This is a genomic window from Luteimonas sp. Soil_N_1, from assembly GCF_057656255.1.
On sequence record NZ_JBDGKS010000001.1, the window covers coordinates 2,040,167 to 2,155,509 of the forward strand.

Genomic DNA, 115,343 nt, shown 5'->3' on the forward strand with positions numbered 1-115,343 from the left:
CTGCAAGCCTTCGTGCGCCTGGCTTGGCGGGGTGAAGTCCGCTCTCCAGGCTCGGTTCCGCCGTCGAGCTGCCTGGAAGAACGAGACCCGTAACCGCTTATGATCCTCACTCCGTTCGCTGTGATTCGCTCCTGCGCCTGCTGCATCGCTGCAGCTGTCGTCGACAGCGTGTCGACAGCCCTGCACTACGATTCCAGCGGATCATTGCGGAGGCACTGATGTGAGTGAGTCGCCAGTTTCGACGCCACAGGGAAGGGCGCAGGCTCCGGGGCACAAGAGCGTGGGGACGCTGGTGAAAGAACTGAAGACGGTGATCCGGCAGCGGACCGGGAGTGGCGTCCGGCACCTCAGCTGGAGTCTTCATGTCACGGATCTGACGGATGCGGATCTGGACGCCGTGCTCCAGTCGATGGCGCGCGTCGGTGTCCACGGAACGGTAGAACGCGATTACGCGACGGTCGCGCATTTCAATCTGCGCTGGTAACCGGGTCGACTATCGGGCGTCGGCTCAGCCTTGCTTGTAGACGGACCGCTGGCCGATCGCGCTGCTCTTCTTCGCGGTGGGCCGGGCGAGGCCGGGAATGAGGAAGTCCGCGGCGCTCTGACCCCGTTTCGTCTTGTCCGCAAGCCAGCGCGGCATGCGGCCGCGACCGGACCACGTGTTCCGTCTGTTTTCGGGGTCGCGATACTTCGCCGGGACCTTGGCCCGCTTCTGTTTCTTCGGCGGCCTGTTCCTGGCGGGCTTGCCGGCATGCGCTGGGTCTCCGGCATCGACGAGTTCTTCGATCGCATAGCCCTGGGCGTGGGCGAACGCGATCAGTTCTGCGCGGACGAGGGCGGCAGGACGACGGGTGGAGAGCACCGTCTTGCGGCGTTCGGCGGCGGCCAGCAGTGCATCGAGCTCGCGGAGGCTGAGCGCGTCGATATCGAATGTCATGTCGATGAGCGTCGGGCCGGCCAGACAGTCTGTCAATCAAAGCTTCGCGCCTGCAGTGTCAGTCACGGCGGACGCGGCTTGATCACAGGCCGATTCCGGGCAGTGGGGAAGGGGATCGGGGCAGGCCGCTCCCGGGTTGCCCGTGTCGCTCCGCCAACCTGAGCGGCCGCCCAACGTGACACGATGCGCGGGTCCGGGGATTTCACTTTCGGACCTCCTGTTCGTCCCAGACACCATGCACGATCAAGACGATCCCGCCGTCCACACCGATCCGCCCGGCAGCCCGCAGCAGCGGGGCGATGCCGAGCATCTGGTGCGCGCGTTCAACCAGTCACTGGTGCGGATGCTGCAGGTACGGCTGCGGTCCTACGACGACGCCCGCGACGTGGCCCAGGAGGCCTACGCCAAGCTGCTGAGCCTGGGGCCCGATGCGGCCATCGGCTTCCACCGTGCCTATCTGTTCCGCATCGCCCAGAATCTGGCGACCGACCTGCTGCGCCGGCGTGCCTATACCGAGCGCAGCATGCCGGACGTACTGGAGTTTCATGCCGATCCCGCGGCCAGTCCCGAGCGGGCGGCCGGCGCGGCGCAGGCGATGGCGCGGCTGCCGGCGCTGCTGGCGGAACTTCCTTTCAATTGCGCCGAGGCGTTCCGCCTGGTCCGGGTGGAGCAGCTCAGCTTCGCCGAAGCCGGCCTGCGCCTCCAACTGACCGAACGCATGATCCGAATTCACGTTGCACGAGCGCTGGCGCATTGCCAGCTTCGCCTGGAAGGCACGACCGAGGGATGGGAGGGATCCGATGACTGACACGACTGCGCCACGGCGCCGCGTTGTGGTGCGCGAGGCCAGCGAGTGGCTGGTGCGACTCCAGGACGATGATCTGCCCGAGAGTGAGCTCATTGCATTCGGCCACTGGATCGCCGCCGCCCCGGAGCATGCTGCGGCGTTCGAAGAGGTGGGTGCCTTGTGGGACGCCGCAGGCGGGCTGGATTCCGGCAGCCTGCAGCGTGCGCGCGACGGGCGTGTCGAGCCTGCGCCGCGTCCCGCGCCCCCCGCCGCACGCCCGCGATCGCGCCGACCGCGTGCCCTGCGCTGGGCTGTGGGTCTGGCGGCATCGCTGGCCATCGTGGCAGGCGCGGTGCACCTGTTGCGGCCGCAGGACGCGCCGGCGCTGCGTTATGCGACGGAGATCGGAGAGCGACGCCATATCGCACTGGACGACGGGTCCACGCTCGATCTGGATGCCGGCACCGAGGTCGTCGTCCGCTACGCGGACGATCGGCGCAACGTGGAGTTGCAACGCGGCACCGCCTTCTTCGATGTCGCCCATGCACCGGAACGGCCGTTCTTCGTCAGCGCCGGGCCGGTGCAGACCCGGGTTCTGGGCACGCGTTTCGCCGTGGGGCACCGAGCCGACGGCGATGTGGCGGTCACCGTGCTGCAGGGACGTGTGCAGGTCGGTGAAGCGTCGCAGGCAGGCGGCGACACCGGCGGTTTCGAAGCGACGGCCGGGCAGCGTGTCGATTACCGGGTTGCGGGGGGGCTGGCGCCGCCACGCCCGGTCAATGCGGAACTGTCCACGGCCTGGCGCGGTGGCACGGTGGTCTACCAGGGCGAACGGCTGGCCAATGTCATCGCCGATCTCAACCGTTACTCCCGTGTGCCCGTGCAACTGCAGGATCCTGCATTCGCCGACATGAAAGTGACGGGCCGGTGGGAGCTGGGCGGCGTGGACCGCTGGCTCGACGGGCTGGCCCGTTCGGTCGGTTTCCGGGTGATACGCGGCGCCGATGTGGTCCTGCTGTCGCGCGACGGTGATGCGGATGATGGAGTCCTCCGCGGTCCGGGTGCGTCGGGTAGCGGTGTGGACTAGAGAACCGCCTTTGCCCGCTACGCAGCATCGCTACACGCCCCGGCGCCTCCGCGCCGTCTGCGCGTACGTGACGCTTCGCAAGCGGGCAGGGCTGGCGCTGCTGGCGGCGTCGCTGGCGTGCGCGCCGTCGTTGCCTGCGTCGGCCGCGGAAGCCGAAGCGCGCCTGCTGTTCCGCGTCCCCGCGCAGCGGCTCGACGACGCGCTGCTGATGCTCGCGCAACAGGCCGATGTGCAACTGGCGGCTTCGGGCGATCTGGACCGGGCGCGGCACAGTGGTGAAGTCAGCGGCGTGATGTCGCTGCGCTCGGCCCTGTCGAGGCTGCTGGCAGACACGGGCTACACGTTCGCTCTGACGCCCGACGGCGTCGTCACCATCCTGCGTACGGATGCGCTGTCCGACCCGACACCACGGTCACCGGTCGTGCCGACCCCGCCGCCCTCGACCACGAATCTCGCGCAGGTGGTGGTCTCGGCGCGTCGCCGCGATGAACTCTGGATCGACGTGCCGATGGCGGTCTCCGTCCTCGATGGGCGTGACCTCGCCGCGCAGGGCATCGACAACGTGGCGGCGTCGCTGGCACTGGTGCCCGGCGTCACGGCGATCGACAACGGCGCGGCCTTCACCCAAGTCCAGATCCGCGGCATCTCGAGTTCGCTCGGGGGCAACGACAACGGCTACTACCTCGACGATCTGCCGTTCACCGGGGTCACGGTGCCCTGGCATCCCGACACGCGCATCTACGATGTCGAGCGGCTGGAGATCCTCAAAGGCCCGCAGGGGACCCTGTTCGGCGAGGGCTCCATGGGCGGCACGGTGCGCATCCTCACCCATGCGCCGGAGATGGATCGCACACGGTTCGCAGTGCAGACGGGGCTGATCAGCACGCAGGGCGGTGGCAATGGAGGCTCGGTCCGCGCCATGGGCAATCTCCCGTTGACGCAGGAGACGCTGGCGGTGCGCGCGGTAGTCACCCGTGAGGTCCTGCCCGGATGGGTGGACACGTCGGACGGGGCGCGCGACATCAACGAGCAGCGCATCCGCACCGGACGGCTCCGGCTGCGCTGGTCACCGGACGATCGCTGGCTGACCGATCTCAACCTCACGCATGTGCAGACGGATGCGCCGGGTGGCGACTATTCGGCCGACGACTCGCTTGCCTCCGACCTGCGGCTGCCGAACAGCAGTGCCTGGCAGGGTGCGAGTCTGTCGACCCAGCACCTTCTGCCGGGATCCCGGGTGACCGTCCTCGCGTCCCGGGGTGTGCTGGACACCCGATATGCGGGTGATCTCACACCGACGACGACGATCGAGAGCGATATCCGTCTCGAATCCAGGAATGTCGAGCTGAGATGGGAGTCGGCTGCGACCCGGGCGTTGGACTGGCAGGTGGGGATTTCGCGGCGCGATGCGATACGCCGGGACCGCTCCAGGGTCAATGCGGTCTCTGGCGACGAGCTCGTGCGGAACCGTGGCAATGCGATCTTCGGTGACGCGACGTTGCGTCCGCCGGAAGCGCGCTGGTCGATCGGCGCAGGGCTGCGTTACTTCCGGGAAGACGCCAGCACGCAGGCGGTCATTTCGTCATCGCCTGAGGACAGGGAGACCCGTGCCAGCACCGACCGCTGGATCCCGCGTTTCAGCGTCGGATGGCACCTTCCCGCGTCGGGCCTGCTCTACTCGAGCGTGAGCCACGGGTTCCGCTCCGGGCTGGCGCAACCCGTCCGGAGCCGCGTCAATGCGGAGGCGGCCGGCATTTCCGTCGCGGATCATCTCCAGCCCGACCGTCTGGTCTCCTACGAAGTCGGCTTCAAGCAACTGCTGGGCGAGGGTCGCTGGCGCGTGCAGGGGGCACTTTTCCACAGTCGCTGGCGCGGACTTCCGGTGCGCGTGCCGATCGACGACATCAACAACGCAATCGCCAATTCCGACGGCGCCCGTGCGCACGGCGCGGAATTCGAGCTGCGCTTCGTACCCGGTCCGCGTCTGGATCTGAGCGCAGGCGCAACGTTCGTGGACGCGCGCTACAGCGCCGATGTGCTCGATACGCCGATCCGGCGCGGGGCACCGGTCTACAACGTGCCACAGCTCAGTCTCTCCGGCTCCGCCCGCTACAGCTGGCCGCTGGGCCGGCATGTCGCGAACATCGCGACTACCGTCAAGCACCACTCGCGCCGTCGCACGGGCCTGTTCGGCTACATGGACGGCGGCGATCCGATCACGGCCGTCGACATGCGCGTGGGCCTGGAATCGGTCCATTGGGGCCTCTCGCTCTACGTCGACAACCTCACCAACGAACGGGGCGCCGTCGACGGCCGCAACGGCGTCCTGCAGGCCACGCGGCTGCGACCGCGGACCTTCGGTCTGGACGTCCAGTACACCTACTGAGTGTCCCTGGCACAAGTTCCGTTTCACTTTCCACCTTCCGGTTCGTCACAGCTTCTGAATCCACCCCTTTGCGACCTGTCGCAGGGGGCGGCCCGTCGCTGTGTCCACCCGGAGTCCGCCGTGTCTGCCTGCCCCAATCCAGAAAGCCCGCGTCACCGTCTCAGCCTCGCCATCGTCGCCGCACTGCTGTGTGTTCCGGCCGCCCATGCACAGGACACCGCCTCGGATCGGACGGCTTCATCGAACAGCGAAGCCACCACGCTCGGCACGGTGATCGTCTCCGCCCGCAAGCGCGACGAGCGCCAGCTCGACGTGCCGATCGCGATCACCGCCGTGACCGGCGAACAGATCGACGCGATGGGTCTGCGCAATGTCGTGGACGTGATCAACGTGACGCCGGGCGCGTCCTCGATCGACAACGGCGGCGGCTTCACCCAGGTGCAGATCCGCGGCGTGTCGAGTTCGCTCGGCGGCAACGACAACGGCTACTACGTCGACGAAACCCCGTTCACCGGCGTTACCGTGCCGTGGTATCCGGATACGCGTTCGTTCGACATCGATCGTGTGGAAATCCTGAAGGGCCCGCAGGGCACGCTGTTCGGCGAAGGTTCGATGGGCGGCACCGTCCGCATCCTGACCCGCAAGCCGGAGTTCGACCGTTTCGCCGCCGGCGTGGAACTGGATGCGTCCACGGTCAAGGACGGCGGCAACGGACGCGGCGCGAAGGCCTACGTCAACGTGCCACTGGTCGATGACCGCCTCGCGCTGCGCATCGTCGCGACCGACGAGCACACGCCGGGCTGGATCGACGACTCGGTCACCGGCGCGCAGGACGTCAATGACAGCGACGTGCGCACCTTCCGCGGCAAGCTGCGCTTCGCGCCCACCGATCGCTGGAACATCGATCTCGCCTACTGGAAGTACGAGAACGACAGCACCGCGGCGAGCAACACCGCCTACGACGACATGACCAACAACTCGTTCCTGGCGAGCGACAACAGCTGGGACTCCAAGAGTCTGACCAGCGTCTACGACTTCGAAGACTCGCAGATCGTCTACGCGTTCTCCGACGGCACTATCAGCTATCCACAGGATGGCGCGATTGGCGGCGGCCTCACGCTGACCGCCGAAATCGAGATGGGGATCCGCACCCACGAGCTGCGCTGGGCGTCCACCGGCGAGCGCGCACTGGACTGGACCGTCGGCTATTACAAACGGGATGCGGAGCGCATCGATGCTTTCGCGATTCCGGGCCTGCTCAGCAGCAATTCGCGGCAGACCAACAAGGCGCAGGCGGTGTTCGGCGAAATCACCGCCGACCTGCCTGATCCGGCCTGGTCGATCACCGCGGGTCTGCGTTACTTCGAGGACAAGATCGACGCGATCGACGTCGCCGACGACGGCAGCGTGTCGACCTTGAACGGGACCTTCGACAGCTGGAATCCGCGCCTGAGCCTGTCGTGGAAGCCGGCTGAGAACGCGACCCTCTATGCCAGCGCCGCCAAGGGTTTCCGCTCCGCGCAGCTGCAGCCGATCAGCTCGATCCAGCTGGCAGAACAGTTCGGCGTGGACCTGCCGTCGGTCATCGACGCAGACACCATCATCACCTACGAACTGGGCGCGAAGACAACGCTGGCCGACGGCAAGGTGCTGCTGGAAGGCGCGCTGTTCCGCAGCAACTGGGACAAGGTTGCCGTGCGCGTGCCGATCACCTCGCAGATCAACGGACTTGCGAATTCCGACGGCACCACGACCAACGGCGTCGAACTGAATCTTGCCTACCAGCCCAACCGGAACCTGTCGTTGCAGGTCGGCGGCAGCTGGATCGACGCGGTCTACTCCGAAGACGTGCCCGGCACACCGCTCAACAAGGGCACGGCGGTCTACAACGTGCCCAGGACCACACTGCACGCGTCGGCGTCGTACGGCTGGGACATCGGCGAGCAGCTGCGCGGCACCGTCAGCGGCTACGTCAACTACAGCTCGGCGCGCGAGACCTCGCTCACCACCGGCACGCCCGGTGATGCGCTGACGCAGCTCAACCTGCGCACCGGTCTGGAATCGCCGGCCGGCTGGGCCGCCTATCTCTATGGCAGCAATCTGACCAACGAAAAGGGCGCCATCAACGCACGCGGTGCGACCGAACTGGATGCCGACGGTGCCTTCGTCCGCTTCGGCCCCGCCGACCGTCTGCAGCCGCGCACCTTCGGCGTGCTGCTGCGCTACGACTACTGATCCACGGAGATCACACCATGCACAACTCACTACGGTCCGGACTGATCGCACTGGCGATCGCATCACAGGGCTTCGTCGCGGCCGCACACGCCAGCGATGACCTCCAGTGGCTGGAAGACCCGCACGGCACGCGCGCGCTCGAATGGGCGCGCGAGGCAACGCAGCAGACCAGGGCACGGTTGTCCGCACTGCCGTCGCATGCGGCACTGCGCAGTGCGCTCGATACGGTACTGGCACAGCCGCCGGTCGAAGCAGACCGCTTCCTGCTCGGCACCCGTGCCGCACGGGTGTTCCGTGATGCCTCGCATCCCTATGGCCTGCTGCAGACCAGTCCACGCGATGCAAGCGGTGCCACCGGCGAATGGACCACCGTGCTCGACGTGGCCGCGCTGCGCGAGAAGGAGGGCATTCCATTCGAGCTGCAGGCCTACGACATGGGCGGCAGCTGCCTGGCGCCGGTCTATGTCCGTTGTCTGCTGCGGTTGTCGCCCGCGGGTGGCGACGAAGTCGAGATCCGCGAATTCGATCTGGCCAAGGCCGATTTCGTCGATGCCGGATTCCGCGTTCCGAAGACGCGCGCGTTCGCGAACTGGATGAGCGCGGACCAGATTCTGGTCGCGCATGCGCTGGGCGATGCGCCGAAGACGATCGCCGGCTGGCCGGTGGCGTACCGGATCTGGAATCGCGGACAGCCACTCGCGAGCGCGAAGACCGTATTCGAGGGCCAGCCTTCGGACGCGATCATCCAGGCGAACGTCGTGCAGACCGGCGACGGTCCGATCGCGGTGATCACGCGTGCGATCGACTATTCGACGTTCGCGTCGACGGTGCTCGACGCGTCGGGTGAGACACACGACGTGCCGCTGCCGCAGAAGCTCAAGCCCTTCGGCGTCCTGGCGACGACCGATCGCCACATCCTCGTGCAGCTTGCGGAGAATGCGCAGATCGAAGGCAAACCCTACAAGGCCGAAGCGTTGCTGGCTTACGACGTGGCTCCCTCGACACCGGCCGATCGCCGTGTCACCCAGGTCTATGCGCCTGCGGCTGGCGAATTCCTCGACAGCGCGCTCAGCGGCGTGGCGTCGGATGGATCGCACGTGTACGTGGTGCTCAACCGCGATCTGCGCCAGCGCGTCATGGCGTTCGAATACACCGCGTCCGGCTGGCAGGGACGCGACGTGTTCGAGGCCGCGCCCGGCGATTCGGTCACGGTGAGCAGCGGTGCGCATGACGGTGGCGGCGTGATGTCCGCGGTCGCCGGCTTCGTGACGCCGCGCACCCAGTCCGTGCAGAAGGCCGACGGCGCACGCCAGTTGCTGGCGCAGGATCCGGCCCTGATCGACGCGAGCCGCTTCGTCAGCGAAGTCGGGACCGCGACGTCCAAGGACGGCACGGTGGTCGATTACTTCCTGCTGCGTCCGCGCACGCCGGCCAAGGGCCCGTACCCGTTGCTGATGACCGGATACGGCGCCTTCGGACTGTCGTTCCGCCCCGGCTATTTCGATGGGGTCGTCGGTGGTCCGGCATTGAAGCTCTGGCTCGAGAAGGGTGGCGCGCTCGCGATTCCGGCCATCCGTGGTGGCGGCGAACGCGGCGCGGCCTGGCACCAGGCGGCGATCCGCGAGCAGCGTCAGAATTCCTACGACGACTTCATCGCCGTCGCCGAGCATCTGATCGACAGCGGCGTGAGCGTGAAGGGGCATGTGGGTGTGTTCGGCATGTCGAACGGTGGCCTGCTGGCGGCGACCCTCGGCACGCAGCGTCCGGACCTGTTCTCGGCGATCGTCAGTGACGTGCCGCTGACCGACCTGATCCGCATGCGCCACATGGGCATGGGCGCTGCATGGATGAACGAGTACGGCGATCCCGATGTGCCGGCGCAGGCGCAGGCCATGCTCAGCTATTCGCCGTACCAGAATGTCCGCAGCGGGACCGACTACTCGCCATTCCTCGTCACCATCTCGACCGAGGACAACCGTGTCGGCCCCGGCCACGCGCGCAAGTTCGCGCATCGTCTGATGGACGTCGGCGCGCCGACCTACTTCTACGAAGACGAGGAGGGTGGGCACGGCGTCAGCGACGCACTGCGCAATCCGGAGCTGATGGCGCTGCGCATGAGCTTCCTCATCGACACGCTGATGCAGACCGGCGACTGACGCAATCGGCGAGGCGCCTGCGGGCGCCTCTTCCGTCCGTGAAAAAAAAGTGCATCAACGTTTCAGTTTCATGTCAGTCGTTCGTCAAGGAGAGGTGGATGTCGCTGGAGGAGCAGTCGACACCATCCGCGCCGCGACTGCCCTGCCGAACAGGCGGGTGACGACGGCGCAGGCCTACCCACCTTGCCTGGAATGACCTGATGACCGTTTGCGACCACGTTCGATCTGCGAAGCGCTTTTCCTGCCCACGCCTGACACCTTCCCGCCTCGCTGCCGGTGTGCTGGCCGGCCTCTTACTCGCCACGTCGGCCCAGGCGCAGCAGACCAGACCCGCGGCGGCTGCCACGAACAGCGATCCGGTGGACCTGTCGTCGGTCATCGTGACCGCGCGCAAGCGTGACGAGCGCCAGATCGACGTGCCGATCGCAGTCAGTGCGGTCACGGGTGAGCAGATCGACGCGATGGGTCTGCTCAACGTGGTCGACGTGATCAACAGCACCGCCGGCGCGTCGTCGATCGACACGGGCGGCGGTTTCACCCAGGTGCAGATCCGCGGCGTCTCGAGCTCGCTCGGCGGCAACGACAACGGCTACTACCTCGACGAGATTCCGTTCACCGGCGTGTCCGTGCCGTGGTATCCCGATGCGCGTTCGTTCGATCTGGACCGCGTCGAGATCCTCAAGGGCCCGCAGGGCACGCTGTTCGGTGAAGGCTCGATGGGCGGCACGGTGCGCATCATCACGCGCAAGCCCGACTTCAACTACTTCAACGCCGGCATCGAAGCCTCGGCGTCCACCACTGCCCACGGCGGTGACAGCTGGGGCGGCAAGGGCTACGTCAATGTGCCGCTGATCGACGACAAGCTCGCCGTTCGCGTCGCGGTGACCGACGAAAGCCTGTCGGGCTGGATCGACGATGCGACGACGGGCGAGAAGGACATCAACGAACAGCGGGTGAAGACCGGCCGGGTCAAGGTCCGCTTCGCGCCCACCGAACGCTGGAACATGGATCTGGCGTACTGGAAGTACGACTCGAAGGCGCCGGGTGGCGGCAATACCTCGTTCGACGATCTCACCACGCGCTCCTATTTCAACAACGTCGACCAGTGGCATGTGGCCAGCTTCGTGACGACCTACGATTTCGAGGGGTCGCAGCTGTTCTATTCGTTCGCCGATTCGAGTCTCGAATATCTCAACGACGGCATGCTGGATCCGAACACGACCTATCTCAGCGATATCGCGATCGACGTGCGGACCCAGGAGCTGCGCTGGTCATCGACCGGCAACCGCAATTTCGACTGGACCGTGGGTTATTACCTGCGTGAAGCCGAACGCAATGACGGCTCCAGCATCGGCGGTCTGCCGCCGAGCCGGTCCAGCCAGACCAACGATGCGTACGCGATCTTCGGTGAGACGACCTACCGGCTGCCCGACACGAACTGGGCAGTGACGACCGGTCTGCGCTACTTCAAGGACGAGGTCGATGCGGTGTCGTTCACCACCGACCGCACGTCGACGCTCAACGCTTCGTTCGACAGCTGGAATCCGCGACTGAGCATCTCGTACAAGCCGGAGCCGGACACCACGCTGTACGTCAGTGCTGCGCGTGGATTCCGCTCGGGCCAGTTGCAGCCGATCAGCTCGATCCTGCTCGCCGAGCAGAACGGCATCGATCTGCCGTCGACAATCGATCCCGACTCGATCACCACCTACGAGTTCGGTGCGAAGACCCTGCTGCTCGACGGCAAGGTCCTGCTCGAAGGTGCGCTGTTCCACAGCGACTGGAAGGGTGTCGCGGTGCGCGTGCCGATCACCGCGCAGATCAACGGTCTTGCGAACTCGGAAGGCACGGTCAATCGTGGTGTGGAAGCCAACATCGTCTACAACCCGACGCGCGACTGGACCCTGCAGCTGGGCGGCAGCCTGACGGATGCGACCTACGCCGCGGACGTGCCGGGCACGCCGTTGAACAAGGGTACGCCGGTCTACAACGTGCCGAAAACGAGCATCAACGGTTCGGCAGGCTACAGCTGGCCGCTGGGGGGACTGAAGGCGATCGCACGCGGCGGCTTCGTCTACAACTCGGCACGCGAGACCGCCCTGACGCGCGGCAGCCCGGGCGACGAGATCCTGATGGTGGATGCGCGCATCGGCCTGGAGTCGCCGGCGGGCTGGTCGACCTTCCTGTACGGCGAGAACCTGACGGACGAGGACGGCGCGATCAACGCCCGTGCGGCGCTCGGCAACGCCAACCATCCGCGCCCACGCACCTTCGGTGTGCTGTTCCGCTACAACTACTGATGCGGCGTGCACCGGCGCGTCCATCGGGCGCGCCGGTGTGGCTGCGGAGACGACGATGAAACGCATGTTCGACAACACCGCGCTGCGCACCGTTCTTCTGGGAAGTCTGCTGGCGTCTGCGGGTGCAGTGGCATCGGCCGAGCCCGATGATCAGTGGCTCGAGACGCCACACGATCCGAAGGCCCTGCAATGGGCGCGGCAGGCAACTGCCGACACGCGCGCCAGACTCGGCGCATCGCCACGGCACGCGGCGCTCGCGGGTGAGCTGGCGGCCGTGCAGGAGACGCCGCCCGCCGAGGCCCCGATCACATTGATGGGCGCGCGCGCGATGCGCTTCCAGCAGGACATCCAGCATCCCCAGGGGCTGCTGCAGATCGCGCCGCGCGACGCGTCCGGCAAGCCCGGCGCCTGGCGCACGGTACTGGATGTCGCGGAGCTGCGCGCACGTGAGAACGTGCCGTTCGAACTGCAGGCGTACAGCCTCGCAGATGCGTGTGCCGCACCGTCCTACACGCGATGCATGCTGCGGCTGTCGCCCGGAGGCGGCGACGAGGTGGAGATCCGGGAGTTCGACCTGGACGCTGCCGCATTCGTCCAAAACGGGTTCCATGTCCCGCGTTCACGGGCGTTCGTGCAATGGATCACGCCCGACCGGGTCCTGGTCGAGCACACCGTTGGCGATGCACCCAGAACCGCTGCGGGTTGGCCGGCATCGGTGCAGCTCTGGTCGCGCGGGCAGCCGCTTGCCGACGCGCGCGAGGTGTTCGCCGCGCAACCCGATGATGCGATCGTCACGCTGTCCTCTGTCGGCACAGGCGAAGACCAGCGCGGCGTGATCACGCGCGCGATCGACTACTCGACGTTCGAGATCCATCTCGTGGATCGGGACGGCAATGTGCAGCACGCCGCACTGCCGCGCTCGCTGCGACCGATGGGCGTGCAGACCAGTGGCGATGCGCATCTGATCGTGCAGTTGACCGAGGCCGCGACCCTGGAGGGTCAAGCGTATCCGGCGGACGCCGTGCTTGCGTATGCGGCCGCGCCCGATGCACAGGGCCGTCGCATCACTGCGGTCTACATCCCGCGCGAGGGCGAGTTCATCGGTGGGCGCGGTGACATCGTCGCCTCCGGACACCGTGTGGCGATCGTGACGAGTGAGCGCCTGCGTCAGCGCGTGCTGGTGGCCACGCATGAGGCGGGGGGATGGGCGGTGGATGAGCTCCTGCGGCCGGAAGACGGCGAAGTCGTGGCTTTGCGCGCGGCATCGGACGGCGACCTGATCCTCGAGTTCACCGGATTCACGACGCCCAAGCGACAGGTGCTCTATCCCGCGCAGGGCCAGGTTGCCGTGCTGGCTGAAGACCCGACGGTATTCGATGGCGCCAACTACGTGACGACGATCGGTCAGGCAACGTCGAGTGACGGGACGGTCATCGATTACTACCTGCTCAAGCCGCGCAGCTCACCCTGGTCGGGCCCGCAGCCCACGCTCATGACCGGCTATGCCGCGTTCGGCAGTTCCGTACGCCCTGGATACTTCGACTTCATGGTCGGGGGCAGAGCCTTCAGCCTGTGGCTCGCGCGCGGTGGTTCGCTGGTGATCCCGGCGGCCCGGGGGGGTGGCGAACGGGGCAGCGCCTGGCATCAGGCGGCAATCCGCGAGAAGCGGCAGAAGTCCTACGATGACTTCATCGCGGTTGCGGCCAGCCTTGTCGACACCGGCTATACCGACGGCGCGCATATCGGTGTGTACGGCACCTCGAACGGCGGCCTGCTGTCCGCGACACTGGGAACGCAGCGACCGGATCTGTTCGGTGCTGTCATCAGCGACGTTCCGCTCGCCGACATGCTGCGCATGAAGTACATGGGCATGGGCGCCGCGTGGCTCAACGAATATGGCGATCCCGCTGATCCAGCGATGCGCGATGTCCTGCTCGGGTATTCGCCGGTGCACAACATCCATGCCGGCACGCGCTATCCGCCCTTCATGGTGACCATCTCCACGGAAGACAATCGCGTCGGCCCCGGGCATGCGCGCAAACTCGCATCACGCCTGCAGGCTGCGGGTGGGACAGTCTATTTCTACGAAGGCGAGGAGGGCGGTCATGGCGTCAGTGATCCGCTTCGCAATCCCGAGCTGATGGCGTTGCGGATGACGTTTCTGATCGACACGTTGATGCCTGCGAACTGAGCGTTGCGGCCAAGGGGATTGCGGGTCGCCGGCGACATGGCTGCCTACCTGGATGCAGCCGAAGGATCGGTTGGATCCGCCGGGCCGCCGTTTTCCGGAGGTCCGGCGTATGCGCATTGATACCTCGAACAAGGTGCGGGACGAGCTGTCCGTTCTGCTGTCACGGCAGGCGCTCTGTCACCGGGAGCGTCGGTCAGTGTTGCCGGGAATGCGGGCGCGCATCTGCGTTCTGAGCGCTCGCGCGTGACACGCCGGTACGCCGCCACAGACCTGCGTCGCGAACCTCGACGCCGGTTGGCGAATGGTGTCAGTCGCGCACGTCCTGGCTGCGGAGCGAGGCGATGTCGCGCTTCGGCGGCGCACCGAACAGGCGACCGTATTCGCGGCTGAACTGCGAGGGGCTCTCGTAGCCGACCTTGAATGCTGCACTTGCGGCGTCGGCATGTTCGTTGAGCATCAGGCGCCTGGCTTCGTTGAGGCGCAGCCATTTCTGGTACTGCAGCGGGCTCATCGCGGTCAGTTGACGGAAATGCTGATGGAAGGTGGGTGCGCTCATCTGGACGCGTGCGGCGAGATCCTCGATGCGTACCGCCTCGGCGTAGTGCAGCTTCAACCAGTCGATCGCACGTGAGACGCGGTGGCTGTGGCTGTCGACGGACGCGATCTGCCGCAGCCGCGCCGCCTGGTCGCTCAGCAGCAGGCGGTAGTGGATCTCGCGCTGGATCAAGGGTGCCAGCGCGGCAATCGCATCGGGTTCTTCCAGCAGTGCGACCAGACGGGCGAACGGGTCCAGCAACGCGGGCGTCGCGGTGCCGATCCCCACGCCGGTGCCGACGGGCCTTGCTGCACCTGCCGGAAAGCCACCTTGGGCGACCAGTTCGGCGAGCATCCGCAGATCGAGCTTCAGGGTCAGCCCCACGCACGGCTGCGCGGCAGTGGCTGCGGTGACTTCCGAGTTGGCCGGCAGATCGAGCGACGTCACGAGGAAGCGCGACACGTCGTACGGATAGCCCGTCCCGCCGACCCACATCTGCTTGGCACCCTGTGCCACCAGCACGATGCTGGGCGGAACCATGCACACGACCGGCGCTGCAATCGCGTTGCGCCGGAACAGGCCCAGACCGGGAATCGCCGCGGCGAAATCGCCGGCGTGCGGCGTATGCGATTCGACGATGCGCGCGATCGACTGCGCCGGTGAGGCAGAGCGGGCAGGGGCGGGGTATGCGGTCATGGGGGCTCCGATGGCAGGCGGAACTCTAGCGCGCCGCCGGGCCGCGGTTGCCGGAAACGCGGACAGGTGCATCGGATCGGGCAAGAAACCCAGCGGAATGCAATACCGCCACCAGGTGCGGGGCGGGGAGGATGGCCACCTCTTCACCGACAGGACGACGCCATGTCGATCAATGCCTACGGCGCGCTTTCGGGCGATCGCCCGCTCGAGCCGCTCCGGATCACCCGCCGCGCACCAGGCGCGCACGATGTCCGGATCGACATCGCCTTCTGCGGCATCTGTCACTCCGATCTGCACCAGGCGCGTGCCGAGTGGGCCGGCACGATGTTCCCGTGCGTACCGGGCCACGAGATCGTGGGCCGCGTCGCGGCGGTCGGTTCGCACGTCAGCGGATTCGCGATCGGCGATCTCGTGGGCGTGGGCTGCATCGTCGACAGCTGTCGCGATTGCGCGGACTGCGACGATGATCTGGAGAACTACTGCGATCACATGGTCGGCACCTACAACGGCCCGACAGCCGACGCGCCGGGACATACGCTGGGCGGCTACGCCGAGCAGATCGTCGTGCACGAACGTTACGTGCTGCGCATCCGCCATCCCGAGGCGCAGTTGGCGGCAGTCGCGCCTCTGCTCTGCGCCGGCATCACGACCTATTCGCCGCTGCGCCACTGGAACGCGGGGCCCGGCAAGAAAATTGGTGTCGTCGGTATCGGCGGGCTCGGCCACATGGGCCTCAAGCTGGCGCATGCGATGGGCGCACACGTGGTTGCGTTCACCACGTCGGAATCGAAGCGGGATGCCGCCAGAGCGCTGGGGGCCGACGAGGTGGTCGTGTCGCGCAATGCGGACGAGATGGCCGCGCATGCCAAGAGCTTCGACTTCATCCTCAACACCGTCGCGGCACCGCATGACCTCGATGCGTTCCTGGTGCTGTTGAAGCGCGACGGCACGATGGCACTGGTGGGCGCGCCCGCATCGCCGCATCCATCGCCCCAGGTGTTCAACCTGATCATGAAGCGACGTTCGATCGCGGGTTCGATGATCGGCGGCATCGCCGAAACGCAGGAAATGCTGGATTTCTGTGCAGCGCACGACATCGTCTCCGACATCGAACTGGTCGACGCCGACCAGATCAACGCGAGCTACGAACGCATGCTCGCCGGCGATGTGAAGTACCGCTTCGTCATCGACACCACCACGCTCGCCGCCTGAGCGCCGACCTCCAATGGAGCACACCATGAGCCGACGCTTCGCGCCGCTGGCGCCCCTCGCACTGGCGGCAGCATTGCTGGCCAGTCCCGCCCACGTCTCCGCCGCCGATCTGTCCCGTGGCGCCGACAACTTCTTCGTCAGCGATGCATTGGACATCCGCAAGGTCACGTTCCAGAACCAGTACGGCATGACCGTCACCGGCAATCTGCATGTGCCGAAGACACTCGATCGAAGCCGCCGTCACGCGGCCCTCGTCGTCGGGCATCCGATGGGCGCGGTCAAGGAACAGAGCGCGAACCTCTACGCGGCGAAGATGGCCGAGCAGGGATTCGTCACGCTCTCGATCGATCTGTCGTTCTGGGGCGAAAGCGCGGGCGAACCGCGCAACGCGGTGTCGCCCGACATCTACGCCGAAGACTTCAGTGCAGCCGTCGATTTCCTGCGCACGCAGACGTTCGTCGATGCCGACCGCATCGGTGCGATCGGCATCTGCGGCAGCGGCAGCTTCGTGATCAGCGCGGCGAAGATCGATCCGCGTATCCGGGCGATCGCGACCGTCAGCATGTACGACATGGGCGCGGCGAACCGGCAGGGACTGCGCAACGGTGTGAGCGTCGAGCAACGCAAGGCCGCGATCGCCGAGGCCATCGCACAACGCGATGTGGAGTTCGCGGGCGGCCCGACGCGCTACACCAGTGGCAGCGTGCACGCGCTGGACGCGCAGTCCACGCCGATCGAGCGCGAGTTCTACGATTTCTACCGCACGGCCCGCGGCGAGTTCACGCCTGTGGGTGCTTCGCCGGAAACGACCACGCATCCCACGCTGACCAGCAATCTGAAGTTCCTCAACTTCTACCCGTTCAACGACATCGAGACGATCTCGCCGCGGCCGATGCTGTTCATCACCGGCGACAGCGCGCACTCGCGGGAGTTCAGCGAGGACGCCTACCGTCTCGCAGGCCAGCCGAAGCAGTTGCTCGTGGTGCCGGACGCCGGTCACGTGGATCTTTACGACCGCGTCGACCTGATTCCTTTCGATGCACTGACGACGTTCTTCCGCGACGGTCTCGACTGAGCCTCGCGGCCACACGCTGACACCTTGCCGCAGGGCGCCGGTCGCGGCGTCGTGCGGCGCAGGCCCGTGACGCCCAAGATCCGCGTCCGTGGCTGTCTGCTTTCAGACGGAATCCTCCGCATGTCTCCTGAAATCCAGAACGCCGGCCGCCGCGAGTGGGCGGCCGTGCTCGCGCTGTCGCTCGGTGCGTTTGCCCTCGTCGCCGCCGAGTTCATGCCGGTCAGCCTGTTGACGCCGATCGCCGTCGACCTGCAGGTGACGGAAGGGCAGGCGGGACGCGCCATCGCGGTGTCGGGCGCGTTCGCACTCGTGACCAGCCTGCTCATCGCACCGCTCGCTGGCCGCCTCGATCGCAAATGGCTGCTGCTCGGGCTCACCCTGGTCATGGTGGCCTCGGGCACGCTGGCCGCACTCGCATCGACCTATCCCGTTTTCATGATCGGCCGCGCGCTCATCGGCGTGGCGATCGGCGGCTTCTGGGCCATGTCCGCGGCGACGGCCATGCGACTCGTGCCCGCGCACCAGGTGCCGCGCGCACTGGCCCTCGTCAACGGCGGCAATGCACTGGCGGTGGTGCTGGCGGCGCCGCTCGGAAGCTACTTCGGCGCGATCGTGGGCTGGCGCGGTGCGTTTCTGTCGCTCGTGCCGCTGGCAATGATCGCCTTCGTCTGGAAAGCGATGACGCTGCCGTCGATGCCGGCCGCGGCCGCACGCCCCGCGTGGAACGTTCTGGCGCTGCTGCGGCGTCCGACGGTGGCGTGGGGCATGGTCGCCGTCAGCCTGTTCTTCATGGGGCAGTTCGCGCTCTACACCTACGTGCGTCCGTATCTCGAGACCGTCGCGCACGTCGAGGTCGGCACGCTGTCGATGCTGTTGTTGCTGCTCGGCGTCGCTGGCGTCGTAGGCACGCTGCTGATAGAGCCCTTCATCCGCCGCGGCATGTACACGACTCTGGCGATCCTGCCGCTGCTGATGGCCGGCATCGCGGTCGCGCTGGCACTGACCGGCAGCCGGCTTCCGGTGACCGCGCTGCTGCTGGGATGCTGGGGGCTGTTCGCAACGGCCGCGCCCGTTGCATGGTGGACGTGGCTGGCGCGCACGCTGCCGCACGACAGCGAATCGGCGGGCGGTCTGATGGTCGCCGTGGTGCAGCTCGCGATCGCGTCCGGCGCGACCGTGGGCGGCACGCTGTTCGACAGCGCAGGCTATCGGATCACCTTCTTCGCAAGCGCGGGACTGCTGGTCGCGTGCATGGTCGCGGCCGCGCTGACGTCGCGTGCGGCACGGCGCGAAGCGGATGGAATGCGGCTGCAGACCGGCGGGGTGACCGGCTGATCGGACGTCCGCAGGTCGAACGCTTTGCGCGTCTCTCGCATCTCTCGACCGGTTGCATCCATCCGGATCCGGCGTATTCCTCGGTGCTTTCAGCCACAAGGAAACGGCCCGCAATGCGGGCCGTTTCAGTCACACCGTATGCGATGGATCAGACCAGGCGCGTCAGCCAGCCATGCCGGTCCGGCGCGCGGCCGTACTGGATGTCGAGCAGATCCTTGCGGATGCCCATCGTGATTTCGCCCGGCTGCGCATCGGCATCGCCGACACTGAAGTCTGCGCCCTTGAGCACGCCGATCGGCGAGATGCTGGCCGCGGTGCCGCAGGCGAAGACCTCACTGATCTCACCCGAGCGCACGCCTTCCATCCACTCGGCGATCTCGACGCGGCGTTCGGTCACGGTGTGGCCGCGATCGCGCAGCAGCTGGATCACGCTGTCGCGTGTGATGCCTTCGAGGATGCTGCCGGTCAGCGAAGGCGTGACCACGCTGCCGTCGCGCATGACCAGGAACACGTTCATGCCACCGAGTTCTTCAACGTACGTGTTGGTTTCCGCGTCGAGGAACAGCACCTGCGCGCAGCCGTTCTCGACCGCCTCGCGCTGCGGCAGCAGCGACGACGCGTAATTGCCGCCGCACTTGGCCGAACCGGTACCACCGCGGCCGGCACGTGCGTAGTCGCGCGAGAGCCAGATCGAGACCGGCTTGATGCCGCCCTTGAAGTAGGCGCCGGCGGGGCTGGCGATCACGTAGTAGGCCACGCGACGCGCCGGGCGCACGCCGAGGAAATCCTCGTTGGCGATCATGAAAGGCCGGATGTACAGGCTCGATTCGCCGCCACCGGGCACCCACGCTTCATCGGTCTTGACCAGCTGCTTGATCGATTCGACGAACAGGTCCACCGGCAGTTCCGGCAGCGCCATGCGGCGGGCCGAATGCTGCAGGCGACGCCCGTTGGACTCCGGACGGAAGGTCCACACCGAACCGTCGGCATGACGGAACGCCTTCATGCCTTCGAAGATTTCCTGGCCGTAATGCAGCACCGCGGCGGCGGGCGAGAACGTCAGCGGACCGTAGGGCCGCACGTGCGCGTCGTGCCAGCCATCCTCGACGGTCCAGTCGATGGCGACCATGTGATCGGTGAAATGCACGCCGAAACCGGGGTCGGCGAGGATCTTCTCGCGATCGGCCTGCTCGCGCGCCTGCTGCGAGGGGACGTGGCGGAAGGTGGGGAACGTGGCGTCAGTCATGCGCGGAACTCAGATGTGCAGGGCGTGGCCGAGTGCGCGGAGTGCGGCTTCCTGCACGGCTTCGCCCAGCGTCGGGTGGGGGTGGATGGTACCGGCGATGTCTTCGAGCGTTGCACCCATCTCGATCGACTGCACGAACGCGATCGACAGTTCGGACACCTGCACGCCGACGGCCTGCCAGCCGAGGATCCGGTGATCGCCTGCGCGCGCGATCACGCGCACGAAGCCATCGGTCGATTCCAGCGACATCGCGCGGCCGTTGGCAGCGAACGGGAACATCGAGGTCTTGATCTCGATGTTCTGCGCCTTGGCTTCGTCCGGCGACAGGCCGACGACGACGACTTCCGGGTCGGTGAAGCACACCGCCGGAATCGCCGCCGGCATGAAGTGACGTTTCTTGCCGCTGACCACTTCGGCCACCAGTTCGCCCTGCGCCATCGCGCGGTGCGCCAGCATCGGTTCGCCGGCGACATCGCCGATCGCCCAGACGTTGCGCATCGAGGTCTTGCACTGGTCGTCGATCCTGATCGACTTGCCGGCGAGATCGAGACCCAGCGATTCGAGGTTGAAGCCGTCGGTCTTCGGACGACGACCCACCGCAACCAGGATCTGCTCGGCGTCGAGCGTGAGTTCGTTGCCGTCCGGATCGCGCACGCGCAACGCGCCGCCGTCGGTCAGGCCGAGCACGCTGTGCTTGGTCAGCACCTTGACGCCCGACTTGTCGAGATGCGTGGCCACCGGCTTGGTCAGCTCACCGTCGTAAGCCGGCAGGATGCGGTCCTGCGCTTCGACCACGGTGACTTCGCAGCCGAGCTTGCGATAGGCAGTGCCGAGTTCGAGGCCGATATAGCCGCCACCGACGACGATCAGATGCTTGGGCAGCGAGGTCGGCGACAGCGCTTCGGTCGAGGAAATCACCTTGCCGCCGAACGGCAGGAACGGCAGTTCCACCGGCTCAGAACCCGTGGCAAGCAGCAGGTGCTCGCACTTGATGCGCAACGTGCCGCCGTCCTCGCCCGCGCCGGCAACATCGACGGTCTTGCCGTCGACGATCGACGCCCAGCCCTTGATCAGCTGCGCGCCGTTCTTCTTCAGCAGCGCGCTGACGCCGCCGGTCAGCTTCTTGACGATGCCGGCCTTCCACGCAACGGTCTTGGCCAGATCCAGCGCCGGCGCCTGCACGCTGATGCCGAGCGGGGACGTGCCGGCCGCGTAGCTGGCGACCTTGGCGAATTCCTCGGCGGCATGGATCAGCGCCTTCGACGGAATGCAGCCGATGTTGAGGCAGGTGCCGCCAGGATTGACGCCTTCGACGACGATGGTCTTGACGCCGAGCTGGCCGGCGCGGATGCCGGCGATGTAACCGCCGGGGCCGCCGCCGATGACCAGCAGCTGGGTTTCGATGGTCTGACTCATGATTACTCCACGAACAGCAGTGCAGGGGTTTCCAGGCGGAGACGGATCGCCTGCACGAACTCGGCCGCGTCCATGCCGTCGACGATGCGATGGTCGAACGAGGACGAGAGGTTCATCAGCTTGCGCGCGACGACCTGGCCTTCGCGGAACATCGGACGTTCGATGATGCGGTTGACGCCGACGATCGCCACTTCCGGGTGATTGATGATCGGCGTCGACACCACACCGCCGACCGGGCCGAGACTGCTGATGGTGATCGTCGAACCGGACAGCTCATCGCGGGTCGCCTTGCCTTCGCGCACGGCGGCGGCGAGACGGCCGATCTCGGCCGCGGTCTGCCACAGGTCCAGCGATTCGGCATGCGCGATCACCGGCACCGACAGGCCTACCGCGCTCTGCGTCGCGATGCCGAGCTGCACGCCCTCGTAGCGCGTGACGACGTTCGCTTCGTCATCGAACCGGGCGTTCATCTGCGGGAAGTCGCGTGCCGCAAGCACCACCGCGCGTGCCAGCAGCGGCAGCAGGGTCAGCTTGCCGCGCGTCTTGCCCCAGCGATCGTTGAGCTTGGCGCGCAGCGCTTCCACTTCGGTGACGTCGATTTCTTCCACATAGGTGATATGCGGAATGTTCGACCACGACTGCTGCATCTTCTGCGCGATCTTGCGGCGCAGGCCCATGATCGGCACCTGCTCTTCGCCGGTGCGACGCGCATAGCTGCTGCCGCCCGCGCCACCACCGACCGGCTGCGCTTTGCCACCAGCTTCGGCGTAGGCGTCGAGGTCGGCGTGCAGGATGCGGCCACCCGGACCGGTCGCCGGCACGTAACGCAGTTCGATGCCCAGATCCCAGGCGCGGCGACGCACGGCGGGCGAGGCCAACGGCTGTTCGCCGGCCGCGAGCACGCTGTTGGTGACCGCGCTGCGCGCGTCCGACTTTGCGGCCGGTGCAGGTGCCGCTGCCTTCGCAGGTGCGGCGGCGGGCTTGGCTTCCGCCGCCGGTGCAGGCTTGGCGTCGGCCGCCGGCTTCGGCGCTTCGGCCTTGGGCTCGGCCGCGGCGTCTGCGGGCTTCGCCGCAGCGGGCGCACCGGCGGACGCGGCATTGCCGGCGCCTTCGACTTCGAGGCGGATCAGCTCGCTGCCGACGGCCATCATCTCGCCGGGCTTGCCGCCCAGAGAGACCACGGTACCCGCGACGGGCGAGGGGATCTCGACCATGGCCTTGTCGGTCATGACCTCGGCCACGACCTGGTCTTCGGCGACCTGGCCGCCGACTTCGACCTTCCAGGCGATCACTTCGACTTCGGCGATGCCTTCGCCGATGTCCGGCATCTTGATGACGTGATGTCCCATGGCTCAGTCCTCCAGCACGCGCTGCAACGCTTCGATGACCCGGGCCGGGCCCGGGAAGTAGTCCCATTCCTGCGCATGCGGATAGGGGGTGTCCCAGCCGGTGACGCGTTCGACCGGTGCCTGCAGGTGATAGAAGCAGTGCTCCTGCACCAGCGCGACCAGCTCGGCGCCGAAGCCGCAGGTGCGCGTGGCCTCGTGCAGCACGATGCAGCGGCCGGTCTTCTTGACCGACTCGGTGATCGCGTCGAGATCCAGCGGCCACAGGCTGCGCAGGTCGATGACCTCAGCGTCGATGCCGGCGTCTTCGGCCGCAGCCTGCGCCACCCAAACGGTGGTGCCGTAGGTCAGGATCGTGACCGCCTTGCCTTCGCGGACGATGGCGGCCTTGTCCAGCGGCACGCTGTAGTAGCCCTCGGGCACGAGGTTGTCGGCGTGCTTGGACCACGCCGTGACCGGACGGTCGTGGTGGCCGTCGAACGGGCCGTTGTAGAGGCGCTTGGGCTCCAGGAAGATCACCGGATCGTCGTTCTCGATCGAGGCGATCAACAGGCCCTTGGCGTCATACGGGTTGGACGGCATCACCGTACGCAGGCCGGCCACGTGGGCGAAGATCGCCTCCGGGCTCTGGCTGTGGGTCTGGCCACCGTAGATGCCGCCGCCGCAGGGCGTGCGGAACACCAGCGGCGAGGTGAACATGCCACCCGAGCGATAGCGCAGGCGCGCGGCCTCGGACACGATCTGGTCGTAGGCCGGATAGATGTAGTCGGCGAACTGGATCTCGGCGACCGGACGCAGGCCATAGGCGGCCATGCCGATCGCCGCGCCGGCGATGCCGCTCTCGGAAATCGGTGCGTCGAACACGCGCTGCTTGCCGTACTTGGCCTGCAGGCCGTCGGTGCAGCGGAACACGCCGCCGAAGTAGCCGACGTCTTCGCCGAACACGACGACGTTGTCGTCGCGCTCGAGCATCACGTCCATCGCCGAACGCAGCGCCTGGATCATCGTCATCGGCGATCCGCCGTTGTTCTGGGTTTCGCTCATGGTCAGACTCCCAACTGCTGGCGCTGGCGACGAAGGTGTTCGGGTAGATCTTTGTAGACGTCGTTGAACATGTCGGCCGCACCTGGACGGTTGTCGCTGCCGAGCAGGCCGTGGGTCTCGGCTTCCTTCAATGCACGCGAGACTTCAGCGTCGAGTTCTGCGCGCACGGTCTCGTGCTGTCCGTCGCTCCACAGGCCGCGCTTGACGAGGTGCTGTTTCAGACGATCGATCGGATCGCCGAGCGGGAAGTGCTGGGCGTCGTCGGCCGGGCGGTACTTGGACGGATCATCCGAGGTCGAGTGCGGACCGGCGCGGTAGGTCACCCACTCGATCATCGTCGAGCCCAAGTTGCTGCGCGCACGCTCGGCAGCCCAGCGCGAAGCGGCATAGACGGCGAGCAGATCGTTGCCGTCCACGCGCAGCGACGGAATGCCGTAAGCGGCACCGCGCGCGGCGAAGGTGGTGTTCTCGCCACCGGCGATCGCCTGGAAGGTCGAGATCGCCCACTGGTTGTTGACCACGTTGAGGATCACCGGCGCGCGATAGACGTGCGCGAACACGAGCGCGGCATGGAAGTCGCCTTCAGCCGTCGCGCCGTCGCCGACCCACGCGGTCGCGATCTTGGTGTCGCCCTTGATCGCCGAGGCCATCGCCCAGCCCACGGCCTGGATGTACTGGGTGGTCAGGTTGCCGGAGATCGAGAAGAAGCCGGCGTCCTTGTACGAATACATGATCGGCAGCTGGCGGCCCTTCAACGGGTCGGCGGCGTTCGACAGGATCTGGCACATCATGTCGACCAGCGAGACTTCCTTGGTGATCAGGATGCCCTGCTGGCGATAGGTCGGGAACTGCATGTCGCCGTCCTGCAGCGCCAGCGTCTGGCCGACCGCGATGGCTTCCTCGCCCAGGCACTGTATGTAGAACGAGGTCTTCTTCTGGCGCTGCGCGATCAGCATGCGGGCGTCGAACGCGCGGGTCTTGAGCATCGCGTGCATCGCACGCAGCAGCACCGCATCGTCGATGTCGGCGGCCCACGGACCAACGGCATCGCCGTTGTCATCGAGCACGCGGATCAGCTGGCTGGTCAGCGGTGCGGTCTGGCTCGCCGGCACATCCAGCGCGGGCTTGTCGACGCTGCCGGCGGGGCTGAGTTGCAGATAGGAGAAGTCGGTGGCCTGGCCCGGGCGGGCACTCGGCTCGGGCACGTGCAACCGCAAGGGTTCGGTTGCGGCCGGATTCGGGGATGTGGTCATGTCAGGGGCCTCGCTGGGCATGGGTCATGGAGCTGCAGGCATGCCGGCGGCGGGGGGCGGCGGCAATGAAGAGGGCGGTACGGTCGCTCGACGCGCGTTCGGGCGTCGGCAGTGCTGGGGACGCGGCGGCACGCGCTGCATGCGCGTGCGGGGGCGGACTGGACGGGGCACAGTGCAAGAACGCTTCTCCCGGTCGGACGGGCGTCGGCCCGCGGCTTTCAAGGCGGCGTGGAGCGTGACGCAGTCCGCCAGACGTGAAGTCTAAAGGCGGCAGCGAATATCGTAAATTTGTTTAATTGACTATGAGGTATCGTTTATTCAGATACCCAAGCCCCGCCGGAGCGCCGCATGCAGATCCCCGCCAACATGTCGCTGCGGCAATTGCGCTATTTCGCCGAGGCTGCCGAGCTGGGCCAGTTCTCGCAGGCCGCGCGCAAGCTGCACGTCTCGCAGTCGGTGATCACGACCGCCGTCGCCCAGCTCGAAACCCTGCTGGGCCTGCGCCTGTTCGACCGCATGCCGCACGGCGTGGCCCTGACCGCCGAAGGGCACCGCTTCCACCAGCATGTGCGCCACATCCTCGACACCCTGCAGGACGCGCTCAGCGAGCCGATGTTCCTGGCCAACACACTGGCGGGGACGGTGCGGGTGGGCGCGTCGTACACCGTGCTCGGCTATTTCCTGCCGAGCCTGCTGGCGCGGTTCAAGCGCTCGTATCCGCTGGTCGAGATCGACCTGATCGACATGGACCGGGTCGAGATCGAACGCGGCGTGGCCGAAGGCGCGCTCGACTTCGGGCTCTGCATCATCTCCAACATGGTCGAGCCCTACACGCTGAAGCGGCAGCTGCTGATCCGTTCGCGCCGGCAACTGTGGCTGGCCGAATCACATCCGCTGGCACAGCAACCGGTGATCGGGCTGGCCGATGTAGCGGCGTATCCCTACATCATGTTGAAGGTGGACGAGGGCGAAGCCTCGGCGCTGCGCTACTGGCAGTCGGTGCAGCGCGAGCCCAACGTCGCCTTCCGCACCTCTTCGCTGGAAGCGCTGCGCGGACTGGTGGCCTACGGATTCGGCGTGAGCATCCTGTCCGACATGGTGTACCGGCCGTGGTCGCTGGAAGGCCGCCGGATCGACGTGCGCACGCTCGACGATGCGGTGCCGCCGATGGAAGTCGGCCTGGTCTGGCGGCCTGATGAAGCGCTGTCGGCACCGGCGAATGCGCTGCACCAGTTCCTGGTGTTCGCGTGCAGCGCCTGATCGCGGGGCACCTGCGCAACTCCTGAGTTGTCCGGGAGCCGCAGGGCGGGGCAGGGCGCCCCGATCCGGTCCCGGAGAAGCAGCCACCACACGCCATGAGCCGGTGCATCCACACCCATAGCGGACGGTTATGCATGACCCACGGATTCTGAATGGATGGCGCTTGCAGAAGACGCCTATCCTCGGAACGGAAAATTCAGAGTCCTTTTTCTCCTATCAGGTCAACGCCCCTCAACCCGGAGGCGAGGGCCGCCCCAGTCACCGCACCGCCATCGCTCCGCGCCCGCGCGTTCCTCCCCCAGCCGGGTTCTGTCTGTCCTTTCAGGGTTCCGACCCATCTGCCGAGACCGAACACCATGAGTAACCGCAACTTCCGTCTGTCCCTGCTGCCGCTGGCCTGCGCCGCCGGACTCGTCGCGCTGGGCGCGAGCACGGGCGCACTCGCCCAGGACGCGCAGCAGGATGCGGATGCGCCGCCGAGAGGCCTGCAGACGCTTGAAGCGGTGCAGGTCACCGCGCAGAAGCGCGTGCAGTCGTCGACCGAAGTGCCGATGTCGATCAGCGTGCTGGGCGAGGCGGAACTCGATCGCCTGCAGATCAACAACGTCAACAATCTGGCCGGCGTGATTCCCGGCCTGCAGGTCACCAGCCTCGGCTCGCCGGGACGTTCTCAGGTGTCGATCCGCGGCATCGTGCCGCTGGGCAATACCGCATCGACCGCGATCTATGTCGACGACATTCCGCTGACCCCGAACGGTTCGCTGTCGGGCGGCACGTCCGGCATGTTCGATCTGCTGCCCTACGACCTGCAGCACGTCGAAGTGCTGCGCGGCCCGCAGGGCACGCTCTACGGCGCGAGCGCGCTGGGCGGACTGGTCAAGTACGTGACCAAGCGGCCGGAACTCGATTACCTCGAAGGCCGCGTCGGCGGCACGGTCAGCGTGATCGATGACGGCGGCCATGTCGGCTACGGCGGCCGCGCATCGATCAACGCGCCGCTGGTGGAAGGCAAGGTCGCCATGCGTGCGAGCTATGCCGAACAGGCGACGCCGGGCTGGATCGACAACACCGTGCTGCAGCGGCGCGACACCAACGACGTACGCCAGAGTGCCGGCCGACTGTCGGTGCTGTGGCAGCCGGTGGAATCGGTCGAAGTGGTGGCAACCGCGCTGACCCAGAAGAACAAGGGCGACAACCTTGGTGTCGTCTCGCTGGATCCGGTGACGCTGGAACCCTCGCTGCCGGGCTACGCGAATTCGTACTTCCTGCTGCAGCCGAGCACGATCGACGCCGACGTCTATGGCCTGACCGTGGACTGGGATCTGGGCTGGGCCGATCTGAGCTCGTCCAGCAGCTGGCTCGATTCCAGGACCTGGCGCATGCAGGACCTGTCCGCCGAATACATTCCCTTGCTCGGCGGTGTACCCGGTCGCGCGCCGTTCGCCTACGCGGTGCTCGACACCGATATCGCGCTGACCAAGTTCACCCAGGAAGTCCGGCTGACGTCCAAGAACACCGGACGGCTGGAGTGGCAGATCGGCGCGTTCTACACCGACGAGGATGCCGACTATCTCGAGTTCGGCGACGCGCTCAGCCCCGCGATGAGTCCGCTCGTCTCGATCTTCAGCGCCACCGTGCTGACCAACTATCGCGAGAAGGCGCTGTTCGGCAACACGACGTGGAAGTTCACCGACCGCTTCGACCTGGCGCTCGGCGTGCGCTACGCGCAGAACGACCAGGTGTTCGACCAGAGCCTCGGTGGTCTGATCGGTGGCGGGCAGTCCTACACCGGCACATCGTCGGAGAACGTGACCACCTGGAGCGTGAGCCCGCGCTTCCAGTTCGGCACCGACAGCATGGCCTACCTGCGCATCGCCACCGGCTATCGCGCCGGCAGTCCGAATCCGCTGGTCGCCAACGCACCCGAAGTGCCGCGGCAGGTCGGCGCGGACACGCTGACCAACTACGAGCTGGGCCTCAAGAGCCATCTGTGGGACCGGCGCGCACTGATCGAAATGGCTGCATTCCGCATCGACTGGGAAGACATCCGTCTGAACCTGGGTACGCCCAGCGGCATCTCCTACGGCGTCAACGGCGGCGGCGCGCGCAGCCAGGGCCTGGAGTTCAGCGGCTCGGTGATGCCGGTCGACGGTCTGCGCCTGAGCAGCAGCCTGACCTACACCGATGCAGAACTCACTGCGCCGATTCCGGGCCAGGCACCGGCTGGCGCCGCGCTGCCGCAGGTGCCCGAATGGAGCGGCAGCCTGCAGGCGCATTACGAGTTCCCCGCGCGCGGCGAATGGGTGTGGGGCGTCAACGGCGCGTTCCGTTACTACGGCGAGCGCCCGCTGTCGGTGGCCCCCGCGCAGTCGATCACGCTGCCCAGCTATGGTCTGCTGGATCTGAGCGTCGAAGTGGGCAATCCGGATGCGTCGTTCCGCTTCTTCGTCAACAACGTCACCAACGAAGACACGTTCACGTCGGCCAGCCGTACGCTGTACGGGTCGGCCGTGCTGACGCGCTGGAACGGCGTGATGCTGCAGCCGCGTACGGTCGGCGTGTCGTTCGACTACAGGTTCTGATCGTGGGACACAGCCGCGGAGCGCACCCTTGCTGAAGTCGACACTGTGGTGGTCGTTGCCGTTGGTGCTGGCGACGGCGCAGGTGCAGGCGATCGGGGCCGGAGAAATCCGGCCGCTGATCGCCGACGGCACGCATGCGAATGCGCCCGGCTGCGCGGTCGCGGCGTTCCGCGCGGGTCAGCCGATCCTGTCGACCTCCGCGGGCCTCGCGGATCTGGAAACCGGTCGCGCGATCGACGGCAGCACGCAGTTCTACGCGGCGTCCGTCTCCAAGCAGTTCACCGCGCTGGCGGTCGCGCAACTCGCGGTCGCCGGTGACATCGATCTCGATGGCGACGTGCGCACCTATATTCCGGAACTTCCGGAATACACGCGCACGGTGACGCCGCGGATGCTGCTGCATCACACCGCCGGCATCGCCGACTGGCTGTCGCTGGCGGCGATGTCGGGTGCGAAGGACTGGGGTGCCCTGGATAGCGCGCAGGCGCTGGCGCTCGTCGTCGCGCGTCCTGACACCGCATTTGAGCCGGGGACGCGCTTCGAGTATTCCAATGGCGGCTACCTGCTGCTCGCGGAACTCGTCGCGCGGACATCCGGCCAGTCGTTCGCCGACTACATGCGCACGCACGTGTTCGAACCGATGGGCATGCGCGATGCGTTCTTCATGGATGGCGCACGTCCGGACGGCGCCCACGTCGCACACGGCTATCTGCCCGATGGCGACGGCTTCGTAGTGCGCGATACCTATCCGCTGATCGGCGGTTCGGGTGGACTGATGCTCAGCGCCGATGACCTGGCGCGCTACGAGAACGACATCGAAATCGGACATGCCGTGTGGACCGATGCGGTGCGCGACATCATGCTGGCGCCTGCACACCTGCGGGATGGCAGCGCGGCGGGCATGCCTTCGGGCCTGGACTATGCGGGCGGTCTGCGCGTCGGCGAGCGCAATGGCCAGCACGTGGTCGAACACGGCGGCGCGGCCGAAGCATTCAAGCTGCAGTACCTGCGTGTGCCGGCGCGCAGGCTGGCCGTCGCGGTGCTGTGCAATCGCGGCGACTGGAATCCGAATCCGCGCGCCGATGCGATCGCCGCACTGCTCGAAGGCGACGCGCTGTGGACCGGCCCCGCGCCGATGCCCGAACGCGCCGGCGATTACGTGGACGCGGGCCTCGATCTGCACTATCGCGTGGGTGCCGTCGAAGGCGACCGCCTGCCGGTGCGCATCGTGTCGCCGCTGACAGGTGAGGCGGGCGCGGTGCAGTGGTTCAAACGCGGCGCGCAGGGTGTCTTCGTGGCCGAAGATCCGCTCAGGCCGGTCCAGATCCAGTTCGAACCCGATGGCGCCGCACTCCAGCTCTCTATCGCCGGCGCCAACACCTTGCGTCTGTTGCGGAGTTCCGACTGATGTCGCACGCCTTGCCGCGACCGCGCCGGCGGCGCTGGCTCCGTATTTCGCTCGTCGTACTCGTGGTGCTTGTGCTGGCCGCCGTGCTCGCGCTGCATCTGCTGATCCGCAAGGGCAGTTGCACGTCGGACATTCCGTTTCCGGCGACGCTGCAGTCGGCCGAGGTCGATGGTCGACAGGTGTCGTGGTCGATCAGCGGAGAAGGCGGCGCAGCGACGCCGACGCTGGTGCTGATCACTGGTCTGGGCAGTGGCCAGGTGACGTTCTCTGCCGTGCTCGAGCGTCTGGCGCAGCACGGCCGGGTGATCACCTTCGACCGGCCCGGCTACTGCGAAAGCGACGCCGTACCCGAGGGCCCGCGCGATGCCAACACGATGGCGTTCGAACTGCGCGCGCTGCTGCGCGAGACCGGCGTGCCCGGCCCGTATGTGCTGGTCGGCCATTCGCTGGGTGGTCTGATCGCCGAGTCCTATGCCGCGCGTTATCCGCAGGACGTCGCGGCTCTCGTGTTCGATGACGCACGCGCCTCGGATTTCATGCTGCGCTGTATCGCCGCGCTGGGCGAATCACGCTGTGCCGACCCGTGGTGGCTGGGCGGTGTGCTCGCGCTGGCCCCCACACAGGCGCGCGAGTTCAGGGCGCTCGAAGCCAGCGAAGCGCAGGTGCGTGCGATCACGCCTGCAGCAGATGTGCCTGCGCTGGTGCTGTCGGCCGGCGTGCTCAAGCGCGGCGATGATTTCCTCACCGTCTGGCTCGACAGCCAGCGTGGGCTGGCGACGCGTTACGGCGCGCGGCAGGTCACGTTCGAGGGCAGCGAACATTTTCTGCACACGCAGGATCCCGATCGCTTCGTCGCCTTGGTCGGTGCATTCGTCGATGGCTTACCGAAGCACACGCGGGCGATCGAGGCCGATACACCGGATTGAGAATGCCGCCGCGCGATCAGACGTCGTCCGGCCCGCCACGTTCGTTCAACGCGACGGCGAAGTGTTTCAGGAACCCTTCGGTCAGGCGCGACGGCGGCCGGTCTTCGAGGAACATGCACTGCACCTTGAAGCCGAGCGCCGGTGACGTCGGCCGGTAGGCAAGACCGGCGCCGCCGGTGGCCTGGGCGGTGAACTCGTCGACGATCGACATGCCCGCGCCGCAGCGGGTCAGACCGGCCGCGATGTAGAAAGTCTGGTTGGACACGACCTCGCGCACGCGCACCTGCAGGCGCTGCAGTTCGCGATTGAACAGATCGCCCAGCGGCCCGCCGGTGGTCAGCCCGACCAGATCCCGGTCCTGCAGCGCCTGCAGCGGAATGCGTTCACCGGCGTCCGGCAGGTCCTGGTCGCGGAACATCAGCACCAGTTCGCCGTCGGCCAGATCGCGGCGTTTGAGCCGCGGGTGCGGCGGCGCGTCGTAGCCGATCGCGATGTCGCAGCTGCGTTCGTACAGCGCCCGGAAGAGGTCGTCGTGATGCAGTGTCTGTACTTCGAACGTGGCCTGCGGATGGCGCGCGCGGAAGCGGGCGATCGCAAGCGGCGCGATGTGCAGGCCCAGCGACGGCACGACGGCGAGGCGGATGTGCCCGTCGGTCAGGAAGCGCAGATTGCTGGCGGTCTTCTGCAGTGACGTCAACCGACGGAACACTTCCGCGGCTTCGGTCGCCAGTGCGTGCGCTTCCTCGGTCGGGACCAGGCGCCCGCGCACGCGCTTGAACAGCGCCATGCCCAGTTGCTGTTCGGTGTGCTGCAACACCTTGCTCAGCGCCGGCTGCGAGACGTGCAGGGCTCGCGCGGCGCCGCTGATCGAGCCGGTGGTGTAGATCGCGTGGAAGACTTCGATCTGGCGGAAGCGCATGGGTCGGGTCCGGAGTGCGTGTGGCCGGCGGCATCCGGGATGGGAGGAAGCCGGTGTGAATCAGGTCGTCGCTGGAATCTGCCCCGGTGCAGCCGCGCGTGCGGCGACGACGTGCTGCATCCCGGCAGGTGTCGATGCCGTATGCAGCCCACCGCCCCAGAGCGCTGGTGCCGTCGGCTGCAACAGGCCGCCGACCAGATGCACGCCACCGGGATGGTCGGCGCGCAGCCACAGTGGACCATCCAGATCGATAAAGCGCGCGTGCCGTGCGACATGCAGAGCAGGCGCAATCGCCAGCGACGAACAGGCCATGCAGCCGACCATGATCTCGAAGCCCTGCGCGCGCGCGGCTTCCAGCAGCGACAGCGCGCCCGTCAGACCGCCGGTCTTGTCGAGCTTGATGTTGACGACCTGGTAGCGGCCGCGCAGGCGCGGAAGATCGGCCGCAACATGACAGGACTCGTCGGCGCACAGCAGCGCGACCGATTCGAATCCGAGCAGCGCGTCGTCGTCGCCGGCGGGCAAGGGCTGCTCAATCATTTCGACGCGCGTCTCCGCCAGCACCGGTTGCACGGCCTGCAGCAGTTCGAACGTCCAGCTTTCGTTGGGATCGACGATCAACCGCGCGTCGGGCGCGGCGTCGCGGACCGCGCGGATCAATGCGCCCGGATCCTCGGCGCCGACCTTGATCTTCAGCAGATCGAGATGCGCGTAACCGCGCGCGGCAGCGGCCATGCGTTCCGCGGTGTCCAGCCCGATCGTTTGCGCACTCGGCAGACAGGGTGGGGCGGTCTGACCGAGCAGGGTCGACACCGGCACGCCGCGACGCTGCGATTCCAAATCCCACAGCGCAGTGTCGACCGCATTGCGCGCGGCGCCGGGTGGCAATGCGGCCTGCAGCTGCGCGCGATCGAGCGCCGAGGGTGTCGCGCGCGACAGCGTTTCGATCTGCGCCATGACCGATTCGACGGTCTCCCCATAACGGGCGTAGGGCGTGGCTTCGCCGCGCCCGACGAGCCCGCCATCACTGACGTGCACCTCGACGACTTCGGCCGTCGTGCGCAGGCCACGCGAAATACGGAAGGGCGTGGCCAGCGGCCAGCTGCGGTGATGGGCGCTCAGCCAGGAAGACATGTCTGGATCCGGTCGACGATGGCGGCAGTGCCGTGGCGCACCGGGTCCTGCGTGGGCAGACCCAGCGTGTGTTCGATTTCGCGGCACAGGCGCAGTGCGTCCGCGGCCGGCAGCCTGGAGGTATTGAGCGCGATGCCGACGGCCTGCACCTGCGGATTGGTCAATCGCGCCGCGGCGAGATTCGCCTCGAGGGTGCTTTTGAGATCCGGTACCGGTGCGTGCGCGAGCCCGCGCATGTGCGCGCGTCCGGGCTCGTGGCACAGCACCAGCGCATCGGGCTGTGCACCGTGCAGCAGGCCCAGCGAGACGCTGGCAAACGAAGCATGGAAAAGAGAGCCTTGGCCTTCGATGACATCCCAGCCGAGATCGTGCCGCGCCGGCGACAGCCATTCGACGCTGCCGGAAATGAAATCGGCGATCACCGCGTCGACCGGCACGCCGCGTCCGGCGATGAAGATCCCGGTCTGCCCGGTCGCGCGGAAATCGGCCTTGACGCCGCGCGCGCGCAGCTCCGCTTCGATCGACAGCGCGGTGTACATCTTGCCGGTCGAGCAGTCGGTGCCCACGGTCAACAGACGCCGGCCGGCGCGCTTGCGGCCATCACCCACCGGCACGTCAGGTGGCACGCGCGCGTCGAACAGGTGGCGACCAGTGCGCGTCGCGGCGTCGACGATATCGGGGTGCGCGCTCAGGCGTTCGTGCAGGCCGGAGGCCACGTTGAGACCGGCATCGAGCGCAGCGATCACGTGCGCGACCGTGTCCGCGCCGAAGCGACCGCCGGCATTGGCGACACCGACGATCATCGTCTGCGCACCGGCCGCGCGGGCCTGCGCGAAGTCCATGTCCGGCAGCTGCACGCTGGTCCTGCAATCGGGGCCACGCAACTGCGCGATGCACGAGTCCGGGCGGAAGCGCACGAGGCCGCTGGCGGTCTTGGCCGCGAGATCGTCGGGTGCATCGCCGAGATAGAGCAGGTACGGGGGCGGCCAGGAATCGGCGTGCGCGAAAGCGGATTGCATGCGGGAATCGGGCCTCGGCCAGCGCGCAGGGAAGGCTTTCATCTTCAGCGGCACCCGCGGGCGCGGCTATTGAATTAACACCGCCGATCCATAGCCCCAGATTATGGGTCGGCGGTGGGAGTGCTGTGGATCAGGCGCGATCCGCCACGTGGATCCCGTCCACCTGCGCCTTCTCACCCGTGCGTTCGAATGCGCGGTCGCGGCGCGTCCATATCTCCCGCAGCGCATACACCAGCAGCGGCACCACGTAGGTTGCGAGAATCGCGTACGCCAGCAGTCGATAGCCCTGTGCGATCAGCGCGACCAGACCCACCGCATCGGCGAGAAACACCGCGCTGAGCAGGATCGCGGCGATGATCGCGACGCGAACGCCCCGGCCCGGTGCGGCACCGGTGCGCTCCTTCCAGTTCGCGCCGATACGTCCGTCGACCGAGGCCATCAGGGCGACACCGGTCTCGACCAGTGCGACCAGGATCATCAGCCGGAACAGCCACTGGAACCACGGAAGCGCGAGTTGCCCGAGCATCAGATCGGACGGCAGCGGTGCATCCGCGATGTCCGGCATGAAGGCGAGCATGCAGACGTAGAAGATCATCGCCGGCAGGATCGCCAGCGGGCCGGCGAGGGCGCCTGCGACCACCGCGTCGCGACGCCGCATCAGATGCCGCACCACCAGCAATGCGGAGATCGCGGCGAACACGTTGTAGCCGGCGTAGGTCAGGCCGTTGAGCGCCCAACCGGGTCCGAGCGTGCGGTTCGTCGAAAACTGCGCGACGGCGCCATCGCCGAAGCGGAACAGGATCAGGCACGCGGCCAGCGCGTAGACCAGATACATGAAGATCGACATGAGCTTGAACAGACGCTCGACCGCATCAGTGCCGGCCTGCACGACGGCGGTGATCACCACCACCAGCAACAGCGTGCCGACGATGCGCGGCCAGTCGAACATGCTGGCCGCGAGTTCACCGGCCGCCGCGCCGAACACCGCGAGCACCACGACGATCAACGCCAGATAGGCGACCTCGAACGTCCACCAGCCGCGGCCGAGCAGATGCCGGAAGAAGGTGCGGTAGTCGTAGCCGCCGATCGCGCGGGCCAGCAGGAACGTGAGAATGCAGACCACGCTCCAGATCACCGTCGCCAGCGTCATCGCAGCGAGGCCGCCCCACGGCCCGGACGGCAGGAAGAACTCGGCGAGTTCGCGGCCCGTGGCATAGCCGCCGCCGATCACCGCCGACTTGAACGCCAGGCCCGGCAACAGATACCGCTGGAAGCGACTGGCCGTCGCGGTCACGGCTGCGCGGCCGGCGGCTCCAGCAGATAGAAGTCGCGCACGGTGCGTGCGATCTCGGCGATGACGCGCTCGCGTTCGCTGCGCGGCGCGCTGCTCGCCTTGACGAACACCGAGATCGCGAACCGGCCGCCGTCGGGCAGGGTGACCACGCCGACATCGTTGACGCTGCCGCCCAGGGTGCCGCTCTTGTCGGCGACCACCGTGCCCGGCGGCATGCGGCCGCGCAGACGATCGCTACAGGTGCGGCAGCGTTCCATGATCTGGATCAACGTCGTCGTGCTGTCGGCGCTCAGGGCATCGCCTTCGAACAGCCGCGTCAGCAGCGTGGACATCGCGCGCGGCGTGGAGGTGTCGCGTGGATCGGTGTCGAAGGCGGTGTTCGGCGTGCCGCGACGTGCGACGAAGGCCGGATCACGCGACAGCTCGGCGGAGCGCGCCTTGGTCAGCGGGCCGGCATCGGTGACGCCGTAGAACTCGAGCAGAAGATCGCGCGTATTGCGATCCAGACGCTGCCCTTCGATGCCCTGTGCACGCAACCAGGCGGTGACGGCCGCCGGGCCGCCGGCCTGCGCCACCAGCACATCGGTCGCGGTGTTGTCGCTCTGGGTCAGCATCACCTCGAGCAGGTTGTGTACCGACAGGCTCAGGCCTTCGTGGATGAAGCGGTCGGCGATGACTTCCGAATCGACCTGCATCGCCATCGGCACCGGCACCATCGTCGACAGCTGCAACTCGCCGGCGTCGATCTTCGCCAGCACCGCGGCTGCCACGGCGACCTTGAAGGTGCTCGCCATCGGGAACGCTTCGTCGGGATTGAGGTGCACCTGCGGCCCACGGCCATCGAGGCGCCAGGCGGACACGCCGACGGTGCCGTCGACCAGCGTGGCCAGTCGCGCCACTTCGGTATCGACGTTGCTGGGCGCGGCCGCGCTGCCCGCAAGCGGGACCAGCGTCAGCAGCGCAGCGAAACACAGGCCACCAGGCCGGAATGAGAGGTTCATGCGAGACATGCGTCCACCAGTCGGTCGAATCGGCCATCTTCCCGCATCGGGTCGGCGGCGGGCAGGCCGAGCCGTGCGCTGACCTCGTCGCAGGCTGCCCCGGCAGCTTCTGCGCTCATGCCATGAGTGTTGAGACTGACGCCGATGCAGCGGATGTCGGGGTTCGTGCGACGTCCCATCTGCACGGTCAGTGCGATCACATCCTCGATCGACGGCAGGTCGTAGTCGGGATAGCCGAGCACGTGCGCACGCCCCGGCTGGTGGCAGACCACGAACACGTCCGGCTGGCTGCCATGCAGCAGACCGAGACTCACGCCGGCATAGGCGGGATGGAACAGCGAGCCCTGGCCTTCGATGACATCCCAGTGCGCGTCATCGGCGTCGGGCGACAGCAGTTCGGCGGCACCTGCAGAGAAGTCGGCGACCACCGCGTCCATCGGAATACCGCTGCCGGCGATCAGGATGCCGGTCTGCCCGCTCGCGCGGAAATCGGCATCGATGCCGCGGGCACGCAGGCCGCGTGCGAGGGCGAGGGCGGTGTACTTCTTGCCGAGTGCGCAGTCGGTGCCGACGGTCAGCACGCGCTTGCCGCAACGCTTGCGCCCGGTGGCGACCGGGATGCCCGGCGGCGGCACGCGCACGTCGAGCAACTGGCGGCCATAGCGCTTGGCTGCTTCAGCGAGTTCGGGAATGTCGCCAAGCCGCTGGTGCAGACCGCTGACGAGATCGAGACCTGCCGCCAGCGCGTCGACCAGCGCCGGCAGCCACTCGGCGACGACCACGCCGCCCCGATTGGCCACGCCGATCACCAGGGCGCGCGCGCCGGCGGCATGGGCCTGTGTCGGAGTCATCGTCGGCAGGCCCGTGCTCACCGTGCAGCCGGGAAGCTGCCATTCGGCGATGCACAGCTCCGGCGCCCAGTCGTGCAGGCCGATCGCGGTCTTCGCGAAGCCGGCTTCGGTGGTGTCGCCGAGGAACAACAGGTAGGGCCGGGGCACGGCCGTGACGGCATGCACTGCGGCGCTCGAGGGGGATGTCATGTGGCACTCCGACATTCGATAGCGGAAAGGAGATCCGGACGACCGGCGCGAGGCGTTCGCATCGCGTGGTCACGGTGATCCGATGCGCAGCAGGCAGACGTGCACCTGCGCGAAAGCGCACCGGATCGGGTTGTGTTGTGGGGCGCGCGTGCAGCGCGTGCCCAGCGGCGATGCACGCCGATGGGCGGGATCAGTCGCGGATCAGAAGCGGTAATCGAGCGAGAGGCCTACAGTGCGCGGCTGCAGCGGCACGCCGAGCACCGCGACGTTGCGGTTGAGCACGTCGCGCACGAGACCGGTCGAGACGTATGCGCGTTCGTCGGTGAGGTTGCGTGCGTAGACACGCGCGGTCCAGCGCATGTTGGTCAGCTCGGCATGCAGATCGAAGGCCTGGTAGCTCTCGATCTCGTAGCCGCCGGTGCCGACGCGATTGCCGGTGAAGCGGAAGCCACCGCCGACGCGGCCCTGCCACTGCTGGCCGACATCGAAGTCGTAATCCACCGTGCTCGACCAGCTCAGTCGCGGCGTCAGCGGCATGCGGCTGCCGGACACCAGGCCGCTCGCCACCGGCACGTCCCCGAGTTCGGAATCGGTGTAGGCGCCGTTCAAGCCAACGGTCACGCGCTCGGCGGCGCGCACCATCAGCGCGAGTTCCACGCCCTGGCTCTTGGCGCTGCCGGCGTTGCCCATGCGCGAGATGCCGCCAACGGTTTCGCGCAGCTGGATGTCGTCCCAGTCGATGCGGAACGCGGCGACATCGAGCATCGCGCGGCGGTCCCAGAAGTGCGACTTGAAGCCCAGCTCGAAGTTGCCCAGCGTGTCGGCCCTGGTCATCGGCACGGTGCCGGTCACCGAGACGTTCGGGCCGCCCGGGCGATAGCCGGTCGCATAGCGGGCGTAGAACATCGAGCGGTCGCTGACATGCCAGCGCGATGCGAGCTTCCAGGTGAACACCTTGTCGTCCACCGAATCGACCAGATCCAGCGTGCCGCCATACAGCGCGCCGTTGGTGTGCTGTTCGAAATCCTGCTCGTTGCGTGCGTAGCGCACGCCGGCCGATACGTCGAAGCGCGGACTGAACTTGTACGTCGCGTCGGCGAACACCGCCTGCTCGTCGTAGGTGCCGGGCAGGGTGCCGGCGCCGGCATTGAACGGCAGCGGATTGCCGCTGATGTCGTAGGCGCTGACCCGCTGGCGGTTGGCGTGCTTCTCGCCGGTCAGGAACGTGCCGACCAGCCATTCGAAACGCTCGTCCGCCTTGGAACTCAGACGGAATTCCTGTGTCCACTTGCGCGTGCCGAGGAAGATGTCGAACTGCGCCTGGCCGGCGGGAATGGCGCCGCCGGTCAGCAGGGGCCAGGCGATGCCATAGACCAGGGTCGAATCCTGGGTCTCGTCCATGTGCGTTTCGGAGAAACTGGTCGCGGACACGAAGTCCATGTGCCCCAGATCCCAGTCGAGGATCGCCGAGTGGTAGTTGGTTTCCATGCGGTAGGGCGTGGGCCGGAACAGGATGCCGTCGAGTTCGCCGCGCGCCGGTTCCAGCGACGGATGCAGCAGGCCGACCTGCGCGCTGTTGTCCGCATCGACGAGCTGGTGCAGCGTCTGCAGGCGCAGATCGATGTTGTCGGCGATGCGCCACGTCAGTGCCACGCGCGATGCGAGCTGCGAGTAGCCATTGCTTTCTTCCGCATCCTTGCCGGTCAGGTCGGGCTGGTCGACATAGCCCGGCGTCACCTGTCGCGAGAAACTCGCGCGCAAGCCGACGCGGCCTTCGATGATCGGCGCGTTCATCGCAGCGCGGATGCCGGTTCCCAGATCACCCGCTTCGCTGGTGCTGTTGACGTCCATGCCGGCGCGGAATTCGATCGTGTCGGGATCGGCCGCCTTGGTGGTGTACTTGAACAGGCCGCCCATCGCGCCTGCGCCATACAGCGTGCCCTGCGGCCCGCGCAGCACTTCCACGCTCTGGATGTCGTAGGGCAGCAGATCCAGCGCGTACGAGGTCGCACGCTGCTTGTTCGTGCTGGGGCCGATCGGCGTGTCGTCGATGTAGGTGCCGATGATCGAACCGCCGCCGAGCGGCGCCACGCCGCGCAGTGCCATCGTGGTCTGACCCGGCGCACCGCCGCTGTCGACCTGGAAACCCGGCACATAGGCGGCGAAATCGTTGAGCCGCGTCGCGCCGAAGGCTTCGAGGCGCTCCTCGCTGATCACGCTGACGCCCGACGCGACTTCCATGATGTTCTCGCTGCGCTTCTGCGCAGTCGCCACCACGCGATCGAGCTCCACCGCGTCGGGCGCCTTGCGGCCGTCGTCGACAGCGGCGTCCTGCGCGAGCGCCTGGGTCGCGAAACCGGCGCAGCACATGGCCACGGTGGTGGCGAGGATCGAACGGTTCAACGTCTTGCGCATGCGGACAGCTCCGGGGCGTGGCTGGTAAGAACGGAAGAATCAGTTGGACAGGACGATCGGCTTCCAGGTCTGGCCGAGCAGGCGCCTGAAATTGCCGCCCAGGATCTGGCGGATGTGGGCGTCGCTGTAGCCGCGACGGATCAGCACTTCGGTGAGATCGAAGGTCTTGCGCGGGTGATCGAAACCGTCGGTGTCGATCTTTTCGCGGAATGCATAGCTGGCCTTGTAGCCGGCGCGCAGCGCAGCGCCCTGGTCGCCGGGCATGTCGTCGTAGCCGTGCAGGTCGGCGTCGGAGCCGATGCCCACGTGATCGACGCCGACCAGCTTCACGACGTGGTCGATGTGGTCGACCATGTGTTCGATCGTCGTCGGCTCGCGGTCGCGTACGAACATGCGCACGCCGGTGATGCCCATCACGCCGTCCTTCGACGCCAGCTTGCGGATCGCCTCGTCGGTCTTGACCCGCGGGTGATCGTTGAGCGCGCGGCAGTTGGAATGGGTGATCGCGATCGGACGCGGCGACAGTTCGATCGCATCCAGCGTCGTGCGGTCACCGCAATGCGACACGTCGATCAGCATGCCGCTCGCGTTCATCGCCTCGATGATCTGCACGCCGAAATCGCTGACGCCGCCGTCGACGCGATCGGTCGCGCCCGAGCCGAGCAGGTTCTGCGCGTTGTAGGTCAGCTGCGCGCAGCGCATGCCCAGGCCGTAGAACAGCGCGACATCGGCGGGGGTGCGGAAGTGCTCGGCGTTCTGCACGCCGATCATCACGGCGATCTTGCCCTCGGCCTTGGCGCGGTCGAGATCCGCTGCTTCGCCCACGAGGCTGAAGACGTGGCTGTTGCGGCCGACGAATCCGTTCCAGGCCGCCATGTAGGTCAGCGTGTCCTGGAACACGTTCGGACCGCCGAGGCCCACCGCGTGATGGAAACCCGTGATGCCGCTGGCGCGCATGTCGGCCGCGTCCTGGTCGCTGATCCGGATGGCGGGGTATTCGGGGCGGAAGTCGAGCTTCAGCACGCCGAGCATGTCGATGACCAGCGATTCGCGGACGAGGTCGATGGCGCGTGTCGAATACTCGGCTGCGACACCCGGCAGCACGGCGTGGCGGCCGCGGGCGATGGCCGGAAATGCGATGGCGCCAGCGGCCAGGGCGACCGCGCCGCCGAGGAGGCGACGACGCGCCGGGGAGTGCTCAGGCCGATCGGTCATCACGAAACCTCCACAAATCCTGTGTAGGGAATATTTATCCCAATCAGAGAATTGTCAAGGCCTATCGGGATGCTTTGGCCTGAAAGGGCGTGGTGCGGTGCGGGCTGCGTCTAAAGCTGCGACGAGGCAGCGAGGCGGTGCCCCACCTGCGCGTTCGCTGCGGGCACACGCCGCGCCGGTCGCACGGAATGCGATCGCGGGATCGACCCGATGGCGCAAGGGGCCGGAAGCAACGCGCCGGACGTGGACGCCGGCGCCGCACCGGCATCAGGCCCCGATCACAGGTCCGCCTTGCGGCACGAGCAACGGACGCGCTCTGCGTTCCAGACGCAGCAGCAAGCCCGCGACGAGCAGGCACACACCCGCCATCAGCGCGAAGAACACATGGCTGGACACGCGCGACCACAGCGTGCCGACGACGCCGGCCAGCAGGTTGCCGCCGAACGAGGCGAGGAACCAGAACGCGATGATCGTCGCGCCGAACCCTACGGGGGCGAGTCGTGCGAACAGACCCAGCCCGACCGGCAGGATGAAGAGTTCGCCGAAGGTGAACAGTGCGAAGAACAGCGCCGCCCAGAGCCAGCCGACCTGCGCCGACGGCGCTCCGCCGAGCATGGCGACGAGCGCGAACGACAGGCCGACCACACCAGCGCCGATCGCCATCTTGGTCAACGGCGCAGCTTCGCGCCCCGCGCGCGCCTGCCGCGTCCAGTGCTGCACCAGCCAGGGCGTGATGACGAACACCAGCAATGGGTTGAGCGAGAAGAACCAGGTCATCGGAATCGTGAAGTCCGCGGTGACCACGCGATCGACGCCGGTGTCGAGCCAGATCGCGATGGTGTTGCCCACCTGTTCGTAGGCAAGGCGGAACAGCACGATCACCCCGGCAATCATCGCCATCAGCTGCAGCAGCGGACGATAGGCCGGCAGCCACAGTGTCGACATTGGCAGGGTCTCGACGCTGTTGCGCGGCGGGTCGGGCGGCAGATGCCGGCGCCCGGCGATGTAGATCACCAGGCCCAGCAGCATGCCGATGCCGGCGGCGGCGAACCCGACATGCCAGCCGTAGACCTCGCCGAGCGTGCCGCAAACCAGCGGCGCGAGGAACGCGCCGAGGTTGATGCCAACGTAGTAGACGTTGAAGGCCGAGCCGCGACGCGGATCCTCGCGCCGATACAGATCGCCGACCTGGCCGGGCAGGGTGGGCAGGAACAACCCGTTGCCGAGCACGATCGCCAGCAGCGCCGGATAGAGCAGCGCGTCGAAGGCCATCAGGAAATGACCCAGCGCCATGATCGCGCCGCCGAGGATCACCGCACGCCGCTTGCCCAGCCAGCGGTCAGCGAGCAGGCCGCCGAACACCGGTGTCAGATACACCAGCGCGGTGTACAGGCCGTAGACCATCGAGGCCTGTTCCTGCGAGAACAGCAGCTGCTTGGTCATGTAATAGACCAGCAGCGCCCGCATGCCGTAGTAGGAGAACTTCTCCCACATCTCGGTCAGGAACAGGATCGTCAGGCCCGGCGGTTGCCCGAACCAGGCCTTGGGGGCCTCCGTCGTCATGGTGAGGCCCCGTTGCCGATTACAGCTGCGTGCCGGTGGTCAGCAGTCCCTGCGTCCACGCGACGAACAGCACGACCAGGCCTGCCAGCGCGACGATCCAGGCACCGATGCGACGCACGCGCGGCCAGCTCGCCGGCTTGCGGATCGCCACCCACACCAGTGCCAAGACTGCGAGCGCGCCCAGCCACGACAACGCCTGCATGGCGATCAGCGGCCCGTTGCTGTAGCCGGAAATCGCGCCGGGTTCGCCCATCGCCTTGGCGTAGAGCACCCAGGCGAGCATGCCGATCAGCAGCACCGCGACCGACAGCGTCTGCAGCACGCGCAGGCTGCGGCCTTCGACCGGTGCAGCGACACCATACGAACGCCGCACGAACACACCGCTGACGCGCATTACCGCCGACAGCAGCAGAACCAGCAGCGACACGATCAGCGCCGGACGCAGCCATGCGGGCGAACGCCAGGCGGGAATCGGCTCATAGCCGAACACCGAGGCGAACGGACCGGCGGAGAAGTACACCGGACGATCGTTCTCGAGCTTCACTTCCATGAGTCCGCGGCCGTTCTCCTGCTGCCACAGCCAGGGCGAGACTTCGCGCCAGCGCAGCAGTTGCCCGTTGAGGCCCTTCTGGCCATCGACGGTGATCGTGCCGTCGTCCTGCGGATGCACGCGCACCGGCGACAGCAGGGTGAGCAGACGCAGATAGGTGCTGTCGGAGCGGCGCGTGCTCTGCCAGCTGGCACCGGCGAGCGCGGCGGCATGCGTGCGTGCGGTGTCGGCATCGACACCGGGGCCGGCGGCTGCGATCGGACGCTTCGGCAGAAATTCCTCGACGAAGCGCTCCCACACCTGCGCGCGCAGTGCAGCGCCTGCGGCGTCTCGGCCGGCGCTGTTGGTCGACACGAACAGGCCGATGTTGCGCTCGGGAATCAGGTACAGCCACGAATAGAAGAACAGCGTCGTGCCGCCGTGCGAACGGGTGTCGTAGCCGGCGGTGTCGGAGGTCATCCAGCCGAGCGCCATGCGCGGCAGATGCGGCAGGATCGACGGCTGCGGAGTGAGCATCTGCGCGGTGGTGTCGGCGCGCAGGATGCGCTGGCCGTCAAGCTCGCCCTCGTTGAGCGTGGCCATCATGAAGCGCGCCATCGCCGAACCCGATGCATACAGGCCGCCGATGCCCGGTGCGGTGTTCTTCTCGGCCGCCCAGGCTTTACCGGAGCCGAGCCGGTAACCGGTCGCCGCGTGCGGCAACAATGCCGCGGGCAACTGCTGGTGGAAGCTGGCGTGCTGCATGCCCAGCGGTCCCAGGATGTGGTCCTGCGCGTAGTCCTCGAACGCCTGCCCGCTGACGCGCTCGACGATGTAGGCCGCAATGCCGGTCGCGTAGTTGGAATACGCCGGCTTGGTGCCGGGCGCGAAGATCTGTCCGGGCACCCAGTCCTTGATGTAGTTCGCGCCGGTGGCCGGGTGGTCCGGGCCGAGCACGATCAGGTAACGCAGGCGCTCTTCCAGACCCGAAGTGTGGGTCATCGCCTGGCGCAGCGTGATCGGCTGCCCTTCGGTCGGCACCTCGAAGTCGAGATAGGTGTTGATGTCGGTGTCGAGATCCAGCTTGCCCTGCTCGACGAGCTGCATCACCGCAGTCCAGACGAACAGCTTGGAGATCGAGCCCGGACGGAACAGTGTGGTCTCGGGGTCGACCGGCGTGCGCTTTTCGACATCCGAGAAGCCGAAGCCGCGCTCGGTGACGACCCGGCCGTTCTCGACCACGGTGACGACCGCGCCAGCGAGATCGCCCTGCGCCATCAGATACGGCACCAGACCGTCGAGGAAAGTGTCGACGCGCGCGGTGTCGAGTGTGCCAGTAGCCGTCGGCGTCGCGTCATCGGTGACCGGCGCTTCTGCGATCGGCGCATCCGGCGGGGTGGGCGAGGGTGCCTGTGCATGCAGCGGCGAGATCAGTCCGGCCGAGGCGAGCAGCAAGCCGGAGACGAACGGCCGCCAGCCGCGGACGCGTGTTGGATACGACTTCATGCCTGCACTCCCGTTCCCCAGATGGTGTCGTCGCAATGGACCAGCCCGTCGTCATAGCGCACGCCCGGCACGCGATCGTCGCGCAGCACGAGCGGGCCATCGAGATCCACGACGTCGCAATGCTGACCGACGATGTAGGCGGGCGCCATCGCCCAGCTGCTGCCCATCATGTTGCCGACCATGACCTGCAGGCCCAGCGTGCGCGCCCGCTCGACCATCGCCAGGCCTTCGGTCAGGCCGCCGGACTTGTCGAGCTTGATGTTGATGACGTCGAACAGGCCGGCCAGCGCGTCGATCTCGGACACGTCCTGCACGCTCTCGTCGGCGGCGAACGGCAGCGGTCGTGCGAAGCCCTTGAGGTCCGCTTCGCGTCCGCGCCGCAGCGGCTGCTCGAGCAGCTTGACGTCGTTGTCCATCAGCACCGGGATCAGCGCATCGAGCACGTCGACGGTATAGCCCTGGTTCGCATCCACGCCGATCCACACATCCGGGCGCACCTTGCGCACGGCGCGGACGCGTTCGATGTCGATATCGAGTTCGCCGCTCAGCTTGAGCTTCAAAGCCTTCGCCGGCGCGTAGCGCTCGACCGCGATCGACTGCATCGTTGCCGGATCATCGGCGCCCAGCGTCCACGTGGTCAGCAGCGGACGCACCTGCGACAGCCCGGCCAGCGCCCATGCGGGCTTGCCGGCACGCGCGGCGTCCAAGTCCCACAGCGCGCAATCGAGTGCATTGCGTGCGCCACCGCGCGGCAGCAGCTGCTGCAGTTCCGCGCGGCTGATGCCGGCTTCGATCGTGTCGCGCAGCGATTCCAGCGTCGCGAGCATCTGCTCGGGCTTGTCGTCCAGGTAGTAGACGCCGCTGGCTTCGCCGCGACCGCGCAGGCCGCCGTCTTCCAGCTCCACGCGCAGCACAGGCGCGTGCTCGAAGACATAACCGCTGATCCGGAACGGGGCCAGCATGTGCAGCTTGTCGATCTGCAGATTCAATTTCACACGGAGTCTCCAGCCCGTCGCGGGGCGCGGGTCAATAGTCGAGAGCAAAGTCGGCCAGGCCCATCAGGACCAGGACGTAGGCGAGCACACAGGCGGACACCAGCAGCAACACCGCCCAGAGCTTCGGCAGCACGCCGTGGCGGGTGCGAAGGGTCTGCACGAGATTCCACGCCATCGCGGCGATGCCGCCGACGATCGCGAGCACCGTGGCGATTCCGAGCAGCACGATCACCGGGTCGAGCCGGTCGTCGAAGCGGGCGAAATCCTTCGCGGCCCAGGCCATCACGCCGAGCGCGGCCACCGGCACCAGCAGCATCCACCAGCAGGCGAACCGGCTCAGGCGATAGGCGCGCAGGGTTCGCGGCGGCCAGTGCAGCGTGCGTGCGTGGCGACGCCGGACGATGGCTGCGATCGGCCACGCCAGCGCGGCGAGGCCGAGCACAGCGACGGCGACCGTCAGCAGCGGCTTGAGCCACAGCGCGGAGCGATAGGCTTCGACACGCAGGAAGACATTGAACGGCGCGGACGTGTCGATCGCGAATCCGACGGGTTGTCCGTCTTCGACGATCGCCGCCAGGCGCACTTCGCTGTGGGTCGCCTGCCACAGCCACGGCGCGATCGGCTTGAACGTCGTGGGCTGCCGGTTGGGCTGCTTCATGCGCTCGAAGCGCAGGCCGCCATCATCGAGGGCCTGCAGCCGCGACTGGGACAGGAACGTGGTGCGGCCGAGCCCGGTCTCGGCGCGTCGCGAATCGCGATACGTCGAAGCGGCCAGCATCCGGGCCTGCTCGCGGGCCAGTTCGAGATCGACGACCGGCGCGGCGGCGGGGCGGGCGGCCGGGAAATAGTGCGCGGCAAATCGCTCCAGCAGTTCGCGACGGATCGGCCCGGTGACGCCATCGACGCCTGCGCTGTTGAGCGAGACGAACAGGCCGACGTCGTGGTCGCGGAACAGGAACAGCTGCGAGTGGAACGAGAATGTGTCGCCGGCGTGGGAGACCACGCGCTGGCCGTTGACGTCGATCTCGTAGAAGCCGAGCGCCATCGTGTGCAGCGGCGGTGCGAAACGGGTCTGCGGGGTGAGCATCTGCGCGCTGGTCGATGCCTTGAGAATCGCGCTGTCGCGGCCGCCTGCGGCGGCGAGATGGGCGATCATGAAACGCGCCATGTCCGACCCGCTCGCGGACAGACCACCGGCCGGCGCGGACGGCGTGACTTCGAAGTCACGCGGCGTGCCCGACCCCAGCGCGTAGCCCTTCGACACCTGTGCGCGCAGCGCGGGCGGCAGCGGCTGCAGGAAGCTCGAGTGCCGCATCTGCAACGGCGCGAAGATGTGCTGCGCGACGTAGTCGGCGAACGGCTGGCCCGACACGCGCTCGACGATGTAACCGGCGAGGCTCGTCCCGTAATTCGAATACGCCGGCACGGTGCCCGGCGCGAAGATCTGTCCCGGCACCCAGCGCTTGAGGTAGGGGCCGAGTTCGATCCCGCCGGCCTCCGCCACCGCCTCGCTGGTCCACATGTGCTTGATGTTGGCTTCGAAGCCGGCGGTATGCGTCATCAGCTGCCGCAGCGTGATCGGCGCGCCGCGTTCGGGCACGCGGAAATCCAGATAGCGGTTGATGTCCGCATCGAGATCCAGCGTGCCGGCCTCGACCAGCTGCATCACGGCGGTCCAGGTCAGGACCTTGGACACCGAGGCCATCCGGAACAGGGTCCGGTCGGGATCGACCGGGGTGCGCGCCGCCACGTCGGCGAAGCCATAGCCGCGACGGACCAGGATCCGGCCGTCCTTGACCACGGTGACCACGGCGCCGGCGACATCGCCCTGTGCGATCGCGAACGGCATCACCCCATCGAGCCACGTCGTCGCGTCCTCGGCCGTCAGGCGCGGGGTGGCGTCGACGGCGGCTGCGCGCGTATCCGGAAGTGCAGCCGGCGACTGGCGGGCGCCGGCCTGGCCGGACAGCGCAAGCGCGCAACACAGAGCGACGAGCCACGAAAACGGACGCATGCGACGACCCCCGGAGCAGGAACACAGGACGCCCATGGGTTTGCACGGAGGCGCCGGAACTATCTTGATCAGGCAACAATATTCCTGATCAGAGAAATGTCAACGCTCTGTGACCCTGTGGGTGACGGTCTTGGTGGAGTGGGCCGGTGCTCCGGGCATGCGGAATGGGCGCAATGCAGCCGCGCGGAAGGAGGCGGCAGACGATCCGGCGCTGCGGAGAAGGCTGTTGAAACGCGTGACCATCCTGATCAGGACGATATTCATCCGCGCGGTGTATCGTGCGGGTCACTTCACTGGGAATACCCAAGGTCTGTCATGAGTCCGAAGAGCCCGACGCTCGGAACCCTGCTGCGCGGTCTGCGCACGCGAAAGGGTTGGACGCTCAAGGAAATGAGCGAACACACCGGTATCCCCCTGTCGACCCTGTCGAAGATCGAACACGACCGGTTGACCCTGACCTACGACAAGCTCCAGCACCTGGCGCAGCGGCTGAACATGCGCGTGTCCGAGCTGTTCGCCGAGCCCGATCCCGCCAGCGGCGCGCCGCAGGCGGTGACAGCCCGACGCAGTGTCGGCACGCTCGACAAGGCGTTGCGGGTCAAGACCGACAACTACGATTACTTCTATCTGTGCACGGAACTGCGCCGCAAACGCATGATCCCGATCGTCACGAAGGTGCGCGCCAAGACGCCGGCCGAGTTCGGCGAACTGGTCCGTCATCCCGGCGAGGAGTACATCCACGTACTCGAAGGCCGGATCCAGGTGCACACGGAGTTCTACGATCCGGTGGTGCTGGACCAGGGCGAGGGCATCTACATCGACAGCCAGATGGGCCACGCCTACATCGTCGACACCGGATGCGAGGAGGCCGTGTTGCTGGGCGTGTGCTCGAGCGCGGAAGAGGATCTGATGGAGTCGCTGATCACGCTGCACGAGCAGGAAGGCAGTCTCTGAGTCCGCCGGGGCGGCGATCCACGTCGCCCTCGCACCACGCCTGATTTCTCCGCGTGGACACTGCGGACACAGGAGCCGCCGATGCCACGCAAGCGCGACAGCGAGTTCGCCGGCAACAAGAGCTTCCTGCCCAGCAAACCCTGCGCGGTCTGCGGCCGCACGATGACCTGGCGTCGCGCGTGGGCGAAGACCTGGGACGAGGTGCGTTACTGCTCGGAGCGTTGCCGTCGCAACAAGCGCGCTGCGGACGCGCCCGATACCTCACGTGATGGCTGATCCGGTCCGTCATCTCATCATCGTGCTGGGTGACCAGCTCGATCCGACCGCGGCCGCCTTCGATGGCTGCGATCCGGCGCACGACGTCGTGTGGATGGCGGAAGTCGCCGAAGAATCCACCCACGTGTGGTCCACTAAGATGCGGACCGCGCTGTTCCTGAGCGCGATGCGGCACTTCGCGCAGGATCGGCGCACTGGCGGCTGGACGGTCGACTACCGGCTGCTCGATGACCCGGACAATCGCGGCACGCTCGGTGCGGAACTGGCATCGGCCATCGAACACCTGCGTCCGCAATCCGTGCGGATGACTGCGCCAGGCGACTGGCGCGTGCTACAGGCGATCCGCGATGCGACATCGGCCGCAGGCGTCGAACTGGTGATCGAACCGGACCGCCACTTCTACTGCGACGTGCGCGCATTCGCCGGGTGGGCGCGTGGCCAGCCGGAACTGCGGCTCGAAACGTTCTACCGGCACATGCGCCGCACGCATCACGTGCTGATGGAACGCGACGTGCCCGCAGGCGAGCGCTGGAACTTCGATACCGAAAACCGCGCACCGTTCGACGCGCAGGGCCCGGGCGTGGTGCCGGCGCCGCCACATGTCGAGCCGGACGCGCTCACGCGCGAGGTGCTCGACCTCGTGCGCACGCGTTTCGCCGATCACCCCGGTGATCTGGACCGGTTCGCGTGGCCGGTCACCCGCGCGCAGGCGCTGCACGCACTCGAATGCTTCATCGAGGAACGTCTGCCGGCCTTCGGCCACTGGCAGGACGCGCTGTGGCCGGACGCGCCTTGGCTCTGGCATTCGCAGATCGCGTCCGCGCTGAATCTCAAACTGCTCGCGCCACGCGAAGTCGTCGACGCGGTCGAAGCCGCATGGCGCGCGGGCAGGGCACCGCTGGCGGCCGCGGAGGGCTACATCCGTCAGATCCTCGGCTGGCGCGAATACGTGCGCGGCGTCTACTGGACGCAGATGCCGCGCTACGCGGACAGCAACGCACTGCAGGCGCGCGGCGATCTGCCCGGCTTCTACTGGACCGGCGACGCACCGATGCCGTGCCTGGCCGATGCCCTGCGGCAGACGCTGACACGGGGGTACGCCCACCACATCCAGCGCCTGATGGTCATCGGTCTGTACGCGCAACTGCTGGGCGTCGAGCCTGCGCAGGTGCATCGCTGGTTTCTCGCCGTGTACGTCGATGCGGTGGAGTGGGTGGAGATGCCCAACGTGCTCGGCATGAGCCAGTTCGCCGATGGCGGTCTGATGTCCAGCAAGCCCTACATCGCCAGCGGCCGCTACATCGAGCGCATGAGCGCCGGCAGTTACTGCCGTCGATGTCCGTTCGATCCCGGGCAGCGCACCGGCCCACAGGCCTGCCCGTACACGCGTCTGTACTGGGATTTCATGTTGCGCCACGAAGCGCTGCTGGCCGCCAACCCGCGCACCGCACAGCAGGTGCGCAGTCTGGAACGGCTCGATGCGGCCGAGCGCGCATTGATTCGCGAAGAGGCCGCGCAATGGCGCCGCGACGCGCGTTGAGCCGCGACCCGCCAACGCGCCTGCGGTAAAGTCGCCGCCGAACTGCGGCGCGGTGCCGACAGCCTCGGGCGGATTGCGACATGGTCAGACTTCTCGGTATTTCAGGCAGCCTGCGCGCCGCCTCCTACAACACCGGTCTGCTGCGCGCCGCACAGGCGTTCGCGTCCGATGCGCTCATGATCGACGCAGCCACGCTGCACGGTATTCCGCTCTACGACGGCGACGTCGAAGCGCGCGACGGCATTCCGGCCGCGGTCGAAGCGCTGAAGGCGCAGATCCTCGCGGCCGATGGCCTGTTGCTGGTGACGCCCGAATACAACAACGGCATCCCCGGCGTGTTCAAGAACGCGATCGACTGGCTGTCGCGGCCCGGCAGCGGAATCCCCGCTCTGTTCGGCGACCGCCATGTCGCGGTCATCGGCGCATCGCTCGGCGGCTTCGGCACGATCCTGTCGCAGACGGCATGGTTACCGGTGCTGCGCACGCTCGGCTGCCGGCAGTGGGCCGGAGGGCGCCTGCTGGTGTCGCGCGCGGGTCAGGCCTTCAACGAGGACGGCACGCTGCAGGACGAGAAGGTACGCGCGCAACTCGGCACGTTCGTGCAGGACTTCGCCGCGCACATCCGCGAGACGCGCTGAGGTTTCGATGGCGCTGCTATCCACACCGAACCCCGGAGACACCGACGCCGCCTGGATGACGCGCGCACTGGCCCTGGCCGAGCGCGCGATGCACGAGGACGACGAGATTCCGGTCGGCGCGCTGGTCGTCGATGCGGACGGCACCGTGATCGGCGAGGGCTGGAACCGCAACATCGCCGAGCATGATCCCAGCGCGCATGCGGAGATCGTCGCGATGCGTCGCGCCGGCGCTGCGCTCGGCAATCACCGGCTCATCGGCTGCACGTTGTACGTAACGCTCGAGCCCTGCGCGATGTGCGCGATGGCGATGATCCACGCACGCGTCGCGCGGGTCGTCTTCGGCGCATTCGATCCGAAGACCGGCGCCGCAGGCAGCGTGTTCGATGTGCTGGGCGACGCGCGCCACAACCATTGCATCGACGTCACCGGCGGCGTATGCGCCGATGTCGCCGGGCCGATGCTGACGAACTACTTCCGCGCCAAGCGCGGACTGACACCGCGCTGAGCGCCGGATCCTTCGCCAGAGGGCGGGGGAGGGCGGCGCACGTACGTCGCGCCGGCAGCCGCCGTGCAACCGTCTCAGATCAGCGGACTGCGCCGGTTGGCCTTGCGATGTGCATCGTCCATTTCCTCGTTGACCGCATGCACGGCCATCGAGGCCTCGCGTGCCAGCAGCAGGCTGGCCGCAAACATCGCCAGCACGCCGAGGCAGGCCAGCAGGGTGGGCGCCTGCTCGAACCGGTGGTCCAGCAGCGAGTCGCCGGCGACCGTCAGGCTGGTGCCGACGAAGCAGCTGATCGCCACATACAGCAGCTGGCTGCCGCGCAGGATGATGCGGCTGCGGCGACGCTGCAGCGCGATCCGCGCTTCGAGGATGCGACGGTCTTCTTCATCGTTGCCTTCGTCGTCGGCAAGGTCGCGCAGCAGCGAACGCGTACGGTCGATGACGCGCGCGAGACGCGCGTTCGCGGACCCGAGCAGCGAGGCGGTGGCGGTCAGGAAGAACGCCGGGGCGAGCATCGCGGTGAGAATGGCGTAGTGCGTCAAGGCGGGATTGGACAACATCTGGGAAGGGAACACTGCGGACCTGGCGGCAGCGACGGCTGCGATATCATGCGCCGTCACTCCGCGTAAGGCGAATGCACGCATGAATGCCGACAAGGCCATCGAGGGCCGGCTGATCTGGATCGATCTGGAAATGACCGGCCTGGATACCGACCACGACCAGATCCTCGAGATCGCCACCATCGTCACCGACGCCGAGCTCAACGTGCTCGCCGAAGGGCCGGAACTGGCGATCGTGCAACCGCTCGACGTGCTGGAAGCGATGGACGACTGGAACCGCAGCCAGCATCGCCGTTCGGGCCTGTGGCAGCGTTCGGTGGAGCAGGGCGTGGGGCTGGCCGAGGCGCAGGCGCGCACGCTCGAATTCCTGCAGCTGTGGGCGGAGCCGGGCAAGTCGCCGATGTGCGGCAACTCGATCTGCCAGGACCGGCGCTTCCTGCACCGGCAGATGCCGGCGCTGGAGAAGTTCTTCCACTACCGCAACCTCGACGTCAGCACGATCAAGGAACTCGCGCGCCGCTGGGCGCCGCAGGTGCTGTCGGGTTTCACCAAGCATTCGGCGCACACCGCGCTCAGCGACGTGCGCGATTCGATCGACGAACTGCGCCACTACCGTCGGCACATGGCCGCACTCGCGAGTCCCTGACGCGCGTTCCCGCGGCCGCAGCACCCGCTGCCGACCGACGCCACACAGCAGAACGCCCGGGCATCAAGCCCGGGCGTTCTGCGTTTGGACGCTGCCGCTGCGAATCAGCCGGCGCGTGCCTTCGACTTCGCGAGCTTGAGCCAGGTATCGACAACGGTGTCGGGGTTGAGCGACACCGACTCGATGCCTTCGTCCATCAGCCACTGGGCGAGATCCGGGTGATCGCTCGGGCCCTGGCCGCAGATGCCGATATATTTGCCCTTGGCGCGCGCGGACTTGATGGCCATCGACAGCAGCTTCTTGACCGCCGGATCACGTTCGTCGAACAGGTGCGCGACGATCGACGAATCGCGGTCCAGGCCCAGTGTGAGCTGGGTCAGATCGTTGGAACCGATCGAGAAGCCGTCGAAGATGTCGAGGAACTCGTCGGCCATCAGCGCGTTCGAGGGCAGCTCGCACATCATGATGATCTTCAGGCCGTTTTCGCCGCGCTTCAGACCGTTCTTCTCCAGCACTTCGATGACACGACGGCCTTCGTCGAGCGTGCGCACGAACGGGATCATGACCCAGAGATTCTCCAGGCCCATGTCGTTGCGGACCTTGAGCACCGCACGGCATTCCAGCGAGAACGCTTCGGTGAACGACGGATCGACATAGCGGCTGGCGCCGCGGAAGCCGATCATCGGGTTCTCTTCTTCCGGCTCGTAGCGCTTGCCGCCGATGAGGTTCGCGTACTCGTTGGACTTGAAGTCCGACAGACGCACGATCACCGGGTTCGGCGCGACCGACGCGGTCAGCGTGGCAATGCCTTCGGCGAGACGGTTGACGTAGAAGTCGACCGGGCTGCCGTAACCGATGGTCTTGGCGTCGATCTTCTTCTTGGTCTCGGCGTCCTGCTTGTCGTACTCGAGCAGGGCGTTGGGATGCACGCCGATGTGCGCGGCGATGATCATCTCCAGACGCGCCAGGCCGATGCCGGCGTTGGGCAGCTGGCCGAAGTCGAACGCGCGCTCGGGGTTGGCGACATTCATCATGATCTTCAGCGGCGCCTCGGGCATCGAGGTCAGATCGGTGGTGATGCGCTCGAACGGCAGGATGCCGCTGTAGATGAAGCCGGTGTCGCCCTCGGCGCAGCTGATCGTGACTTCCTGACCATCTTCGATCGTGTCCAGCGCATTGCCGGTGCCGACGACGGCGGGCACGCCGAGTTCGCGGGCGATGATCGCCGCGTGGCAGGTGCGGCCACCGCGGTTGGTGACGATCGCAGCGGCGCGCTTCATCACCGGCTCCCAGTCGGGGTCGGTCATGTCGGCGACGAGTACGTCACCGGGCTGCACGCGGGCCATGTCGTCGAGCGAACGCACCACACGTGCGACGCCAGCGCCGATCTTCTGGCCGATCGCGCGGCCTTCGCAGACCACCTCGCCACGCTGCTCGAGCGAGAACCGCTCGATCTGGGTGTTCTTGGCGCGCGACTTCACCGTCTCCGGACGCGCCTGCACGATGAACAACTTGCCGCTGGCGCCGTCCTTCGCCCATTCGATGTCCATCGGGCGCTTGTAGTGCTCCTCGATGATCAATGCCTGGCGCGAGAGTTCCTGCACGTCCTCGTCGGAGATCGAGAAGGTGTCGCGCTGTTCGGCCGGCGTGTCCTCGATGCGCACGCGCTCGCCGGGCACATCGGAATAGACCATGCGCAGCTGCTTGCTGCCGATGCCGCGACGCAGGATCGCCGGCTTGCCGGCGCGCAGCGTGGGCTTGTAGACGTAGAACTCATCGGGGTTCACGGCGCCCTGGACGACCATCTCGCCGAGGCCGAAGCTGGACGTCACGAACACCACGTCGCGGAAGCCGGATTCGGTGTCGAGCGTGAACAGCACGCCCGAAGCGCCGATGTCCGAACGCACCATCAGCTGCACGCCCGACGACAGGAACACGTCTTCGTGCTTGAAGCCGTGGTGCACGCGATAGGCGATCGCGCGATCGTTGTAGAGCGAGGCGAAGACTTCCTTGACCTTGACCACCACGTCGTCGGCGCCGGTGACGTTGAGGAACGTCTCCTGCTGGCCGGCGAACGAGGCATCGGGCAGATCTTCGGCGGTCGCCGACGAACGCACGGCCACGGCAATGTCACCACCGCCGTTTTCGGACGCCAGCTTGTCGTAGGCGGCGCGGATGTCCGCATCGAGATCGGGCTGCAGCGGCGCGTCGATGACCCAGCCGCGGATCTCCTTGCCGGCCGCGGTCAGCGCAGCGACGTCTTCGACGTCCAGCGGCGCCAGGCGATCGAAGATGCGCTGGTGCAGATCGTTGTGGGCGATGAACGCCTTGAATGCATCCGCCGTGGTGGCGAAACCGCCGGGCACCGAAACGCCGAGCTTGGCGAGGTTGCCGATCATCTCGCCGAGGGACGAGTTCTTGCCGCCGACCTGGGCGAGGTCGGACAGGCGCAGGTCATGCAGCCACAGGATGTTGGCGCTCAAGGTGAGACTCCGTGTTGCGTTGATCGAGAAGGAGGTCGGGCAGGCCCGGCATCGAACGGCTATTTTAGCCCTCCCGGGCGCCGCGGCGCTCATCCGTGACTTCCGGAGTCCGCATGTCCAGTCCCCGCCCGGTGTTCTACGTGTCCGACGGCACGGGCATCACCGCCGAAACCATCGGCCACAGCTTGCTCACCCAGTTCTCGGGCACGCAGTTCAGCACCAATCGGATCCCGTTCGTCGACAATGAAGCGCGCGCCCGCGAAGTCGCCGCGCTGATCCGCGCGCGCGGCGAGGTGATGGGCGTGCGGCCGATCGTCATCAGTTCCTGCGTCGACACCGGCCTGGCGCTGGTCCTCGGGGAGAGCGGGGCACTCGTGCTCGACGTCTTCGCGCCATTCATCGAACCGCTGGAGCGCGAACTGCTGGAGACGCGCGAGTCACGCGTGGGCCGGGCGCACGGCATGGTCGATTTCGAGACCTACCACCGCCGCATCAACGCGATGAACTTCGCGCTGACCCACGACGACGGCATGGCGACCAATTACGACGAGGCCGACGTGATCCTGGTCGCGGTGTCGCGGGCGGGCAAGACGCCGACCTGCGTGTATCTGGCGCTGCATCACGGCGTGCGCGCGGCGAACTATCCGCTGACCGAAGAAGACCTGGAACACGACCGCCTGCCGCCGCGGCTGCGCGCGCATCGCGCCAAGCTGTTCGGACTGACGATCGATCCGGTCCGTCTGGCGCAGATCCGGCAAGAGCGACGCCCCAACTCGCGCTACGCGAAGCTGGAGACCTGCAAGCACGAAGTAGGCGCGGCCGAGGCGCTGTTCCGCGCCGAGCGCATGCCGTCGCTGAGCACCACGCACACGTCGATCGAAGAGATCTCCAGCAAGGTCCTGTCGACCCTGGGGATCGAGCGCGTCATGTATTGAGGACGTCGTGGCAGAGATGGGGACGGCAGTGCCGGATCCCCATCCCGCACATCCGCGTTCGATCCTGACGGATTCATCGCCGCGGATGTAGCATCGATCCATGGAAAAAGTCCTGACCCGCCGCCGCCCACGCGTACCCTCGATGGGCCGCTTCGGCTGGTTGATGGCGCTGTACGCGGAGAACCATGAGCGCCTGGTGCGCCTGTTCGATCCTGCAAGTCTCGCGCCCGGCCGTTACCGCTCCGACGTCCCCGGCGCGCTGACCGTGCTGCTGGAGATCGTCGAGCAGCATCCGTACACGACGGAACTGCGCCTGAGCTACGCGATGCTCGATCCCGTGACCGGCCAGCCGGACCCGTCCGCGCATCTGCGTCTGTATCGCGATGCAGGGCAGGTCGAGGCTACGCATTGCTATGTCGGCCGCCGCTGGCAGGACGTGATCGGCATGTTTCCGCCGCCGGAAGAAGTGGTCGACCACCGCCTGCGCATGAACACCTTCCTCGGAAAGTGGCTGCAATATCTCGACGATCAGGGACATGGGCTTGCAACTCTGCGTCCAAATCCGGATGATGCGCGGCTCGATCGCAGCAAGGCCGGCGCCACCGGCTGAGACGTTCTCCGGAACGAATCGAAGCGAGCGAAGGAAGTGCGAAATTCTGTTGACGTTGCCGATACGGAACACTACAATTTCGCGCTCCCAAACGTGGGGCCATAGCTCAGCTGGGAGAGCGCCTGCATGGCATGCAGGAGGTCGGCGGTTCGATCCCGCCTGGCTCCACCACAATTTGTCTGTCGATCAAAGGCCGATCGTCAGAATGATGCAGGTTTCTGCGTCCCCATCGTCTAGAGGCCTAGGACACCACCCTTTCACGGTGGACACCGGGGTTCGAATCCCCGTGGGGACGCCACTTTACAAACAGACGGGCAGCTCGCAAGGGCTGCCCGTTCTGCTATGTGGCGAAGGCACCGTTATGCCTTGAGGAACGACCGCCAGGCGATTTGATCAGGACTGTTGCTCGGCTCGGCTGAGCCTTGGCGTCAGAGCATGTTTGCGAGTGACTGCTGCAGCACAACGCAAATCGCGGGGCAGGGAAGGCATCTGCTTGTGAATCACGTCGTGATGGTTCGCAGCACGGCACTGAGGAAATCTCTGCGCACCTGACGCCTGGCTGGCGGTGGAAGATCCTGGCGAGTGTCCTGAGCCGACTGGCTGATCGATGCGCATCGGTAGCGCATCGTCCGAACCGGAAAGCTGATGCTGTGTGTACGCCCCGGCAATCCTGTGCGAAGCAACGCGCATGAAGGGCGCGAGTACTGCGAGCCGGAGTGCTTGGCCTGGAGTCAAAACGACGTTGGCCGATCAAGCCACCTGCAAAGATTCCTGCCAGCAACCTGTAGGCAATCCGAGGCGGTGACGAATGCAGGTCGACATCCAGATCCGGGAAGCACCGCGATGGCCGTCTCGCCCGGCATGCCAGTTCTTACATAATGTACATTATGCGAAGTTCGTACATACGACGCAACGCACGCCAGCTGGGCTCTTCCGTCCCCGTTGACAGAGATCCCCATGCCAACTGCAAGTGATCCTGATGTTCGACACCGGTCCTAAATGGCAGCACCGCGACAAGCGCTGTCAGCAACAACTCACTGGGATGTCGCGATGCAAGGCTGGCTTGTCGTGCGCCAGCCGTTGGGAATACGCACTGCGCTGCGTCCACCCATGCACGCGCTGTTCGAACCAATGGCGTTTGCTTCGATCGGGCCCACATAGCGGGCTACCGCAGGCCTCTGAATTTGCACCGGTTGCTGGTATGCACGACTCAGCGGCTCTGCAGCCTGAGCCTGACGCTCGAGTTCGACGTTCAGCTGCTTGAGTTCGGATTCCATCTGGCGCGTGAAGTCTCTGGTCGCCGCACCGATGACGGCGAGTCGGATCAGGTCATGCGCGCACAGCGCGAGCAGCACGGCGATAAAGATGGTCGAACCAATCCCCAACAGCGTATGACGCTCTTGGACCGCAGTGCTGCGGCGATCGCGAAACTGCACGGCTCCGAAGCCGTCGGCATCCCTGCTTGGCATAAAGCCCCCTGTCCAGATCGCAAGTGTAGTCAAAGGCGCATCGTATCCAGCGAACACCATGTGCCCTGCCCCTGCCCCTGCCCCGCATCGAGAATGCATCAGTCCTGATCGTCCGCCTCCGGATGCGGGCAGCAGAGAACGTTTCGTTGTTCTGGGCGGCAGCGCGGCCTGTTTTTCATGAGGCAAGCTCATTTCCCAGCCAACTCGGGCTTCAACGGCAGGTTGTGCGCGATGTCCAGCCACGGTGGGTTCTCGGCGTACATCTCCTGGATCAGTCGTTTGATGATGTCGATGTAGCGCGAGCCGTCGTTCATCCGGTAGTTGAGGATCACCGGCGAGGTCGCGCGCTCGCCTTCGATCAGCCGGTAATGCACGTCGGAGCGCAGCAGCCGTGCGGCGCTGGGGACGACGCAGACGCCGCTTTCCGCTGCGACCAGACCAAGGGCGGTCTGGAGTTCGCGTGCTTCGATGATCTCCGCCGGGCGCACGTCATGGTCACGCAGCAGACCGAGCACCTGGTCGGCGAAGCCGGGCCGCACATCCTTGGGATAGACGATGAGTCGCTGGCCCTCGAGCGTGGCGACCGGCAGCGGGCCGTTGTCGCTGGCGAGCAGCGCGTCGGCCGGAATCGCCAGCGCCAGACGCTCCTCGCGCAGCACGGTGCCGACCACCGACGGATCGTTGTGGCGCACGCGCCCGAAGCCCACGTCGATGCGCCCTGCCTTGAGCGCTTCGATCTGGTGGACCGAGGTCAGTTCCAGCAACTGGATGTCGAGTTCGGGCGAATGCTGGCGCAGCTTGCGCACCAGTAGCGGCAGTCCCGCATAGAGCGTCGAGGCGACGAAGCCGATGACGATCACGCTGCGTTCGTGCAGTCCGACGCGCCGGGTCGCGACCTGCATCTGCTCGACGCGGCCGAGGATCTGCAGCGCCTGCTCGTGGAACAGACGCCCGGCATCGGTCAGCCGCAACGGACGCGTACTGCGCGAGATCAGCTGTACGCCCAGCTCCTCTTCCAGCAGCTGGATCTGCCGGCTCAGGGGGGGCTGGGCGATATGCAGCACTTCGGCGGCGCGGGTGAAATTGCGCTCTTTGGCCACGGCGCAGAAGTAGCGGAGCTGGCGGAGGTCCATACTTTGGTCGAATTGAATGGGGCGGCGGAATCGATACTCGACAGGTATTGTGCAGCGCAACAATCGTTTCCGATCAACGATTAGCGCTGCATCATACCTTTAAGGTATTCAATCACACGAAATCGGTGTTGGACCGGGTGCAGTCTGCCGTCGCATAACGTGACCCATGAACGCAGTCGTCGCCCCCCTGCCCCATACCTTTGCCACCGTCGTCAAGATCGAGACCGTCATCGTCGACCTGCCGACGATCCGCCCGCACAAGTTGTCGGTCGCGACGATGGACGGCCAGACCCTGATGCTGGTGCGCGTGCACTGCAGCGACGGCGTGGTCGGCATCGGCGAAGGCACCACGATCGGTGGTCTGGCCTACGGGGGCGAAAGCCCTGAAGGCATGAAGCTGGCGATCGACACCTATTTCGCGCCGGTGATGGCCGGCCAGGACGCGACGCGGGTCCAGGCGCTGATGGCCCGCATCGGCAAGATGGTCAAGGACAACCGCTTCGCCAAGTGCGCGGTGGAAACCGCATTGCTCGATGCGCACGGCAAGCGCACCGGCCTGCCGGTATCCGACCTGCTCGGCGGCCGACGTCGCGACCGTCTTCCGGTGGCCTGGACATTGGCGTCCGGCGATACCGCGCGTGATATCGCCGAAGCCGAGCGCATGCTCGACCTGCGCCGCCACAACGTGTTCAAGCTCAAGATCGGCGCGCGTGGTCTTGCCGAGGACATTGCCCATGTCGCCGCGATCAAGCGTGCGCTCGGCGACCGCGGCGCGGTGCGCGTCGACGTCAACATGGCCTGGAACGAGACCGATGCCGCGCGCGGCATGGCCGCGCTCGCCGATGCCGGCTGTGAACTGGTCGAGCAGCCCGTCGCCTCCCCCGCGGCGCTGTCCCGACTGGTGCGTCGCTTTCCGATCGCGCTGATGGCCGACGAGTCGTTGAGCGGCCCCGAGTCCGCGTTCGAACTCGCGCGCCGCCACGCGGCCGACGTGTTCGCGGTGAAGATCGAACAGAGCGGTGGCCTGTTCGCCGCGCAGCGTGTCGCCGCGATCGCGGATGCCGCCGGCATCGGGCTCTACGGCGGCACGATGCTCGAAGGCGCGGTCGGCACGATCGCCAGCGCACAGGTGTTTTCCACGTTCGACCAGCTGCAGTGGGGCACCGAACTGTTCGGGCCGCTGCTGCTGACCGAGGACATCCTCACCACGCCCCTGGACTACAGCGACTTCTCGCTGGAAGTGCCCAACGGTCCTGGCCTGGGCATCGCGCTCGACGAGGATCGCGTTGCGTTCTTCGCCCGCGACGGGCTGCGCCGGACCATCAGCGTGGCGCGCTGACACAGACACGGAGACGAATCGAATGCTGTTTCACGTACGGATGGATGTGCAGTTGCCGGTCGACATGCCGGCAGAGGTCGCGGCCGACATCAAGGCACGCGAAAAGGCGTATTTCCAGGACCTGCAGCGTCAGGGCAAGTGGCGCCACATCTGGCGCGTGGTCGGCGAGTACGCGAACTACAGCATCTTCGACGTTGCCGACAACACTGAACTGCACGACACGCTGTCGAGCCTGCCGCTGTTTCCGTACATGCGCATCGCGGTGACGCCGCTGTGCCGCCACCCGTCCTCGCTCCACGCGGACGACCGCTAGACCACTCGAACCACATGTGCGCTCCCCGGGAGGGAACGCGTCCTGGCAGCCAACCGCCACCAAGAGGAGACACCCATGAGCATCCGCATCCACGACCGCCCCGATGTGCAGCAGTTCCTGCGCACCCTCAGCGGCCTCGAGCAGCCGGGCGGCGACCCGCGCACCAAGCAGATCGTGCACCGCCTGATGTCGGACCTGTTCAAGGCGATCGACGATCTCGACATCACACCGGACGAGTACTGGGCCGGTATCGCCTGGTTCAACGCGATTGGCGCCGCCGGTCAGGCCGGCCTGATTTCGCCGGGTCTCGGCCTCGACCATTTCCTCGATCTGCGCCTCGACGCACAGGACGCCGAACTCGGCATCCACAGCGAAACCCCGCGCACCATCGAAGGCCCGCTCTATGTCGCAGGCGCGCCAGTCGAACAGGGCTTCGCCCGCCTCGATGACGGCCGCGATACCGACGGCCACCCGCTGGTCATGCACGGCACGGTGTACGGCGCCGACGGCAAGCCGGTGCCGGGCGCCTCTGTCGAGGTGTGGCACTGCGACACGCGCGGTTTCTATTCGCACTTCGATCCGACGAACGTGCAGGCGCCTTTCAATATGCGCCGCACGATCATCGCCGACGATCTCGGCCGCTATCGCTTCCGCAGCATCGTGCCCAAGGGCTACGGCGTGCCGCCGGGCAGCCCGACCGAGCAGCTGCTGTTCGCGCTCGGCCGCCACGGCCAGCGTCCGGCGCACATCCACTTCTTCGTCGGCGCCGACGATCACCGCAAGCTGACCACGCAGATCAACATCGCCGGCGACCCGCTGGTCAACGACGACTTCGCCTACGCCACGCGCGATGGCCTGGTGCCCGAGATCATCGAGCACGCCGAAGCGGACGGCATCGCCGGCGCGCATGCCGAGATCCGTTTCGACTTCCATCTCACCGCCCTGGTCGAAGGCGAAGACAACCAGATCGTCGAGCGCGCACGCGCCGCCGCCTGAGTCCGCATCACCCACCGGCGGTGCAACGCGCCGCCGGCACTCCATCGATCGCACGCGCATCCCGCGTGGCGCAGCCGGAATACTTCGGGAGACCCGTCATGTCCGCCATCATCGACAAAGCCAAGGAACTCGACCTGCTGCTCGCCAATGCGGTGCAGGACGACAAGGACGCGGGCGTGTTCCGCTGCCGCCGCGACATCTTCACCAATGCCGATCTGTTCGAGCTCGAGATGAAGCACATCTTCGAGCGCAACTGGGTCTATCTGGCCCACGAAAGCCAGCTGCCCGAGAACAACGACTACTACACGACCTACATCGGGCGTCAGCCGATCGTCGTCACCCGCGACAAGACCGGCGAACTGCACGCGGTGATCAACGCCTGCGCGCACAAGGGCGCGATGCTGTGCCGGCGCAAGCACGGCAACAAGGGCAGCTTCACCTGCCCCTTCCACGGCTGGACCTTCTCCAACGCCGGCAAGCTGCTGAAGGTCAAGGACGAGAAGACCACGCAGTATCCCGAGTCGTTCAACACCGACGGCTCGCACGACCTGCGCCGCGTCCCGCGCTTCCAGAACTACCGCGGCTTCCTGTTCGGCTGCCTCGATCCCGACGTCGTGCCGCTCGAGGATTTCCTCGGCGACACCCGGGTGATCATCGACCAGATCGTCGACCAGGCGCCCAACGGTCTGGAAGTCCTGCGCGGCAACTCGTCCTACATCTACGAGGGCAACTGGAAGCTGCAGATGGAGAACGGCTGCGACGGTTACCACGTCAGCTCGGTGCACTGGAACTATCTGGCCACGATGGGCCGCCGCAAGGAAGAAGGCACCAAGGCGGTCGATGCCAACAGCTGGAGCAAGAGCGTCGCCGGCGTGTACGGCTTCGACAATGGCCACATCCTGCTGTGGACGAACACGAAGAACCCGGAAGTGCGGCCGGTCTACAACCAGCGCGAGGAGATCGCCGCGCGCGTGGGCGAAGACCGCGCCGGCTTCATCGTCAACCAGACACGCAACCTGTGCCTGTATCCGAACGTGTTCCTGATGGACCAGTTCTCCACGCAGATCCGCGTGACCCGCCCGATCAGCGTCGACCAGACCGAGATCAGCATCTTCTGCTTCGCGCCCAAGGGCGAGAGTGCCGCCGACCGTACCCTGCGCCTGCGCCAGTACGAGGATTTCTTCAACGTCTCGGGCATGGGCACGGCCGATGATCTGGAAGAGTTCCGCGCCTGCCAGAACGGCTATGCCGGCACCACCGCGTTGTGGAACGACATGAGCCGCGGCGCGCCGCTTTGGATCGACGGGCCCGACGACAACGCCAGGCGCATGGGCATCCAGCCGCTGCTGTCAGGCGAGCGCAGCGAGGACGAAGGCCTGTTCGTGCGCCAGCACGAGTTCTGGGTGCACACGATGCGCGAGGCGCTGGCGAAGGAACGCGCGGCGGTGGCGGCATGAGCACCGGTACCACGCCCGCGGACTACGCCCGCATCTGCGCCTTCCTCTACCGCGAGGCGCGTCTGCTCGACGATCGCCAGTGGGACGAATGGCTGACGCTGTACGCCGAGGACGTCCGCTACTGGATGCCGTCCTGGGACGACGACGACCAGATCACCGAGGATCCGCTGTCGGAGATCTCGCTGATCTATTACGGCGACCGGTCGGGCCTCGAAGACCGCGTATTCCGGATCAAGACCGAGCGCTCGGGTGCGTCGACGCCCGAGCCACGCACAGCGCACAGCGTGCTCAACGTCGAGGTGCTGGCCGACCGCGGTGACGCGATCGACGTCCGCTACAACTTCGCCACGCACAACCACCGCTACAAGCGCGACGACATCTTCTTCGGAACGATGTTCGTGACCCTGCGCAAGGCCGGCGACGACTTCCTGATCAGCGACAAGAAGATCGTGCTGAAGAACGACTACATCCGCCAGGTCATCGATATCTACCACGTTTGACCGACGTCACGACCGATGCCGAGGGAAGCTTTATGACGTACCGGATCGCATTGAATTTCGAGGACGGGGTGACCCGCTTCATCGACTGCAAAGAGGACGAGAAGGTCCTCGATGCGGCATTCCGCAACCGCATCAACCTGCCGATGGACTGTTCCGATGGCGTCTGTGGCACCTGCAAGTGTCGGGCCGAGAGCGGCAGCTACGCGCTGGGCGACGATTACATCGACGACGCCCTGACCGAAGACGAGAAGGATGACGGTCTGGTGCTGACCTGCCAGATGGTGCCGACCAGCGATTGCGTGGTCGCGGTGCCGGTGGCGTCGTCGATGTGCAAGACCGGTCAATCCGGCTTCACCGCCACGGTCGCGAAGATCGCGCCGCACAACGACGCGGCGATCGTGCTCCACCTCGAAGTCGAAGGCGAGGCGCCGGCGTTCCTGCCAGGCCAGTACGTCAACATCGGCGTGCCGGGCACCAGCGAGCACCGCTCCTACTCTTTCAGCTCGGTGCCGGGCGCATCGACGCTGTCGTTCCTGATCAAGCGCGTGCCCGACGGGCTGATGAGCAGCTGGCTGGATCGCGCGACGCCAGGCACGGCGATCGAACTGACCGGCCCGCTCGGCAGTTTCTATCTGCGCCAGGTACAGCGCCCGCTGCTGATGCTCGCCGGCGGCACCGGCCTCGCGCCGTTCCTGTCGATGCTCGAGACCCTGGCACAGGCCGGCGCCACCCAGCCCATCCACCTGATCTACGGCGTCACCCGCGATCTCGATCTCGTGCTGGTCGAACAGATCGAGGCCTTCGTCGCGCGCCTGCCGAACTTCAGCTACTGCACCGTCGTCGCCGACGCGGCGTCCTGTCATCCGCGCAAGGGCTGGGTCACGCAACACATGTCGCCCGAAGCGCTCAATGCCGGCGACGTCGACGTGTATCTGTGCGGCCCGCCGCCGATGGTCGATGCGGTGCGTCGCCATTTCGACGAGATCGGCGTGCAGCCGGCGCACTTCCACTATGAGAAGTTCACCCCCAGCCAGCCCGCGCAGGACCGCGCCGCATGAGCGCCGCCCGCTTCGCCGGCAAGGTGATGGTGGTGACCGGCGCCGCGCAGGGGATCGGCCGCGGCGTCGCGTTGCGTGCGTCGGCGGAAGGCGCGTCGGTGGTGTTTGTGGATCGTGCGGACTTCGTCGGTGATGTTGCCGCGGAGGCCAGCGGCCCGAGCACCTCGTGCATCGTCGATCTGGAAACCCATGATGGCGCGGTCACTGCGATGGCGCATGCGGTCGAAACCTTCGGCGGCATCGACATCCTGGTCAACAACGTCGGCGGCGCGATCCGCATGCGGCCCTACGATGCCTTCGAGCCGGCGCAGATCGATGCCGAGATCCGCCGTTCGCTGATGCCCACGCTCTACGGCTGCCACGCGGTGCTGCCGCATCTGCTCAGCAGGGGCGGCGGCACCATCGTCAACGTGTCATCGAATGCGACGCGCGGCATCCATCGCGTGCCCTACTCCGCCGCCAAGGGCGGCATCAATGCCGTGACCCAATCGCTGGCGATGGAATACGCGACGCGCAACATCCGCGTCGTTGCCACCGCGCCAGGTGGCACCAGTGCCCCCGCGCGTCGCATACCGCGCAATGCCGAGGGCGATTCGTCGCAGGAACACGCGTGGATGGCGCAGGCCGTCGAACAGGTCACCACGTCGGCCTTCATGAAGCGCTACGGCACGCTCGACGAACAGATCGCGCCGATCCTGTTTCTCGCCTCCGACGAAGCCTCCTACATCACCGGTTCGGTGCTGCCTGTCGCGGGTGGCGATCTGGGGTGAACCCGTCGCATGTCCGCCCTCACGTCGTCCACCGCATTCCTGGAGTCACGCCATGCCACATCGCCGTCCCCATGATCCACGCCGCGTCCGCATCGCCATGGCGGTGACCGCATGAGCGCGCCGGTGCGCGTGGGGATCGTCGGCGGTGGCATCGCCGGCGTCGGCCTCGCGCTGGGCCTGTCGGGTCACGACCATCTGGACGTGAAGCTGTTCGAGTCGGCGCGTGCGTTCGGCGAGATCGGCGCCGGTGTGTCGTTCGGCGCCAATGCGGTGCGTGCCATCACCGGCCTCGGCATGGGCGAGGCCTATGCGGCATTGGCCGACCGCACGCCGGCGCCGTGGGACGACGTCTGGTTCGAATGGCGCCATGGCGACGACGCGCGCCTGCTCGGCACGAGCCGCGCGCCGGGTGTGGGCCAGTCCTCGGTGCATCGCGCCGACTTCCTCGATGCACTTGCGACGCGTCTGCCGCTGGGCATGACGCAGTTCAACAAGCGCGCGACACACGTTGCGCACGGCGTCGACAGCGCCCGTGTGCACTTCGCCGACGGCAGCGGGTACGACGCCGACATCCTGATCGCTTCCGACGGTATCCGCTCCAGCCTGCGCGCGGACGTACTGCACGGTCTCGGCCACGCACCGGTCGCGCCGCGCTTCACCGGCACCTGTGCCTATCGCGGCATGATCGACAGCGACCGCCTGCGTCGCGCGTTCGCGGCCGTCGGTGTTGACACGCATCTGGTCGACGTGCCGCAGATGATCCTTGGCCTCGACGCCCATATCCTCACTTTCCCGGTCAAGCAGGGCCGGTTGATCAACGTGGTCGCCTTCGTGTCCGACCGCAGCGATGCCGATCCGACGTGGCCGGCCGGCCAGTCGTGGGTGCGCGAAGCCAGCCGCCGCGAGATGCTCGAAGCCTTCGCGCACTGGGGCATCGCCGCACGCACGCTGCTCGGTTGCATCGACGCACCGACCCACTGGGCACTGCACGAACTCGCGCAGCTGCCGGGCTACGTGCACGGCCGCCTGGCGCTGATCGGCGACGCCGCGCACGCGATGCTGCCGCATCAGGGCGCCGGCGCGGGCCAGGGCCTGGAGGACGCCTACTTCTTCGCGCAGCTGCTCGCCGATCCCGCGATCGCGCGCGATCGCCTGCCCGGACTGCTCGCCGCCTATGACGCGATCCGTCGTCCGCGCGCCTGCCGGGTGCAGCAGACCTCTTGGGAGGCCGGCGAACTCTACGAACTGCGCGATCCGCGCGTGGGCAGCGACGACGCCCTGCTCGGCCACACGCTGGAAACGCGTTTCGACTGGATCTGGAACCACGACCTGGACGCCGAAGTCGCCGCGGCACGGACGCACATGCAAGGCCAACGCGTGACCTGACGATGGCCGCATCGCGGCAGGAACGCCCCGCACTACGACGCAGCCTGCCACCGGCCGGCCGTCGCGCAAGACAGCGAGTCATCACGTTCCTCGGGAGGGAACCATGCACAGCGTTGATGTGAACGAGTCGATCGAGAAGAGCCGCTTCGGCGGATTCCAGTGGGGCGTGGTCGCGATCTGCGGCCTGCTGCTGGTGGTGGATGGCTACGACGTCTTCATCGCGGGCACGGTGCTGCCCACGCTGATCAACGAGTGGGGCCTGACCAAACCCGAGGCCGGCATCCTGCAGGCCTGGGCGCTGTTCGGCATGCTGTTCGGCGCGCTGATCTTCGGCTCGCTGGCCGACAAGGCCGGCCGCCGCACCGGTGTGCTGATCAGCTTCGTGCTGTTCACCGTGGCGACGTTCTGCACCGGTTACGCGCAGGACCCCACCCAGTTCAAGATCGCGCGCTTCCTCGCCGGCATGGGCTGCGGTGGCCTGATGCCGAACGCGGTCGCGCTGGTCAGCGAATACTCGCCCAAGCGCCTGCGCGGCACGATGGTCGCGCTGATGTTCAGCGGCTACTCGCTCGGCGGCATGGTCTCTGCGGGTCTGGGCATCTTCATGATTCCGGCCGTCGGCTGGCGGCCCATGTTCTGGATCGCCGCGATCCCGCTGCTGTTCCTGCCGTTGATCTGGTGGAAGCTGCCCGAATCGCTGGGCTTTCTGATCAAGCGCGGCGAACAGGACAAGGCCAAGGCCATCCTCGCCAAGCTGACGGACAGCCCGCCGCTCGCGGCGCAGCAGACGCTGATCGTCACCGATTCGAAGGGTGGCAAGGCGTCGCTGCCCGAGCTGTTCCGTCATGGCCGCTCGCTGCAGACGCTGATGCTGTGGACGGCATTCTTCTGCTGTCTGCTGCTGGTGTTCCTGCTCAGCTCCTGGCTGCCGAAGGTCATGCAGGAAGCCGGTTACGCCGAGCGCGCGAGCCTGCTGACACTGTTCTCGCTGAACTTCGGCGGCATGGTCGGTGCGATCGTCGGTGGCCGGCTTGGCGACCGGTTCGGTCTGCCGAAGGTCGTCGTCGCGTTCTTCGTCGCCGCGACGGTGTCGATCGCGCTGATCGGCTACAGCCTGCCGGTGGCCGCACTGTTCACGCTGGTGTTCGTCGCCGGCGCCACGGTCATCGGCACGCAGATCCTGCTGTATGCCAGCGTCGCGCAGCTCTACGACCTGTCGGTGCGTTCGACCGGTCTGGGCTGGGCGTCGGGCGTGGGCCGCATCGGCGCGATCGTCGGTCCGACGCTCGGCGGTGTGCTGCTCGCGAAGGAACTGCCGCTGCAGCAGAACTTCCTGATCTTCGCGATTCCCGCCCTCGTGGCGACGATCGCGACCCTGGTCTACGCGCTGTCGCTGCGTAGTGCAGCCAAGCCGCAGCCGGCCGCCGTCGCCGTGGCGCAGCCCTGAGCCACGACGGATGGGCTTCGTCCGCCAGTTCGCACGCGATGCCTCGATGCCGGCGATCCTCGCCGGCGTCGTCTCCACGCTGATCTCGTTCGCCGGTCCGCTGGTGATCGTGTTCCAGGCGGCGGCGACGCTGGCGCCGGAGCTGGTGGCATCGTGGGTGTGGGCGATCGCGATCGGCAGCGGCGCGCTGTGCGTGGGCCTGAGCCTGCGCTACCGCGTGCCGGTGGTGATCGCCTGGTCGATTCCCGGCTCCGTGCTGCTGGTGACGCTGTTGCCGACGGTCGACTTCGCGGTCGCCGTCGGTGCGTATCTCGTCGCCGCGGCGGTGATCCTCGCGATCGGACTGTCCGGCGCGTTCGACCGCATCGTCTCGAAGCTGCCGCCGGCGATCACCGCGGCGATGCTGGCCGGCATCCTGTTCGGATTTGCGACGCAGCTCTTCGTCGGCATGGCCGCGCAACCGCTGCTGGTGCTGGCGATGTTCATCGCGTTCTTCGTCGGCCGACGCTGGTTCCCGCGCTACGCGGTGGTCGCGGTGCTGGTGACCGGTGTCGTTGTCGCACTGGCGGGCGGGCAGATCGGCGGTGCATTGCCTGCGCTGCAGTTCACCGTGCCGGTCTGGGTGACGCCGCGTTTCGAATGGCAGGCGATCGTCAACATCGCGGTGCCGCTGGTGGTGGTCGCGTTGACCGGCCAGTTCGTACCGGGCGTGGCACTGCTGCGCAGCAGCGGTTACGCGCAGCCTTCGGCCAGTCCGCTGGTCACCTGGTCGGCGATCGGATCGGCGGCGCTGGCCCCGTTCGGTTGCCACGGGCTGAACCCGGCCGCGGTGACCGCGGCGATCTGCACCAGCCCCGAGGCGCACGAGAATCCCGCGCGCCGTTACGTCGCCGGGGTCGCCGGCGGTCTCACCTATCTGGTGCTCGGCTGTTTCGCCGGCACCGTGCTCGCGATGTTCGCGACGCTGCCGGCCGAACTGGTCGCCACGCTCGCGGGCCTCGCGCTGTTTCCGACCATCGTCAACGCACTCACCACCACGCTGTCGCAGCCCGACGATCGTGACGCCGCGCTCGTGACCTTCATCGTCTCCGCCTCCGGCATGTCGCTGCTGGGCCTGGGTGCCGCGTTCTGGGGCCTCGCATTCGGCCTGGCGGTGCACGCGCTGCTGCAGTGGCGCCGCGCGCGCGTCGCCGCGCCGGCCACGCAGGTGTCGCGATGACCGCCTCCCCCCGTCCCCGAAACATGCAGACCCCCATGCCCTGTTCCCGCCATAACGCTGTGCCCGCCTCCCGGAGTCGCCCGTGATCGACAAGACCCTCGCCAGTTGCCGCGACGCGGTCGCCGACATCCACGACGGCGCCACGGTGATGATCGGCGGCTTCGGCACCGCCGGCATGCCCGACGAGCTGATCGATGCGCTGATCGAACACGGCGCTCGCGAGCTCACCATCGTCAACAACAACGCCGGCAACGGCGACACCGGCCTAGCCGCGCTGATCGCGAAGCGGCGCGTGCGCAAGGTCGTGTGTTCGTTCCCGCGCCAGACCGATTCGCATCACTTCGATGCCGCGTTCCACGCCGGCGAGATCGAACTGGAACTCGTGCCGCAGGGCAATCTCGCCGCGCGCATCCAGGCCGCAGGTGCCGGACTCGGCGCGATCTTCACTCCCACCGGCTTCGGCACCGAACTGGCCGCCGGCAAGGAGACGCGCGAGATCGACGGCCGCCAGTACGTGCTCGAGTATCCGATCCGTGCCGACTTCGCGCTGGTCAAGGCTTACCAGGGCGACCGCTGGGGCAACCTTGTCTATCGCAAGACCGCGCGCAACTTCGGCCCGATCATGGCGATGGCCGCCGCGACCACGATCGTGCAGGTCGCACAGGTCGTCGAACTGGGCGCGCTCGATCCCGAGCACGTCGTGACGCCGGGCATCTTCGTGCAGCGCGTCGTCGCGGTCGGGGAGGTGCACTGATGGCCACCCTGCTCACCCGCGACCAGATCGCGCGCCGCGTCGCCCGTGACATTCCGGAAGGCGCCTACGTCAATCTCGGCATCGGTCTGCCGACGACCGTCGCCAACTATCTGCCGGCCGACAAGGAGATCTTCCTGCAGTCGGAGAACGGCCTGCTCGGCATGGGCCCGGCGCCGGCGCCCGGCGACGAGGATCCCGAACTGATCAATGCCGGCAAACAGCCGGTGACGCTGCTGACCGGCGGCTGTTATTTCCACCACGCCGACTCGTTCGCGATGATGCGCGGCGGCCATCTCGACATCTGCGTGCTCGGCGCGTTCCAGGTGTCTGCCGGTGGCGATCTCGCCAACTGGAGCACCGGCGCACCCGGCGCGATTCCCGCCGTCGGCGGCGCGATGGATCTCGCCATCGGTGCCAAGCAGGTCTTCGTGATGATGGAGCTGCTGACCCGCAACGGGCAGAGCAAGCTCGTCGAGACCTGCACCTATCCGCTGACCGGCATCGGCTGCGTCTCCCGCCTCTACACCGACCACGGCGTCATCGACGTCGGCGTGGACGGCGCGCGCGCGATCGAACTCGTCGACGGTCTGTCGATCGAGGATCTCCGCGCCCTCACCGGCCTCGACATCGCCGCCCCCACCGGAGCCTCCGCATGACCCGTGCCTTCATCTGCGATGCGGTGCGCACACCGATCGGCCGCTACGGCGGCAGCCTGGCGAATGTGCGTGCCGACGATCTCGGCGCACTGCCGCTCAAGGCCTTGCTCGCACGCAATCCGAACCTCGATCCCGCACGGATCGACGAGGTCGTGCTCGGCTGCGCCAACCAGGCCGGCGAGGACAACCGCAACGTCGCGCGCATGAGCCTGCTGCTGGCCGGCCTGCCGGTCGACGTGCCCGGCGTCACGCTCAACCGCCTGTGCGCATCCGGACTCGAAGCGGTCGGCTACGCCGCGCGGGCCATCAACGCCGGCGAGCAATCGCTGGTGATCGCCGGCGGTGTCGAATCGATGAGCCGCGCACCGTTCGTGATGGGCAAGTCCGCATCGGCTTTCGGCCGCACGCAGACGCTCGACGACACGACGATGGGCTGGCGCTTCGTCAACCCGGCACTGGAGGCGCTGTACGGCGTCGAGACCATGCCGCGCACCGGCGAGAACGTCGCGCAGGACTACGGCATCTCCCGCGACGATCAGGACGCGTTCGCGCTGCGCAGCCAGCAACGTGCAGCCGCAGCGCAGGCCAATGGCTTCTTCAACGAGGAGATCGTGCCGGTCGCGGTGCCGTCCGGTCGCAAGGGTCAGACCATCGAAGTTTCGATCGACGAGCACCCGCGCGGCGATACCACGCTGGAGACGCTGACGAAACTGCGCCCGCTGTTCGACAACGGCACAGTCACCGCCGGCAATGCATCTGGCATCAACGACGGCGCCGCCGCGTTGATCATCGCCGATGAGGCCGCGATCGCGCGCCACGGTCTGGTGCCGCGCGCGCGCATTCTCGGCATGGCCTCGGCCGGCGTGGAACCGCGGGTGATGGGGATCGGCCCGATCGCGGCGACGCGCAAGCTGCTGCAACGCCTCGATCTGTCGATCGGGGATTTCGATGCCATCGAGCTCAACGAGGCCTTCGCCAGCCAGGGCCTCGCCACGATGCGCGCACTCGGCCTCGCCGACGATGCCGCGCACGTGAATCCGAACGGTGGCGCCATCGCGCTCGGCCATCCGCTGGGCATGAGCGGCGCGCGTCTCGCATTGACGCTGACCCATCAGCTGCAGGCCACCGGTGGTCGTCGCGGCCTGGCGACGCTGTGCATCGGCGTCGGCATGGGTCTCGCACTGGCGGTGGAACGTGTCTGAGGCGACGGCACGCGACGACCGGCGGATGATCGTGCCGCCCGGCATGGAACAGGTGCTGGCCAAGGTGGGTTACGCGCCGGCCGCCCAGGTCGGCAACACGATCTACGTGTCGGGCCAGATCGGCCGCGATGCCGACATGCAACTCGTCGAAGGCCGTGAAGCGCAGATCGTGCAGGCTTTCGAGAACCTCAGGACGGTGCTGGCAGCAGCCGGCGCCACGATGGACGACATCGTCGACCTGACCACCTGGCACACCGACCTGCGCGACATGCCGCTGTACATGCAGGTGCGCGACCGCTACTTCGGCGACTTCCGCCCGACATGGACCGCGATCGGCGCGCACATGCTCTGCGGACAGCCGGGTTACATCATCGAGATCAAGGCGGTCGCCGTGCTGCGCGCGCAGGTGCCGGCATGAGCGGCACGTTCCTCGAACTGCCGACGCATCGCCTGCACTACCGGGTCGAAGGCGCCGTCGGCGCACCATGGCTGGTGTTCTGCAATTCGCTGGGCACCGATCTGTCGATGTGGGACGCACAGGCTGCGGCCTTTGCGAGCGACTTCCGCGTGCTGCGTTACGACCGGCGCGGTCACGGCGCATCGACCGCGCCAACCGGCGCATACACCCTCGCTGATCTCGGCGGCGACGTCGTCGCGCTGTTCGACGCACTGGGCATCGAACGCGCGCACTACTGCGGCCTGTCGATCGGCGGCCTCGTCGCGCAGTGGCTCGCGCTGCACGCGTCGTCGCGGATCGAGCGCGTTGCGGTCTGCGCGACCGCCGCGAAGATCGGCAACGCCGAGGGCTGGCGCACGCGCATCGCCGATGTCGAAGCGAAGGGCCTGGACTGGATGACCGGCGTGACCGCCGAACGCTGGTTCGGTGCGGCCTTTCGCGAGGCGCATGCGGACGAGGTGCAACGCATCCTCGCCGGCTTCGTCGCGACCTCGATCGCGGGCTACGGGGGCTGCTGTGCCGCGCTCGCCGACGCCGACCTGCGCACCGACGTCGCCGGCATCGACATCCCGCTGCTGGCGATCTCCGGTAACGACGATCCGGTAAGCCCGCCCGCAGATCTGCAGGCGATCGCCGATGCCTGCGGCGGACGTCACGTGTCGCTGCCCGGCCGCCATCTCGTCAACGTCGAATCGCCGGACGCTTTCAACGCCGCACTGCGCGACTTCCTGTCCTGACCCGCTCCACGCGTCGCCCGCCGGCGGCCGTCCATCCACGTTCCATCGCATGTTCCTGGGAGGGAAACATGGTCTCACCCGCTGCCGCACTTCGTCGCGTCACGCTCGCGTGCGCAATCACCGCCGCGCTGTACGCGCCCGCTGCCTTCGCGCAATCGCCGAAGGAATCCGAGCAGGACGCACGCATCCAGCAACTCGAATCCGAGCTGCTCGCCCTGAAGGAGATCGTGCAGGCGCAGCAGGCGCAGATCGCCGGCACCCGGATCGAGACCGCGCCCGCCGCCGGTGCACCGGCCGCTGTCGCGGCGACGACACCGGCAACCACGGCCGGCGCCTCCGGCGCTGCCGTCACCGCCTCGGCGCCTGCCGGCAAGGCGCCAATCCAGGCGACCTCGATCGTCAACGGTGACAGCCGTTTCAGCTACGGCGGCTTCATCAAGCTCGACGCCCTGTCGACCTGGACCAGCGATGGTCCGATCGCCGACGGCACGCCGGGGCGCATGTTCTATTTCCCGACCGCGACGCCGGTCAACTCAGGCCCCGGCGAGAGCTACACCGACTTCCACGCGCAGTTCTCGCGCATCTGGTTCGGCGTCGACCGCGTGACCAGCGGCGGCGACACGATCAAGGGCTATGTGGAATTCGACTTCTTCGGTGGCGGCAACAGCAACGTCGGCAACGAGAAATTCTCCAACGGCTATCCGCCGACGCTGCGCCACGCCTACGTGCAGTGGAACAAGTGGCTGGCCGGCCAGACGTGGAGCAATGCGGTCGATCTGGGCTCGCTGCCCGAGAGCGTCGACTTCGTCGGCATCGTCGACGGCACCCTGTTCGCGCGCCAGGCGCAGATCCGCTACACCACCGGCAACTAGTCGTTCTCGCTGGAGAATCCGCAGACCTGGTACCAGAACGGCAGCCCGGCGCACATCCAGTCCGGCCAGAACAACGTGCCCGATGCCACCGCACGCTGGCAGACCAGAGGCGACTGGGGCCACTTCAGCGTCGCCGGCATCGCACGCCAGCTGCGCACCCAGACCGACCGCACAACGGGCGCGGCCCTGAGTGTCGCCGGTTCGTTCAAGCTCGGCGCCAGCGACACGCTGCAGTACACGCTCAGCGGCGGTCCGGGCCTCGGCCGCTACATCGGCTTCGGCATGGCGCCCGATGCCTACGTCGATGTCGACGGCGCGCTGGAAGCCCAGGATCTCGTCGCCGGTTTCGCCGCGTGGCGCCACGACTGGAACGACCGCCTGCGTAGCACGCTGGCCTACTCGGCCGCGCACATCGACACCGACCTCGCCGCCATCGGACCGCTGGCGACGAAGAAGACCCAGTCCTGGCGCTACAACCTGATCTATTCGCCGTTCCCGCGCCTGGACGTCGGCGCCGAGATCAGCTGGGGTGAGCGCACCCTGTCGAACGGCGAGTCCGGCGATCTGCGTCGCCTGCACACGACGGTGAAGTACACGTTCTAGGACGGACGCGATGCCACGCGTTCCAGGAGGCGGCATCCGGGCCGCCTCCGTGCTGTCTGCAGACGCCTCCCCTCTCCTCGCATCGCTATTGGCGACCCGTCGTGCCTCATTCGCGCCTGGTATCGGACGCGCCAATGTCGCGTGCCGGCGTCGACCTCCGGATCAAGGCGCCTTGCCCGGATACTGCGCGTCGCTGACCTGTTCCAGCCACGTGACTGCCGTGCCGTCCTGCGATTCGGCGATCGCGATGTGCGTCATCGCAGTCTCGGGGCCTGCGCCGTGCCAGTGCTTGATACCCGGCGGAATCCAGACGATATCGCCGACGCGGATCGGCTCGGCCTCACCTTCCCAGCGCTGCACGAAACCGGCGCCCGCGGTGACGATCAGCGTCTGCCCCAACGGATGCGTATGCCACGCAGTGCGTGCGCGGGGTTCGAACGTCACCGTGACGCCACCCACGCGCGCGGGTGCTTCGGTCTGGAACGGTGCATCGAGGCGGACCTGGCCGGTGAAATAGTCCGCCGGGCCTGCGGTGGATGGTTGAGTGCCTGCACGGGTGATCTTCATGTCGGAATGCTCCTGCGCGAATGCGGGAAGGACGAGGGCCGCCACTAAAGCAGCGACCAGGCGTGTGGCACGCGGCAGCGCCGTGATGCGATGCGCCGGAACATCATGCGCGCACCCGCGCATCGATCGACGCGCTGCTGCAGGTGCGCCGGTACCGGTCGCCTTGGCGCGATGCCGCACCTGGGGCATTGCTCACTTCACCGCTGTCCGGATGGAGCGTACGTATGACCGATCTCCAGAACGCGACAGACCGTGTCGCTGCCGCGCAAGACGGGCGCTGCGCGAGGCTCTAATCTGCAGCCCCCACATGACCCGCGCATCCGGCGCAGTCGCCCGGCCGCGATGATCAGCGGATTTCTGCTGACGCACGCTGCCGCGCCACACCGGAACGCCATCGCATCCGATGTCCGACCCCGTACACCTCCCTGAAGCCGCGGCTGCGCCCGCAGCCGACCTCTCCACCCCGCCCCAGGGCTTCGCGATCCGCGTCGTCGGTGCGGCGGCGTTCGCGCATCTGCTCAACGATCTGATCCAGGCGATGCTGCCGGCGATCTTCCCGATGCTGAAGGGCGATTTCGACCTGGACTTCGGCCAGATCGGCGTGATCGCGCTGGTCTACCAGATCACCGCGTCGCTGCTGCAGCCGTGGATCGGTCTGTACACCGACAAGCGTCCCCTGCCCTGGCTGTTGCCGGCCGGCATGGCGGTGACATTCGTGGGCATTGCCGTGCTGGCGATGGCGCACAGTTATTCGATGCTGCTCGTCGCAGCGGCGATCGTCGGCGTGGGCTCGGCGACCTTCCACCCGGAAGCCTCGCGCGTGGCACGGATGGGTTCGGGCGGACGCTTCGGCACGGCGCAGTCGACATTCCAGGTCGGCGGCAACACGGGTTCGGCGATCGGCCCATTGCTGGCCGCGGCCATCGTGATTCCACACGGGCAGTCCGCCATTGCGTGGTTCCTGCTGGTCGCCGCGCTCGCAGTCTTCGTGCTGCTGCGGCTGACCAAATGGACGGTGCTGCATGGTCAGGCGCGCCTGACGCGTCTTGCGGTCACGCGCGGCACCGGACTGCCGCGCGGCAAGATCGTGCAGGCGATCGCGGTGGTGTCGGTGCTGATGTTCGCGAAATTCGTCTACATCGCCTCGTTCACCAACTACTTCACGTTCTATCTGATCCAGCGCTTCGGCGTGAGCGTGCAACAGAGCCAGGTCTATCTGTTCCTGTTCCTCGGCGCGATCGCGCTGGGCACGTTCGCCGGTGGTCCGATCGGCGATCGCATCGGCCGCAAGGCGGTGATCTGGATTTCCTTCCTTGGTGTCGCGCCGTTCGCGCTTGCCCTGCCCCACGTCGGTCTGGTGATGACGGCCGTACTCGCGGTGCTCATCGGTCTGGTGATGTCGTCGGCCTTCGCCGCGCTGGTCGTCTACGCACAGGAAGCCGTGCCCGGCCGCGTCGGCATGGTCTCCGGCCTGATGTTCGGGTTGATGTTCGGCATCGGCGGCATCGGCGCCGCCGCACTCGGCCAGCTTGCCGATGCACGCGGCATCGTCTGGGTCTATCAGGTCACCGCGTTCCTGCCCCTGCTCGGCCTGGCGACGGCCCTGTTGCCGCTGACGAAGGGGCGCAATCCCTGAGACGGCGGTCCGCACAACAGCCAGGCGCACACGCTCGCGTCCGGCCCTGCCGTGTCGTTGTGCCGCTCACCGGAAGCCCATCGCAATGGGCTTTGACAGCAAACCGCTGACCGAGTCTTCAGCGCTTGAATACGCCGCAACCGCCTGTCGGAATGCTGCGCTGCAAGGTTGCGCCTCTTTCATAATTATGGAGTAATTAATCCATCATCACGAGAGACCGCCATGGCGCAGCCCAGCTGGGACCACCGCGAACGCAGCCGCCGCACCCGTCTGGAACGGGCGTCCGAATGGACGACCGGACACGAGGTCGCCGCGGCTGATATCGGGCATCTGCTGCACGCGATCCTCGAGCCGGGCGACAAGGTCTGCCTGGAGGGCAACAACCAGAAGCAGGCGGATTTCCTCGCCCGGTCGCTCGCCGATCTCGACCCCGCCCGCATCCACGATCTACACATGGTGCAGTCGGTGCTGTCGCTGCCGTCGCACCTCGACGTGTTCGAACGCGGCATCGCATCGAAGCTCGACTTCTCGTTCTCCGGCCCTCAGGCCGTGCGGCTGGCCAACCTGGTCGCTGAAGGCCGCATCCAGATCGGCGCGATCCACACCTATCTGGAACTGTTCGGCCGCTACTTCATCGATCTCACCCCGGGCGTCGCGCTGGTCGCCGCGCAGGCGGCCGATCGCCACGGCAATCTCTACACCGGCCCGAATACCGAAGACACGCCGGTGATCGTCGAGGCCACCGCGTTCGGCGGCGGCATCGTGATCGCCCAGGTCAACGAGATCGTCGACACCCTCCCCCGCGTCGACATTCCCGGTGACTGGGTCAACTTCGTGGTGCAGGCGCCGAAGCCGAACCACATCGAACCGCTGTTCACCCGCGACCCCGCGCAGATCTCCGAAATCCAGGTACTGATGGCGATGATGGCCATCAAGGGCATCTACGCCGAATACGGCGTCAACCGGCTCAATCACGGCATCGGTTTCGACACTGCTGCGATCGAACTGCTGCTGCCCACCTACGCAGAATCGCTGGGGCTCAAGGGCAGGATCTGCCAGCACTGGGCGCTCAATCCGCATCCGGCGCTGATTCCGGCGATCGAATCGGGCTTCGTCAAATCCGTGCACTCCTTCGGTTCGGAACTCGGCATGGAGCAGTACATCGCCGCGCGCGGGGATGTGTTCTTCACCGGCGCAGACGGTTCGATGCGTTCGAACCGCGCGTACTCGCAGACCGCCGGCCTCTATGCCTGCGACATGTTCATCGGCTCGACGCTGCAGGTCGATCTGCAGGGCAACAGTTCGACCGCGACGCGCGATCGCATCGCCGGCTTCGGCGGCGCACCGAACATGGGCTCGGACGCGCGCGGCCGCCGCCACGCCAGCGAGGCCTGGCTCAAGGCCGGACAACAGGCCGCACGTCCGGGCGAAATGCCGCGCGGCCGCAAGCTGGTCGTGCAGATGGTCGAGACCTTCCGCGAACACATGGCACCGGCCTTCGTCGAACGCCTCGATGCCTGGGAACTCGCCGAACGCGCGTCGATGCCGCTGCCGCCGGTGATGATCTACGGCGACGACGTCAGCCACGTACTGACCGAGGAAGGCATCGCCAACCTGCTGCTGTGCCGCACACCGGAGGAACGCGAACAGGCGATCCGCGGCGTCGCCGGCTACACGGCCGTGGGCCTGGGACGCGACCGCGCGATGGTCGAGAACCTGCGCGACCGCGGCGTGATCCGCCGTCCCGAAGACCTCGGCATCAACGTGCGCGATGCCAGCCGCGACCTGCTGGCCGCGCGCTCGGTCAAGGATCTCGTGCGCTGGTCCGGCGGTCTGTACAACCCGCCCAAACGCTTCCGCAACTGGTAAGGGCCTGCGATGGAAACCCTCGATTATCGATTCGATGGCACGACGTCCGTCCGCTTCGCCGGCGATGCGGTGCTGGTCGGCGTGCTCGCCTCGGGCAATCTCGAAGTGCTGCTGGAACCGGCCACGCAGGACGGCGCGCTGACCGTGCGCATCGTCACCGCGGCGCAGGGCTTCGGCACGATCTGGCAGGCGGTGATCGCCGACTTCGCCCGGCGCCATCCGCTGCGCGACGTGCGCGTGTCGATCAACGATGCCGGCGCCACACCCGCCGTCGTGAGCCTGCGTCTCGACCAGGCCGTCGAAACCCTGCATGCCGGGAGCCGCGCATGAGCCTCGCGCGCCGACACAGCTTCTACGAGGCCGATGCGCGCGAACGCATCGCCGGTCTGCTCGACACGGATTCGTTCGTCGAATTTCTCGGACCGACGCATCGCGCGATGAGTCCGCATCTGGCCCAGCTCGACCAGCCGGCGGCGTTCGACGACGGCATCGTCGTCGGCGCGGGCAGCTTGCGCGGCAGGTCCGTACTGGTCGCCGCGCAGCAGGGCGAATTCATGGGCGGCGGCGTCGGCGAAGTGCACGGCGCCAAGCTCACCGGCCTGCTGCGTCGTGCGGCTGCGCAGAAGCCCGACGGCGTCCTGCTGCTGCTCGACACCGGCGGCGTGCGTCTGCACGAAGCGAATGCGGGCCTGATCGCGATCTCCGAAATCATGCGCGCCACGCTCGCCGTGCGTGCGGCCGGCGTGCCGGTGGTCGCCCTGATCGGCAGTGGCAATGGTGCATTCGGCGGCATGGGCATCGTCGCCCGCTGCTGCACGACGGTGATCATGTCCGAGGAAGGCCGTCTGTCGCTGTCGGGCCCGGAAGTGATCGAGACCGTGCGCGGCGTGGAGGAATTCGACTCGCGCGACCGCGCCCTGGTCTGGCGCGTCACGGGCGGCAAGCATCGCTATCTGATCGATCAGGCGCAGATGCTGGTGCCCGATGCGATCGAGGCCTTCGCGCAGGCGGCGTTCGATGCGCTGCAGCCGGACACGGCCAGCATCGATACCGACGATGCACTCGCGGCATTGCAGGCACGCCACACCGCGCTGGCAGCACGCGCGCAGGCCTGGGGCGACTGCCGCGACGGGCTGGAGATCTGGACGCTGCAGGGCATTGCCGATCCGGACCGCCTGCCGCTGCTCGAGACCGACGCCTTCCTCGCTGCCACCGCGAACCGGAGCCTGCCATGACCGCGCCGCTCGAAACGCTGCTCGACGCGCTGTTTCCGCGCGGCCACGCCATCGCGATCAATGACTCGGTCCTGACCGGGCACGCGACCACCGACGATGGCGACGTCACCGTCATCGGCACCACCGACAAGATCGAAGTCGGCGTCGACCATGCGCTGGCGCTCTCCGACACCGTACTCGCCAGCACCGCCGCGCATCCGCAGCGACCGATCGTGATGCTGGTCGATACCGCCGGACAGCGCCTCGCGCGTCGCGACGAACTGCTGGGTATCAACGGTTACTTCGCGCATCTTGCGCAGACACTGGATCTCGCGCGGCGACGCGGCGCGATGCTGGTGACCCTGGTCTACGGCGAATCGGTCAGCGGCGGCTTCCTGTCGTTCGGGCTGATGGCCGACCACATCCACGCCCTGCCCGATGCGCAGGTGCGCGTGATGGATCTGCGCGCGATGGCGCGCGTGACCAAACAGCCGCTGGAAAAACTGCAGGCCCTGAGTCGTACCTCGCCGGTGTTCGCGCCCGGTGTGGAGAACTACGTGGCGATGGGCGCGGTGCAATCAGTATGGGACGGCGATCTCGCGCAGGCGCTGCTGCAGGCCTTGCGCACGCCGGCTGACGGCGATCGCCGCGCGGTGCTGGGCGCCGAACGTGGCGGGCGCACGCTCTCGGCCCTCGTTGCAGCCGCGGTGGCCAACGGCGATGCCTGAGCGGCTCGCCCGCCACACGCTGGTCTGGCTGTCGGCCGACGCCGACTGGCAGGCCGACCTGGCCGCACACGAATCGCGCCTGACGGCATGGTTCGCGCACGGATTCCCCGCGGTCGTCGCACGACGCACTGCGAGCGATCCCGATCCGCGCGTGCGCCTCGGCGTGCCACTGCCTCCGAACGAAAGCAAGCAACGCCTGTCGTTGCGCGTGCCGATGCAGCATGTGGTCTGTCACCAGTCGCCGCTGGGCCTGCGTGATGCCATCACACGACTGGATGCGCGCCTGCCCGACGACTGGCGTGATGCGATGACCGCACTCGATGCCCTCCAGCCGGCACGCGTGTTCGGCGCCTTCGCCTGGCAGGCGCTGACCGGTCTGGCCTACGTGCATGCACGTTCGGACATCGATCTACTGTGGACGGTGGACGACGCCGCGCAGGCCGATGCACTCGTCGCACGTCTGCTGGCCTGGGAATCGAAAACCGGCAAGCGTGTCGACGGTGAGCTGTGTCTGGCCGACGGCAGCGCCGTGCACTGGCGCGAATACGCCGGCGGGACGCGCCAGGTGCTGGTCAAGCGCATCGACGGCGCGATGCTGGAATATCGCGAGCGTCTGTTTGCCGCGCAGGACGTGGCCGCATGAACGCCGTCGCGCGCAGCGTCTCCACGCCCTGCGTCGACATCGACAGCGCACGTCTGGGCCGGCTCGCGATCGCCAGCCTGCATGCCGAACTCGCCTGCGATCTGAAACCCGGACTGGTGACCCCGTTCGACACCGGCAGCCACGACGACATGGATGCCGGCACTTTCCTGCGCAGTCTGTTCGCGCTGCGGCATTACTTCCGCGCGATTGCATCCGCAGGCGCGCGCGGCGAGGACTTCGAGGTGCTGCGGCAGCACGGCATCGCGGCCGAGACTGCGATGCTGCGCGCGACCGGTGGCGTCAACACGCATCGGGGCGCGATCTTCAGTCTCGGCCTGCTGGTCGCATCCGCTGCGTCGCATCGACAGGCATCCGGCACTACACCGACTGGCGAGCAGGTCTGTGATGGCGTGCGGCATTGGGCGCATGCGCTCGATGCCGCGCCGCTCGATCCGCACAGCCCCGGCCAGCGTGCACGTGCGCGCCATCGTGTCGCCGGCGTCCGCGAACAGGCGGCGGCCGGCTATCCGATCCTGCGCACGCTCGCGCTGCCGACCTTGCGTCATGCACTGGGCGCCGGCCTGTCTCGCGAAGCAGGGCTGTGCCACACGCTGATGCACCTCATCGCGCACGTCGACGATCTCAACCTGCTGCATCGCGGCGGTGCTGAAGGCCTGCAGTGGGCGCGCGAACAGGCGACCGGATTCATCGACGACGGCGGCGCGTTCGCGCCCGGTTGGCGCGCCCGTCTGCAGTCGATCTGCAACGCATTCGCCGCGCGCCGGCTCAGCCCCGGCGGCAGCGCCGACCTGCTGGCCTGCAGCTGGTTCCTGCTGCAGCAGGAGGCCGTATGAGTCTCGCCCTGCTCTGCCCCGGCCAAGGCGCGCAACACGCCGCGATGTTCGATCGCGTGCGTGACGTGGCCGCCGCGCAATCGATTCTCGAGGCGGCTGCGGATGTGCTCGGTCGCACCGTAGACAGCGCCGCTGCAGCCGACGACCGCTTCGACAACGCCAATGCGCAGCCACTTTTGTGCGCGGCCAGCCTCGCCCACTGGAAAGGCCTGCGCGACCGTGTGCCGACGCCCCTGCTGGTCGCCGGCTACAGCATCGGCGAACTGGCGGCGCATGCGATTGCCGGCAGCTTCGATGCGCCGACCTGCCTCACGCTGTCGACGCAGCGCGCCCGGTTGATGGACGACGCCAGCCCATCAGATGCAGGCATGCAGGCCGTACTCGGCCTGGAGCGCGATCCATTGCAGGCCCTGTGCACCGCGCACGACACGCACATCGCCATCGCCAACGGATCCGATCACTTCGTCGTCGGCGGACGTCTCGATGCGCTGCGGGCACTGGCCGATGCCGCGACCGCGCGCGGCGCCGAAGTCCGTCCGTTGCCGGTGCACGTGCCAGCGCACACGCCCTTGCTCGCAGACGCCGCGCGCGGATTCGCGCAGGTGCTCGCCGAAGCCTCGATCCAGATGCCGACGCTGCCGGTACTCGCCGGCATCGATGCGCGTGCGGTACGCGACCGCGCCGCCGTCGAACGCACGCTGTCGCTTCAGCTCGCGCAGACCGTCGAATGGGCGCAAGTCATGCGCCAGGCGTTCGAACGCGGCGCGCGCGTGTTCCTGCAACTGGGTCCCGGCAATGCGCTCGCGCGCATGGTCGCGCCCGCGTATCCGTGCTGCGAAGTGCGCGCGGTCGAAGAGTTCCGGAGTCTGGACGGTGCTGCCGATTGGGTGCACGCCGCGCTGGGCCGGATGCAATGAGGGTGCGGCACCGCAAGTAGGAGCGTTGACCCGGGATGGCGGGCTTCCATCCGTGTCGTAGCCGAGTCAGGTGTCTGGGAGGGCGCATGAGTCCACAAATCGCAACGATCATCGGTCTGGTGATCATGTTCATCGTCGCCACCGCGTTGCCCATCAACATGGGCGCGGTCGCGTTCGCGCTCGCCTTCATCATCGGCGGCCTCTTCGTCGGCATGGAAGGCAAGGAAGTGCTCGCCGGGTTTCCGGGCGATCTGTTCCTCACCCTCGTCGGCATCACGTATCTCTTCGCCATCGCACAGAAGAACGGCACGATCGATCTGCTGGTGCACTGGGCGGTACGCGCGGTGCGCGGACGCATCGTCGCCATTCCGTGGGTGATGTTCGTGGTCACCGCGGTGCTCACCGCGTTCGGTGCGCTGGGTCCGGCAGCGGTCGCGATTATCGGTCCGGTCGCGCTGCGCTTCGCCAAGCAGTACAAGATCAATCCGCTGATGATGGGCCTGCTGGTGATCCATGGCGCGCAGGCTGGCGGTTTCTCGCCGATCAGCGTCTACGGCAGCATCACCAACGGCGTCGTGCAGAAGGCCGGGCTCGAAGTCACCGAGATGGCGGTGTTTCTGACCAGCCTCGGTTTCAACCTGATGATGGGCGTGATCTGCTTCTTCGCCTTCGGTGGCATTTCGCTGCTGCGCCGCGGTTCGGTGACGATGGCGGCGACGACGGGCGGCGGCGAATTCGCGGTCGCCGGCGGCCCGCAGGCCTCGTCGCGGCAGTTCGCGATCGAAGGCCACGGCGCACTGCTGTCGGCCGGCGGCGGCACGCTGTCGAACGATCCCGATGCGCTCGAAGCCGTCGGCATGACCCGCGAGCGGCTGTTCACCCTGATCGGCCTGGCCGGCCTCGGCGTCGGCGCGCTCATCTACGATCTCAACGTCGGTCTCGTGTCGATCACGGTCGCCGTGGTGCTCGCCCTGCTCTCGCCCAACAGCCAGAAAGGCGCGGTCGACGGCATCAGCTGGTCGACGGTGCTGCTGATCTCCGGCGTGGTGACCTATATCGGTGTGCTGCAGAACGCGGGCGCGGTCGATTTCGTCGGCCACGGCGTATCGAGCATCGGCATTCCGCTGCTGGGCGCGCTGCTGGTCTGTTACGTCGGCGGCATCGTGTCGGCGTTCGCCTCGTCTGCCGCGGTGCTGGGCGCGACGATTCCGCTGGCGGTGCCGTTCCTGATGCAGGGCCATCTGAGCGCGGCCGGTGTGATCTGCGCGCTGGCGGTGTCGTCGACAGTCGTCGATGTCAGCCCGTTCTCGACCAACGGCGCGCTGGTGGTGGCGTCAGCTGCGAAGGAAGAACGCGAGGCGCTGTTCCGACGGTTCCTGATCTACAGCGGTCTGGTGGTCGCGTTCGCACCGCTGCTGGCCTGGCTGCTGTTCGTCGTGCCGGGCTGGATGTAAGCCTGCGTGCCACGCGGCGCCCGGCCTGTCGCCCCTCCGCGGCAGGCCGGGCCGACCGCACGTGACTCCCGATACACTGCAACGTCCTGGATTTCCGCTCAGATCATGGCCATCGGCTCCACACCCACACGCAAGCGTGCACCGCTCTACGAAGAAGTCGCCGAGCAGGTGCGCGAGCTGATTTACGACTATCAGCTGCCGCCGGGCGAATGGATCGACGAGCCGGGGCTGTGCGAACACCTCGGCATCAGCCGCACACCACTGCGCGAAGCGCTGAAGCTGCTGGCCTCCGAAGGCCTGGTACAGATCGATGCAGGCCGCGGCAGTCGCGTGACCCGTCTGACGCTGGAAGATCTCAACCAGCTGTTCCCGGTAATGGCGATGCTCGAGGGCCGCTGCGCGCACGAGGCGGTGCGCAATCTCGACGACGCCGGGCTCGCGCTGCTGGAAAGCCTGCACGCGGCGATGGAATCGGCGGTCGAGACCGGCAACATCGCCGAGTACTACCGCAACAACTACGTGATCCACGAGACCGTGCAGCGCTACGCGGGCAACCCGTGGCTGATCCGCATCACCCACGATCTGCATCGCATCCTCAAGATGCACCGCGGCCGGCAGTTGCTGACGCCCGGTCGTACGGCGCAGTCGCTGGCCGAACACCGTGCGCTGATGGACTGCTTCCGCAAGCGCGATGCGGACGCCGCCGGCCGCACGATGGAGCAGCATCTGCTGAGCCAGGGCCAGGCGCTCGCCGCCTATGTCGCCTCGGGCGGACAGCTCAACGTGCCGGCCCCGCTACCCACCTCCGGCTCCATCTGATCCACACGCCGCCGTCAGATCCTGCGTGCTCCGATGCGCGCCTGATGGCCGCCGCGTTGCCCAAACCCCACTGAGGACGTGTCACCGATGATGGAATTGATTACCGACCCGCAGGTCTGGATCCTGCTGATCACGCTCAGTGCGATCGAGATCGTGCTGGGCATCGACAACCTGGTCTTCATCTCGATCGCGGTGGCCAAGCTGCCGGTCGAGCAGCGCGAGTTCGCGCGCAAGTTCGGTATCGCGGTCGCGTGCATCACGCGTATCGGCCTGCTGCTGATGCTGGCCTGGCTGGCCGGCCTGACCGAGCCGCTGTTCGAACTGTTCGGACGCGGTATTTCGGTCCGCGATCTGGTGCTGATCCTCGGCGGTCTGTTCCTGATCGTGAAGGGCGCGATGGAGATCCGCGAGCAGCTCAAGGGCGAGGACGGTGAAGCGCACGGCACGGTCGGCAAGGCGACCGCTTCGTTCGGCGCGGTGATCGCGCAGATCGCGGTCATCGACATCGTGTTCTCGCTGGATTCGGTGATCGCCGCGGTCGGCATGGCCGGCGACTACGTGCCGGTGATGGTCTGCGCGATCCTGCTGGCGGTGGCGGTGATGCTGCTGGCGGCACAGCCGCTGGGCAAGTTCATCGACGCGAACCCGACGGTGAAGATGCTGGCACTGGCATTCATCGTGCTGATCGGTGCCTACCTGTTGCTCGACGGCCTGGGCGTGCATGTGCCCAAGGGCTACATCTACGGTTCGATGGGTTTCTCGGCCGCGGTCGAGATGCTGAACCTGTGGGCCAAGCGCAACGCGATGCGCGTGCGCGGCGAGCGCACGCCGCCGGTGGACGAGCCGACCGATCCGTTGCCGCGCTGACGCGGTGTCGCCCGCGCGACGGACGCCTCGGCCATCGCGTGTCAGCAGCAAGCGTCGGCGCATTCGCGCGCCGGCGCGGCGCCTTCAGAGCGGCTCGGCCGCAATCACATAGTCGCGACCGGTCCGCAGACCGCCTTCCTCGGCGATCCGCAGGTGCGCCTCCATGCGCAGCGCCTGTGCATGCGCGTGCATGGCAGCGGCGAGCTGGCGGTCCGCCACGCGCTCGAGCACGCGTCCGCACATGTCGAGTTGTCCGTCGACAAAGCGTGTGCCGAAGCGGATCGGGACCTGTTCGGCATGCAGGACCCGGAAGCCCGCGCGTTCGATCTGCCGCAGCGTCCAGTCGGCCGGGTACTCGCGATACGGGCGGTCGCCGGCCAGCAGCAGACAGGCATCGCGCAGGCGTCCGATGCGCGTGACCAGGCTGCCGGCCGCATCCAGTGCGTCCGGAATCTGCGGCACGTAGGGCTCCAGACCGACGACGTAGAGCCGGCCGCCCGGCGCAACAAGTGCATGCAGGCGTGCGAACAGCTGGTCCTGCCAGTACGGCGCGAATCCTTCGATCGCACCCAGCAGGTAGTCGGCGAGCACGGTGTCGTAGCGTTCGCCGGCAAGTAGCATCGGGTCGAGCCAGTTGCCGACGACCAGACGATCGACTTCGCGCTTGCGCGTGCCCACTTCTGTCTCCGTCTGGCGTGCCATCGAGGCGGCGCCGGTAACGGCGGTCCAGCGGTCGGTGTCCAGCGACAGCAGCCAGCGCATCGAGTTGCGGCCGGTGCCCGAATCGAGCATGGCGCCCCAGGGGCGATCGCCCTGCAGCTCGGCGATCCTGTGATACAGCGACATCGGGGTCCTGTTGCATGCGGCGTGGGAGACGGCCGCAAAAGTTACAACATAACAATTGGAAGAGCCAATTCCGGAAACGGACCTCAGTGGAAATCCCGGGACGGCAGCTGCATGCCGCCGAGCATGCCGCTGAGGTCCTGCAGGTCGCCGGCGATCAGGTGCGCGACGCCGTCCACGCGCTCCCAGCGACCACGGACCGCGAGCAGGCGTGACTCCAGCAATGCGCGACGGCGCCGCAACGCGAGGTGGGGCCAGACGATCACGTTGATCATTCCGGTCTCGTCTTCCAGCGTGACGAAGATCGTGCCCTTGGCCGTCGCCGGGCGCTGGCGTTGGGTGACCAGGCCCGCGACATGCACACCACTGCCGTGCCGGCGATGCTGCAGATCACGCAGGCCGATGATCCGGCGCTCGACCATCTGTGCGCGCAGCAAGGCCATCGGATGCTGACCCAGCGTCAGACCGGTGCTGCGGTAGTCGGACAGGATTTCCTCGCCCGCACGCGGCATCGGAAGTTCGACCTCGTCTTCGTCGGGACTGCCCGGCAGCAGCGGCCGTTGCCGTTCGATGCCCGAGACGGCCCAACGCGCCGCGTTGCGATGCCCGGCCAGCGACGCCAGCGCACCGGATTCGGCGAGCACGCTGCGCGCCTTCTCATCAAGACCGGCGCGCAGGCACAGATCCTGGACGCTGGAAAATGGACGGCGCGCGCGTGCGGCGACGATCGCGTCGGCCATCGTTTCCGACAACCCGGCCACCAGACGCAAGCCGAGCCGGATGTCGGGCTGCGTGCCGGGATCGGCGTCGCTGCACCACGGACGCCCGCCGACCAGCGTGCAATCGCGATCGCTGACCATCACGTCGACCGGCAGCACCTCCACGGGTTCGCGATGCGGACTGCCGCGACGGGCGTCCTGCACGATCTGGCTCGGCGAGTAGAACCCCATCGGCTGCGCATTGAGCAGGCCGCAGGCGAAGGCCGCTGGTTCGTGCCGCTTGAGCCAGCAACTGGCGTAAACCAGTTTCGCGAACGAAGCGGCGTGGCTCTGTGGAAAGCCGTAAGAGCCGAAGCCTTTGATCTGCTCGAAGATCTGCTCGATGAAACCCGGGTCGTAGCCTTTTCTGGTCATGCGCTCACGCACACGCAGTCGGTGCGGCTCCATGTCGCCGCCGCGTCGCCACGCGGCCATGGAACGCCGCAGGTTGTCGGCTTCGCTGTCGGTGTAGTCGGCGCCCTTGATCAGCAGTTCCATGACCTGCTCCTGGAACAGCGGCACGCCGAGTGTGGGTTCCAGGATCTCTGCCACTTCCTCGGACGGATACACGATCTCTTCGGGATTCTGTCGACGCCGCAGGTAGGGATGCACCATATTTCCCTGGATCGGCCCTGGTCGCACGATGGCGACTTCGATCACCAGGTCGTAGAAACGCGCCGGTTTCAGCCGCGGCAACATGGCCATCTGCGCGCGTGATTCGATCTGGAACACGCCGACGGTATCGGCGATCTGGATCATGTCGTAGGTCTGAGGGTCCTCGCCCGGCAAGTTTGCGATCTCGAACGTCCGCCCACGTTGGCCGCGCACCAGATCGAGCGTCTTGCGGATGCAGGTCAGCATGCCCAGCGCGAGGCAATCGACCTTCAACAGCTTCATGGTTTCCAGATCATCCTTGTCCCACTGGATGATCGTGCGGTTGTCCATCGCCGCGTTCTCGACCGGCACCAGATGCGACAGCGGTTCGTTGGAGATCACGAAACCGCCGACGTGCTGCGACAGGTGACGCGGCTGGTCGCGCAACATCTCGGTGATCACGAGAATTCTGCCGATCAGCGGATTGTCGAGATCGAACCCGGCCTCGCTGATGCGCTGTTCCATCGGCGTATCGCCGTTGCCCCAACCGTAGCAATTGGCGAGCAGTGCGATCTGGTCCGGGGGCAGACCGAAGGCCTTGGCGACATCGCGCACTGCGCTCTTGCCGCGATAGCTGATGACCGTCGCTGCTAGTGCAGCACGCTCGCGGCCGTATTTGTTGTAGACGTACTGGATGACCTGCTCGCGTCGCTCGTGTTCAAAGTCGACATCGATATCGGGCGGCTCGTCGCGATCTCTGGAGATGAAACGGGCCATTAGAAGTCGGGCCTCATCGGGATTCACCGCAGTAATGCCGAGTGCGTAGCACACCGCAGAATTAGCGGAAGAACCGCGCCCCTGACACAGGATCCCTTCCCCCCTCGCGTACGCGACGACATCCGCCACCGTCAGAAAAAACGCTTCGTAACCTTTGTATTCGATCAAGGCGAGCTCTTTCTCGATCGATTCGCGCACCTTGGCCGAAGGACCGTCGGGCCAGCGCACATGGAGACCGCGCTCGGTCAACTCACGCAACCACGTCGTCGGCGTATGTCCATCGGGCACCAGCTCGATCGGATAGTCGTAATGCAGTTCGCGCATGCCGAAACTGCAGCGCGCCGCGAGATCGACGGCGGCCTGCATCAGCGCGGCGCCGTAGATGTTGCCGAGTGCACGCCGCGAACGCAGATGCCGTTCGCCGTTGCGGAACAGGTGCTCGCCGCAATCGGCGATCGGTGTGGTGTGGCGAATCGCGGTCAACGTGTCCTGCAGGATGCGTTCGCGCCGCGTCGCCATGTGCACGTCGCCACTGGCGACGGCAGGGATGCCGAGCGTGCGCGACAGTGCCAGCAACGTGGCCAGGCGCTCGGCATCGTCGCATTCGCGGTGCAGTTCCACGGCCAGATGCGTCCGTTCGGGAAACACGTCGCGCAGCCAGGCGCCCCGCCCCGTGTCGGGCGTCGCACCGGGCAGCCACACGGCGAACACCCCAGATGTTTTCCCTCGGAACTCGGCTTCGACATCCGCGCGCGAGAGCCGGTACTGGCCCTTGGTGCCGGCGCGGCGGCCGCGGGTGATCAGCGCGCACAGCTGCGCGTAACCCGCACGGGTTTCGACCAGCAGCACGAAACGCGTGTCGTCGATGAGCCGGAACTCGCTGCCGACGATCAGCTTGAGTCCGGTTTCCTCCGACGCCTCCAGCCCGCGCACGATGCCGGCGAGCGAGCATTCGTCGGTGATCGCGAGCGCGCTGTAGCCGCAGTGCACGGCGCGCGCGAACAGCTGCTCCGCGCTGGACGCGCCGCGCAGGAACGAGAAATCCGACAGGCAGTGCAGCTCTGCATACGCAGGCTGATCGTCGCGGGTGTCGTGGGCGACGTCGTCGTTCGCGGCCGCGCGCAGGCGCCCGGCAACGCGTAGCGCACGCGGCACATGGCTGCCCGGCGTGTCGCGGTCGACACCGTCGATCGCATCGTCCCAGCTCATGCGAACCAGCCGTGCAGCATCCAGCCGTCGAAGCGGCCCGGCGGCACGAAGGCCCAGCCGCGCTGGCCCTCGCGCGTTTCGACCACGTAGTAATCGCGGCGCGCGTCGGCGTCGTCCCACCAGCCGCTTTCCAGACGCTCGGGCCCGGACACGATACGCAGGCCGGCGTCGTGCAGCGGCACCGGTTGTGGCAGCAGCCAGGCCGGACGCGGCGGACGCGCGGGTGCATCCGGAATCGCGCCGCCGCCATCGCCGATGCGGCGCGACCATGCGCGTTCGGGGCGCGGATCACCGGCCGGCGTCACGCGATAGACCGCATCGTCACCGAGCCGTGCGCGCAGACGTTCGCGCAGATGCGGCCAGTCGAGCGCCTGCTGCGGACGGGTATCGAACAGATCGCGCGCGGCCGGCACGAACGGCGGCAGCTCGCGCGCGAGCAGGCGCATCGCGACGACGGGCCTGGCGATCTCGGTGCGTTCGAGCCGGTTGCGCGCGAGTTCGAACAGCATCGTAGACGTGCGCTCGGGCGCGAGCAGGCCGACCTCGACGTCGGTACTGCCTTCTTCGTGTTCCAGGCCGATCACGAAACGCTGCACACCACCATCGCGCGCGGACAGATACGTGCACAGGTCGTTGATCAGGCGCCGCAGCGGAAACAGCAGCGGCGGATGCGCTTCCACTTCGTAACCCAGCTCGACGCGCATGTCGAAGCGGTCCGGCGGCGTGTAGCAGGCGACCGGATCATCGCTCTCGCCATACAGCCTGTGCACGTGCGCCAGTACATCCGCGCCGAACCGGCGTTGCACACCCGCACCCGGCAATTCACGCAAGGCGCCGAGCGTGCGCACGCCCATGCGGTACAGGCGTTCGCCGGCATCGCCCGGCAATGCGGCACGGCGCACCGGCGTGCGATCCAGCAGCGCCGACAGTTCCGCCGCGCCGGTCACCGCGAAGCCATCGCGCAGACCCACCAGCACGCGCGCGGCGGTCGGCGACGGCGCGAGCGCGATGCGATGTGCGAAACCCAGCGCCGACAGTTCCTCGCGCAGCGTGCGTTCGAACTGCGACCATGGCCCGAACAGACGGAAGCTCGCCTGCACTTCGAGCACGATCGCGCGCGACCACTGTTGGCTCACCAGCGAACTGTGGCGATACGCCCAGGCGGCCAGAAAACGATGCGCCGTCGATTCGGCCAGTGGATCGTGCGGTTGCGTGCGCACATCGGCCAGCAGCGCATGCGCCGCCGACAGGCGCATGCCGGCTTTCAGTCCGTGCGTGCCGGCCGCGTCGTTGACGCTGTGCAGCGTGCGCAGCTGCGCAGGCCCTTCGACCAGCGCGAACGGTGCGTCGGGATCCGGCAGACGACGGAGAACGGCGTCGAGCGCCAGTTGCGGCAGGAGAAGACAGGCCCAGAGCATCGCAGGAGCATTCAGCTCGCCAATCGCAGCGGTTGCGACGGCACCTGCCCGCCGCGGCATTTGCGCACCTGCCAGGCCTGCACCTCGGGCAGATACTCCAGCCGCAATGCCGCCGGCGATGCATTCGCCGCGTGGCGCCGGTCGCGCAGTGCGAAGGCATGGCAATCACCGCTGTCGGCCGCCACCTGCAGGCGCCGCATCAACCGGGCATCGCCGGTATCCGGCCAGCCCAGCACCGCCGCGCAGGCGCCGCTGCGCAGGCATTGCTCGAACGCCCACAGCGCATCGGCAGGCGATGCCTCGACGACATCCAGCGCGTCCAGCCGCACGCCTGCCGCCTGCCAAGCCGGTGCATAGGGAATGCAAGGCGGCGCGACCAGCACCACGCGTCCACCGGCGGCGGTGATGCGTGACAGCGCGGGGAACAGCAACGAGATTTCGCCGACGCCATCGGCCGGCAGCAGCAGTTCGGTCAATGCACGCGGCGGCCAGCCACCGCCCGGCAGCGCGGCATCGAGCGCGGCATGTCCGGTCGGCTGACCGATGTCGGCGCAGCGCGTGCCGCGCCCGGCCGACCACACCGTTCGCGCGGCCAGCAGGGCATCCAGCGATTGGAGCGCCGGCGCCATGTCAGCCCTGCCGCACCAGACCGCAATACAGGCCTTCGATCGCGAAGTCGGCATCGGCGGCGACCACGATCGGCGCATGCGCGGGATTGCGAGGCAGCAGCCGGACGCCGCCTTCGCGGTGTTCGAGCCGCTTGATGGTGATGGCATCGTCCAGCCGCGCGACGACGGTCTGGCCGTCGCGTGCATCGCGGCTGCGGTGCACGCCGACGAGATCGCCTTCGAGAATGCCGTCGTCGATCATCGAATCGCCCTCGACCCGCAGCAGGTAATCCGGGCGCAGCGAAAACAGGCTGCGGTCCAGCCACAGCACGCGATCGCTGCCGGTGTCCGGACCGATCGGTACACCCGCGGCCACGCGCCCGAGCACCGGCAACGCGGCCATGCGGTCGCCCTGCCCCGGCAGCCGCAGCCCGCGCTTCTGGCCGGCCTGCAGTTCCACGAGTCCGGCCGACACCAGCGCCTGCACATGCTTCTGCGCGGCATTGCGCGAGGCGAAACCGAAGGCCGCAGCGATTTCGGCCAGGCTCGGCGGCGCACCGGCGGCGATGCGCTCGCGCAGGAATTCGAGGACGGCGGCACGCTGGGGAGACAGATCGCTCATGGTGTACATTTGTACACCTTCGAAACGCAATGCGCCATCGGTCCCAGGACCCACCCACTGCCGCGGCTTCCCGGGATCCCGATGACAGCCGCACTGCGCCTGACCGGTTCATGCAAGTGCCCATTGCCGCGCGCGCCATGGATCACCGACGGATGCGCGCAAGAACGTTTACAGGGTTGTCCCCAGTGGTCGCGCCCACCGTCGGGCACCTAGCATCGGATCCAGTCTGTCTGGACTCCGGAGCGCATCGTGGACCGGCAACGCAAGGTGTTCCTGTTCCCCGCCCGCTGGCGGCGTTCGACCTGGCAGATCACGGCCACCGTACTGCTGGCGTTGCTGGTCGCGTCCAATGCGGCGTGGCTGCACGCCAGCCGCAGCGATGGCGATGCGACCGCTGCTTTCCCGCAACCCGGCCACCTCCCCTCACCCCAGCGCGTGATCTACGAATACCCGAAGCCGGCCGCCATCGCGGCTACGGCACCGGAACAGGTGGTGGCCTACCGTTCGACACCGCTGGCCGCCGGTGAGCGCTGCGCCGGCGGCCAGGTCATCCGCCGCCTGCCCAACGGCTGGGAAGGCACCAACCGGCCCTGCAATCCCTGATCGCCTGATGGCTCACCCGCGTCCGCGATGGTTGCAGACCGCCGATACCCGGTCGTTGAGGCGTTGCAGGTCGTCGTAGCGGCGCTGCATGCCGAGCCTGCGCAAGGCCTTGTCCTGGTTCGCGCGAGCGGCCAGACAGCGCGTGTGCTGATCGTCACGCCTGGGGGTGGACGCACGGGGTGCCCGGCCCTGCCGGACCGGAGCGGATCCACGTCGCGGCGTCGACGGCGTCGTCGCCGGACGTTGTGTGACCTTCGCCGCGGACGTCTCCTGCACCTCGATCGCCCATGTCCGGACGGCTTCGCCATCGGCGCAGGGCTGCGACTGGTAGCTGTGGCCACCTCCGCCATCGACGCATTTGTGGACGGACTGCGCGGCCGCCGGCCACGCGACGGACAGCAGCAGGCACAGGCAGATCCGCATCGGCATTTCCTTCGGGGAAGAACCGTCTACGACCCTGCGCGTGGGCGTCTGCCTGCACCATCGTGCGAATACCTGCAGCACTTCGGCCGCATGCCGGACCGGCCGTCAGGAAATCCGCAGACGATCAGTCGTCGCCGGCCTCGCGGGCCTTGCGGATCGCTTCCGCACGCGCAGCGCGCAAGGTGTCGAGCTTGTCCTTGAGCTTGATCTCCATGCCGCGCGCGACCGGCTGGTAGTAGATCCGCTCGCCCATCGCGTCCGGAAACGCGGTCTGGTCGAGCGCGATGCCGTCCTCGGTGTCGTGGTCGTACTGGTAGCCGGTGCCGTAGCCGAGTTCCTTCATCAGCTTGGTCGGCGCGTTGCGGAAATGCATCGGCACGTCCTGCGTGCCGTATTCGCGCACGTCGCGTTTGGCCTGGTTGAAGGCCATGTAGCCGGCGTTGGATTTCGCGGTGCTGGCCAGATAGATCACCAGCTGCGCGAGCGCGAGTTCGCCTTCGGGGCTGCCGAGACGATCAAAAGTCTCCCAGGCATCGATGGACATCTGCAGCGCACGCGGATCGGCCAGACCGACGTCCTCCACCGCCATGCGCGTCATGCGCCGGGCGAGATAACCGGGATCGCAGCCGCCATCGAGCATGCGCGTCAGCCAGTACAGCGCGGCATCGGGATTCGAACTGCGCACGCATTTGTGCAGCGCCGAGATCTGGTCGTAGAACTGCTCGCCGCCCTTGTCGAAACGGCGCGTGCGGTCGGCCAGCACCTGTTCGATCGTGCTGCCGGTGACTTCGCCGCCCTCGCCCGCCAGTTCGGCGGCGATTTCCAGCAGCGTCAGTGCGCGTCGCACGTCGCCATCGGCGGCCACCGCGATCAGCCGCAGCAGATCGTCGGCGATCCGCAGCCCGCGATCGCCCAGTCCGCGATCGGCATCGGCCAGCGCACGGTGCAGCGATTCGAGGATGTCGTCGGGCGACACCGACTCCATCACGTGTACGCGGCAACGCGACAGCAGCGCGGAGTTGAGTTCGAACGACGGGTTTTCGGTGGTCGCGCCGACGAACACGATCGTGCCGCGTTCGATATGCGGCAGGAACGCGTCCTGCTGGGTCTTGTTGAACCGGTGCACCTCGTCGACGAAGAGCACCGTGCGGCGCCCGCCGTCGAAGCGGTGCGCGGCTTCGGCCAGCACCTGGCGCACCTCCGGCAGACCCGACAGCACCGCCGAGATCGCCTTGAACTCGGCGTCCGCGTAGTGCGCCAGCAGCAGCGCCAGCGTGGTCTTGCCACAGCCCGGCGGCCCCCACAGCACCATCGAATGGATCTTGCCGGCCTCGACGGCCGTCCGCAGCGCGGTGCCTTCTGCGACCAGACGACGCTGGCCGACCATCTCGTCGAGCCTGGCCGGCCGCATGCGCTCGGCCAGCGGACGCATCGCACTGCGGTCGACCTGCAGCAGGTCACCGGTGTCGGCGCGGGATGGGCGGGAACGGGGCACGCGATTAACCTGTGACCTGGGACTGCAACGGAGTGCCGGGATGACGATATTGCGACACACGGACGTGATCACAACCGCAACGCTGCAACTGAAGTGGCTCGCCGGTCTTCTGTTGCTCGCCGCTTCGACGACGGCTGCCGCGGACTGGCGCCGCGATGCGGTCGACACGCTGTTCCGCGAAAGCGGCGACCATCGGCTCGTGGTCCTCGGTGAAATGCACGGCACCCGCGAGATTCCGCTGCTGGCGGGCGATCTGGTCGAACGCTGGAGCACGTCCGGACCGGTCCTGCTCGCGCTGGAGATTCCCGCGCGTGAGCATCCGGCGATGCGCGAGGTGGTGGCCGGTGGCGGCACGGAGGCCTTGATCGACGGTCTGCGGCAACGGCCGTGGTGGGCGCTGTCGCCCGACCAGAGCGATGGCCGCCGCAGCGAAGACGTGCTGTTGCTGGTGCAGCGCATCGGCGCGCTGCGCAGCGCTGGACGCGATGTCGCGATCGTGCCGTTCGATCCGCGCAGCGCAGAGTGTCATGCGCGCGGGAACTGCGAAGCCGCGATGGCCCATGTCCTCCGGCGCGCGTATGACGCCCTGCCCGCAGGCCGCATCGTCGTGGTCGTCGGCAATCTCCACGCGATGCGACGCCCCCCGGGCGATCCCGCGAGTCCATTCGCAGGCAAGACACCGATGACGGCCCATCTCCGCGATCTGGCCCCGATGTCGATCGACATCACCGCCGAACGCGGACAGTTCTGGGCCTGCCAGGATGTCGACGCGTGCGGCACGGTGGCAGTCGGTCGCCCGCGTCCCGGTGGCCGCCAACCCGAAGATGCGCCCTACGGCTACCGGCTCGTGCTGCCGGCATTCACGCCGATCCGGCAGGTCGGCGAACCGGGTCTCTAGCCGTTCTCCAGCACGCGCCGGGCCCCGGATCCCGCAAACGCGAACGGCCTCCCGAAGGCGGCCGCTCGATGCGAGTCTCGCGCATCCCGCAACGCGGGACGCGACAGATTTATTCCTCGCCCACCACATCCACACCCGCCGGCGGCGTGTAACGGAAGGTATCGGCGGCGAACGTGGGATTGCGCTGCCAGCCGCTGAAACCGATGGTCGTACGCTGGCCCAGTGTGTCGTGGATTTCCATGCGCGACAGGCTGCCGTCGCTGCCGAAGCCCAGACGTGCGCGCTCGAACGCGGCGTTCTCGGCGCGCTTGGGACGCAGCTCGAGCCAGTTCAGACCACCGGCGCTGCCGGCCTCGGCGACAGTGAAGTCGCGGTCGAGCTTCGACGGGTCGATCAGCGCGGCCAGCGGACTGTCCTGCTCCTCGCTGCCCTGCGAGCGGCGCGTGACCTGCTCCAGATCCGGGTCGTAGACCCACACCGTGCGGCCGTCGGCGACGATCAGCTGTGGATACGGCTTCACGTATTCCCAGCGGAACAGACGCGGCGCCGACAGTGCCAGCGTGCCGCTGGACGTTTCCTTGACCCGGCCGTTGCCATCGGCGACCTGCTGGGTGAACTGGGCTTCGAGGCCCTTGAGGCCACGCGTGAACTGCTCGAGCTGCGGGCGCGCGTCGGCGGCCTGGGCGATGCCGGCCACCATCAGCACGGCAGCGGCGGCGAACCAGCGGGAATGACGGATCATCGGGCGCATGCGGGAGAACCTCGGGGTTCGGTGTGACGTTGGATCGGAGTGTGCGAATTCTTTGCTGAATGCGGCGACGACGGCGTGGACCTGCGCCGATGCCGTGCATCGACGATTCATCGCATGTCGCAACAGCGACGGTTCGATCAGCGCGGCGGTGGCGGCGGCGCGAGCACGCTGCGGTCGCCGTTGTGCTCGGGCGGCGTCACCACGCCGGCCGCTTCCATCGCCTCGACCAGACGCGCGGCGCGGTTGTAACCGATCTTCAGCCGGCGCTGCACACCGGAAATCGAGGCGCGGCGGGTTTCGGTGACGATCTTGACCGCTTCGTCGTACAGCGGATCGCTCTCGTCGCCACCACCACCGCCGCTCTCCGGCAGGCCGGTCGCGCCGACCACGGTGCCGTCGCCCATCGTCTGCACCTCGTCGAGCACGCCCGAGATGTAGTCGGCCTGGCCGCTCTGCTTGAGGTGTTCGACGACGCGGTGCACTTCTTCATCGGACACGAACGCGCCGTGCACGCGCTCGGGCATCGCCGTGCCCGGCGGCAGATACAGCATGTCGCCGTTGCCGAGCAGCGTTTCCGCGCCGGACTGGTCGAGGATGGTGCGCGAATCGATCTTGGAGCTGACCTGGAACGCGATGCGGGTCGGGATGTTGGCCTTGATCAGACCGGTGATCACGTCCACCGACGGCCGCTGCGTGGCGAGGATCAGATGGATGCCGGCCGCACGCGCCTTCTGCGCCAGACGCGCGATGAGTTCTTCGACCTTCTTGCCGACGATCATCATCATGTCGGCGAATTCGTCGATGAAGATGACGATGTAGGGCAGCGGCTCGAGCAGTTCGGCGACGTCGCTCGATTCCGGATTCGGCCGGAACAGCGGGTCGGACATCGGCTGCCCGGCGTCCTGCGCGTCCTTGACCTTCTTGTTGAAGCCGGCCAGGTTGCGCACGCCGACGGCGCTCATCAACTTGTAGCGGCGCTCCATCTCCGCCACGCACCAGCGCAGGCCGTTCGCGGCCTCCTTCATGTCGGTGACCACCGGCGCCAGCAGGTGCGGAATGCCTTCGTAGACGCTGAGCTCCAGCATCTTCGGGTCGATCATCAGCATGCGCAGGTCTTTCGGGCTGGCCTTGAACAGCAGGCTCAGCACCATCGAATTGACCGCGACCGACTTGCCCGAGCCGGTGGTGCCGGCGACGAGCAGATGCGGCATGCGCGCCAGATCGGCGACCACGGGATTGCCACTGATGCCCTTGCCCAGCGCCAGCGTCAACGGGCTCGGCGACTTGTCGTATTCCTTCGAATCGAGCAGCTCGGTGAGATAGATCATCTCCCGGCGCACGTTCGGGATTTCCAGGCCGATCACCGACTTGCCCGGAATCACGTCGACCACACGGACCGATTTTACCGACAGGCCGCGGGCGATGTCCTTGTCCAGCGAGCTGATCTGGCTGACCTTGACGCCCGGCGCGGGCTCCATCTCGAAGCGCGTGATCACCGGGCCCGGCTGCGCCTCTTTGACTTCCACGTCGATGCGGAAGTCCTTGAGCTTGAATTCGATCTGCCGCGACAGGGTATCGAGCGTCGCCTGGTCGTAACCGCTGGGCTGGGGCTTGGGCGGATCGAGCAGCGACAGCGGTGGCAGATCCGACCCGTTGGCGTTGACGCCCCGGAACATCGGAATCTGCTGCTCGCGCTTGGCGCGCTCGCTCTTCTCGACCACGGGCGGCGTCGGCGGCACTTCGATCTTCACCGGCTCGCGCCTGGCGCGCAGTTCGGTGTCGACCTTGCGCGCCTCGGTGCGCTCCTCGCGGTGCACGCGGGCTTCCTTCCAGTCGGAGGCCTGCTTGCTGCTGCGGCGGAACAGCACCGGCAGCTTCATGACCCAGCCGCCGATGCGGTCCATCAGGACGAACCACGACAGCCCGGTTGCCAGCGTCACCGACACCAGGAACAGCGCGAGCAGCAGCAGGTTGCCGCCGAACGCACCCAGGCCCGCCTTCAACGTATTACCGATCAATCTGCCGAGAATGCCGCCACCGCCCGCCGGATAGTTCAGCAGAACCTCGAAACGCAGCGCGAGCAGACCGGCACCCGTGATCAGGAAGCCGACGATGCCGGCCAGGCGCAGGGCCGGCCCGAAATCCGCACGGCCATCACCGTCCCGGTCCATGCCGAACAGGGCGATCCAGGCGATCGCGCCGAGGATCAACGGCAAGGGATAGGCCATGAACCCGAACAGCTGCAGCAGCACGTCGGCAATCCAGGCACCGACCGGCCCGCCAACATTGCGGATCTCGCCCGGCAGCACACCGGTCTGCGACGACCAGCTGGGATCGGTATGCGAATGGGTGACCAGACAGGCCAGCAGGTACAGCAGCAGCGGCGCGATCAGGATCAGCGCGATGTCGCGGACCAGACGCTGGCGACGCGGATTCGGCGCCGCCTTGGCGGACGCCGCGGGTGCGGCATCCTTGGCTGCGTTGCGCGAGCGCTTGGGTCGATCTGAAAGCGGGCGTGCCACCGTGCGTCTTTACCTGAGGAAGTCGGTACAGGCCTTTGATCTTACGTCAAAGTTTCATGCCCTGCAGCGCAGGATGCACGAGTTTGCCGCCTTCGACGTTGATGCCGCGAACCAGCGCCTGGTTGTCGCGCCAATGGCCCGATGCCAGCTTGTTGACCCACGGCAGGATCGCCGCGCAGATCGCCTGCGACGAGGTCTGGGGCACGGCGCCGGGCATGTTGGTCACGCAGAAGTGGGTGACGCCCTCTTCCACGTAGACCGGCTCCTTCCAGGTCGTCGGACGCGACGTCTCGAAGCAGCCGCCCTGGTCGATCGAGATGTCGACGAGCACGCTGCCGTCCTCCATCGATTCGATCATTTCGCGCGTGACCACATGCGGCGCGACTGCGCCGGTCACCAGCACCGCGCCGATCACCAGATCCGCCGAGGCGACCTCGCGGGCGACGACGTCATCGTAGGGATACAGCGCGGTCACGTTGTTGCCCAGACGCATCATCTGTTCCATGCGGTCCTGGCGCTTCTCGAACACCACGACGTTGGCACCGCCGGCCGCAGCCAGCGCCGCCGATGCACCACCGGCCACGCCGGCGCCGAACACCACCACCTTGCCGCGCTCGGTCGACGGCAGGCCGCCGAGCAGCTTGCCCTTGCCGCCCAGCGGCTGGTGCAGGTAATGCGTGCCGATCTGCACCGCGATCTTGCCGGCGATCACCGACATCGGCGCCAGCAGCGGCAGCTCGCCGTTGTCGAGCTCGACGGTCTCGAACGCGACGCCGGTCAGGCCGATGTCGAGCAGACGCCTGGTCAGCTCGGGCAGCGGCGCCAGATGCAGGTAGCAGAACAGCAGATGGTCCTTGCGCAGCAGCGCGAGGTCGCCTTCGATCGGCTCCTTGACCTTGACGATCAGTTCGCCCTTCTCGTACAGCGCGGCTGCATCCGGTGCGATGTGCACGCCCAGACGGCTGTAGGCCTCGTCGCTGAAGCCCGACTTCAGGCCCGCGCCCTGCTGCACCCACACTTCGTGGCCGCGGTTGACCAGATCGCCTGCCGCTTCGGGCACCAGGGCCACGCGGCCTTCGAGGGTCTTGGTCTCACTCGGAATACCGATACGCATGTCGACGACTCCTGCACGAAAAAACGCCGCTTTCGGCGGCGTGTCACGGATGGATCGTTCCGGCCGGATCGCACGACCGAACCTTGTTTTGCAGGGGGCGCACCGCCAAGCTATGCGTCACGTCAGGCCGTAGCGCCGCAGTCCGCGAGTATACATGAGCGTCTCCAACAGCCCCCGCCACCTCCGCCTGCTGATCCTCGGATCGGGCCCCGCCGGCTGGACCGCGGCCGTCTACGCCGCACGCGCCAACCTCAAGCCGGTCGTCATCACCGGCATGCAGATGGGCGGCCAGCTGATGACGACCACCGAGGTCGACAACTGGCCGGGGGACGCGCACGGGCTGATGGGTCCGGACCTGATGGCGCGCATGCAGGCGCATGCCGAGCGTTTCGACACCGAAACCATCTTCGACCACATCCACACCGCGGATCTCTCGCAGCGTCCGTTCCGCCTCAAGGGCGACAGCGGCGAGTACACCGCCGACGCGATCATCATCGCGACCGGCGCGACCGCGAAGTACCTCGGCCTGCCGTCGGAAGAGGCGTTCAAGGGCCGCGGCGTGTCCGCCTGCGCCACCTGCGACGGCTTCTTCTACAAGGACCAGGACGTGGCCGTGGTCGGCGGCGGCAACACCGCGGTCGAGGAAGCGCTGTACCTGTCGAACATCGCCAGGACCGTCTATCTGGTCCATCGCCGCGACACGCTGCGCGCCGAGAAGATCATGCAGGACAAGCTCAACGCGAAGATCCAGGCCGGCAAGATCGTGCCGGTGTGGCATCACACGGTCGACGAGGTACTCGGCAACGATGCTGGCGTGACCGGTCTGCGCCTCAAATCCGTGCAGGACGACAGCACCCGCGAGATCGCCGTGCACGGCTTCTTCGTCGCGATCGGCCACACGCCGAACACGACGCTGTTCGAAGGCCAGCTGGCGATGAATAACGGCTACCTCGAGATCCGCTCGGGCATCGACGGCAATGCGACCTCGACCAACGTGCCGGGCGTGTTCGCCGCGGGCGACGTGACCGACCAGCACTACCGTCAGGCGATCACCTCGGCCGGCTTCGGCTGCATGGCCGCGCTCGACGCCGAACGCTTCCTCGACCAGCAGGGCTGAGCCCCGATGCCAGGCGCATGCGTTCCGGCCCCGCGCGCGGGACGCTGCGCATGACCCTGGCGCAACTGCGATTGATTCTGCGCCGGGAATCCCGGCGCATGTGGGTGCGCGCGACGATCTATTGCGGCCTGGCGATCGTCACCGCGCTGGTCGGCGCACTGGTCAAGACCTGGATTCCCGAATCGCTGGCCGGGCGCATCGGCGCCGATTCGGTCGGCAACCTGCTCGGCATCCTCGCCGCGTCGATGCTGGCGGTGACGACGTTCTCGCTGTCGACGATGGTCTCGGCCTACAGCTCGGCCTCGACCAGCGCCACGCCGCGCGCGACGCGGTTGCTGATCGCCGACAGCGGAGCCCAGGGCGCGCTGGCGACCTTCATCGGCGCGTTCCTGTTCGCGGTCGTCGGCCTGATCGCCCTGAGCACCGGCATCTACGGCGACAGCGGCCGGGTCGTGCTGTTCGCGGCCACCGTGCTGGTGATCGTGCTGATCACGCTGACCCTGCTGCGCTGGATCGAACAGCTGTCGAGCTTCGGCCGGCTCGGCGCGACGATCAATCTGGTCGAGGACGTGACCCGGCGCGCGATGCGCCTGTACGCGGCCGATCCCTATTTCGGCGCGGCGCCCTCGCCCGGTGTGCCCGCGGATGCGACGCCGTTCGAGGCCAAAGATATCGGCTACGTCGAACACATCGATGTCGCGCTGCTGGCGGCGATCGCAGCCGAACACGACGGCGAGATCCATGTGGTGTCGTTGCCGGGCGTATTCGCCGCCCCCGGTCGTGCGCTGGTCGCGACGCGCGGTCTACCCGCAACCGATGCCGTTGTCGAACGCGTGCGCAGCGCGTTCACCATCAGCGACGAGCGCAGCTTCGAGCAGGACCCGCGCTACGGCTTCGTCGTGCTGACCGAGATCGGCAGCCGCGCGCTGTCAGCCAGCATCAACGATGCCGGCACCGCGATCGACATCATCGGCACCGTGACCCGGCTGATGTGCGAGTGGGCACGCCTGGGGGTGCCAGCAGGCGAAACCGATATCCGCCATGCGCGCGTGTTCGTGCCCGCGATCGACATCGACGATGTGTTCGGCGATCTGTATCCCTCGCTGGCCCGCGATGGCGCCGGTCTGGTGGAAATCGGTATCCGCATGCAGAAGGGACTCGCGGCAATTGCCGCGTCCGGCGATCCCGTCTTCGCCGCGGCCGCCAGCCGCCACGCGGGACTGGCGATGGCGCGCGCGATGACCGCGCTGACGTTCGAGCCCGACCGCGAGCTGTTGCGGCGCACCGTCATCGAAGCCGGCGACAGCGTCGACGGACGCAGCGGATGACCGCGCTGCGCGTGCTGTCGCAACTGTCGGATGTGCCGGCAGCGGACTGGGATGCGCTGCATGACGGCAACCCCTTCGTCAGCCATGCCTTTCTCGCAGGCTTGGAGCAGCACGGCTGCCTGCGCGCCGAATGGGGCTGGACGCCGCAGCATCTGACGCTGTGGGACGACGACACGCTGATCGCCGCGGCACCCGCGTACCGCAAGACCAACTCGCACGGCGAGTTCGTGTTCGACCATGCCTGGGCGCATGCTTATGCGCAGCACGGCCATGACTATTTCCCGAAGCTGCTGGTCGCCTCGCCCTACTCGCCGGTGACCGGTCCGCGTCTGCTGGCGCGCGATGCCGCTGCGCAGACTGCGCTGCGCGTCGCCTTCGAGCGCGCGACTGGCGATGCGGGCTGGTCGTCGGCCCACGTCAATTTCCACACCGCTGCCGAAGCGGATGCCTTCGACACCGACTGGCTGCCGCGCATCGACGTGCAGTACCACTGGCGCAATCCCGGCGACTGGTCGACGTTCGACGACTACCTCGGCGCGATGGACCACAAGCACCGCAAGAACATCCGCCAGGAGCGCGCCAAGGTCGCGCGCGCCGGGGTGACCTTCCGCGTGCTGCACGGTGACGAGGCCAGCGACGACGATCTCGCGACGATGTACCGCTTCTATCTGCAGACCTTCGCCGAGTACGGCAACTCGCCTGCGCTGACGCTCGATTTCCTGCGCCATCTCGCTACGACGATGCCGCGCCAGCTGGTACTGGTGCTGGCTGACCTCGGCGACACACCGGTCGCCGGTGCGCTGTGCCTGCGCAGTGGCGACACGCTATACGGCCGATACTGGGGCGCGATCGCCACCCTGCCCGGCCTGCATTTCGAAACCTGCTACTACCAGGGCATCGACTACTGCCTGCGGACGGGCCTGCGCCACTTCGAACCCGGCGCGCAGGGCGAACACAAACTCGCACGTGGGTTCCTGCCGACGCTGGTGCACAGCCGCCACTGGATCGCCGATCCCGAATTCCGCCGCGCGCTGCACGAGTGGTGCGCGCAGGAAGCGCAGTCGATCCGCAGTTACGCCGCGACGCTCGCGGCCAGCAGTCCGTTTCGGCAGCCAACCCCGTGAGCCTGCATCTGCCGCGCCTCGGCGTGGAGCCGGATGCACCGTTTCCGCCGGTCGACAGCGCATTGCGCCGTCCCGACGGCCTGCTCGCATTCGGTGGCGATCTGTCAGTGACGCGGCTGCGCAACGCCTATCGCCATGGCGTGTTTCCGTGGTTCTCCGAAGGCCAGCCGATCCTGTGGTGGTCGCCGGATCCGCGCACGGTGTTCGAGACCGCGGACCTGCGCCCCAACCGCCGGCTCGCACGCACCTTGCGCGGCAGCAACTGGACCCTGCGTGCCGATACCGCGTTCGCCGACGTCGTGACCGCCTGCGCGCAGGCGCCGCGCCCCGGACAGGATGGCACCTGGATCACCGACGACATGCGCGAGGCCTACGCCGCGCTGCACGCGGCAGGCGCCGCCCACAGCGTCGAGGTGTTCGACGGCGACGACCTCGTCGGCGGCATCTATGGCGTGTCGATCGGCCGGATGTTCTTCGGCGAAAGCATGTTCAGCGCCCGCACCGGCGCCTCGAAGGCCGCCCTGTTCGGACTCGCCCGGCAGATGCGTCAATGGGGCATGCCGCTGATCGATGCCCAGGTCGGCAATCCGCACCTGGCGTCGCTGGGCGCGGCCAGCTGGCCGCGTGAACGGTTCATCGAATCGGTCGATGCGCTGGCCGAAGCGCCGGCCCCGGTCATCGGCGCATGGACCGGAGCGTTCGGTGAGATCCGGGCCGCTGTGCTGGGCGCGCCAGACTGACGCTCACGGTGGGTCTTTTTGCATCGCCCGCAGCCGCGTGCGACAATACCCCGCTTTGTTGGCGCGAGCTCGAAATCATTCGAGCCGCGCGCCGCATCCCTAACGACGGATATTCCAGACGAATGGCGAAAGACGACGTCATCGAGTTCGAAGGCGCGGTCTCCGAGACCCTCCCGAACACCATGTTCCGGGTGAAGCTCGAGAACGGCCACGAAATCATTGCGCACATCTCCGGACGTATGCGCAAGAACTACATCCGCATCCTGACCGGTGACCGGGTCAAGGTGGAAATGACGCCCTACGATCTGACCAAGGGCCGCATCACCTACCGCATGAAGTAATTGCGGTAGCGCACCACACTTCCGAAGGCGGCCATGGGTCGCCTTCGTCGTTCCGGGCACCCGGTCGGCACACGGACCGGGCGGAACCGTAGGCCGGCAGCACATCGACGGGGTAGGCTCGGTCCACCTGACCGAACGGATGCCGCCGATGCCCCGATTGCCCACCGTGACCGCGCTCACCCTCGCGCTCGCGTTCGCCCTGCCTGCCCTTGCGCAGACCGTGCCGACCGCGGGCGCCGCGCCCGCCGCGATGACCCAGGCGCCGCCTGCGGCCGAGACCGCACGCCTCAATGCCTGGCTCGACCAGCAGTACGAAGCCTCGCTCCGCTTCAGTCCGATCGGGCTGACGATGCTGGGCCGCAAGGATCTGTACGACCAGCTCGACGACGTGTCCGATGCGGCGGCGCAGGAACAGCTCGCCTGGCAACAGTCCAGTGCGGAAACGATGACGCGCACCTTCGACCGGGATGCACTCGATGCGGAGGGCCGTCTGTCCTACGACCTCTGGGCACAGCAGACGCGCGATGCGACGGCGCAGTTCGAGTTCCGCCGCAACGCCTACGCCTTTGACCAGATGATGGGCCCGCAGGCGATGCAGCCCACGGTGCTGATCAACTTCCACAAGGTCGACAGCGAGGCGGACTATCGCGCGTACATCGCACGCCTGCAGGCGCTGCCGACGATGTTCGACACCCTGCTCGGGCACGCCGCCACGAGCGCCGCAGCCGGCATCCGCGCTCCCCGCTTCACCTACACCGGGGTGATCGCGCAGGCGCGCAACGTGATCACAGGCGCCCCGTTCACCGATGGCGAGGACACCGCCCTGTGGGCCGACCTGGTCGCGAAAGCCGATGCGCTGCGCGAAGCCGGCACGATCGATGCCGAAACCGCCGACGCGCTCAAGGCGCAGGCACGCACAGCGCTGGTCGAGTCGGTCGGGCCGGCCTACGGCCGCGTGATCGCATGGTACGAAGGCGACATCGGCAACGCGCTGGAGAATCCTGCCGGTGTCGGCACCACGCAGTCCGACGGCAAGGCGTATTACGCCGCGCAGCTGCGGCGCAACACCAGTACCGACCTGACACCCGCACAGGTCCACGACATCGGCCTGCAGGACGTGGCGCGCATCCACGCGGAACTGGAGGCGATCAAGACCGAGGTCGGCTTCGAGGGCGATCTCCAGGCGTTCTTCCGCTTCATCGCCACCGATCCGCAGTTCAAGTTCCCGGACACCGACGCGGGCCGCCAGGCCTATCTCGACGAATCCACGCGCCTGCTCGACAACATCAAGCAGCAGTTGCCGCAGTTCTACGGGCTGCTGCCGAAGGCGGATCTGGTCGTGCGCCGCGTCGAGTCGTTCCGCGAGCAGCCCGGCGCGGCGCAGCACTACTTCCCGAGCAGCCCCGACGGCACCCGCGCCGGCATCTACTACGCGCACCTGTCCGACATGAACGCGATGCCGAAGCCGGAACTGGAGGTCATCGCCTATCACGAAGGCCTGCCGGGCCATCACATGCAGATCGCGATCGCGCAGGAACTCACCGGACTGCCGCAGTTCCGCACCCAGTACCAGACCACGGCATATTCGGAAGGCTGGGGGCTGTACTCCGAGTGGCAGGCGCAGGAGATTCCGGGCACCTACCAGGATCCCTACGCCCGCTACGGCAGGCTCAGCTCGGAACTCTGGCGGGCGATCCGGCTGGTCGTCGACACCGGCATGCATGACAAGGGCTGGACCGAGCAGCAGGCCGTTGACTACTTCAATGCCAACAGCGGGTTTCCGGAAGCGACCATCCGTTCGGAAGTGCAGCGCTATCTGGTCTGGCCCGGCCAGGCGACGGCCTACAAGATCGGCATGATCCGCATCCAGGAACTGCGCCGTAACGCCGAAGAACGCCTCGGTGACCGCTTCGACGTGCGCGGTTTCCACGATGCCGTGCTCGGCGGCGGTGCGCTGCCGCTGGATCTGCTCGAGCGTCGTGTGGATGCGTGGGTGGAGGCGTCCGCGCGCTGATCGACGCCCATATCGGCAACAAAAAAAAAAGGCGCCCTCGGGCGCCTTCTTCGTGACACGGTCCGCGACGCCGGTCAGTCGACCGTCGCGGTGAGCAGACGCTCCGGCTCCGCCCAGGTTTCGACGGTGAGTTCGCCGTCCTGCACGTCGATCGACACCCGACCGCCGTTGGCCAGCTTGCCGAACAGCAGTTCGTCGGCCAGACGACGCTTGACCTTGTCCTGGATGACGCGCGACATCGGACGCGCACCCATCTGCGGATCGAAGCCGTGCTGGGCCAGCCAGTCGCGCGCTGCCGGTGTGGCCGACAGCGAGACGTTCTTGTCGTGCAGCTGCGACTCCAGCTCGATCATGAACTTGTCGACCACGCGCAGGATGTGCTCGAAACCCAGCGACTGGAACTGCACCACCGCATCGAGACGGTTACGGAATTCCGGCGTGAAGCTCTTGCGGATCACTTCCATCGCATCGCTGCTGTGGTCCTGGCGCATGAAGCCGATCGAACGGCGCGAGGCCTGGGTGGCGCCGGCATTCGTCGTCATCACCAGGATCACGTTGCGGAAGTTCGCCTCGCGACCATTGGTGTCGGTCAGCACGCCGCGATCCATGACCTGCAACAGGATGTTGAAGATGTCCGGATGCGCCTTTTCCACCTCGTCGAGCAGCAGCACGCAGTGCGGCGTCTTGACGATCTTCTCGGTCAGCAGGCCGCCCTGGTCGAAACCCACGTAACCCGGCGGCGCACCGATCAGGCGGCTCACCGAATGCGACTCCATGTACTCGGACATGTCGAAGCGCACCAGCTCGATGCCGAGCTGCAGTGCCAGCTGGCGCGTGACCTCGGTCTTGCCGACACCGGTGGGGCCGGCGAACAGGAAGTTGCCGATCGGCTTGTCCGGGCTGCCGAGGCCCGAGCGCGACAGCTTGATCGCCGAAGTGAGCATCTCGATCGCCGGGTCCTGACCGAAGATCACCATCTTGAGGTTGCGCTCCAGATGCTCCAGCACGTCCTTGTCGGTCGCGCTGACCTGCTTGGCCGGGATGCGCGCCATCTTGGCAACGATGGTCTCGACTTCCTCGACATCGATCAGCGCCTTGCGCACGCCTTCGGGCAGCAGACGCTGACGCGCGCCGGCTTCGTCGATGACGTCGATGGCCTTGTCGGGCAGCAGACGGTCGGCGATGTGCTTGACCGACAGGTCGACTGCAGCCTGCAGCGCCTCGTCGGCATAGGTCACATCGTGATGCGCCTCGTAGCGCGGCTTGAGGCCTTGCAGGATCTGGTAGGTCTCGCTGACGGTCGGCTCGACGATGTCGATCTTCTGGAAGCGGCGCGCCAGTGCGCGATCCTTTTCGAAGATGCCGCGGTATTCCTGGAATGTGGTCGAGCCGATGCAGCGCAGCTCGCCCGACGCCAGCGCCGGCTTGATCAGGTTCGACGCGTCCATCGTGCCGCCCGACGCCGAACCGGCGCCGATGATGGTGTGGATCTCGTCGATGAAGAGGATCGCGCCGGGATGCTTCTTGATCGCGGTCAGCACCGCCTTCAGACGCTTCTCGAAATCGCCGCGATACTTGGTGCCCGCGACCAGCGCGCCGAGATCGAGCGAATAGATCGTCGCGTCGGCCAGCACTTCGGGCACTTCGCCATCGACGATGCGCTTGGCCAGGCCTTCGGCGATCGCGGTCTTGCCCACACCGGCTTCGCCGACGTAGAGCGGATTGTTCTTGCGGCGGCGGCACAGCACCTGGATCGTGCGCTCCACTTCCTCGGCGCGGCCGACCAGCGGGTCGATGCGGCCTTCCTGCGCGGCCACGTTGAGATCGCTCGCGAACTCGGCCAGCGCGTCGCCCTTGCCCTCGCCTTCGGCACCTTCGGTCCGGGCCTGCGCCGGATCCTCATGCACGCCGTCGGGCTCCTCGCCACCGCTCTTGGCGATGCCGTGGGAGAGATAGTTGACGACATCCAGCCGGGTCACGTCCTGCTGGTTGAGGTAGTAGACCGCGTGCGAATCCTTCTCGCCGAAGATCGCGACCAGCACGTTCGCGCCGGTGACTTCCTTCTTGCCCGAGGACTGCACGTGGTAGACGGCACGCTGCAGCACGCGCTGGAACCCGAGCGTGGGCTGAGTGTCACGCGTGTCGTCTTCGGCCAGCTTGGTGACCGATGTGAGGATGGCCTGTTCGAGGTCGCCACGCAGGCGCTCGAAATCCGCGCCGGTGGCCTTGAGCACGGCCTCCGCGGACGGGTTCTCGAGCAGCGACAACAGCAGGTGTTCGACCGTCATGTACTCGTCGCGGGCCTCGCGGGCGCGCTTGTAGCACTGGCCGATCGTGAACTCGAGATCTTTGCTGAACATGGGGCGGTCGCCTCCGGCTTCACTGACACCCTAGATGGGGCCCGATTCCGGCAAACAAACCCTGCCCCCGTGGGCTTATTAGGCCTTTTCCATCGTGCAGAGCAAGGGGTGCAGATTGAGGCGTGCGTATTCGTTCACCTGCGCGACCTTCGACTCCGCGACTTCGCGGCTGTAGATGCCGCACACGCCCCGGCCGCGGGTGTGCACGTGGAGCATCACCTGGGTCGCGCGTTCGAGATCCAGCGCGAAGAACCGCACCAGGATCTCGACCACGAAGTCCATCGGCGTGTAGTCGTCGTTGAGCAGCAGCACCGAGTACAGCGGCGGTGGCGCGACTTCCGGGCGGCCGGGGGCTACCGCGGTGCCGTGATCATGTTCGTGTTCGTGTCTGCGACTCATCCGCCGATTATACCGCCGCGCCGTGGATGGACGCCCCGGACCCCGGTCGTCAGAATGACCGGCATTCCCCCCACCCGGTGCCTCGATGCATCACCGCCGCCTGTTCCGGGCATCGCGCCTGTTGCCGCTCGCCTGCCTGCTCGTCCTGTCGCCGATCGTCGCGGCCGGACAAGGCGCGGCCGAACGGCAACCGCCCGCGGCCGACATCGTTCCCAGCGCCGAAGACACGCTCGCGCAACGGCTCGACGCCCACGGCGTGCGCTACGAGCGCGATGACGACGGCGATTACCGCGTCGTCTTCGCGTGGCAGCAGGAGAACCGCAGCCAGCTCGCGTTCGTCGCCGGCAGTGCCCACGTGCTCGGCGACAGCGCGGTCCGCGAGGTGTTCTCGCCCGCTGCGCCGGTGCCCGCGGGCGGCTTCAGCGCCGAGCAGGCCGACATGCTGCTGCGCGACAGCCAGCGCAACATTCTCGGTGGCTGGGAGATCGCCGGCGACACACTGTTCTATGTGATCAAGCTCCACGACGACGCCGACGGCGCGCGTTTCGAGCAGGCGCTCGAGATCGCTGCCCAGCTGGCCGACGACATGGAGCTGCAGCTCACCGGGGAGGACACGCTCTGATGGCGGTGTCTGCCGATCCGCGCTTCTGGCAGCCGGATGTGACCGTCGCCACCGTGGTCATGGATGGCGGCCGCGTGCTCTGCATCGAGGAGCGCGTCGACGGGCGTCTGGTGATCAACCAGCCGGCCGGCCATCTGGAACCGGACGAGTCACTGCTGCACGCTGCCGTGCGCGAGACGCTCGAGGAATCGGGCTGGACGGTCGAGCTGACCGGTTTCATCGGCAGTTATCTGTGGAAGTCCGCGCCGCGTCCCGGCGAGGCCGATGGCCGGCATTTCCTGCGCTTCGCCTTCGCCGCGCGCCCGCTGTCGCACGATCCGGCACGCGCGCTCGACGACGGCATCGAGAAGGCCACCTGGTTCACCCCGGCGCAGCTGCAGGCCGAAGCGGCGCGACACCGCAGCCCGCTGGTCTGGCAGGTCGTCGCCGATTGCCTCGCCGGCCAGCGCTTCCCGTTGTCGGCCGTGCGCCAGATTCCGTGAGCGCACCGGAGGTCATCGTCGGCATGTCCGGCGGCGTGGATTCCTCGGTCGCCGCACTGCTGCTGCGCGATGCGGGCACGCCGCTGGCCGGACTGTTCATGCAGAACTGGGCCGAAGACGGCAGCGGCGACTGCCGGGCCGAGGACGATCGCCGCGACGCGGTGGCCGTCTCCGGCCGGCTCGGCCTGCCGATCCACTTCCGCGATTTCTCCGGCGAATACTGGGCCGGCGTGTTCGAGCACTTCATCGCCGAGTACGCGGCCGGCCGCACGCCGAATCCCGACGTGCTGTGCAACCGAGAGATCAAGTTCAAGCATTTCCTCGACGCGGCGCGCGATCTGGGCGCGGCCAAGATCGCGACCGGGCACTATGCACGCGTCGATTTCGAGGGCGGCCGCTGGCGCCTGTTGCGCGCGCGCGATCGCAACAAGGACCAGAGCTACTTCCTGCACCAGCTCGGCCAGGCGCAACTCGCCGCCACCCTGTTCCCGCTCGGTGAACTGCCCAAGACCGACGTCCGCGATCTCGCACGCGCCGCCGGCCTGCCCACTGCGGAGAAGAAGGATTCGACCGGCATCTGCTTCATCGGCGAACGCGACTTCCGCACGTTCCTCGGCCAATACCTGCCCGCGCGCCAGGGCGAGATGCGCACGCCCGACGGACATCGCGTCGGCATGCATCCCGGCGTCTTCTATTTCACCCTCGGTCAGCGCGAAGGCCTGCAGATCGGTGGCGTGCGCGGCTTCGACGCGGCGCCCTGGTATGTGGTCGGCAAGGATGTGGGCGACAATGTGCTCTTCGTCGCCCAGGGCGCCGACACGCCGTACCTGCTGTCGTCGCATCTGACGAGCGAACCCGCACACTGGATCGCCGGCGACCCGCCGGCGCAGCGCTTCCGCTGCACCGCCCAGACCCGTTACCGGCAACACGAGGAATCCTGCGAAGTGACCATCGACGCGAACACCGGCCAGCTCGACGTGCGGTTCGACCGCCCCCAGCGTGCGGTCACGCCCGGACAGTCCGTGGTGCTCTACGACGGCGACGTCTGCCTCGGCGGCGCGGTCATCGCGCGCACCGACGCGCCGCTGGAACTGCGCGCACGCGGGGTGGCGGCATGATGGAGCAACGTGTCCTCGCCCTCGCCGGCATGGCGCAGGCGCTCAAGCAGGTCCGCCGCATCGCCGAAACCGGCCAGGCCGACGCCGCGGTTCTGTCGACCGCGCTCGACAGCGTGTTCCGCATCGACGCCACCTCGCCCGCCGATGTCTACGGCGGCCGCGATGCGGTCGTGCCCGGCCTGATGCTGCTGCGCGACTATTTCGGCAACCAGGGCAGCGACCCGCTGCTGCCCAAGCTCGGCCTCGCGGTCGTGCAACTGGAGCGCCGTTTCATCCAGGACAGCGCCGTCAGCGGCGAAGTCCACCACGGCATCCTCGAGATCAAGCCGAAGGCCGAGGAACTCGGACACACCCATCCGGAAGTGCTGGCCGCACTCGGCGCGCTGTATGCCGACACCGTCAGCCATCTGCGCCCGAAGGTGATGGTCCAGGGCAATCCGCATTATCTCGGCCAGGCCAACGTCGTCGCGGAGATCCGCGCGGTGCTGCTGGCTTCGCTGCGTTCGGCGGTGTTGTGGCGGCAGATGGGCGGCAGTCTCTGGGACTTCCTGCTGCGCCGTCAGCAGATGCTCAAGTCGATCTGATCCCCACCCCGCCCGCGCGTCGATTGACCTCGACACCGGGCGGGCTCACGCATCGAGCCAACGCCTGCGCGTACAGATAACACGCGCTGCGTCCTTGATGCGGATTCGTGGTGCCGGACCTGGATCCGCGCACAGCATGCGGACAGTGCGCGCCGACTCACATCACATGGGGTGACGGTGATGCACGCGACTTCGGAGCGTGCTGCGTTCTTGGCATCTGCGCATGCACGCAAGCGACTACCGGCGTACTCCGCGGGGGACGTGCGTATCCCCGCAGCCGTGTGACACAGCGTGATCAGATCGGCAGGCAGCCAGAGCTGAGAGCGATCCAGACGGCGGACGCTGCACGAACTCGCGTCGTCATTTCCGGAATCCCGGCCTGTCAATCGAACCGTGCGCCGTCAGCCGCCAGTCCGCGGCCACCTGTCGCGGCATGTGCCGGCGCAGGTCTGCGCTGCATCGTCTCCGCATGCTTCGCGGGATGAAGCCCTGTCCGGAAATGTCTGATTTTCCGCGCTGTTTGCACTGCGGCGTGCATCCTGATGCGTTCTTGCGGCACTCTGGGGCCTATGGTCCAATCCAAGCGTCATCAAGAGCCGCAATCCAGCAGCCGCATGACAAAAACAGTAGAGGGGGGAGCAATGATTCTCGAGCGTCCATGGTTGTCGAGCTATCCTGCAGATGTACCGCATGAAATCGATCCCGAAGAGTTTCGGTCTGTCGTATCGGTCCTGCAGTCATCGCTGGAAAAGTATCGCGACCGACCTGCGTTCTCCCACATGGGACGTTCGATCACCTACGCGGAAATCGATACCTACAGCAGACAGTTCGCCGCGTATCTGCTGGGCGAGCTGAAGATGAAGCGCGGTGATCGCATCGCGATCATGATGCCCAACTGCCTGCAGTATCCGATTGCGACGTTCGGCGCGCTGCGCGCTGGCCTGACGGTCGTCAACACCAACCCGATGTACACCGCCCGGGAACTCCGGCATCAGCTTGTCGACTCCGGCGCCACCGCCATCCTGGTGCTGGACAACTTCGGCAAGACGGTCCAGGACGTGCTGCCGGACACCCAGGTCAAGCAGGTGATCACCACCGGGCTTGGAGACCTGCTGCCGTTCCCGAAGGGTGCGATCGTCAATTTCGTACTCAAGCACGTCAAGAAGATGGTGCCCGAGTACGCCATCCAGGGCGCCGTCCGGTTCCGCAGCACGCTGGCACTCGGACAGAAGCACACGCTCCCGAGCGTCGAGATCTCGCCGGAAGACATCGCGTTCCTGCAGTACACCGGCGGCACGACCGGCGTGTCGAAGGGCGCGATGCTGACCCACCGCAACAT

The 115,343-nt window shown here is 67.2% G+C and carries 100 protein-coding genes and 2 tRNA genes (1 of these 102 cut by a window edge); 66 read left to right on the top strand and 36 right to left on the bottom strand.

Annotation, left to right across the window (positions count from 1 at the left end; all coding sequences use genetic code 11):
* Positions 1-292 precede the first annotated feature (292 nt).
* Positions 293-484 (top strand): hypothetical protein, encoded by a 192-nt coding sequence (locus tag AC3A4E_RS09450; RefSeq protein ID WP_487631231.1) that lies wholly within the window; start codon positions 293-295, stop codon positions 482-484.
* A gap of 24 nt (positions 485-508) precedes the next feature.
* Here AC3A4E_RS09450 and AC3A4E_RS09455 read toward each other — a convergent pair whose 3' ends face one another.
* Positions 509-937 (bottom strand): H-NS histone family protein, encoded by a 429-nt coding sequence (locus tag AC3A4E_RS09455; protein ID WP_487631232.1) that lies wholly within the window; start codon positions 935-937, stop codon positions 509-511.
* A 142-nt stretch (positions 938-1,079) separates the two neighbouring features.
* On the opposite strand from AC3A4E_RS09455, the gene AC3A4E_RS09460 reads away from it, so the two are divergent.
* The 7 genes from AC3A4E_RS09460 (at position 1,080) to AC3A4E_RS09490 (ending at position 14,079) form a co-directional block, all read left to right on the top strand.
* Complete coding sequence (locus AC3A4E_RS09460) at positions 1,080-1,745, top strand: RNA polymerase sigma factor (protein ID WP_487631233.1); 666 nt, start codon at positions 1,080-1,082, stop codon at positions 1,743-1,745.
* The gene (locus AC3A4E_RS09465; protein WP_487631234.1) at positions 1,738-2,811 is read left to right on the top strand and encodes a FecR family protein; all 1,074 of its coding nucleotides are present in this window, start codon (positions 1,738-1,740) and stop codon (positions 2,809-2,811) included. Before AC3A4E_RS09460 ends, AC3A4E_RS09465 begins: the two co-directional genes overlap by 8 nt.
* Before the next feature lie 67 nt (positions 2,812-2,878).
* Positions 2,879-5,197 (top strand): TonB-dependent receptor, encoded by a 2,319-nt coding sequence (locus AC3A4E_RS09470; RefSeq protein WP_487631235.1) that lies wholly within the window; start codon positions 2,879-2,881, stop codon positions 5,195-5,197.
* Positions 5,198-5,317: 120 nt separating this feature from the next.
* On the top strand, positions 5,318-7,432 hold the full coding sequence (locus tag AC3A4E_RS09475; protein ID WP_487631236.1) for a TonB-dependent receptor: 2,115 nt from the start codon (positions 5,318-5,320) through the stop codon (positions 7,430-7,432).
* A gap of 17 nt (positions 7,433-7,449) precedes the next feature.
* Positions 7,450-9,588 carry a prolyl oligopeptidase family serine peptidase gene (locus tag AC3A4E_RS09480; protein ID WP_487631237.1) on the top strand — a complete coding sequence of 713 codons (2,139 nt, stop codon included), beginning with the start codon at positions 7,450-7,452 and terminating at the stop codon, positions 9,586-9,588.
* 359 nt (positions 9,589-9,947) lie between these two features.
* The gene (locus AC3A4E_RS09485; RefSeq protein ID WP_487631238.1) at positions 9,948-11,888 is read left to right on the top strand and encodes a TonB-dependent receptor; all 1,941 of its coding nucleotides are present in this window, start codon (positions 9,948-9,950) and stop codon (positions 11,886-11,888) included.
* Positions 11,889-11,943: 55 nt separating this feature from the next.
* Positions 11,944-14,079 carry a prolyl oligopeptidase family serine peptidase gene (locus tag AC3A4E_RS09490; protein ID WP_487631239.1) on the top strand — a complete coding sequence of 712 codons (2,136 nt, stop codon included), beginning with the start codon at positions 11,944-11,946 and terminating at the stop codon, positions 14,077-14,079.
* Between the two features lie 307 nt (positions 14,080-14,386).
* Here AC3A4E_RS09490 and AC3A4E_RS09495 read toward each other — a convergent pair whose 3' ends face one another.
* The gene (locus AC3A4E_RS09495) at positions 14,387-15,310 is read right to left on the bottom strand and encodes an AraC family transcriptional regulator (protein WP_487631240.1); all 924 of its coding nucleotides are present in this window, start codon (positions 15,308-15,310) and stop codon (positions 14,387-14,389) included.
* Between the two features lie 162 nt (positions 15,311-15,472).
* Here AC3A4E_RS09495 and AC3A4E_RS09500 point away from each other — a divergent pair, with 162 nt between their 5' ends.
* The 3 genes from AC3A4E_RS09500 to AC3A4E_RS09510 all read left to right on the top strand — a co-directional run bounded on the left by AC3A4E_RS09500 (position 15,473) and on the right by AC3A4E_RS09510 (position 18,932).
* A complete protein-coding gene (locus AC3A4E_RS09500) occupies positions 15,473-16,522 on the top strand; it encodes an NAD(P)-dependent alcohol dehydrogenase (protein WP_487631241.1) in 1,050 nt (349 codons plus the stop codon).
* A 25-nt stretch (positions 16,523-16,547) separates the two neighbouring features.
* A complete protein-coding gene (locus AC3A4E_RS09505; RefSeq protein WP_487631242.1) occupies positions 16,548-17,597 on the top strand; it encodes an alpha/beta hydrolase in 1,050 nt (349 codons plus the stop codon).
* Positions 17,598-17,717: 120 nt separating this feature from the next.
* Entirely contained in the window at positions 17,718-18,932 is a 1,215-nt protein-coding gene (locus AC3A4E_RS09510; protein ID WP_487631243.1) for an MFS transporter, read from the top strand.
* A 148-nt stretch (positions 18,933-19,080) separates the two neighbouring features.
* Here AC3A4E_RS09510 and AC3A4E_RS09515 read toward each other — a convergent pair whose 3' ends face one another.
* The 5 genes from AC3A4E_RS09515 to AC3A4E_RS09535 are packed head-to-tail and all read right to left on the bottom strand — an operon-like array spanning position 19,081 to position 25,237.
* On the bottom strand, positions 19,081-20,178 hold the full coding sequence (locus AC3A4E_RS09515; protein ID WP_232149407.1) for a branched-chain amino acid aminotransferase: 1,098 nt from the start codon (positions 20,176-20,178) through the stop codon (positions 19,081-19,083).
* Between the two features lie 9 nt (positions 20,179-20,187).
* Entirely contained in the window at positions 20,188-21,594 is a 1,407-nt protein-coding gene (gene lpdA, locus AC3A4E_RS09520) for a dihydrolipoyl dehydrogenase (protein WP_487631244.1), read from the bottom strand.
* 2 nt (positions 21,595-21,596) lie between these two features.
* Positions 21,597-22,943: a dihydrolipoamide acetyltransferase family protein gene (locus tag AC3A4E_RS09525; RefSeq protein ID WP_487631245.1), complete on the bottom strand. Its 1,347-nt coding sequence runs from the start codon at positions 22,941-22,943 to the stop codon at positions 21,597-21,599.
* 3 nt (positions 22,944-22,946) lie between these two features.
* On the bottom strand, positions 22,947-23,984 hold the full coding sequence (locus tag AC3A4E_RS09530; RefSeq protein WP_487631246.1) for an alpha-ketoacid dehydrogenase subunit beta: 1,038 nt from the start codon (positions 23,982-23,984) through the stop codon (positions 22,947-22,949).
* A gap of 2 nt (positions 23,985-23,986) precedes the next feature.
* Entirely contained in the window at positions 23,987-25,237 is a 1,251-nt protein-coding gene (locus AC3A4E_RS09535; protein WP_487631247.1) for a thiamine pyrophosphate-dependent enzyme, read from the bottom strand.
* A gap of 348 nt (positions 25,238-25,585) precedes the next feature.
* On the opposite strand from AC3A4E_RS09535, the gene AC3A4E_RS09540 reads away from it, so the two are divergent.
* The 4 genes from AC3A4E_RS09540 (at position 25,586) to AC3A4E_RS09555 (ending at position 31,413) form a co-directional block, all read left to right on the top strand.
* Positions 25,586-26,497, top strand: a complete 912-nt coding sequence (locus AC3A4E_RS09540) for a LysR family transcriptional regulator (protein ID WP_232135165.1) — start codon at positions 25,586-25,588, stop codon at positions 26,495-26,497.
* A 356-nt stretch (positions 26,498-26,853) separates the two neighbouring features.
* Positions 26,854-29,079 (top strand): TonB-dependent receptor, encoded by a 2,226-nt coding sequence (locus AC3A4E_RS09545; RefSeq protein WP_487631248.1) that lies wholly within the window; start codon positions 26,854-26,856, stop codon positions 29,077-29,079.
* 28 nt (positions 29,080-29,107) lie between these two features.
* The gene (locus AC3A4E_RS09550; RefSeq protein WP_487631249.1) at positions 29,108-30,487 is read left to right on the top strand and encodes a serine hydrolase domain-containing protein; all 1,380 of its coding nucleotides are present in this window, start codon (positions 29,108-29,110) and stop codon (positions 30,485-30,487) included.
* Positions 30,487-31,413 (top strand): alpha/beta fold hydrolase, encoded by a 927-nt coding sequence (locus AC3A4E_RS09555; RefSeq protein WP_487631250.1) that lies wholly within the window; start codon positions 30,487-30,489, stop codon positions 31,411-31,413. Before AC3A4E_RS09550 ends, AC3A4E_RS09555 begins: the two co-directional genes overlap by 1 nt.
* Before the next feature lie 16 nt (positions 31,414-31,429).
* Here the strand turns inward: AC3A4E_RS09555 and AC3A4E_RS09560 are convergent, their stop codons facing one another.
* The 12 genes from AC3A4E_RS09560 to AC3A4E_RS09615 all read right to left on the bottom strand — a co-directional run bounded on the left by AC3A4E_RS09560 (position 31,430) and on the right by AC3A4E_RS09615 (position 48,057).
* A complete protein-coding gene (locus AC3A4E_RS09560) occupies positions 31,430-32,332 on the bottom strand; it encodes a LysR family transcriptional regulator (RefSeq protein ID WP_487631251.1) in 903 nt (300 codons plus the stop codon).
* A gap of 60 nt (positions 32,333-32,392) precedes the next feature.
* Positions 32,393-33,466: an N-acetyl-D-Glu racemase DgcA gene (gene dgcA, locus AC3A4E_RS09565; RefSeq protein ID WP_487631252.1), complete on the bottom strand. Its 1,074-nt coding sequence runs from the start codon at positions 33,464-33,466 to the stop codon at positions 32,393-32,395.
* Positions 33,451-34,485 carry an N-acetyltransferase DgcN gene (dgcN, locus tag AC3A4E_RS09570; protein ID WP_487631253.1) on the bottom strand — a complete coding sequence of 345 codons (1,035 nt, stop codon included), beginning with the start codon at positions 34,483-34,485 and terminating at the stop codon, positions 33,451-33,453. The genes dgcA and dgcN overlap by 16 nt, the downstream gene beginning before the upstream one ends.
* 130 nt (positions 34,486-34,615) lie before the next feature.
* Positions 34,616-35,779 carry a YkvI family membrane protein gene (locus tag AC3A4E_RS09575; RefSeq protein ID WP_487631254.1) on the bottom strand — a complete coding sequence of 388 codons (1,164 nt, stop codon included), beginning with the start codon at positions 35,777-35,779 and terminating at the stop codon, positions 34,616-34,618.
* The gene (gene bla, locus AC3A4E_RS09580; RefSeq protein WP_487631255.1) at positions 35,776-36,780 is read right to left on the bottom strand and encodes a class A beta-lactamase; all 1,005 of its coding nucleotides are present in this window, start codon (positions 36,778-36,780) and stop codon (positions 35,776-35,778) included. The genes AC3A4E_RS09575 and bla overlap by 4 nt, the downstream gene beginning before the upstream one ends.
* Entirely contained in the window at positions 36,777-37,820 is a 1,044-nt protein-coding gene (locus AC3A4E_RS09585) for an N-acetyltransferase DgcN family protein (RefSeq protein ID WP_487631256.1), read from the bottom strand. The genes bla and AC3A4E_RS09585 overlap by 4 nt, the downstream gene beginning before the upstream one ends.
* 201 nt (positions 37,821-38,021) lie before the next feature.
* A complete protein-coding gene (locus tag AC3A4E_RS09590; RefSeq protein ID WP_487631257.1) occupies positions 38,022-40,235 on the bottom strand; it encodes a TonB-dependent receptor in 2,214 nt (737 codons plus the stop codon).
* Between the two features lie 39 nt (positions 40,236-40,274).
* Positions 40,275-41,450, bottom strand: a complete 1,176-nt coding sequence (locus tag AC3A4E_RS09595) for a dipeptidase (RefSeq protein WP_487631258.1) — start codon at positions 41,448-41,450, stop codon at positions 40,275-40,277.
* A 267-nt stretch (positions 41,451-41,717) separates the two neighbouring features.
* Positions 41,718-43,013: a peptide MFS transporter gene (locus tag AC3A4E_RS09600; protein ID WP_487631259.1), complete on the bottom strand. Its 1,296-nt coding sequence runs from the start codon at positions 43,011-43,013 to the stop codon at positions 41,718-41,720.
* 19 nt (positions 43,014-43,032) lie between these two features.
* Positions 43,033-45,048 (bottom strand): serine hydrolase domain-containing protein, encoded by a 2,016-nt coding sequence (locus AC3A4E_RS09605; RefSeq protein ID WP_487631260.1) that lies wholly within the window; start codon positions 45,046-45,048, stop codon positions 43,033-43,035.
* The gene (locus AC3A4E_RS09610) at positions 45,045-46,043 is read right to left on the bottom strand and encodes a dipeptide epimerase (RefSeq protein ID WP_487631261.1); all 999 of its coding nucleotides are present in this window, start codon (positions 46,041-46,043) and stop codon (positions 45,045-45,047) included. Before AC3A4E_RS09610 ends, AC3A4E_RS09605 begins: the two co-directional genes overlap by 4 nt.
* Positions 46,044-46,074: 31 nt before the next feature.
* A complete protein-coding gene (locus AC3A4E_RS09615; RefSeq protein WP_487631262.1) occupies positions 46,075-48,057 on the bottom strand; it encodes a serine hydrolase domain-containing protein in 1,983 nt (660 codons plus the stop codon).
* Between the two features lie 315 nt (positions 48,058-48,372).
* Here AC3A4E_RS09615 and AC3A4E_RS09620 point away from each other — a divergent pair, with 315 nt between their 5' ends.
* The 5 genes from AC3A4E_RS09620 (at position 48,373) to tadA (ending at position 51,970) form a co-directional block, all read left to right on the top strand.
* Complete coding sequence (locus tag AC3A4E_RS09620) at positions 48,373-49,011, top strand: helix-turn-helix domain-containing protein (protein WP_487631263.1); 639 nt, start codon at positions 48,373-48,375, stop codon at positions 49,009-49,011.
* An 81-nt stretch (positions 49,012-49,092) separates the two neighbouring features.
* Entirely contained in the window at positions 49,093-49,287 is a 195-nt protein-coding gene (locus AC3A4E_RS09625; protein ID WP_487631264.1) for a DUF2256 domain-containing protein, read from the top strand.
* Positions 49,280-50,827 carry a cryptochrome/photolyase family protein gene (locus AC3A4E_RS09630; RefSeq protein WP_487631265.1) on the top strand — a complete coding sequence of 516 codons (1,548 nt, stop codon included), beginning with the start codon at positions 49,280-49,282 and terminating at the stop codon, positions 50,825-50,827. The genes AC3A4E_RS09625 and AC3A4E_RS09630 overlap by 8 nt, the downstream gene beginning before the upstream one ends.
* A gap of 80 nt (positions 50,828-50,907) precedes the next feature.
* The gene (locus tag AC3A4E_RS09635; RefSeq protein WP_487631266.1) at positions 50,908-51,465 is read left to right on the top strand and encodes an NADPH-dependent FMN reductase; all 558 of its coding nucleotides are present in this window, start codon (positions 50,908-50,910) and stop codon (positions 51,463-51,465) included.
* A gap of 7 nt (positions 51,466-51,472) precedes the next feature.
* Positions 51,473-51,970 carry a tRNA adenosine(34) deaminase TadA gene (gene tadA / locus AC3A4E_RS09640; protein WP_487631267.1) on the top strand — a complete coding sequence of 166 codons (498 nt, stop codon included), beginning with the start codon at positions 51,473-51,475 and terminating at the stop codon, positions 51,968-51,970.
* Positions 51,971-52,044: 74 nt separating this feature from the next.
* Here tadA and AC3A4E_RS09645 read toward each other — a convergent pair whose 3' ends face one another.
* Complete coding sequence (locus tag AC3A4E_RS09645; protein WP_487631268.1) at positions 52,045-52,512, bottom strand: DUF2721 domain-containing protein; 468 nt, start codon at positions 52,510-52,512, stop codon at positions 52,045-52,047.
* A gap of 100 nt (positions 52,513-52,612) precedes the next feature.
* Between AC3A4E_RS09645 and orn the strand changes: the two genes are divergently transcribed.
* Positions 52,613-53,176 carry an oligoribonuclease gene (gene orn, locus AC3A4E_RS09650; protein ID WP_487631269.1) on the top strand — a complete coding sequence of 188 codons (564 nt, stop codon included), beginning with the start codon at positions 52,613-52,615 and terminating at the stop codon, positions 53,174-53,176.
* A gap of 104 nt (positions 53,177-53,280) precedes the next feature.
* Here the strand turns inward: orn and ppsA are convergent, their stop codons facing one another.
* The gene (gene ppsA, locus AC3A4E_RS09655) at positions 53,281-55,659 is read right to left on the bottom strand and encodes a phosphoenolpyruvate synthase (RefSeq protein ID WP_487631270.1); all 2,379 of its coding nucleotides are present in this window, start codon (positions 55,657-55,659) and stop codon (positions 53,281-53,283) included.
* 113 nt (positions 55,660-55,772) lie between these two features.
* Here ppsA and ppsR point away from each other — a divergent pair, with 113 nt between their 5' ends.
* From ppsR to AC3A4E_RS09675, 4 genes are all read left to right on the top strand, one after another.
* Positions 55,773-56,594 carry a posphoenolpyruvate synthetase regulatory kinase/phosphorylase PpsR gene (gene ppsR, locus AC3A4E_RS09660; protein WP_487631271.1) on the top strand — a complete coding sequence of 274 codons (822 nt, stop codon included), beginning with the start codon at positions 55,773-55,775 and terminating at the stop codon, positions 56,592-56,594.
* A gap of 100 nt (positions 56,595-56,694) precedes the next feature.
* Entirely contained in the window at positions 56,695-57,204 is a 510-nt protein-coding gene (locus tag AC3A4E_RS09665; RefSeq protein WP_487631272.1) for a DUF1249 domain-containing protein, read from the top strand.
* Between the two features lie 95 nt (positions 57,205-57,299).
* Positions 57,300-57,375, top strand: a tRNA-Ala gene (locus AC3A4E_RS09670).
* Positions 57,376-57,426: 51 nt separating this feature from the next.
* Positions 57,427-57,502, top strand: a tRNA-Glu gene (locus AC3A4E_RS09675).
* Positions 57,503-58,238: 736 nt separating this feature from the next.
* Here the strand turns inward: AC3A4E_RS09675 and AC3A4E_RS09680 are convergent.
* Together AC3A4E_RS09680 and AC3A4E_RS09685 are read right to left on the bottom strand one after the other, a co-directional pair.
* On the bottom strand, positions 58,239-58,733 hold the full coding sequence (locus AC3A4E_RS09680) for a hypothetical protein (protein WP_487631273.1): 495 nt from the start codon (positions 58,731-58,733) through the stop codon (positions 58,239-58,241).
* 128 nt (positions 58,734-58,861) lie between these two features.
* Positions 58,862-59,806 (bottom strand): LysR substrate-binding domain-containing protein, encoded by a 945-nt coding sequence (locus tag AC3A4E_RS09685; RefSeq protein WP_487631274.1) that lies wholly within the window; start codon positions 59,804-59,806, stop codon positions 58,862-58,864.
* Positions 59,807-59,972: 166 nt separating this feature from the next.
* On the opposite strand from AC3A4E_RS09685, the gene AC3A4E_RS09690 reads away from it, so the two are divergent.
* The 17 genes from AC3A4E_RS09690 (at position 59,973) to AC3A4E_RS09770 (ending at position 75,572) form a co-directional block, all read left to right on the top strand.
* Positions 59,973-61,145, top strand: coding sequence for a muconate/chloromuconate family cycloisomerase (locus tag AC3A4E_RS09690; protein WP_487631275.1), 1,173 nt, complete (start codon positions 59,973-59,975; stop codon positions 61,143-61,145).
* Between the two features lie 22 nt (positions 61,146-61,167).
* Complete coding sequence (gene catC, locus AC3A4E_RS09695; protein WP_487631276.1) at positions 61,168-61,458, top strand: muconolactone Delta-isomerase; 291 nt, start codon at positions 61,168-61,170, stop codon at positions 61,456-61,458.
* A 75-nt stretch (positions 61,459-61,533) separates the two neighbouring features.
* The gene (catA, locus tag AC3A4E_RS09700; RefSeq protein ID WP_487631277.1) at positions 61,534-62,454 is read left to right on the top strand and encodes a catechol 1,2-dioxygenase; all 921 of its coding nucleotides are present in this window, start codon (positions 61,534-61,536) and stop codon (positions 62,452-62,454) included.
* 98 nt (positions 62,455-62,552) lie between these two features.
* Entirely contained in the window at positions 62,553-63,911 is a 1,359-nt protein-coding gene (locus tag AC3A4E_RS09705; RefSeq protein WP_487631278.1) for a Rieske 2Fe-2S domain-containing protein, read from the top strand.
* Positions 63,908-64,411: a benzoate 1,2-dioxygenase small subunit gene (gene benB, locus AC3A4E_RS09710; RefSeq protein WP_487631279.1), complete on the top strand. Its 504-nt coding sequence runs from the start codon at positions 63,908-63,910 to the stop codon at positions 64,409-64,411. Before AC3A4E_RS09705 ends, benB begins: the two co-directional genes overlap by 4 nt.
* A 32-nt stretch (positions 64,412-64,443) precedes the next feature.
* Positions 64,444-65,469, top strand: a complete 1,026-nt coding sequence (gene benC, locus AC3A4E_RS09715; RefSeq protein ID WP_487631280.1) for a benzoate 1,2-dioxygenase electron transfer component BenC — start codon at positions 64,444-64,446, stop codon at positions 65,467-65,469.
* Positions 65,466-66,239, top strand: a complete 774-nt coding sequence (gene benD / locus AC3A4E_RS09720; RefSeq protein ID WP_487631281.1) for a benzoate diol dehydrogenase BenD — start codon at positions 65,466-65,468, stop codon at positions 66,237-66,239. The genes benC and benD overlap by 4 nt, the downstream gene beginning before the upstream one ends.
* Positions 66,240-66,350: 111 nt before the next feature.
* Positions 66,351-67,625: a salicylate 1-monooxygenase gene (salA, locus tag AC3A4E_RS09725; RefSeq protein ID WP_487631282.1), complete on the top strand. Its 1,275-nt coding sequence runs from the start codon at positions 66,351-66,353 to the stop codon at positions 67,623-67,625.
* A 103-nt stretch (positions 67,626-67,728) separates the two neighbouring features.
* A complete protein-coding gene (locus AC3A4E_RS09730; protein ID WP_487631283.1) occupies positions 67,729-69,072 on the top strand; it encodes an MFS transporter in 1,344 nt (447 codons plus the stop codon).
* A gap of 10 nt (positions 69,073-69,082) precedes the next feature.
* Positions 69,083-70,291, top strand: coding sequence for a benzoate/H(+) symporter BenE family transporter (locus tag AC3A4E_RS09735; RefSeq protein ID WP_487631284.1), 1,209 nt, complete (start codon positions 69,083-69,085; stop codon positions 70,289-70,291).
* 82 nt (positions 70,292-70,373) lie between these two features.
* Complete coding sequence (locus AC3A4E_RS09740) at positions 70,374-71,045, top strand: 3-oxoacid CoA-transferase subunit A (protein ID WP_487631285.1); 672 nt, start codon at positions 70,374-70,376, stop codon at positions 71,043-71,045.
* Positions 71,045-71,701 carry a 3-oxoacid CoA-transferase subunit B gene (locus AC3A4E_RS09745; RefSeq protein WP_487631286.1) on the top strand — a complete coding sequence of 219 codons (657 nt, stop codon included), beginning with the start codon at positions 71,045-71,047 and terminating at the stop codon, positions 71,699-71,701. The genes AC3A4E_RS09740 and AC3A4E_RS09745 overlap by 1 nt, the downstream gene beginning before the upstream one ends.
* A complete protein-coding gene (gene pcaF / locus AC3A4E_RS09750) occupies positions 71,698-72,903 on the top strand; it encodes a 3-oxoadipyl-CoA thiolase (RefSeq protein WP_487631287.1) in 1,206 nt (401 codons plus the stop codon). The genes AC3A4E_RS09745 and pcaF overlap by 4 nt, the downstream gene beginning before the upstream one ends.
* Positions 72,904-72,928: 25 nt before the next feature.
* Positions 72,929-73,321, top strand: coding sequence for a RidA family protein (locus tag AC3A4E_RS09755; RefSeq protein ID WP_487631288.1), 393 nt, complete (start codon positions 72,929-72,931; stop codon positions 73,319-73,321).
* Positions 73,318-74,097: a 3-oxoadipate enol-lactonase gene (gene pcaD / locus AC3A4E_RS09760; protein ID WP_487631289.1), complete on the top strand. Its 780-nt coding sequence runs from the start codon at positions 73,318-73,320 to the stop codon at positions 74,095-74,097. The genes AC3A4E_RS09755 and pcaD overlap by 4 nt, the downstream gene beginning before the upstream one ends.
* A gap of 68 nt (positions 74,098-74,165) precedes the next feature.
* Entirely contained in the window at positions 74,166-74,969 is an 804-nt protein-coding gene (locus tag AC3A4E_RS09765; protein ID WP_487631290.1) for a DcaP family trimeric outer membrane transporter, read from the top strand.
* Between the two features lie 75 nt (positions 74,970-75,044).
* Entirely contained in the window at positions 75,045-75,572 is a 528-nt protein-coding gene (locus tag AC3A4E_RS09770; RefSeq protein ID WP_487631291.1) for a hypothetical protein, read from the top strand.
* A 162-nt stretch (positions 75,573-75,734) separates the two neighbouring features.
* On the opposite strand, the gene AC3A4E_RS09775 is transcribed toward AC3A4E_RS09770, so the two are convergent.
* The gene (locus tag AC3A4E_RS09775) at positions 75,735-76,139 is read right to left on the bottom strand and encodes a (R)-mandelonitrile lyase (protein ID WP_487631292.1); all 405 of its coding nucleotides are present in this window, start codon (positions 76,137-76,139) and stop codon (positions 75,735-75,737) included.
* 403 nt (positions 76,140-76,542) lie between these two features.
* Between AC3A4E_RS09775 and AC3A4E_RS09780 the strand changes: the two genes are divergently transcribed.
* The 11 genes from AC3A4E_RS09780 (at position 76,543) to AC3A4E_RS09830 (ending at position 87,140) form a co-directional block, all read left to right on the top strand.
* Entirely contained in the window at positions 76,543-77,775 is a 1,233-nt protein-coding gene (locus tag AC3A4E_RS09780; RefSeq protein ID WP_487631293.1) for an MFS transporter, read from the top strand.
* A gap of 222 nt (positions 77,776-77,997) precedes the next feature.
* Positions 77,998-79,644 (top strand): malonate decarboxylase subunit alpha, encoded by a 1,647-nt coding sequence (mdcA, locus tag AC3A4E_RS09785; protein WP_487631294.1) that lies wholly within the window; start codon positions 77,998-78,000, stop codon positions 79,642-79,644.
* 9 nt (positions 79,645-79,653) lie between these two features.
* Positions 79,654-79,974, top strand: a complete 321-nt coding sequence (gene mdcC / locus AC3A4E_RS09790) for a malonate decarboxylase acyl carrier protein (RefSeq protein WP_487631295.1) — start codon at positions 79,654-79,656, stop codon at positions 79,972-79,974.
* Positions 79,971-80,879: a biotin-independent malonate decarboxylase subunit beta gene (locus AC3A4E_RS09795; protein WP_487631296.1), complete on the top strand. Its 909-nt coding sequence runs from the start codon at positions 79,971-79,973 to the stop codon at positions 80,877-80,879. Before mdcC ends, AC3A4E_RS09795 begins: the two co-directional genes overlap by 4 nt.
* On the top strand, positions 80,876-81,586 hold the full coding sequence (gene mdcE / locus AC3A4E_RS09800; RefSeq protein ID WP_487631297.1) for a biotin-independent malonate decarboxylase subunit gamma: 711 nt from the start codon (positions 80,876-80,878) through the stop codon (positions 81,584-81,586). Before AC3A4E_RS09795 ends, mdcE begins: the two co-directional genes overlap by 4 nt.
* Positions 81,579-82,229, top strand: coding sequence for a malonate decarboxylase holo-[acyl-carrier-protein] synthase (gene mdcG / locus AC3A4E_RS09805; protein WP_487631298.1), 651 nt, complete (start codon positions 81,579-81,581; stop codon positions 82,227-82,229). The genes mdcE and mdcG overlap by 8 nt, the downstream gene beginning before the upstream one ends.
* A complete protein-coding gene (mdcB, locus tag AC3A4E_RS09810; RefSeq protein ID WP_487631299.1) occupies positions 82,226-83,083 on the top strand; it encodes a triphosphoribosyl-dephospho-CoA synthase MdcB in 858 nt (285 codons plus the stop codon). Before mdcG ends, mdcB begins: the two co-directional genes overlap by 4 nt.
* On the top strand, positions 83,080-84,000 hold the full coding sequence (mdcH, locus tag AC3A4E_RS09815) for a malonate decarboxylase subunit epsilon (RefSeq protein WP_487631300.1): 921 nt from the start codon (positions 83,080-83,082) through the stop codon (positions 83,998-84,000). Before mdcB ends, mdcH begins: the two co-directional genes overlap by 4 nt.
* 86 nt (positions 84,001-84,086) lie before the next feature.
* Complete coding sequence (locus AC3A4E_RS09820) at positions 84,087-85,454, top strand: SLC13 family permease (RefSeq protein ID WP_487631301.1); 1,368 nt, start codon at positions 84,087-84,089, stop codon at positions 85,452-85,454.
* 105 nt (positions 85,455-85,559) lie between these two features.
* The gene (locus AC3A4E_RS09825) at positions 85,560-86,273 is read left to right on the top strand and encodes a GntR family transcriptional regulator (RefSeq protein WP_487631302.1); all 714 of its coding nucleotides are present in this window, start codon (positions 85,560-85,562) and stop codon (positions 86,271-86,273) included.
* An 87-nt stretch (positions 86,274-86,360) separates the two neighbouring features.
* Positions 86,361-87,140, top strand: coding sequence for a TerC family protein (locus tag AC3A4E_RS09830; protein ID WP_487631303.1), 780 nt, complete (start codon positions 86,361-86,363; stop codon positions 87,138-87,140).
* 84 nt (positions 87,141-87,224) lie between these two features.
* Here AC3A4E_RS09830 and AC3A4E_RS09835 read toward each other — a convergent pair whose 3' ends face one another.
* From AC3A4E_RS09835 to lexA, 5 genes are all read right to left on the bottom strand, one after another.
* Positions 87,225-87,986 (bottom strand): class I SAM-dependent methyltransferase, encoded by a 762-nt coding sequence (locus tag AC3A4E_RS09835; RefSeq protein ID WP_487631304.1) that lies wholly within the window; start codon positions 87,984-87,986, stop codon positions 87,225-87,227.
* An 83-nt stretch (positions 87,987-88,069) separates the two neighbouring features.
* The gene (locus AC3A4E_RS09840) at positions 88,070-91,321 is read right to left on the bottom strand and encodes an error-prone DNA polymerase (protein WP_487631305.1); all 3,252 of its coding nucleotides are present in this window, start codon (positions 91,319-91,321) and stop codon (positions 88,070-88,072) included.
* Complete coding sequence (locus AC3A4E_RS09845; RefSeq protein ID WP_487631306.1) at positions 91,318-92,739, bottom strand: Y-family DNA polymerase; 1,422 nt, start codon at positions 92,737-92,739, stop codon at positions 91,318-91,320. The genes AC3A4E_RS09840 and AC3A4E_RS09845 overlap by 4 nt, the downstream gene beginning before the upstream one ends.
* Positions 92,740-92,750: 11 nt before the next feature.
* Positions 92,751-93,368 (bottom strand): translesion DNA synthesis-associated protein ImuA, encoded by a 618-nt coding sequence (gene imuA, locus AC3A4E_RS09850; protein ID WP_332077258.1) that lies wholly within the window; start codon positions 93,366-93,368, stop codon positions 92,751-92,753.
* Between the two features lies 1 nt (position 93,369).
* The gene (gene lexA / locus AC3A4E_RS09855) at positions 93,370-93,969 is read right to left on the bottom strand and encodes a transcriptional repressor LexA (RefSeq protein ID WP_487631307.1); all 600 of its coding nucleotides are present in this window, start codon (positions 93,967-93,969) and stop codon (positions 93,370-93,372) included.
* A 249-nt stretch (positions 93,970-94,218) separates the two neighbouring features.
* On the opposite strand from lexA, the gene AC3A4E_RS09860 reads away from it, so the two are divergent.
* Positions 94,219-94,572 carry a hypothetical protein gene (locus tag AC3A4E_RS09860; RefSeq protein WP_487631308.1) on the top strand — a complete coding sequence of 118 codons (354 nt, stop codon included), beginning with the start codon at positions 94,219-94,221 and terminating at the stop codon, positions 94,570-94,572.
* A 12-nt stretch (positions 94,573-94,584) separates the two neighbouring features.
* Here AC3A4E_RS09860 and AC3A4E_RS09865 read toward each other — a convergent pair whose 3' ends face one another.
* Positions 94,585-94,995 carry a DUF4124 domain-containing protein gene (locus AC3A4E_RS09865; RefSeq protein WP_487631309.1) on the bottom strand — a complete coding sequence of 137 codons (411 nt, stop codon included), beginning with the start codon at positions 94,993-94,995 and terminating at the stop codon, positions 94,585-94,587.
* Between the two features lie 124 nt (positions 94,996-95,119).
* Positions 95,120-96,427: a replication-associated recombination protein A gene (locus tag AC3A4E_RS09870; RefSeq protein WP_487632046.1), complete on the bottom strand. Its 1,308-nt coding sequence runs from the start codon at positions 96,425-96,427 to the stop codon at positions 95,120-95,122.
* Positions 96,428-96,554: 127 nt separating this feature from the next.
* On the opposite strand from AC3A4E_RS09870, the gene AC3A4E_RS09875 reads away from it, so the two are divergent.
* The gene (locus tag AC3A4E_RS09875; RefSeq protein WP_487631310.1) at positions 96,555-97,388 is read left to right on the top strand and encodes a calcium-binding protein; all 834 of its coding nucleotides are present in this window, start codon (positions 96,555-96,557) and stop codon (positions 97,386-97,388) included.
* A gap of 109 nt (positions 97,389-97,497) precedes the next feature.
* On the opposite strand, the gene lolA is transcribed toward AC3A4E_RS09875, so the two are convergent.
* The 3 genes from lolA to AC3A4E_RS09890 form a co-directional block, all read right to left on the bottom strand.
* The gene (gene lolA, locus AC3A4E_RS09880) at positions 97,498-98,130 is read right to left on the bottom strand and encodes an outer membrane lipoprotein periplasmic chaperone LolA (protein ID WP_487631311.1); all 633 of its coding nucleotides are present in this window, start codon (positions 98,128-98,130) and stop codon (positions 97,498-97,500) included.
* Between the two features lie 146 nt (positions 98,131-98,276).
* Entirely contained in the window at positions 98,277-100,661 is a 2,385-nt protein-coding gene (locus AC3A4E_RS09885) for a DNA translocase FtsK (RefSeq protein WP_487631312.1), read from the bottom strand.
* 46 nt (positions 100,662-100,707) lie between these two features.
* Positions 100,708-101,775 carry an alanine dehydrogenase gene (locus AC3A4E_RS09890; RefSeq protein ID WP_487631313.1) on the bottom strand — a complete coding sequence of 356 codons (1,068 nt, stop codon included), beginning with the start codon at positions 101,773-101,775 and terminating at the stop codon, positions 100,708-100,710.
* Between the two features lie 154 nt (positions 101,776-101,929).
* Between AC3A4E_RS09890 and trxB the strand changes: the two genes are divergently transcribed.
* From trxB to AC3A4E_RS09920, 6 genes are all read left to right on the top strand, one after another.
* Entirely contained in the window at positions 101,930-102,892 is a 963-nt protein-coding gene (gene trxB, locus AC3A4E_RS09895; protein WP_487631314.1) for a thioredoxin-disulfide reductase, read from the top strand.
* A 17-nt stretch (positions 102,893-102,909) separates the two neighbouring features.
* Positions 102,910-104,220, top strand: coding sequence for a DUF2254 domain-containing protein (locus AC3A4E_RS09900; RefSeq protein ID WP_487631315.1), 1,311 nt, complete (start codon positions 102,910-102,912; stop codon positions 104,218-104,220).
* Positions 104,217-105,344: a GNAT family N-acetyltransferase gene (locus AC3A4E_RS09905; RefSeq protein ID WP_487631316.1), complete on the top strand. Its 1,128-nt coding sequence runs from the start codon at positions 104,217-104,219 to the stop codon at positions 105,342-105,344. The genes AC3A4E_RS09900 and AC3A4E_RS09905 overlap by 4 nt, the downstream gene beginning before the upstream one ends.
* Complete coding sequence (gene aat / locus AC3A4E_RS09910; RefSeq protein WP_487631317.1) at positions 105,341-106,084, top strand: leucyl/phenylalanyl-tRNA--protein transferase; 744 nt, start codon at positions 105,341-105,343, stop codon at positions 106,082-106,084. Before AC3A4E_RS09905 ends, aat begins: the two co-directional genes overlap by 4 nt.
* Before the next feature lie 122 nt (positions 106,085-106,206).
* Positions 106,207-106,425, top strand: a complete 219-nt coding sequence (gene infA / locus AC3A4E_RS09915) for a translation initiation factor IF-1 (RefSeq protein WP_055248081.1) — start codon at positions 106,207-106,209, stop codon at positions 106,423-106,425.
* A gap of 148 nt (positions 106,426-106,573) precedes the next feature.
* Positions 106,574-108,439, top strand: a complete 1,866-nt coding sequence (locus tag AC3A4E_RS09920) for a DUF885 domain-containing protein (protein ID WP_487631318.1) — start codon at positions 106,574-106,576, stop codon at positions 108,437-108,439.
* 74 nt (positions 108,440-108,513) lie between these two features.
* On the opposite strand, the gene clpA is transcribed toward AC3A4E_RS09920, so the two are convergent.
* Together clpA and clpS are read right to left on the bottom strand one after the other, a co-directional pair.
* On the bottom strand, positions 108,514-110,799 hold the full coding sequence (gene clpA / locus AC3A4E_RS09925; protein WP_487631319.1) for an ATP-dependent Clp protease ATP-binding subunit ClpA: 2,286 nt from the start codon (positions 110,797-110,799) through the stop codon (positions 108,514-108,516).
* A 78-nt stretch (positions 110,800-110,877) separates the two neighbouring features.
* Positions 110,878-111,198, bottom strand: coding sequence for an ATP-dependent Clp protease adapter ClpS (gene clpS / locus AC3A4E_RS09930; protein ID WP_232135322.1), 321 nt, complete (start codon positions 111,196-111,198; stop codon positions 110,878-110,880).
* Positions 111,199-111,283: 85 nt separating this feature from the next.
* On the opposite strand from clpS, the gene AC3A4E_RS09935 reads away from it, so the two are divergent.
* From AC3A4E_RS09935 to AC3A4E_RS09955, 5 genes are all read left to right on the top strand, one after another.
* Positions 111,284-111,820, top strand: coding sequence for a type III secretion system chaperone family protein (locus AC3A4E_RS09935; RefSeq protein ID WP_487631320.1), 537 nt, complete (start codon positions 111,284-111,286; stop codon positions 111,818-111,820).
* A complete protein-coding gene (locus AC3A4E_RS09940; protein WP_232149524.1) occupies positions 111,820-112,302 on the top strand; it encodes an NUDIX hydrolase in 483 nt (160 codons plus the stop codon). The genes AC3A4E_RS09935 and AC3A4E_RS09940 overlap by 1 nt, the downstream gene beginning before the upstream one ends.
* A complete protein-coding gene (mnmA, locus tag AC3A4E_RS09945; RefSeq protein ID WP_487631321.1) occupies positions 112,299-113,420 on the top strand; it encodes a tRNA 2-thiouridine(34) synthase MnmA in 1,122 nt (373 codons plus the stop codon). Before AC3A4E_RS09940 ends, mnmA begins: the two co-directional genes overlap by 4 nt.
* Entirely contained in the window at positions 113,420-114,004 is a 585-nt protein-coding gene (gene hflD, locus AC3A4E_RS09950; protein ID WP_232136160.1) for a high frequency lysogenization protein HflD, read from the top strand. Before mnmA ends, hflD begins: the two co-directional genes overlap by 1 nt.
* A gap of 641 nt (positions 114,005-114,645) precedes the next feature.
* Positions 114,646-115,343: the start of a long-chain fatty acid--CoA ligase gene (locus tag AC3A4E_RS09955; RefSeq protein WP_487631322.1), read on the top strand. Its footprint extends 982 nt past the window's final position; only the first 698 of its 1,680 coding nucleotides appear in the window; it begins with the start codon at positions 114,646-114,648; its stop codon lies beyond the right edge, outside the window.

What these genes read in the sequence shown, in the direction of transcription:
- AC3A4E_RS09920 (WP_487631318.1), top strand. Translation starts at nt 106,574, where the DNA reads ATGCCCCGATTGCCCACCGTGACCGCGCTCACCCTCGCGCTCGCGTTC.
- AC3A4E_RS09540 (WP_232135165.1), top strand. Translation starts at nt 25,586, where the DNA reads ATGCAGATCCCCGCCAACATGTCGCTGCGGCAATTGCGCTATTTCGCC.
- lexA (WP_487631307.1), bottom strand. Translation starts at nt 93,969, where the DNA reads ATGAGCGATCTGTCTCCCCAGCGTGCCGCCGTCCTCGAATTCCTGCGC.
- AC3A4E_RS09505 (WP_487631242.1), top strand. Translation starts at nt 16,548, where the DNA reads ATGAGCCGACGCTTCGCGCCGCTGGCGCCCCTCGCACTGGCGGCAGCA.
- AC3A4E_RS09500 (WP_487631241.1), top strand. Translation starts at nt 15,473, where the DNA reads ATGTCGATCAATGCCTACGGCGCGCTTTCGGGCGATCGCCCGCTCGAG.
- AC3A4E_RS09830 (WP_487631303.1), top strand. Translation starts at nt 86,361, where the DNA reads ATGATGGAATTGATTACCGACCCGCAGGTCTGGATCCTGCTGATCACG.
- AC3A4E_RS09625 (WP_487631264.1), top strand. Translation starts at nt 49,093, where the DNA reads ATGCCACGCAAGCGCGACAGCGAGTTCGCCGGCAACAAGAGCTTCCTG.
- AC3A4E_RS09585 (WP_487631256.1), bottom strand. Translation starts at nt 37,820, where the DNA reads ATGACATCCCCCTCGAGCGCCGCAGTGCATGCCGTCACGGCCGTGCCC.
- AC3A4E_RS09840 (WP_487631305.1), bottom strand. Translation starts at nt 91,321, where the DNA reads ATGAGCTGGGACGATGCGATCGACGGTGTCGACCGCGACACGCCGGGC.
- mdcC (WP_487631295.1), top strand. Translation starts at nt 79,654, where the DNA reads ATGGAAACCCTCGATTATCGATTCGATGGCACGACGTCCGTCCGCTTC.
- clpA (WP_487631319.1), bottom strand. Translation starts at nt 110,799, where the DNA reads ATGTTCAGCAAAGATCTCGAGTTCACGATCGGCCAGTGCTACAAGCGC.
- AC3A4E_RS09680 (WP_487631273.1), bottom strand. Translation starts at nt 58,733, where the DNA reads ATGGTGTTCGCTGGATACGATGCGCCTTTGACTACACTTGCGATCTGG.
- AC3A4E_RS09620 (WP_487631263.1), top strand. Translation starts at nt 48,373, where the DNA reads ATGAGTCCGAAGAGCCCGACGCTCGGAACCCTGCTGCGCGGTCTGCGC.
- mdcA (WP_487631294.1), top strand. Translation starts at nt 77,998, where the DNA reads ATGGCGCAGCCCAGCTGGGACCACCGCGAACGCAGCCGCCGCACCCGT.
- ppsR (WP_487631271.1), top strand. Translation starts at nt 55,773, where the DNA reads ATGTCCAGTCCCCGCCCGGTGTTCTACGTGTCCGACGGCACGGGCATC.
- pcaD (WP_487631289.1), top strand. Translation starts at nt 73,318, where the DNA reads ATGAGCGGCACGTTCCTCGAACTGCCGACGCATCGCCTGCACTACCGG.
- AC3A4E_RS09820 (WP_487631301.1), top strand. Translation starts at nt 84,087, where the DNA reads ATGAGTCCACAAATCGCAACGATCATCGGTCTGGTGATCATGTTCATC.
- AC3A4E_RS09590 (WP_487631257.1), bottom strand. Translation starts at nt 40,235, where the DNA reads ATGCGCAAGACGTTGAACCGTTCGATCCTCGCCACCACCGTGGCCATG.
- AC3A4E_RS09530 (WP_487631246.1), bottom strand. Translation starts at nt 23,984, where the DNA reads ATGAGCGAAACCCAGAACAACGGCGGATCGCCGATGACGATGATCCAG.
- AC3A4E_RS09795 (WP_487631296.1), top strand. Translation starts at nt 79,971, where the DNA reads ATGAGCCTCGCGCGCCGACACAGCTTCTACGAGGCCGATGCGCGCGAA.
- AC3A4E_RS09515 (WP_232149407.1), bottom strand. Translation starts at nt 20,178, where the DNA reads ATGACTGACGCCACGTTCCCCACCTTCCGCCACGTCCCCTCGCAGCAG.
- salA (WP_487631282.1), top strand. Translation starts at nt 66,351, where the DNA reads ATGAGCGCGCCGGTGCGCGTGGGGATCGTCGGCGGTGGCATCGCCGGC.
- AC3A4E_RS09555 (WP_487631250.1), top strand. Translation starts at nt 30,487, where the DNA reads ATGTCGCACGCCTTGCCGCGACCGCGCCGGCGGCGCTGGCTCCGTATT.
- AC3A4E_RS09545 (WP_487631248.1), top strand. Translation starts at nt 26,854, where the DNA reads ATGAGTAACCGCAACTTCCGTCTGTCCCTGCTGCCGCTGGCCTGCGCC.
- AC3A4E_RS09630 (WP_487631265.1), top strand. Translation starts at nt 49,280, where the DNA reads ATGGCTGATCCGGTCCGTCATCTCATCATCGTGCTGGGTGACCAGCTC.
- AC3A4E_RS09600 (WP_487631259.1), bottom strand. Translation starts at nt 43,013, where the DNA reads ATGACGACGGAGGCCCCCAAGGCCTGGTTCGGGCAACCGCCGGGCCTG.
- AC3A4E_RS09635 (WP_487631266.1), top strand. Translation starts at nt 50,908, where the DNA reads ATGGTCAGACTTCTCGGTATTTCAGGCAGCCTGCGCGCCGCCTCCTAC.
- AC3A4E_RS09615 (WP_487631262.1), bottom strand. Translation starts at nt 48,057, where the DNA reads ATGCGTCCGTTTTCGTGGCTCGTCGCTCTGTGTTGCGCGCTTGCGCTG.
- pcaF (WP_487631287.1), top strand. Translation starts at nt 71,698, where the DNA reads ATGACCCGTGCCTTCATCTGCGATGCGGTGCGCACACCGATCGGCCGC.
- AC3A4E_RS09845 (WP_487631306.1), bottom strand. Translation starts at nt 92,739, where the DNA reads ATGCTCTGGGCCTGTCTTCTCCTGCCGCAACTGGCGCTCGACGCCGTT.
- AC3A4E_RS09685 (WP_487631274.1), bottom strand. Translation starts at nt 59,806, where the DNA reads ATGGACCTCCGCCAGCTCCGCTACTTCTGCGCCGTGGCCAAAGAGCGC.
- benB (WP_487631279.1), top strand. Translation starts at nt 63,908, where the DNA reads ATGAGCACCGGTACCACGCCCGCGGACTACGCCCGCATCTGCGCCTTC.
- AC3A4E_RS09605 (WP_487631260.1), bottom strand. Translation starts at nt 45,048, where the DNA reads ATGAAGTCGTATCCAACACGCGTCCGCGGCTGGCGGCCGTTCGTCTCC.
- AC3A4E_RS09765 (WP_487631290.1), top strand. Translation starts at nt 74,166, where the DNA reads ATGGTCTCACCCGCTGCCGCACTTCGTCGCGTCACGCTCGCGTGCGCA.
- AC3A4E_RS09825 (WP_487631302.1), top strand. Translation starts at nt 85,560, where the DNA reads ATGGCCATCGGCTCCACACCCACACGCAAGCGTGCACCGCTCTACGAA.
- AC3A4E_RS09935 (WP_487631320.1), top strand. Translation starts at nt 111,284, where the DNA reads ATGCATCACCGCCGCCTGTTCCGGGCATCGCGCCTGTTGCCGCTCGCC.
- AC3A4E_RS09490 (WP_487631239.1), top strand. Translation starts at nt 11,944, where the DNA reads ATGAAACGCATGTTCGACAACACCGCGCTGCGCACCGTTCTTCTGGGA.
- AC3A4E_RS09890 (WP_487631313.1), bottom strand. Translation starts at nt 101,775, where the DNA reads ATGCGTATCGGTATTCCGAGTGAGACCAAGACCCTCGAAGGCCGCGTG.
- AC3A4E_RS09705 (WP_487631278.1), top strand. Translation starts at nt 62,553, where the DNA reads ATGTCCGCCATCATCGACAAAGCCAAGGAACTCGACCTGCTGCTCGCC.
- benC (WP_487631280.1), top strand. Translation starts at nt 64,444, where the DNA reads ATGACGTACCGGATCGCATTGAATTTCGAGGACGGGGTGACCCGCTTC.
- clpS (WP_232135322.1), bottom strand. Translation starts at nt 111,198, where the DNA reads ATGAGTCGCAGACACGAACACGAACATGATCACGGCACCGCGGTAGCC.
- AC3A4E_RS09480 (WP_487631237.1), top strand. Translation starts at nt 7,450, where the DNA reads ATGCACAACTCACTACGGTCCGGACTGATCGCACTGGCGATCGCATCA.
- mdcB (WP_487631299.1), top strand. Translation starts at nt 82,226, where the DNA reads ATGAACGCCGTCGCGCGCAGCGTCTCCACGCCCTGCGTCGACATCGAC.
- mdcH (WP_487631300.1), top strand. Translation starts at nt 83,080, where the DNA reads ATGAGTCTCGCCCTGCTCTGCCCCGGCCAAGGCGCGCAACACGCCGCG.
- AC3A4E_RS09865 (WP_487631309.1), bottom strand. Translation starts at nt 94,995, where the DNA reads ATGCGGATCTGCCTGTGCCTGCTGCTGTCCGTCGCGTGGCCGGCGGCC.
- AC3A4E_RS09755 (WP_487631288.1), top strand. Translation starts at nt 72,929, where the DNA reads ATGATCGTGCCGCCCGGCATGGAACAGGTGCTGGCCAAGGTGGGTTAC.
- hflD (WP_232136160.1), top strand. Translation starts at nt 113,420, where the DNA reads ATGGAGCAACGTGTCCTCGCCCTCGCCGGCATGGCGCAGGCGCTCAAG.
- AC3A4E_RS09775 (WP_487631292.1), bottom strand. Translation starts at nt 76,139, where the DNA reads ATGAAGATCACCCGTGCAGGCACTCAACCATCCACCGCAGGCCCGGCG.
- AC3A4E_RS09730 (WP_487631283.1), top strand. Translation starts at nt 67,729, where the DNA reads ATGCACAGCGTTGATGTGAACGAGTCGATCGAGAAGAGCCGCTTCGGC.
- AC3A4E_RS09560 (WP_487631251.1), bottom strand. Translation starts at nt 32,332, where the DNA reads ATGCGCTTCCGCCAGATCGAAGTCTTCCACGCGATCTACACCACCGGC.
- catA (WP_487631277.1), top strand. Translation starts at nt 61,534, where the DNA reads ATGAGCATCCGCATCCACGACCGCCCCGATGTGCAGCAGTTCCTGCGC.
- AC3A4E_RS09870 (WP_487632046.1), bottom strand. Translation starts at nt 96,427, where the DNA reads ATGCGTCCGCTGGCCGAGCGCATGCGGCCGGCCAGGCTCGACGAGATG.
- AC3A4E_RS09595 (WP_487631258.1), bottom strand. Translation starts at nt 41,450, where the DNA reads ATGACCGATCGGCCTGAGCACTCCCCGGCGCGTCGTCGCCTCCTCGGC.
- dgcA (WP_487631252.1), bottom strand. Translation starts at nt 33,466, where the DNA reads ATGTCTTCCTGGCTGAGCGCCCATCACCGCAGCTGGCCGCTGGCCACG.
- AC3A4E_RS09690 (WP_487631275.1), top strand. Translation starts at nt 59,973, where the DNA reads ATGAACGCAGTCGTCGCCCCCCTGCCCCATACCTTTGCCACCGTCGTC.
- AC3A4E_RS09535 (WP_487631247.1), bottom strand. Translation starts at nt 25,237, where the DNA reads ATGACCACATCCCCGAATCCGGCCGCAACCGAACCCTTGCGGTTGCAC.
- mdcG (WP_487631298.1), top strand. Translation starts at nt 81,579, where the DNA reads ATGCCTGAGCGGCTCGCCCGCCACACGCTGGTCTGGCTGTCGGCCGAC.
- trxB (WP_487631314.1), top strand. Translation starts at nt 101,930, where the DNA reads ATGAGCGTCTCCAACAGCCCCCGCCACCTCCGCCTGCTGATCCTCGGA.
- catC (WP_487631276.1), top strand. Translation starts at nt 61,168, where the DNA reads ATGCTGTTTCACGTACGGATGGATGTGCAGTTGCCGGTCGACATGCCG.
- AC3A4E_RS09900 (WP_487631315.1), top strand. Translation starts at nt 102,910, where the DNA reads ATGCGTTCCGGCCCCGCGCGCGGGACGCTGCGCATGACCCTGGCGCAA.
- tadA (WP_487631267.1), top strand. Translation starts at nt 51,473, where the DNA reads ATGGCGCTGCTATCCACACCGAACCCCGGAGACACCGACGCCGCCTGG.
- AC3A4E_RS09905 (WP_487631316.1), top strand. Translation starts at nt 104,217, where the DNA reads ATGACCGCGCTGCGCGTGCTGTCGCAACTGTCGGATGTGCCGGCAGCG.
- dgcN (WP_487631253.1), bottom strand. Translation starts at nt 34,485, where the DNA reads ATGCAATCCGCTTTCGCGCACGCCGATTCCTGGCCGCCCCCGTACCTG.
- lpdA (WP_487631244.1), bottom strand. Translation starts at nt 21,594, where the DNA reads ATGAGTCAGACCATCGAAACCCAGCTGCTGGTCATCGGCGGCGGCCCC.
- AC3A4E_RS09495 (WP_487631240.1), bottom strand. Translation starts at nt 15,310, where the DNA reads ATGACCGCATACCCCGCCCCTGCCCGCTCTGCCTCACCGGCGCAGTCG.
- AC3A4E_RS09780 (WP_487631293.1), top strand. Translation starts at nt 76,543, where the DNA reads ATGTCCGACCCCGTACACCTCCCTGAAGCCGCGGCTGCGCCCGCAGCC.
- AC3A4E_RS09665 (WP_487631272.1), top strand. Translation starts at nt 56,695, where the DNA reads ATGGAAAAAGTCCTGACCCGCCGCCGCCCACGCGTACCCTCGATGGGC.
- AC3A4E_RS09735 (WP_487631284.1), top strand. Translation starts at nt 69,083, where the DNA reads ATGGGCTTCGTCCGCCAGTTCGCACGCGATGCCTCGATGCCGGCGATC.
- AC3A4E_RS09525 (WP_487631245.1), bottom strand. Translation starts at nt 22,943, where the DNA reads ATGGGACATCACGTCATCAAGATGCCGGACATCGGCGAAGGCATCGCC.
- lolA (WP_487631311.1), bottom strand. Translation starts at nt 98,130, where the DNA reads ATGATCCGTCATTCCCGCTGGTTCGCCGCCGCTGCCGTGCTGATGGTG.
- bla (WP_487631255.1), bottom strand. Translation starts at nt 36,780, where the DNA reads ATGAACCTCTCATTCCGGCCTGGTGGCCTGTGTTTCGCTGCGCTGCTG.
- benD (WP_487631281.1), top strand. Translation starts at nt 65,466, where the DNA reads ATGAGCGCCGCCCGCTTCGCCGGCAAGGTGATGGTGGTGACCGGCGCC.
- infA (WP_055248081.1), top strand. Translation starts at nt 106,207, where the DNA reads ATGGCGAAAGACGACGTCATCGAGTTCGAAGGCGCGGTCTCCGAGACC.
- AC3A4E_RS09455 (WP_487631232.1), bottom strand. Translation starts at nt 937, where the DNA reads ATGACATTCGATATCGACGCGCTCAGCCTCCGCGAGCTCGATGCACTG.
- AC3A4E_RS09465 (WP_487631234.1), top strand. Translation starts at nt 1,738, where the DNA reads ATGACTGACACGACTGCGCCACGGCGCCGCGTTGTGGTGCGCGAGGCC.
- mdcE (WP_487631297.1), top strand. Translation starts at nt 80,876, where the DNA reads ATGACCGCGCCGCTCGAAACGCTGCTCGACGCGCTGTTTCCGCGCGGC.
- orn (WP_487631269.1), top strand. Translation starts at nt 52,613, where the DNA reads ATGAATGCCGACAAGGCCATCGAGGGCCGGCTGATCTGGATCGATCTG.
- AC3A4E_RS09940 (WP_232149524.1), top strand. Translation starts at nt 111,820, where the DNA reads ATGGCGGTGTCTGCCGATCCGCGCTTCTGGCAGCCGGATGTGACCGTC.
- imuA (WP_332077258.1), bottom strand. Translation starts at nt 93,368, where the DNA reads ATGGCGCCGGCGCTCCAATCGCTGGATGCCCTGCTGGCCGCGCGAACG.
- AC3A4E_RS09835 (WP_487631304.1), bottom strand. Translation starts at nt 87,986, where the DNA reads ATGTCGCTGTATCACAGGATCGCCGAGCTGCAGGGCGATCGCCCCTGG.
- AC3A4E_RS09510 (WP_487631243.1), top strand. Translation starts at nt 17,718, where the DNA reads ATGTCTCCTGAAATCCAGAACGCCGGCCGCCGCGAGTGGGCGGCCGTG.
- AC3A4E_RS09745 (WP_487631286.1), top strand. Translation starts at nt 71,045, where the DNA reads ATGGCCACCCTGCTCACCCGCGACCAGATCGCGCGCCGCGTCGCCCGT.